General features: G+C 63.5%; 91 protein-coding genes and 1 riboswitch (1 of these 92 only partly in view). Of the genes, 39 read left to right on the forward strand and 52 right to left on the reverse strand.

Annotation, left to right across the window (positions count from 1 at the left end; all coding sequences use genetic code 11):
- Positions 1-1,035: the 3' portion of an aldehyde dehydrogenase family protein gene (locus tag L0D18_RS01415; RefSeq protein ID WP_243026877.1), read on the forward strand. 555 nt of this gene lie to the left of the window's left edge; the window shows 1,035 of its 1,590 coding nt (coding positions 556-1,590); its start codon lies beyond the left edge, outside the window; its stop codon occupies positions 1,033-1,035.
- A 42-nt stretch (positions 1,036-1,077) separates the two neighbouring features.
- On the opposite strand, the gene aroH is transcribed toward L0D18_RS01415, so the two are convergent.
- Entirely contained in the window at positions 1,078-1,446 is a 369-nt protein-coding gene (gene aroH, locus L0D18_RS01420; RefSeq protein ID WP_243026878.1) for a chorismate mutase, read from the reverse strand.
- Between the two features lie 68 nt (positions 1,447-1,514).
- Here aroH and L0D18_RS01425 point away from each other — a divergent pair, with 68 nt between their 5' ends.
- A complete protein-coding gene (locus tag L0D18_RS01425; RefSeq protein ID WP_243027038.1) occupies positions 1,515-2,168 on the forward strand; it encodes a PIG-L deacetylase family protein in 654 nt (217 codons plus the stop codon).
- On the opposite strand, the gene L0D18_RS01430 is transcribed toward L0D18_RS01425, so the two are convergent.
- The 7 genes from L0D18_RS01430 to L0D18_RS01460 are packed head-to-tail and all read right to left on the reverse strand — an operon-like array spanning position 2,056 to position 8,687.
- Positions 2,056-3,432: a chloride channel protein gene (locus tag L0D18_RS01430; RefSeq protein ID WP_243026879.1), complete on the reverse strand. Its 1,377-nt coding sequence runs from the start codon at positions 3,430-3,432 to the stop codon at positions 2,056-2,058. The genes L0D18_RS01425 and L0D18_RS01430 overlap by 113 nt on opposite strands.
- Complete coding sequence (locus L0D18_RS01435) at positions 3,432-4,541, reverse strand: amidohydrolase family protein (protein ID WP_243026880.1); 1,110 nt, start codon at positions 4,539-4,541, stop codon at positions 3,432-3,434. Before L0D18_RS01435 ends, L0D18_RS01430 begins: the two co-directional genes overlap by 1 nt.
- On the reverse strand, positions 4,522-5,304 hold the full coding sequence (locus L0D18_RS01440) for a GNAT family N-acetyltransferase (RefSeq protein WP_243026881.1): 783 nt from the start codon (positions 5,302-5,304) through the stop codon (positions 4,522-4,524). The genes L0D18_RS01435 and L0D18_RS01440 overlap by 20 nt, the downstream gene beginning before the upstream one ends.
- Positions 5,277-6,386 (reverse strand): o-succinylbenzoate synthase, encoded by a 1,110-nt coding sequence (gene menC, locus L0D18_RS01445; protein WP_243026882.1) that lies wholly within the window; start codon positions 6,384-6,386, stop codon positions 5,277-5,279. Before menC ends, L0D18_RS01440 begins: the two co-directional genes overlap by 28 nt.
- Positions 6,377-7,645 (reverse strand): serine--tRNA ligase, encoded by a 1,269-nt coding sequence (serS, locus tag L0D18_RS01450; RefSeq protein WP_243026883.1) that lies wholly within the window; start codon positions 7,643-7,645, stop codon positions 6,377-6,379. Before serS ends, menC begins: the two co-directional genes overlap by 10 nt.
- Before the next feature lie 2 nt (positions 7,646-7,647).
- Positions 7,648-7,917, reverse strand: a complete 270-nt coding sequence (gene gatC, locus L0D18_RS01455; RefSeq protein ID WP_243026884.1) for an Asp-tRNA(Asn)/Glu-tRNA(Gln) amidotransferase subunit GatC — start codon at positions 7,915-7,917, stop codon at positions 7,648-7,650.
- A gap of 26 nt (positions 7,918-7,943) precedes the next feature.
- The gene (locus L0D18_RS01460; RefSeq protein WP_243026886.1) at positions 7,944-8,687 is read right to left on the reverse strand and encodes a DUF554 domain-containing protein; all 744 of its coding nucleotides are present in this window, start codon (positions 8,685-8,687) and stop codon (positions 7,944-7,946) included.
- Positions 8,688-8,705: 18 nt separating this feature from the next.
- Between L0D18_RS01460 and mnmC2 the strand changes: the two genes are divergently transcribed.
- Entirely contained in the window at positions 8,706-9,359 is a 654-nt protein-coding gene (mnmC2, locus tag L0D18_RS01465; RefSeq protein WP_243026887.1) for a tRNA (5-methylaminomethyl-2-thiouridine)(34)-methyltransferase MnmC2, read from the forward strand.
- Here the strand turns inward: mnmC2 and L0D18_RS01470 are convergent.
- Together L0D18_RS01470 and L0D18_RS01475 are read right to left on the reverse strand one after the other, a co-directional pair.
- Positions 9,268-10,449 (reverse strand): polysaccharide deacetylase family protein, encoded by a 1,182-nt coding sequence (locus L0D18_RS01470; RefSeq protein ID WP_243026889.1) that lies wholly within the window; start codon positions 10,447-10,449, stop codon positions 9,268-9,270. The genes mnmC2 and L0D18_RS01470 overlap by 92 nt on opposite strands.
- A complete protein-coding gene (locus L0D18_RS01475) occupies positions 10,440-11,606 on the reverse strand; it encodes an MFS transporter (protein ID WP_243026891.1) in 1,167 nt (388 codons plus the stop codon). Before L0D18_RS01475 ends, L0D18_RS01470 begins: the two co-directional genes overlap by 10 nt.
- Before the next feature lie 14 nt (positions 11,607-11,620).
- Between L0D18_RS01475 and L0D18_RS01480 the strand changes: the two genes are divergently transcribed.
- Positions 11,621-12,304 (forward strand): glycosyltransferase family 2 protein, encoded by a 684-nt coding sequence (locus L0D18_RS01480; RefSeq protein ID WP_243026893.1) that lies wholly within the window; start codon positions 11,621-11,623, stop codon positions 12,302-12,304.
- Here L0D18_RS01480 and L0D18_RS01485 read toward each other — a convergent pair.
- Both L0D18_RS01485 and L0D18_RS01490 read right to left on the reverse strand, forming a co-directional pair.
- Positions 12,243-13,454, reverse strand: coding sequence for a glycosyltransferase family 4 protein (locus L0D18_RS01485; protein ID WP_243026895.1), 1,212 nt, complete (start codon positions 13,452-13,454; stop codon positions 12,243-12,245). The genes L0D18_RS01480 and L0D18_RS01485 overlap by 62 nt on opposite strands.
- Before the next feature lie 6 nt (positions 13,455-13,460).
- Entirely contained in the window at positions 13,461-14,612 is a 1,152-nt protein-coding gene (locus L0D18_RS01490; protein WP_243026896.1) for a lipid-A-disaccharide synthase-related protein, read from the reverse strand.
- 126 nt (positions 14,613-14,738) lie between these two features.
- Here L0D18_RS01490 and L0D18_RS01495 point away from each other — a divergent pair, with 126 nt between their 5' ends.
- Together L0D18_RS01495 and mfd are read left to right on the forward strand one after the other, a co-directional pair.
- Entirely contained in the window at positions 14,739-15,575 is an 837-nt protein-coding gene (locus L0D18_RS01495) for a DegV family protein (protein WP_243026897.1), read from the forward strand.
- Between the two features lie 52 nt (positions 15,576-15,627).
- On the forward strand, positions 15,628-18,570 hold the full coding sequence (mfd, locus tag L0D18_RS01500) for a transcription-repair coupling factor (RefSeq protein ID WP_243027039.1): 2,943 nt from the start codon (positions 15,628-15,630) through the stop codon (positions 18,568-18,570).
- On the opposite strand, the gene L0D18_RS01505 is transcribed toward mfd, so the two are convergent.
- Both L0D18_RS01505 and L0D18_RS01510 read right to left on the reverse strand, forming a co-directional pair.
- A complete protein-coding gene (locus tag L0D18_RS01505; protein WP_243026898.1) occupies positions 18,567-19,118 on the reverse strand; it encodes a COG1470 family protein in 552 nt (183 codons plus the stop codon). The genes mfd and L0D18_RS01505 overlap by 4 nt on opposite strands.
- Before the next feature lie 12 nt (positions 19,119-19,130).
- Positions 19,131-20,483, reverse strand: a complete 1,353-nt coding sequence (locus L0D18_RS01510) for a hypothetical protein (RefSeq protein ID WP_243026899.1) — start codon at positions 20,481-20,483, stop codon at positions 19,131-19,133.
- Positions 20,484-20,581: 98 nt separating this feature from the next.
- On the opposite strand from L0D18_RS01510, the gene L0D18_RS01515 reads away from it, so the two are divergent.
- Genes L0D18_RS01515 through L0D18_RS01525 form a run of 3 tightly spaced genes read left to right on the forward strand, consistent with a single transcriptional unit; the run spans position 20,582 to position 25,822 of the window.
- On the forward strand, positions 20,582-22,873 hold the full coding sequence (locus L0D18_RS01515; protein ID WP_243026900.1) for a 3-hydroxyacyl-CoA dehydrogenase/enoyl-CoA hydratase family protein: 2,292 nt from the start codon (positions 20,582-20,584) through the stop codon (positions 22,871-22,873).
- Positions 22,874-22,885: 12 nt separating this feature from the next.
- Positions 22,886-24,079, forward strand: a complete 1,194-nt coding sequence (locus L0D18_RS01520) for a thiolase family protein (RefSeq protein ID WP_243026901.1) — start codon at positions 22,886-22,888, stop codon at positions 24,077-24,079.
- Positions 24,080-24,088: 9 nt separating this feature from the next.
- Positions 24,089-25,822: an acyl-CoA dehydrogenase family protein gene (locus L0D18_RS01525; protein ID WP_243026902.1), complete on the forward strand. Its 1,734-nt coding sequence runs from the start codon at positions 24,089-24,091 to the stop codon at positions 25,820-25,822.
- A gap of 240 nt (positions 25,823-26,062) precedes the next feature.
- On the opposite strand, the gene cysS is transcribed toward L0D18_RS01525, so the two are convergent.
- A complete protein-coding gene (gene cysS / locus L0D18_RS01530; RefSeq protein WP_243026903.1) occupies positions 26,063-27,508 on the reverse strand; it encodes a cysteine--tRNA ligase in 1,446 nt (481 codons plus the stop codon).
- Positions 27,509-27,544: 36 nt separating this feature from the next.
- On the opposite strand from cysS, the gene hslO reads away from it, so the two are divergent.
- Positions 27,545-28,564 carry an Hsp33 family molecular chaperone HslO gene (gene hslO / locus L0D18_RS01535; RefSeq protein WP_243026904.1) on the forward strand — a complete coding sequence of 340 codons (1,020 nt, stop codon included), beginning with the start codon at positions 27,545-27,547 and terminating at the stop codon, positions 28,562-28,564.
- Positions 28,565-28,576: 12 nt separating this feature from the next.
- The gene (locus L0D18_RS01540) at positions 28,577-28,990 is read left to right on the forward strand and encodes a universal stress protein (RefSeq protein ID WP_243026905.1); all 414 of its coding nucleotides are present in this window, start codon (positions 28,577-28,579) and stop codon (positions 28,988-28,990) included.
- On the opposite strand, the gene L0D18_RS01545 is transcribed toward L0D18_RS01540, so the two are convergent.
- Entirely contained in the window at positions 28,987-29,502 is a 516-nt protein-coding gene (locus tag L0D18_RS01545; protein WP_243026907.1) for an ABC transporter permease, read from the reverse strand. The genes L0D18_RS01540 and L0D18_RS01545 overlap by 4 nt on opposite strands.
- A 195-nt stretch (positions 29,503-29,697) precedes the next feature.
- Here L0D18_RS01545 and L0D18_RS01550 point away from each other — a divergent pair, with 195 nt between their 5' ends.
- Together L0D18_RS01550 and L0D18_RS01555 are read left to right on the forward strand one after the other, a co-directional pair.
- Positions 29,698-31,227, forward strand: a complete 1,530-nt coding sequence (locus L0D18_RS01550) for a cation:proton antiporter domain-containing protein (protein WP_243026909.1) — start codon at positions 29,698-29,700, stop codon at positions 31,225-31,227.
- Between the two features lie 44 nt (positions 31,228-31,271).
- A complete protein-coding gene (locus L0D18_RS01555; RefSeq protein WP_243026911.1) occupies positions 31,272-32,510 on the forward strand; it encodes an aminotransferase class I/II-fold pyridoxal phosphate-dependent enzyme in 1,239 nt (412 codons plus the stop codon).
- Positions 32,511-32,609: 99 nt separating this feature from the next.
- Here the strand turns inward: L0D18_RS01555 and L0D18_RS01560 are convergent, their stop codons facing one another.
- Complete coding sequence (locus L0D18_RS01560; RefSeq protein ID WP_243026913.1) at positions 32,610-33,836, reverse strand: aminopeptidase; 1,227 nt, start codon at positions 33,834-33,836, stop codon at positions 32,610-32,612.
- 32 nt (positions 33,837-33,868) lie between these two features.
- Entirely contained in the window at positions 33,869-34,003 is a 135-nt protein-coding gene (locus tag L0D18_RS11850; protein ID WP_279232073.1) for a hypothetical protein, read from the reverse strand.
- Between the two features lie 75 nt (positions 34,004-34,078).
- On the opposite strand from L0D18_RS11850, the gene nifJ reads away from it, so the two are divergent.
- Both nifJ and L0D18_RS01570 read left to right on the forward strand, forming a co-directional pair.
- Positions 34,079-37,582, forward strand: a complete 3,504-nt coding sequence (gene nifJ, locus L0D18_RS01565; RefSeq protein WP_243026916.1) for a pyruvate:ferredoxin (flavodoxin) oxidoreductase — start codon at positions 34,079-34,081, stop codon at positions 37,580-37,582.
- Positions 37,583-37,597: 15 nt separating this feature from the next.
- Positions 37,598-38,596: a dihydroorotate dehydrogenase-like protein gene (locus tag L0D18_RS01570; RefSeq protein ID WP_243026918.1), complete on the forward strand. Its 999-nt coding sequence runs from the start codon at positions 37,598-37,600 to the stop codon at positions 38,594-38,596.
- Here the strand turns inward: L0D18_RS01570 and L0D18_RS01575 are convergent.
- Positions 38,562-38,810 (reverse strand): HTH domain-containing protein, encoded by a 249-nt coding sequence (locus L0D18_RS01575; protein WP_243026920.1) that lies wholly within the window; start codon positions 38,808-38,810, stop codon positions 38,562-38,564. The genes L0D18_RS01570 and L0D18_RS01575 overlap by 35 nt on opposite strands.
- A 32-nt stretch (positions 38,811-38,842) precedes the next feature.
- Between L0D18_RS01575 and polX the strand changes: the two genes are divergently transcribed.
- Positions 38,843-40,570 (forward strand): DNA polymerase/3'-5' exonuclease PolX, encoded by a 1,728-nt coding sequence (polX, locus tag L0D18_RS01580; RefSeq protein WP_243026922.1) that lies wholly within the window; start codon positions 38,843-38,845, stop codon positions 40,568-40,570.
- Here polX and L0D18_RS01585 read toward each other — a convergent pair.
- The 4 genes from L0D18_RS01585 to L0D18_RS01600 all read right to left on the reverse strand — a co-directional run bounded on the left by L0D18_RS01585 (position 40,548) and on the right by L0D18_RS01600 (position 45,050).
- Positions 40,548-41,216, reverse strand: a complete 669-nt coding sequence (locus L0D18_RS01585) for a uracil-DNA glycosylase (RefSeq protein ID WP_243026924.1) — start codon at positions 41,214-41,216, stop codon at positions 40,548-40,550. The genes polX and L0D18_RS01585 overlap by 23 nt on opposite strands.
- 56 nt (positions 41,217-41,272) lie before the next feature.
- Complete coding sequence (locus L0D18_RS01590; RefSeq protein WP_243026925.1) at positions 41,273-42,772, reverse strand: hypothetical protein; 1,500 nt, start codon at positions 42,770-42,772, stop codon at positions 41,273-41,275.
- Positions 42,773-42,927: 155 nt separating this feature from the next.
- Entirely contained in the window at positions 42,928-43,446 is a 519-nt protein-coding gene (locus L0D18_RS01595) for a helix-turn-helix transcriptional regulator (RefSeq protein WP_243026927.1), read from the reverse strand.
- A gap of 38 nt (positions 43,447-43,484) precedes the next feature.
- Positions 43,485-45,050 carry an acyl-CoA carboxylase subunit beta gene (locus L0D18_RS01600; protein ID WP_243026928.1) on the reverse strand — a complete coding sequence of 522 codons (1,566 nt, stop codon included), beginning with the start codon at positions 45,048-45,050 and terminating at the stop codon, positions 43,485-43,487.
- Between the two features lie 73 nt (positions 45,051-45,123).
- Here L0D18_RS01600 and L0D18_RS01605 point away from each other — a divergent pair, with 73 nt between their 5' ends.
- Positions 45,124-45,552, forward strand: coding sequence for a hypothetical protein (locus L0D18_RS01605; RefSeq protein ID WP_243026930.1), 429 nt, complete (start codon positions 45,124-45,126; stop codon positions 45,550-45,552).
- 68 nt (positions 45,553-45,620) lie between these two features.
- On the opposite strand, the gene L0D18_RS01610 is transcribed toward L0D18_RS01605, so the two are convergent.
- The 3 genes from L0D18_RS01610 to L0D18_RS01620 are packed head-to-tail and all read right to left on the reverse strand — an operon-like array spanning position 45,621 to position 48,472.
- Positions 45,621-46,562, reverse strand: a complete 942-nt coding sequence (locus L0D18_RS01610) for an electron transfer flavoprotein subunit alpha/FixB family protein (protein ID WP_243026931.1) — start codon at positions 46,560-46,562, stop codon at positions 45,621-45,623.
- A gap of 11 nt (positions 46,563-46,573) precedes the next feature.
- A complete protein-coding gene (locus tag L0D18_RS01615; RefSeq protein WP_243026932.1) occupies positions 46,574-47,317 on the reverse strand; it encodes an electron transfer flavoprotein subunit beta/FixA family protein in 744 nt (247 codons plus the stop codon).
- Between the two features lie 9 nt (positions 47,318-47,326).
- Entirely contained in the window at positions 47,327-48,472 is a 1,146-nt protein-coding gene (locus L0D18_RS01620) for an acyl-CoA dehydrogenase family protein (RefSeq protein ID WP_243026933.1), read from the reverse strand.
- A 97-nt stretch (positions 48,473-48,569) separates the two neighbouring features.
- On the opposite strand from L0D18_RS01620, the gene L0D18_RS01625 reads away from it, so the two are divergent.
- From L0D18_RS01625 to L0D18_RS01635, 3 genes are read left to right on the forward strand one after another with little or no spacing between them, the layout of a single operon-like run.
- Positions 48,570-51,500 carry an ATP-binding protein gene (locus L0D18_RS01625; RefSeq protein WP_243026934.1) on the forward strand — a complete coding sequence of 977 codons (2,931 nt, stop codon included), beginning with the start codon at positions 48,570-48,572 and terminating at the stop codon, positions 51,498-51,500.
- Positions 51,478-51,840 (forward strand): response regulator transcription factor, encoded by a 363-nt coding sequence (locus L0D18_RS01630; protein WP_243026935.1) that lies wholly within the window; start codon positions 51,478-51,480, stop codon positions 51,838-51,840. The genes L0D18_RS01625 and L0D18_RS01630 overlap by 23 nt, the downstream gene beginning before the upstream one ends.
- A 54-nt stretch (positions 51,841-51,894) precedes the next feature.
- Positions 51,895-52,971 carry a TRAP transporter substrate-binding protein gene (locus tag L0D18_RS01635; protein ID WP_243026936.1) on the forward strand — a complete coding sequence of 359 codons (1,077 nt, stop codon included), beginning with the start codon at positions 51,895-51,897 and terminating at the stop codon, positions 52,969-52,971.
- 54 nt (positions 52,972-53,025) lie between these two features.
- On the opposite strand, the gene fdhF is transcribed toward L0D18_RS01635, so the two are convergent.
- Genes fdhF through L0D18_RS01660 form a run of 5 tightly spaced genes read right to left on the reverse strand, consistent with a single transcriptional unit; the run spans position 53,026 to position 59,086 of the window.
- Positions 53,026-55,065, reverse strand: a complete 2,040-nt coding sequence (gene fdhF / locus L0D18_RS01640) for a formate dehydrogenase subunit alpha (protein ID WP_243026937.1) — start codon at positions 55,063-55,065, stop codon at positions 53,026-53,028.
- A gap of 1 nt (position 55,066) precedes the next feature.
- A complete protein-coding gene (locus L0D18_RS01645; protein ID WP_243026938.1) occupies positions 55,067-55,669 on the reverse strand; it encodes a 2Fe-2S iron-sulfur cluster-binding protein in 603 nt (200 codons plus the stop codon).
- Entirely contained in the window at positions 55,659-57,131 is a 1,473-nt protein-coding gene (locus tag L0D18_RS11855) for an NADH-ubiquinone oxidoreductase-F iron-sulfur binding region domain-containing protein (RefSeq protein ID WP_279232077.1), read from the reverse strand. The genes L0D18_RS01645 and L0D18_RS11855 overlap by 11 nt, the downstream gene beginning before the upstream one ends.
- 37 nt (positions 57,132-57,168) lie before the next feature.
- The gene (gene galK / locus L0D18_RS01655) at positions 57,169-58,212 is read right to left on the reverse strand and encodes a galactokinase (RefSeq protein WP_243026940.1); all 1,044 of its coding nucleotides are present in this window, start codon (positions 58,210-58,212) and stop codon (positions 57,169-57,171) included.
- 7 nt (positions 58,213-58,219) lie between these two features.
- Positions 58,220-59,086, reverse strand: a complete 867-nt coding sequence (locus L0D18_RS01660; protein ID WP_243026942.1) for a metal ABC transporter substrate-binding protein — start codon at positions 59,084-59,086, stop codon at positions 58,220-58,222.
- An 89-nt stretch (positions 59,087-59,175) separates the two neighbouring features.
- On the opposite strand from L0D18_RS01660, the gene L0D18_RS01665 reads away from it, so the two are divergent.
- From L0D18_RS01665 to L0D18_RS01720, 12 genes are all read left to right on the forward strand, one after another.
- Positions 59,176-60,498 carry an aminotransferase class III-fold pyridoxal phosphate-dependent enzyme gene (locus L0D18_RS01665; protein WP_243026944.1) on the forward strand — a complete coding sequence of 441 codons (1,323 nt, stop codon included), beginning with the start codon at positions 59,176-59,178 and terminating at the stop codon, positions 60,496-60,498.
- Between the two features lie 9 nt (positions 60,499-60,507).
- Positions 60,508-62,178 carry an ABC-ATPase domain-containing protein gene (locus L0D18_RS01670; RefSeq protein WP_243026945.1) on the forward strand — a complete coding sequence of 557 codons (1,671 nt, stop codon included), beginning with the start codon at positions 60,508-60,510 and terminating at the stop codon, positions 62,176-62,178.
- A 24-nt stretch (positions 62,179-62,202) separates the two neighbouring features.
- Entirely contained in the window at positions 62,203-63,585 is a 1,383-nt protein-coding gene (locus L0D18_RS01675) for a PucR family transcriptional regulator (RefSeq protein ID WP_243026947.1), read from the forward strand.
- Between the two features lie 71 nt (positions 63,586-63,656).
- A complete protein-coding gene (gene gabT / locus L0D18_RS01680; protein ID WP_243026949.1) occupies positions 63,657-64,955 on the forward strand; it encodes a 4-aminobutyrate--2-oxoglutarate transaminase in 1,299 nt (432 codons plus the stop codon).
- A 46-nt stretch (positions 64,956-65,001) separates the two neighbouring features.
- Positions 65,002-66,048 carry an ABC transporter ATP-binding protein gene (locus L0D18_RS01685; RefSeq protein ID WP_243026950.1) on the forward strand — a complete coding sequence of 349 codons (1,047 nt, stop codon included), beginning with the start codon at positions 65,002-65,004 and terminating at the stop codon, positions 66,046-66,048.
- Positions 66,041-66,946 carry an ABC transporter permease gene (locus L0D18_RS01690; protein WP_243026952.1) on the forward strand — a complete coding sequence of 302 codons (906 nt, stop codon included), beginning with the start codon at positions 66,041-66,043 and terminating at the stop codon, positions 66,944-66,946. The genes L0D18_RS01685 and L0D18_RS01690 overlap by 8 nt, the downstream gene beginning before the upstream one ends.
- Positions 66,943-67,734 carry an ABC transporter permease gene (locus L0D18_RS01695; protein ID WP_243026954.1) on the forward strand — a complete coding sequence of 264 codons (792 nt, stop codon included), beginning with the start codon at positions 66,943-66,945 and terminating at the stop codon, positions 67,732-67,734. Before L0D18_RS01690 ends, L0D18_RS01695 begins: the two co-directional genes overlap by 4 nt.
- A complete protein-coding gene (locus L0D18_RS01700) occupies positions 67,731-68,756 on the forward strand; it encodes a polyamine ABC transporter substrate-binding protein (RefSeq protein WP_243026956.1) in 1,026 nt (341 codons plus the stop codon). The genes L0D18_RS01695 and L0D18_RS01700 overlap by 4 nt, the downstream gene beginning before the upstream one ends.
- A 7-nt stretch (positions 68,757-68,763) precedes the next feature.
- Positions 68,764-70,107, forward strand: a complete 1,344-nt coding sequence (locus L0D18_RS01705; RefSeq protein WP_243026958.1) for an aspartate aminotransferase family protein — start codon at positions 68,764-68,766, stop codon at positions 70,105-70,107.
- Positions 70,091-70,759: a GNAT family N-acetyltransferase gene (locus L0D18_RS01710; protein WP_243026960.1), complete on the forward strand. Its 669-nt coding sequence runs from the start codon at positions 70,091-70,093 to the stop codon at positions 70,757-70,759. The genes L0D18_RS01705 and L0D18_RS01710 overlap by 17 nt, the downstream gene beginning before the upstream one ends.
- Positions 70,756-72,225: an amidohydrolase gene (locus L0D18_RS01715; RefSeq protein ID WP_243026962.1), complete on the forward strand. Its 1,470-nt coding sequence runs from the start codon at positions 70,756-70,758 to the stop codon at positions 72,223-72,225. The genes L0D18_RS01710 and L0D18_RS01715 overlap by 4 nt, the downstream gene beginning before the upstream one ends.
- Positions 72,203-73,915, forward strand: coding sequence for an aldehyde ferredoxin oxidoreductase C-terminal domain-containing protein (locus tag L0D18_RS01720; protein ID WP_243026963.1), 1,713 nt, complete (start codon positions 72,203-72,205; stop codon positions 73,913-73,915). The genes L0D18_RS01715 and L0D18_RS01720 overlap by 23 nt, the downstream gene beginning before the upstream one ends.
- Here L0D18_RS01720 and L0D18_RS01725 read toward each other — a convergent pair.
- Positions 73,900-75,435, reverse strand: coding sequence for an acyl-CoA dehydrogenase family protein (locus L0D18_RS01725; protein WP_243026965.1), 1,536 nt, complete (start codon positions 75,433-75,435; stop codon positions 73,900-73,902). The two genes, L0D18_RS01720 and L0D18_RS01725, sit on opposite strands and share 16 nt — an antisense overlap.
- A gap of 158 nt (positions 75,436-75,593) precedes the next feature.
- Between L0D18_RS01725 and L0D18_RS01730 the strand changes: the two genes are divergently transcribed.
- The 4 genes from L0D18_RS01730 to L0D18_RS01745 all read left to right on the forward strand — a co-directional run bounded on the left by L0D18_RS01730 (position 75,594) and on the right by L0D18_RS01745 (position 80,158).
- Entirely contained in the window at positions 75,594-76,034 is a 441-nt protein-coding gene (locus L0D18_RS01730) for a MarR family winged helix-turn-helix transcriptional regulator (protein ID WP_243026967.1), read from the forward strand.
- Positions 76,031-78,088, forward strand: a complete 2,058-nt coding sequence (locus L0D18_RS01735) for an MDR family MFS transporter (protein WP_243026969.1) — start codon at positions 76,031-76,033, stop codon at positions 78,086-78,088. Before L0D18_RS01730 ends, L0D18_RS01735 begins: the two co-directional genes overlap by 4 nt.
- A 4-nt stretch (positions 78,089-78,092) precedes the next feature.
- Positions 78,093-79,640 carry a 5-oxoprolinase subunit PxpB gene (gene pxpB, locus L0D18_RS01740; protein ID WP_243026970.1) on the forward strand — a complete coding sequence of 516 codons (1,548 nt, stop codon included), beginning with the start codon at positions 78,093-78,095 and terminating at the stop codon, positions 79,638-79,640.
- Positions 79,641-79,930: 290 nt separating this feature from the next.
- Complete coding sequence (locus L0D18_RS01745; RefSeq protein WP_243026971.1) at positions 79,931-80,158, forward strand: Sec-independent protein translocase subunit TatA/TatB; 228 nt, start codon at positions 79,931-79,933, stop codon at positions 80,156-80,158.
- A 3-nt stretch (positions 80,159-80,161) separates the two neighbouring features.
- Here L0D18_RS01745 and L0D18_RS01750 read toward each other — a convergent pair whose 3' ends face one another.
- The 7 genes from L0D18_RS01750 to L0D18_RS01780 form a co-directional block, all read right to left on the reverse strand.
- Positions 80,162-81,163: a DUF5009 domain-containing protein gene (locus tag L0D18_RS01750; protein WP_243026972.1), complete on the reverse strand. Its 1,002-nt coding sequence runs from the start codon at positions 81,161-81,163 to the stop codon at positions 80,162-80,164.
- Entirely contained in the window at positions 81,160-82,284 is a 1,125-nt protein-coding gene (locus tag L0D18_RS01755; protein WP_243026973.1) for a polysaccharide deacetylase family protein, read from the reverse strand. Before L0D18_RS01755 ends, L0D18_RS01750 begins: the two co-directional genes overlap by 4 nt.
- A 442-nt stretch (positions 82,285-82,726) precedes the next feature.
- Entirely contained in the window at positions 82,727-83,368 is a 642-nt protein-coding gene (locus L0D18_RS01760) for a hypothetical protein (RefSeq protein WP_243026974.1), read from the reverse strand.
- A 3-nt stretch (positions 83,369-83,371) separates the two neighbouring features.
- Positions 83,372-84,490, reverse strand: a complete 1,119-nt coding sequence (locus L0D18_RS01765) for an MFS transporter (RefSeq protein WP_243026975.1) — start codon at positions 84,488-84,490, stop codon at positions 83,372-83,374.
- Positions 84,491-84,640: 150 nt separating this feature from the next.
- Positions 84,641-85,102, reverse strand: a complete 462-nt coding sequence (locus L0D18_RS01770) for a hypothetical protein (protein ID WP_243026976.1) — start codon at positions 85,100-85,102, stop codon at positions 84,641-84,643.
- A gap of 382 nt (positions 85,103-85,484) precedes the next feature.
- Positions 85,485-85,904, reverse strand: a complete 420-nt coding sequence (locus L0D18_RS01775) for a universal stress protein (protein WP_243026977.1) — start codon at positions 85,902-85,904, stop codon at positions 85,485-85,487.
- Between the two features lie 73 nt (positions 85,905-85,977).
- Positions 85,978-87,138 carry a cation:proton antiporter gene (locus L0D18_RS01780; RefSeq protein ID WP_243026978.1) on the reverse strand — a complete coding sequence of 387 codons (1,161 nt, stop codon included), beginning with the start codon at positions 87,136-87,138 and terminating at the stop codon, positions 85,978-85,980.
- A gap of 42 nt (positions 87,139-87,180) precedes the next feature.
- A riboswitch (Fluoride riboswitch) is annotated at positions 87,181-87,242 on the reverse strand.
- A 156-nt stretch (positions 87,243-87,398) separates the two neighbouring features.
- On the opposite strand from L0D18_RS01780, the gene L0D18_RS01785 reads away from it, so the two are divergent.
- The gene (locus tag L0D18_RS01785; RefSeq protein ID WP_341474580.1) at positions 87,399-87,815 is read left to right on the forward strand and encodes a DUF4143 domain-containing protein; all 417 of its coding nucleotides are present in this window, start codon (positions 87,399-87,401) and stop codon (positions 87,813-87,815) included.
- 235 nt (positions 87,816-88,050) lie between these two features.
- Here L0D18_RS01785 and L0D18_RS01790 read toward each other — a convergent pair whose 3' ends face one another.
- From L0D18_RS01790 to L0D18_RS01800, 3 genes are all read right to left on the reverse strand, one after another.
- Positions 88,051-89,124, reverse strand: a complete 1,074-nt coding sequence (locus L0D18_RS01790; protein ID WP_243026980.1) for a sensor histidine kinase — start codon at positions 89,122-89,124, stop codon at positions 88,051-88,053.
- Positions 89,121-89,792: a response regulator transcription factor gene (locus L0D18_RS01795; RefSeq protein WP_243026981.1), complete on the reverse strand. Its 672-nt coding sequence runs from the start codon at positions 89,790-89,792 to the stop codon at positions 89,121-89,123. Before L0D18_RS01795 ends, L0D18_RS01790 begins: the two co-directional genes overlap by 4 nt.
- A gap of 67 nt (positions 89,793-89,859) precedes the next feature.
- Positions 89,860-90,408, reverse strand: a complete 549-nt coding sequence (locus L0D18_RS01800; protein ID WP_243026982.1) for a hypothetical protein — start codon at positions 90,406-90,408, stop codon at positions 89,860-89,862.
- A gap of 221 nt (positions 90,409-90,629) precedes the next feature.
- On the opposite strand from L0D18_RS01800, the gene L0D18_RS01805 reads away from it, so the two are divergent.
- Positions 90,630-91,544: a tyrosine-type recombinase/integrase gene (locus L0D18_RS01805; protein ID WP_243026983.1), complete on the forward strand. Its 915-nt coding sequence runs from the start codon at positions 90,630-90,632 to the stop codon at positions 91,542-91,544.
- 55 nt (positions 91,545-91,599) lie between these two features.
- On the opposite strand, the gene bfr is transcribed toward L0D18_RS01805, so the two are convergent.
- From bfr to L0D18_RS01855, 10 genes are all read right to left on the reverse strand, one after another.
- On the reverse strand, positions 91,600-92,076 hold the full coding sequence (gene bfr / locus L0D18_RS01810; RefSeq protein ID WP_243026984.1) for a bacterioferritin: 477 nt from the start codon (positions 92,074-92,076) through the stop codon (positions 91,600-91,602).
- Between the two features lie 18 nt (positions 92,077-92,094).
- Positions 92,095-93,600, reverse strand: coding sequence for an L-aspartate oxidase (nadB, locus tag L0D18_RS01815; RefSeq protein WP_243026985.1), 1,506 nt, complete (start codon positions 93,598-93,600; stop codon positions 92,095-92,097).
- Between the two features lie 20 nt (positions 93,601-93,620).
- The gene (nadA, locus tag L0D18_RS01820) at positions 93,621-94,544 is read right to left on the reverse strand and encodes a quinolinate synthase NadA (protein ID WP_243026986.1); all 924 of its coding nucleotides are present in this window, start codon (positions 94,542-94,544) and stop codon (positions 93,621-93,623) included.
- Positions 94,545-94,546: 2 nt separating this feature from the next.
- Positions 94,547-94,948 (reverse strand): type II toxin-antitoxin system VapC family toxin, encoded by a 402-nt coding sequence (locus tag L0D18_RS01825; RefSeq protein ID WP_243026987.1) that lies wholly within the window; start codon positions 94,946-94,948, stop codon positions 94,547-94,549.
- The gene (locus L0D18_RS01830) at positions 94,932-95,198 is read right to left on the reverse strand and encodes a ribbon-helix-helix domain-containing protein (protein WP_243026988.1); all 267 of its coding nucleotides are present in this window, start codon (positions 95,196-95,198) and stop codon (positions 94,932-94,934) included. Before L0D18_RS01830 ends, L0D18_RS01825 begins: the two co-directional genes overlap by 17 nt.
- Positions 95,199-95,223: 25 nt before the next feature.
- On the reverse strand, positions 95,224-96,051 hold the full coding sequence (gene nadC / locus L0D18_RS01835; protein WP_243026989.1) for a carboxylating nicotinate-nucleotide diphosphorylase: 828 nt from the start codon (positions 96,049-96,051) through the stop codon (positions 95,224-95,226).
- A gap of 61 nt (positions 96,052-96,112) precedes the next feature.
- Positions 96,113-96,550: a hypothetical protein gene (locus L0D18_RS01840; protein ID WP_243026990.1), complete on the reverse strand. Its 438-nt coding sequence runs from the start codon at positions 96,548-96,550 to the stop codon at positions 96,113-96,115.
- A 2,304-nt stretch (positions 96,551-98,854) separates the two neighbouring features.
- A complete protein-coding gene (locus tag L0D18_RS01845; RefSeq protein ID WP_243026991.1) occupies positions 98,855-99,508 on the reverse strand; it encodes a LamG-like jellyroll fold domain-containing protein in 654 nt (217 codons plus the stop codon).
- A 117-nt stretch (positions 99,509-99,625) separates the two neighbouring features.
- Complete coding sequence (locus L0D18_RS01850) at positions 99,626-99,826, reverse strand: hypothetical protein (protein WP_243026992.1); 201 nt, start codon at positions 99,824-99,826, stop codon at positions 99,626-99,628.
- Between the two features lie 1,046 nt (positions 99,827-100,872).
- Complete coding sequence (locus L0D18_RS01855) at positions 100,873-102,189, reverse strand: S8 family peptidase (RefSeq protein WP_243026993.1); 1,317 nt, start codon at positions 102,187-102,189, stop codon at positions 100,873-100,875.
- Between the two features lie 346 nt (positions 102,190-102,535).
- Between L0D18_RS01855 and L0D18_RS01860 the strand changes: the two genes are divergently transcribed.
- Positions 102,536-102,696 (forward strand): helix-turn-helix domain-containing protein (locus tag L0D18_RS01860; RefSeq protein WP_243027042.1); only part of this gene is annotated, 161 nt, incomplete at its 3' end.

The following is a 102,696-nucleotide window of genomic DNA, read 5'->3' on the forward strand; positions in this document are numbered from 1 at the left end:
GATTCTCCCACCCTGTCCTACATCTTTGTGAAGCTCTTTGAGGAGGCGGGCCTGCCCCCAGGGGTCATCAACGTGGTGTTTGGGGGCGGGAAGGACTCCACGGGCCAATGGTTGGTGGAGCTCATGGACGAGGGTCTCCTTAACAAGTTCGCCTTTACCGGGAGCACCAAGGTGGGCCGCTGGATTGGGGAGGTGGCGGGGCGGAACCTAGTCCGTCCCACCCTGGAGCTAGGAGGGAAAAACCCCTTGGTGGTGATGCGGGATGCCGATTTGGATTTGGCGGTGGAAGGGGCTTGGTGGAGCGCCTTCGCCACCGGGGGGCAGCGGTGCACCTCCGCGGGGAACATCCTGGTGGACGCCCCCATCTATGAGGAGTTCAAAAGGCGCTTCCTAGAAAGGACAGAGGCCACGGTGGTAGGGAACCCCCTTCTCCACGAGGTCACCTACGGTCCTTTTATCAACGAGCGCCTGTACCAACGCTGGGTGGAGCACTACGCCTGGGGGCAGGAGGACGGGGCTACTTTGCTCTTAGGTAAGGGGCGGATCACCAGGGAAAACCCCTACCCCCGCTTCCTGGGGGACCCCGAGGCGGGCCTCTACGGCTGGCCCACGGTGTGGGAGGCTAGGCCCGGCATGCGCCAGTTTTCCGAGGAGATCTTCGGCCCCACCATCAACCTGGTCAAGGTGGACGGCATCGAGGAGGCCATAGAGGTGGCTAACGCCACCCCCTATGGGCTTTCCAGCGCCATCTACACCAACCACCGCCACTGGGCCTACCGCTTCAAGGTGGGGATACGGGCTGGTATGACCAGCATCAACAACACCACCGTGGGCGCAGAGGCCCACCTGCCCTTCGGCGGGGTGAAGCAGAGCGGTAACGGGGCCCGGGAGTCGGGGATCTGGGTCATTGAGGAGTACACCTACTGGCATGCGGTGAACGAGGAGTACTCGGGCAAGCTCCAGCTAGCCCAGATGGATACCGGCTACGTGAGCCCCAAGCCTCCCACGCCCTGGGGAGAAATCTTGGGCTTTTGAAGGCCGTGAGTGCCTTCCCCGGGGCCTTGGGATCCCCTATGGCTACTGGGCGCTCTCCAGGTCGGGCCTGAGGCGCACGGCCTCCCGCAGATAGACGTGGCGCACCTGGTCCTGGGGTGTATCGGTGTTCCATAGGGCTAGGACCCGGATCACCCGGGGCAGGCTTCCCGGCACCGGCACCTCCCGGGCGGAGAGAAGGGGGACCCGGTGCATGCCGATCTGGCGGGCGGCCTCGGCGGGAAAGGCGGAGTGCAGGTCCTCCGTCACCGTGAAGATGATGGCCGCCAGCTCCTCGTGGCTTTGGATGCCGTTTGCCTCCAGCATTTTGAGGAGAAGCTCCCGCGTGGCCTGATGGATGGCCTCCGGCGTGTCTTTCTCCACGGTGATGGCGCCCCTGATGCCCCGGACCATTGTTGGGCTCCATGCTAAGGGGTTTTGGCCAGCGGTACAAGGCGGGTAAACTTAGGCCCGTGAACCTGATGGCGGTGTTTGCCCATCCCGACGATGAGATCGGGGCTGCGGGCACCTTAGCCCTTCACGCCCGGCGTGGGGACCGGGTGTTGTTGGTTTGGATGACGAGGGGGGAGTTGGCCAGCCAGTTCGGGGCCATGGAGGAGGCAAGGGTGGCGGAGATACGGGAAGGGCACGGGGCCCATGTGGCCCAGCTGATCGGGGCCGAGTACCGTTTTCTCCCCTTTCGCGACACCTTTCTCACGGGGAGCCGGGAAGAGGCCTTGGCCCTAGCCCGGGTCATGGCCGAGTTTGGGCCGGATGCCGTCATCACCTGGGACCCTTGGGACGTGCACCCCGACCACCGGGCCACCCACCAGGCGGTGCTTTCTGCCCTGAAGCTTTGCCGCATCCCCAAACTGGTGGGGGAAGCGCACCGGAAGCCGGTTCGCCTGTACCACTACCCTAGGCGGGAGGTTTCCCGGCCTTATGTGTACGTGGATGTCTCCGCCACCCAGGAAGTGGCGGAGGCGGTGTTTGGCTTCTACCAGGCGTTCTACGGCTGGCCCTTTAGCCTCGAGGACTTTCGGGCCCAGCGGCGGCTTCGGGGCCGGGAGGCGGGGGTTCCCTTTGCGGAGGCGTTTCAGACGGACTCTCCTCCGGCGTGGCCGGCCCTTCCCTAAGTCCCTCCTCGGGGTCGTAGGGAGGGGTGAGGACGTAGGCCAACACCACCGCGGGTAGGACCAGGGGCAAGGTGGCGTACCCGCCCCACTCCGCCGCCAACACGGTGGCGGCAAAGGGAGCCCGGGCCACCCCCGCCAGCACGGCCACGCCTCCCGCCAGGGCCAGGGCTTCGGGGGGTAGGCCCAGGGGGCCTGGGAGGTGGGCCAGGAAGCTCCCCATAAGCCCGCCTAAGACCAAGGCGGGGGTATAGGGGGCGCCGTAGGCCCGGACCCCGCTGGCCAAAAGGAGCAGGGCCAGCTTGGCCAGGATAAGGTAAAAAAGGGCCTTGGGTGGGATGAGGGGGGTGGTGGCCACGGCCACAAAGCCTAGGCCCGTACCCAGGGCCTCGGGGAGGAAAAGGAGGGCCAAGGCCAAGGCCAGGCCCAAGAGGCCGTGCCGCCAGGGAAAGGCCAAAGGGGAGAGGTGCCTTTGCAGGAGGCGGGCGCCTTCCATCCAGAGGGTGGCCAGCATGGCGGCTGCCAGGCCCACCAGCGCCCCAGCGGGCAAGGCCCCTAGATCCATGGGGGCGCTAAGGGGCAAAAGGGGAGTGTAGCCAAAGAAGGCCCCGTACACGGCGAAGGCCGAAAGGGCCCCGATGAGGGCTGGGGTTAGGGCCCGGGCCTCGAGGAGGAGGCTCCGGTAGAGGATCTCCGTGGCCAAAAGGGCCCCAGCTACGGGAGCGTGAAGACTGGCCCCAAGCCCAGCGGCAAGGCCGGCAAAGGCGAGACCCCCACCCAGACGGGGAAAGCGCCGGTCCAGGCCCCGGCCCAGCCAAAGCCCCAGCACTCCAAAGGGCCCTTCCCGCCCCATGGGGGAATAGAGGGAAAGCTGGAGCACCCCACCCAACACCGCCCGCAGGTGGGCCCCCGGGGGGCTTGGCCGGTCTTCCCGGGCCTGGCGCAGGAAGGCGGCAAGGCCTTGCCCGGTGCCCAAGAGGCTGGTGACAGCAAAGAGGAGGGGTAGGAGGAAGGCCAGAGGCCAAAGGGAGGGTCCGGTGAAGGCCTGGGCTAGGCCACCTTCCCCTGGGGGCTCCGGGGCGAGGTATCCGAAGAAAAGCCCAAGCGCTTCGGTTAGAGCGCGAAGTAGGGCGTTAAGAAGGGCTAGCAGGAGCCCGGCCAAGGCCCCGGCGAAGGCGCTATACAGGATTAAGGGGCCGGTGTGCCGGACCTCTTCGTCCCGAAGGGAGGGGAGGTTGAGCTGGGGGCCGCGGCCCAAGGGGCGCATCAGAGGGAGTGTACCAGACTCAGAGGGGTTCCTCGGGCCAGGCGGGGGGTGGGAAGGCCTAGGGCCCGGTAGCCTCCCCGGGTTAGGGCTCGGATTATGAGCCGGGGTTCCGCCTTCCCCCAGAGGAATAGCGCCTCTTTTTTCACGTCCAGGTCAGGGCTGCTGGCCCGGGAGTCCGTGCCCAGGGCCAGCTCCACCCCGTGGCGGGCGTAAAGCCCCAAGGGGGCTTCTCCCACCTCGAGGTTCCGGTTGGACCGGGGGCATAGGACCACCTTGCTGCCCGAATCCGCCACCATCCGCACCTCTTCCTCATCCACGTGTACCCCGTGCACCAAAACGGTATGGGGCCCCAGGACACCAAGGGTCTGGAGATAGCGCACGGGGGTGAGGCCCGGGGCCTTCCAGGGGGTTCGGCTAAAGCGTCGGTACACCCCGGCCAGGGGGCCTTCCCCCGTCCTCAGGAAGGCTACCTCTTCCTGGCTTTCCCCCGCATGGATCATGAGGGGAAGGTCGTGGGCGCGGGCGTACCGGTAAAGCTTCTGCAACAGGGGGGCGCTCACCGAGTAAGGGGCATGGGGGGAAAGGCCTATCCTGACCCGCCCTTCCCTTTTGCGCCAGGCTTCCACCTTGGCCCTCACCCTCTGGAATACCTCCTCCGCATCCTGGGGATCCGGGGCGAAGACCTCATAGAAGGCCACCCCGGGCAGGGGGCTTTCTTGCAGGAGGAAGTCCATCACCTCATCCCGGAAGACGATGTCGGCAAAAGCCCCCACCCCAAGGCGTAAAAGTTCCTCCAAGCCCCTTTGCGCCGCTTCTAGTCCCCGCTTTTCCCGGTGGGCCACCACATGGGGAATGAAGCCGGAGAAGGGCCCTTGATAAAGGGGATGCAAGGAGAGATCCAGGTGGGTGTGGGCGTTCACGGGGGGTGGGAAGAGGGCCTTTCCCTTGTGGACCACCTCCGCTTGGGGAAAGCGGGCCTTTAGCTCCTCCAGGCTTCCCTGGCCCACCACCATGCCCCCTTGTACCGCGATGGCCCCCTTGAGCATGGGGGTGCCAAAGCCGGTGTAGACCACGTCCGCGGTCCAAAGCTCAGTCTTTAGCCAGAACATAGCGGTTGGGATGCCGTAGGAAGTCCACGGCCTGGTAACCCTTGGCAAAGTAGTGGCCGAGGACCAAGCGGCTATGCTCCCGCCAGGCGAGGGCCAAGTCAGGGTCTTCCCTAAGAATCCTCCCCCAGTCCTCGGGGATCTGGAAAAGGAGGCGGGGGGCCTCGAGGTCCAGAAACCCTTCCAGGGGCCTTTCCTCCACCACCCGGTTGGCCAAGGGTAGGCCCTCCGCTTGGGGTTCGGGAGGAGGGTAGTAGATGCGGGTATAGACCCTTTCTGAAAGGAGTTCCCACTCCGCCAGGAGCCGATCCGAAGGGGCTCCGGCGTTGATGCCCGTCATGGGGCCGTAGTGGTCGGGGAGGTAGGTCCTGGCGGTGGCCCCGAGCTTCCTCAGGTTGAAGTTGGCGTTCACCCCCCTCAAGGGGTCAAAGGTCCAGACCACCTTCCTAATCCCCCGGGCCAGGCACCAGTCCCGCTGGAAGCGCTTTAGCAGGAGGGCTGCCCCCGTGCCCCGGTAGGCCTCCAGGACACCCAGCATGTGGGAGTGCTGGAGGGTGGGGTCTTGGGTGGGAAAGCCGAAGACGAAGCCCACCATCTTGCCTTCCCAGAAAGCCCCCGCCACCAAGCCCCCTTCGTCCTGGACGGCGATGAGGAGGCCCCTGGGCACCAGGTCGCTCTCCGCCCGGCCCCAGACCTCCCGCTGGAGCTCCACCACGGCCTCCATCTCCTCGGATCCTCTCAGCTCGCGGACATGTACCTCTGCCATAGGGTGATCCGCTCCACCAGGGGAAGCTTCAAGTGCACGCCGATACCTGGACCCTCGGGCACGGGCATGAGGCCCTCCTCCGCCTCGAGGGCCTCCTCCACGATGTCCTCCTCAAAGTAGCGGCTAGCCGAGCTCACGTCCCCGGGCTTGGTGAAGCCGGGAAGGGTGGAAAGGTGCAGGTTGTGGGCCCGGCCTACCCCCGCCTCCAGCATCCCCCCCATCCAGAGGGGGATCCCGGCGCTTACCGCCAGGGCGTGGACCTTCAGGCTATTCCCATGGCCCCCAAGCCGGGCGGGCTTGATGTTGAAAACCCGCCCGGCGCCGAGCTCCAAGGCCTTCCTGGCCTTCTCCGGGGAGGTGAGGCTTTCGTCCAGGCAGATGGGGGTGGTAAGCTCCCGCTGGAGCCGGGCGTGGTCCAGGAGGTCGTCGTAGCCCAGGGGTTGCTCCAGGTAGTCCAGCCCAAGCTCGTCCAATCGCCGAAGCCGGTGGAGGTCCGCGAGGGTATAGGCGCTATTGGCGTCGGCGGTAAGGGTGGCCTCGGGAAAGGCCTGGCGCACCGCCTTCAGCACCTCGTAGTCCCAGCCCGGTTTCACCTTGAGCTTGATGCGCCGATACCCTTGGGAAAGGTGCTTTTCCACCAGTTTGAGGGTATCGGCCACCGTGGGCTGGATGCCCAGGGAAACCCCCACCTCCACCACCTGGCGCACCCCGCCCAAAACCTGCCAAAGGGGTTTGCCCAGACCCTTAGCAAAGAGGTCAAAGAAGGCCATCTCCAGGACCGCCTTGGCCATGGGGTTCCCCCGAAAAGGAGCGAGAGCCCCGTTTAAGGCCTCAGGATTAGGGAACTCCTTTCCTAGAACCTGGGGGAGGAAGACCTCCTCCAGGAGGTAGCGGGCGCTGGCCACGGTCTCCTCCCGGTAGAGGGGAAGCCTCTCCATCACCCCCTCTCCCAGGCCCTCGAGGCCCTCCCCGAAAAGCCGCAAGAGGAGGATGGTCCTTTGGGTCTGGACCCCGAAGCTGGTTTCAAACCGGAACTTCAGGGGTAGCTCCAAAACCCGCAGCTCCGCCGCCTCTATTCGCATGGCTCCAGCACCTCCTTGCCCAGGTAGGGGACCAGGGCCTTGGGCACCCGCACCCGGCCGTCTTCAAGCTGGTGGTTTTCCAAAAGCATCACCAGAATCCGCGGGGTGGCCAGGGCGGTGTTGTTGAGGGTGTAGGCGTAACGCACCTTGCCCTCCCCATCCCGGTAGCGGAGGTCCGCCCGCCGGGCCTGCCAGTCCAAGAGGGCTGAGCAGGAGTGGGTTTCCCGGTAGCGGCCCTCGGAAGGCACCCAGACCTCCAAATCCACCTGCCGCCACTTCCCTGGGCCCATGTCCCCAGTGGAAACCTCCAGGAGGCGGTAGGGAAGTTCTAGAAGCCCCAGGATCTCCTCGGCGTTTTGTAAGAGTTCCTGGAAGGCTTGATCTGAGGCCTCGAGGGTCGCCTCGGTCAGCACGTACTGTTCCACCTTGTGGAACTGGTGCACCCGCATGAGGCCCCGCACGTCTTTGCCAAAGCTTCCCGCCTCCGAGCGGAAGGCGGGGGCGTAGCCGGCGTAGCGCTTGGGAAGCTCCTCGAGCCTCAGGATCTCCCCGCTGTGGAGGGCGTTTAGAACCACCTCCGCGGTACCCGTAAGGTAAAGGTCCGTGCCGGCAATGGGCCAGACCTGGTCCCGGGCGGCCGGGAAGTGGCCGGTGCCGATAAAGGCCTTTTCCCTGGCGTAGGAGGGTAGGGTCAAGGGGGTATAGCCCTTTCGCACCATAAAGTCCATGGCAAAGCGGATCAGGGCCAGCTCATACAGGGCTAGGTCCCCCCTCAAGGCGTAGGTCCGGCTTCCCGAAACCTGGCTGATCCGAGGTTCCCACCAACCGTTTTTCTCCAGCAGGCTCACGTGGTCCAGGGGAGGGAAGGAGAAGTCCGGAGGGTTCCCCACCCGCAGGATCTCCACGTTGGCGGAGTCGTCAGGCCCCACGGGGGCCCCCGGCCAAGGGGGTAGGGGTACTTGCAGGAGAAGCTCCCAAAGCCTTGCCTCCTTTTCCCGCAAGGCCTCCTCCACCCCCTTGGCCTCTTCCGCCAGGGCCTTGCCCTGGGCGATGAGGGCGGGTCTGGCCTCAGGGGCGGCTTTGGGCACCTCCTTGGCGATGCGGTTGCGCTCGGTCTGGAGGTCCTGGAGCCGGGCCTTTAGGCCCTGGACCTCAGCGTCTAAGGCCAAAAGCGCATCCAGGTCCAGGGCTACCCCTTTGAGGCGGATGGCTTCCCGATAGACCTCAGGGTTGCGGCGCAGATGCCTTAGGTCCACCATGGCTACTCCAACACTTTGGGGACGCGGAAAAACCCTTCCTCCGCCTCCGGGGCCACCTGCAAGGCCTCTTCCTGGCCGAGGGAAGGAAGGGGCTCATCCTCCCTCAGGCGGCCTTGGGCCTCCTCCTCCCCGGCTTCCCCCACTCGGGGAAGCGCGTCCACGAACTCCAGGATGCCCTTGAGGTCCGTCAACAGCAAGGCCTCCTCCTCAGGGGAAAGCCGGATTTTGGCCAAGGCTTCCAGTTTGCGAAGAAGCTCAGGGGATAGCTCCATGTCCCGCATTTTACCTTGGGGAAGCCCTACGAAAGCCACTCGGCTAAGGCCCAGACCAAAGGGGCCAGGAGAAGGGCCGGGAGGAAGGAGCCCACCCGCACCTTGGTGAGGCCCAGGAGGTTGATCCCCACCCCTAGGACCATAAGCCCCCCCACCCCCGTCACCAGGAGGACCCGGGGGTCTTGGGCAGGCTCGGGGAGGACCTGGCTTAGGGTACCCGCCAGCAGGGCGATCCCTCCCTGGTAGCCCAGGATCACCAGGACACTAAACCCCACGCCGATGCCGAAGGAGCTGGTGAGGGCGATGGCGGAAAGCCCGTCCAAGGTGGCCTTTAGGAGAAGAAGGCTGGGGTCACCGGTAAGGCCATTTTGGAGGGAGCCGAGGAGGGTCATGGGTCCCACGCAGAAGAGAAGGCTTGCGGCCACGAAACCCTCGGTGAAGCTTCCGCCTCCCCGTACCGCCTGCTTGATCTTCTCCCCGATGCCCTCCAAAGCTTCTTCCAACCGCCACCACTCCCCCAAAAGCCCCCCCAGGACCAGGGCGATGAGCCCCAGGACAACCCCGTCCATGGCCCCACCCCTGGCTTTTCCCAGGGCGCCCGCCATGGAGAACCCGATGAAAAGGGTGGTGAGCCCCACCCCCTGGACCATGATGCGGGCCATGCGCTCGGGTAGCCGGCCCCGTAACAAAAGACCCAACCCCGTGCCCAGGGTCACCGTGGCGGCGTTGGCCAGGGTCCCCGACAGCTTGTCCAGAAGGGTGAGCTCCATGGGGGCTATTCTACGGGTGTGGAGCCCATCCTCACCCAGGACGGCACCCCTACCCTCTTCCATCCGGGGTACAGGGAGGCCTACCATCCCCGTCAGGGGGCCCTGCTCCAGGCCAGGCGGCTTTACCTGGAGAAGACCCTCACCCACCTGCACCCGGCGCCTAGGGTCCTCGAGGTGGGCCTGGGGCTTTTGGTAAACTTTCGCACCACCCTGGAAAGTGCCCTGGAAAGAGGGGTTTACCTCCGCTATCTGGCCGTGGAACGGGAGCCCGTACCCCGGGACCTTTTAGCCCAGGTGCGCCTTCCCCTCCCCCGGGCGGAGGAGGTGTTTGCCGAGATCCTTAAGGGTTGGCCGGAGGCCTGTTTCCGGGGGCCTTGGGGCGAGCTTCGCATTCTCTTTGGGGAGGTGGAGGCACTGGAACTTCCCCGGGATTGGGCCACGGCGGTCTACCTGGATCCTTTCAGCCCTGGGGCAAATCCAGGGCCCTGGTCTTTTCCTGTTCTGAGGAAACTTCACCGGGCTTTGCGGCGTGGTGGGAGGCTGGCCACCTACTCCGCCCAAGGGGCCTTCCGCCGGAACCTTAAGGCGGCGGGGTTTGCCCTTCACCGGGTGCCGGCCTTGGGGAAGCGGGAGTGGACGTTGGGAATCGCCTTAAAAGCTCCTCCCGGGTGAGGTAGGTGAGCTCTACCCGGGCCTGTTTAGGGTTGGGGAGCTCCCCACGGTAGAGCCAGTGGAACCAGGTGCTGCTCAAGGTGGCCACAAAATGGGGCCAGGAGGGTAGGGGATGGGTGTTAAAACCAAAGAGCCTACTCCCCTGGGCCAGGTGGCTGTAGCCATAGACCAGGCGCACCTCTGGGTCCTCAGCTACGAGGAAGGCCGCTTTTCTTAAGCTCTCCCGCATATAGCGGATGGCTTCTAAAGGAGTGAGCTCCATGGCCCGCTGGCTTTCCAGATGGAGTTCAAAGGCGGGTGTTCCCCGGGAAAGGCCAGGGAGGTCGGGGCCGGGAAAGGGCTTTGGCTCCAGCCGAAGGAGGTCAAAGGGGCCGTATCCTGCCCTTACCACCTGATGCTTGGTGTTGTACCGTTCCTCAAACCCCTGCAGGCCACGGATGAGGGCCAGCCTGGGGGTGAGGGGCCTGGGGGTAAGCCCGTCCAGGGTGACCGGCTCGTATCCAAGGTGGAGCATCTGGGGCAGCACCTGTTCCAGGAGCTTAAGCGTGCGCTCCGGGCCATCGTGGAGAAGCACGATGGATCCGGGGCGCAGGTAGTAAAGCAGGCGTTCTGCCAGGGCCTCAGGGAAGTGGTTTAACCAGTCCTTGCTTTCCAGGTCCCACAGGGCTACGCGCTTGCCCAGTAACCGGGCAAAAATGCGGGTAAAAGGGGTGTGAAGCCCATGGGGTGGCCGGTAGTAACGTCCTGGATTTCGCCGCATGTGTTCCCATTCCAGCCAGGGTAGGAAAAGTTTCCAGGCCTGGTGCCATTCCCCGTGGTCCTCTATCTGGTGCCCTTCCCGCCTTATGGCCTCCACCAGGTCTGGCCGGGCCCGGGCCTTTTCCCCGGTGAGGAAAAAGGTGGCCTTAACCCCATGCCTGCGGAGTACCTCAAGAAGGGCCTCGGTCCTTTCGGAGGGGCCATCGTCAAAGGTGAGGGCGATCTTGGGGGTGCGCCTCGAGGCGTGGGCATAGGCCCCGAGGCCCAGGAAGCGAAAGAGCAAATCGGAAAGGCCGTATAGGAGAAGGACTAGGCCAAGGGCTAGTTCCATCGCATCCTCCAAAAGAGAAAGGTGTAAAGGAGGCTAAGCAGGAAGAAGACGGCGCTTCCGGCCAGCAAGGGAGCCTTGATCCCAAAGGCTTCCCAGAGCAGGCCCCCCACTGCCGGCCCCAGGGCTATCCCTAGGCCCTCCGCGGTCATAAGCCCGCCCCAGATGGCTGCCCGGTTTTCCTGGGGGAGGTTCTTGGCCAGGAATCCGTTCCAGCCGGGAAGGAACAGGCTATAGCCCACCCCTGCCAGGCTTACCAAGAGTACAAGCTCTAGGAAGCTGGGAGCAAAGGCAAGCCGGAGCATGACGAGGCCTAGGAGGAGGAGTCCCCCCGCCAGGGCCAAACGGTAGCCCTTGCGGTCCACCTGCCTTCCCGTTACAGGGAGGAGGCCAAAGGCCAGGGCTCCTCCAAAGAGGAGAAGTCCTCCTAAAGCGATGGGCTCTAGGGCAAGTTCCTCCTTGGCAAGGCGAAGGATGAATAGGGAAACCAAGGCGGGGGCGAAGGTTTGGCCAAAGGCTGCGGGCAGGAAGAGCAAGAGGCGCCGGAAGGGGTATGGCTCCCGCACGGCTTGGGGAAGCGGGATGCGAAAGGGGAAAAGGCTTAAGGCAAGGAGGAGGACCACGCCTTGGGTGGCCAGGAGCAGGGTGAGCGCAGCCTCGGGTTCCTTCTGGGCCACCTGCCCCACCCCCACCAAGCCGATGCCCACCCAAGGCATCACCAAGGTTAGGGTAAAGGAAAGAGCCCTGGCTTCCCGGCCAGGCACGGCGATGCGGCTGGCTAGGGTCATAAGTCCGGGGTATAGGGTGGACATGCTAAGCCCCCAGAGGATGACCAGCCCCCATAGGAGCCAACCCGTTTGGGCCAGGGGGGTAAGGAGGAGGGTCAGGAAGCCGGTAAGGGCGGCCAGGCTTACGGTGCGCCCAAAGCCCACCCTTTCCGCCAGGAGTCCGCCAAAGGTTTTGGACAGGTTTTCCGAGAGTTGGTGGAAGGTGAAGGCAAGGGTAAAGGTGGCAGGGCCAAGCCCCAGGTGTTCGGGGGCGTAAAAGGGTAAAAGGCCGGCAAAGAAACCGCTACGCACCCCCTCCATGAGGCCTACGGCTAAGACCAGGCGCAGGAATACGGGAAGCCCCTCCCTGGCCCACGGCAGATAGCGAAACACGCTAAAGTATACCCGTGCGTATCAGCGTGGTGATCCCGGCCCACAACGAGGAGGCTTTTCTCCCTGGGGCTTTGCGGGCGGTTTTGCACCAGACCTTACCCGCCTTTGAGGTGATCGTGGTGGACAACGCCTCCTCGGACCGCACCCGGGAGGTGGCGGAGGGGTTTGGGGTACGGGTGGTCTCCTGCTCCAAGAAGGGGGTGGCCTATGCCCGCCAGGCGGGGCTTTTGGCCGCCCGGGGGGAATGGGTGGCCATGACCGATGCCGATTCCCTACCCCTTCCCACCTGGCTTCAGAGCTTGGCCCAACGTGCGGAAGGGGCTTTGGCCTTGTATGGCCCTTTGCGCTTTTACGGGGTTTCCTCCTTGGAGGCGGCCTTTTCCGAGTGGGGCTACCGCGTCTTCCTGAATCTTATGGCCCTAATGGGAAGGCCCAATTTGGCGGGAGCCAACATGATGGTTTTGAAGGAAGCAGCCCTAAAAGCGGGCGGTTTTCCCCCGGTGGAGGCTAGGGAGGATGTGCTTTTGGGTTGGAGGCTGAAGGAGCTAGGTGTGGTAAGGTACGTCCCCGAGGCCTTGGTCCTCACATCCCCTAGGAGGTTAAAGGGGGGCTGGGGGAGGTTCCTGGCGCGGCAGGTTAGAAACCTCTTGGGTGATCCTCGAGGGTACTTCGGGGAAGACGGGGAAAGGGGAAAATAAGCCTTCGGGGTTCCACACGCAGGATCTCGCTGGCTTCGTCATAGACGGCTACGATTTTTTCCGCGATGCGCTCCGCGGAACGTTCCATGGCCCAGGTGCGGGCCCCCAAGCTTAGGCGCTGGCGTTTTTCTTCATCCCGAAGGAGGTCTAAGGCCCTTTCCGCTAGGGCTTGGTGGTCTCCTGGGGGTACCAGATATCCGGTTTTACCGTCCACCACGCCTTCCAGTACCCCCTCGGCTCCCACGGCCACCACGGGTACCCCCATGGCCTGGGCCTCCCAGATGACCAACCCCTGGGTTTCAGTTTCGCTGGCAAAAAGAAAAACCTCCGCCATTCGGTAGTACCCCCCGATATTCCGGTAGGGGACCGTTCCCAAAAACCGCACCCGGTCCCCTATGTGTAAGTGTGCCGCTAAACGCCTCAAGCTTTCCAGTTCCGGCCCGTCGCCCACGTGAACCAAGAAGACATCCTCTTCCCGGGCCATCTCAGCCACAGCTTTGAGCACCACATCAAAGGACTTTTCCTTACCCAGCCTGCCTACAGTGATGAGGCGCCTTTTCCCCTCTGGCCATGGGGAAGGGGAGGGAAGGGGTGCCTCCTCCAGGAGGCGGTTGTCAATTCCCGTGGGGATGACCCGTATGGGCCTTTGGATGCCGTAACCCTCCGCTAACCGTTTGACCGGTTCCGTTGGGGCAATCACCACTTCCACACGATTGTAGAAGGCCTTAGCCAGCCTGGGGATAATCCCCGTGTACTTGTCCAAGAACGCCAAACCTGGTACATAGTGGGCGTATTTTTCATAGTGGGTGTGGAAGGTGGACACATGGGGAAGCTCCTTATTCCGAGCGATCCTGAGCCCCCATACGCCTAAGGTTAAGGGGGTGTGGGTGTGGATCACCTCAAACTCCGTGGGGAGGTACCGGGAGGAAGGTAGGGCGATCTGCTGCCCTTCGTAGAAGGGATAGGATACCGAGGGAACCCGCACCACCCCCTCCTCCTTCTCGGGAGCCTCGGGGTGATGGGGGGCAACCACCCAGGCCTCATGGCCCATCCGCCTAAGCTCCCGCAGGAGAAGGTATACGCTGGTGGTAACCCCGTTGGGGTTGGGGAAGTAGACGTCGGTGAAGAGGCCCACGCGATAGAGGCGCATGCCGCTTTAGTTTATCAAGTCCATTCGGATGTGCCTGGCTGCGCCAAGGATTCCCCCTGGTGGACCGATACGGGTCCTTCCCGCCTGGCTGCTGTGGGTATAGATCTCCTTTGCTTGGAGAAGTAGAAGGACCTGGGCGGCCACTTGTTCGGGGATGGGGTCCACAAGGTGGAGGGCTGGTCCCAAAAGCCTCTTTTGACGGCGGGCGAACGCTTGCGTGTATTGTGGGCCGGGTGTGGGAAAGCCCACCACGGGTATGCCTAAACCTGCCGCCTGTTCGCAGGCGGTTCCAGCTGTGGCCAGGGCCAGGGTGCTGCGGTGGAGGATGGCCGAAAAGGCTTCGCGAAGGATCCAGGCCTCCTTTTCCCCTTTGCTGAGTCGGAGGGCATGGGTCTCAACCTCTTCTGCCTGCCATCCGGGCAAGGGGGGTAGGGCCTCCCAAGGCTTGGCCCAGGCCACCGCGGGTGTGAGGGGGACGAAACGGCTGGCTTCTAACATGATGGGGAGGCTGAACTGCTCGTCGCCTCGAGTCCCTGGGAGCAGGGCTAAAAGGGATCCTTCTCCCACCAAAGGGGCTAGGTCGCGCTCCGGGATTGGCAGGAGGTCCAGGGCGAAGCTGCCGTAATAGTGGGCGTGGCTAACCCCTAGACGCCGAATGCGATCCAAGCTTTTTTGGTCACGGACGAACACCGCCCTAACGGATTTGTGAAGGAGCCGCTCGTAGGGGGTAAAGTCACTTCCTCCCCAGTCTCGTATGCGTTCCCAAAGGGACGCTGCTTCAAGATAATGTGCGGACACCAGGGGATTGATGTGATAAGTGGGCTTGCCCTTGGCGGCTACCAGGCCCACGGTAAGGGCGTAGGCGTCCCCCACGACCACAACCGCATCCGCCTCAATAGACCTAGCGGTGCGCCACTGATTCCAGGTCATGGCTAGAAAGCCAGCCTTAAGGTCCGCCACCAAGTTTTTCCAACTGCCAAAGAGGAATCCCCCGGATGGCATTTCTCGGCGGGGCCCCAGGATGAGGCGGGTTACTTTTTCGTAGGCCTTTCCCGAACCCACCAAGGGTAGGGCCAGGATTTCCTGGCCCAGCTCTTGAGCTATGCGGGTTCCGATAGCATCCTCAGTTGGGCCGTTAGAAACGAAAAGGATCTTCATTGTTTTACCCGCCTTTGGCAAAGTTTGACCCCATGCGGGTGGTTAGGATCTACATCCATCGTGAGCGCCTCCAGACAAACCCAAGACGCCATTTTAGAAGGTTTGACTTAGTATAGGATTAAAGGCATGGAGTTGGGCCTGATAACCGACACCGCAGCGGACTTGTCCCCTCGGGTGCTGGAAGAGGAAGCAGTGGGCCTGGTGCCCATCTACGTCCACCTGGCGGGCAGGAGGTATAAGGACTGGCAAGAGCTAACCCCGGATGCCCTCTATCAGGCCATGCGAGCGGGGGCTGAACCCGTTACCGAGCCCCCGGGAGTGGAGGACTTCGCCGAGGTCTATGAGCGTTATCTCCAGATCTATGACCGGATTCTTTCCCTCCACGTTTCCGGAGAGCTTTCCAAGACGGTGGAGAGGGCACGGGAAGCAGCCCTCAAGGTGGCCCCCACCCGCATCCGGGTAGTGGACTCGGGGATGGTGTCCGGAGGGCTTGGGGCCATGGTCCTGAGGGCGGTGGAGATGCTCAGGAAGGGAGCGGAGGAGGAGGCCGTGGTGCGGGAATGGGAAAGGCTTAAGCACTCAAGCTTGTACTTTAGTGTGGCTGACCTCGCCCATCTGGCCCGAAACGGCCGTCTACCGCGCTTTGGTGAGGTGGTCGGTAATCTTTTAGGCCTTCGTCCCATCTTGCGCATTGAGAAGGGGCATATTCGCTTCTTAAAGGTGGCCCGGGAGGGGGCGGTGCCCGAGGTTTTGGCACGCTTGGTCCTCGAGGAGCTCAAAGGACGGCCCGCACGCATCACCATCGCCCATACCGACGCCAGAACCGAGTGGATCGAGGGCTTAAAGAAAAGCCTGGAGGGGGCTTTGCGCCTGGAAAAGGGGCGTATCGCGCGAAGCGGGGCCACCATCGCCGCCAACGTGGGCCTCGGGGCTATAGCCATCCACGCCTACTCGCTAGAATAGGCAAAGGGTGCCCCTCTGGCCCCGGGGCCAGGGGGGCAGGGGTTTCTTGCCCATGGAGATCGCCCTGGAACGGGAACGCTACTATGGCCACCGCCTGGCTCTGCCTCAGGTGGTGGCGGCCTTGCTCTTTTCCCGTGAGAGGCCTCCGGCCGTTCTCTTGGCCCCGGAGGAGCGGTTGGGGCGCTACCGGGACCTTGGGGCCTTTGGGGGGCGCGTTTATGTGAACCCTGGCCTCGAGGCCTGGGAGGAGCGGGCTCTCTTCGTGTTTAGCTACGAGGAGGCCTTGGCTCCCTTTCCCCAGGACCCTTCTGCCTGGCGCCTGGTGCTGGAGGTGGGCCGGAGTTATCCCCGAGGGGAACTTTTGGACCGTTTCCTGCAGATGGGGTACGCCCGGGATGAGGATTACCGGGTGTTGGGTGAGGTTTTGGAGCTGGGCGAGGTTCGCTTGGAGTTCTTCGGGGATGAGCTGGAGCGCATCCGGGTAGCCGGGGAGGAAAGGAGGCGGCACATCCTTCTGCCCAAACCGGGAAAGGCGGAAGGGTTCCCCTCCAGGAAGCTCCTTCACTTTCCTGGTCCCGTCTACCTGGACACCCCGGCTCTGGCCCCAAAGGAGCTTTGGCCCCTTTTAGAGGGGCGTCAGGTGGTGGCCCTAGGGGGTGGGGTGGAGCTTCCCCTCTGGGACCTGGGGGTGAAGCCCCTGGTTCCCTACCGAGGGAGCCTTAAGGCCTTGGAAAGGGACTTGGCTCGCTGGCTCGAGGAGGGAAGGCGGGTTAGCCTCTTCGTGGCCCACGAGCGTACCCTGGACTACCTGAAAAGGCGCCTTGCCCTCTTCCAACCCCAGGTGCTCCAGCGCTTTCCCGGACCCAAGGGCCAGCTTTCCCTGTTCTGGGGAGCCTTTGAGGGGGGAGCGGAGTGGGGGGAGGAGGTTCTGCTTACCGAGGCCTTGGTCTTTGCCACCGGAGCGGTGCGGGCTAGGGTGCGGGTGGGGGAGGGTCTTGCCGACCCCGGGGCCCTTTCGCCTGGGGATTTCCTCATCCACCCTGAGCACGGCGTGGGCCAGTACCTGGGGCTGGAAACCCGGGAGGTTTTGGGGGTTAGGCGGGACTACCTGGTCCTCCGCTACAAGGGGGAGGGAAAGCTCTACCTGCCGGTGGAGCACCTACCCCTTCTCAAGCGCCATCCCGGCACCACGGATGACCCTCCGGAGCTCTCCTCCCTGGGTAAAGGGGAGTGGCAACGGCTCAAGGAAAAGGCCAGGAAGGATGTGGAGGAGCTGGCAGCCAGGCTTCTCGTCCTCCAGGCCAAGCGCAAAGCCACCCCGGGCCGCTCCTTCGCTCCCTTGCCCGACTGGGACCCCCTTATTGAGAAGGGCTTCCCCTACGAGCTCACCCCGGACCAAAGGCGGGCCCTGGAGGAGGTGATGCGGGACCTCGAGGCCCCCTACCCCATGGACCGCCTGGTCTCGGGAGACGTGGGTTTCGGCAAGACGGAGATCGCCCTCAGGGCCGCTCATCGGGTGGTGGGACATGGGGCCCAAGTGGCCTTTCTAGTCCCCACCACCCTTTTGGCCGAGCAACATGGAAAGACCTTCCGGGAGCGTTTTTCCGGGCTTCCGGTTCGCATTGGGATCCTTTCCCGCTTTACCCCGGAGAAGGAGGAGGAGGCCATCTTGAAGGGCCTCGAGGCGGGCACCGTGGATATCGTGATCGGCACCCACCGCCTCTTGCAAGGCGACGTGCGGTTTAAGGACCTGGGGCTTTTGGTGGTGGATGAGGAGCACCGCTTTGGCGTAGCCCAGAAGGAGTGGATACGGGAAAGGAAGGCGGAGGTGGACACCCTTTACCTTTCTGCCACCCCTATCCCCCGGACCCTTTACTCCGCCTTGGTGGGCCTGAAGGACCTCTCCAGCATCCAAACCCCGCCCCCGGGGCGGAAGCCCATCCGCACCTTCCTGGCCCCTTTTGACCCGGTGTTGGTACGGGAGGCCATCCTCCTGGAACTGGAAAGGGGGGGCAAGGTCTTTTACGTGCACGACCGGGTGGCCTCCATTGAGGCCAGGAGGCGCTACCTGGAAAATCTGGTGCCCGAGGCCCGCATCGGGGTGGTGCACGGCAAGATGCCGGAGGGACTAGTGGAGGAGACCATGCTCCTCTTTGCCGAGGGGGCCTACGATGTCCTATTGGCCACCACCATTATTGAGTCGGGCCTGGATGTGGCCGAGGCCAATACCATCCTCATTGAGCGGGCCGATCGCTTGGGCCTGGCCACCTTGTACCAGCTTCGGGGCCGGGTGGGGCGGCGGGAGCAGGAGGCCTACGCTTACCTCTTCCATCCCCCAAGGCTCACGGAGGCGGCGGAGAAGCGCCTTAACGCCATCGCAGACCTCTCCGATCTGGGAAGCGGCCATCTTTTGGCGGAAAAGGACATGGAGATAAGGGGGGTGGGGAATCTACTTGGCCCCGAGCAGCACGGGCACATCCGCGCCCTGTCCTTGGAGGTCTACACCGAGCTATTGGAGGAAGCCATCCGCAAACTGAAGGGGGAGGTCAAGGAGGAGAAGCGGCACGTGACCCTGGACCTGGGCCTTTCCGCACGGCTTCCCGCGGAGTATGTGCCGAGCCTCGAGGCCCGTAGCCGCTACTATAGCCGCTTGGCGGAGGCCAGGACCTTAGCGGAGGTTTCCCGCATCGCCAAAGAACTCAAGGAACGCTACGGCCCCCTTCCCGAGGAGGCGGAGAGCTTTTTGGCCTTAGCAAGGCTTCGCCTGGTGGCGGAGCGAAAAGGGGTGGTCTCCATCACCGAGGACCTCACCCACCTCCAGGTAACCTTCCCCCGTTGGCCCCTGGATTTTGACGCCCGGGCCTTACGCCAGCTTCCCTTCCGGGTGGAGCTTACCCAGTACCCCCCAGGCTTCCGCCTGGAGAAAAAGGGCCTGAAGCCCCGGGACTACCCCGAGGCTTTGCTAGAGGCCCTCTACTTGTTTGCCGACGCCTAGGGGTTCGGGATCAGGTTGAAAAGCTTAAGCCTTAGCATTAGCTCCGCCCGGGTCAGGGTGTACTGGACTCGTTCCCCACTTAGGCTTAGCCTGGCACCCACACGGAACTGGCCGCTTTGGATCAGGTTGAAGGCTGGGGTGTTGGGGTTGACATCTAGCGTTAGGGTTACTGTTTTCTCTTCCCCAGGGGCTAGGGAAACGGTTTGTTGGACTGCGGAGAAGTCGCCTCCTTGTCCGTCGTAAAGGTCGGTATCGTCCTTAGGGCCAAGGCGCACCTCGAGGCTCAGATTGCTATCTAGAGTCCCGGTGTTTTTCACGATGAGGGATATTTCCAGCCGACCGTCCACTAGGGCTTCAGCCGCAGGTACTTCCAAAAGCTGGCCTGCAGGGTCATCGGGAAAGCGGATTTGGGCTGTGGCTAGGTCTAGCTCTCCCTGGCGTTGGCTCTGGGGGATGAAGCTTAGGATGTCCACTTCAAAGCGATGGATGGTGTGTCCGCTACAGGCGGCCAGGGCCAAGGACACCAACAAAAGGGATACACGTTTCACGGCTTGACCTCCTTAGAAACGCACCGCCATGGCGATGCCGTACACGGTTCCACCCACCAAGGGGGCCTCGTGGGTGGTAAGGGCCAGGTCCAGGCTAAGGGCTTCCAGGTTGAAGCCGGCGCCTAGGCCAAAGCGTAGGCCGCCCTCTAGCCCTACCCCAGCGCGGATTGCCACCGTGTCCAGGCTGTATTCCGCGCCCAGGTGGAAGGCAGGGGTGGTGGCCCCGAAGCGGGCGTCCGCAGCCAGGAGCAGTTGGCCTACTTCCAAGGGCAGGCGGTAAGCCCCGTTGAGGGTGAAAATGGGGGCGGAGAAGTCACTCCTCTTAGTGGCGTTAGGCGTGCGGCTCTTTTCCACTCCATCCTCTAGGGTTACCTCCACACCTTCCCATTGGCTGAAGCCCACCAGGTTCTGGACCCCTAGGCCTAAGGCCCAGTCGCCTCCATCCACCGCTACCCCCACGTCCCCGCGGAGGCCAAAGCCCAAGCCTCCACCTCCTTGGCCTAAACTACCCTCTAGGTAAGGGGGATAGCTGAGGAAATAGCGGGCTTCGTAGCTGACGCCGCTTACGTTGCCATCCTGATCAAAAGTGGGTCGGGCTTTCGCGGAGGCTTCCGCGTACCCTAGGCCGTAGAAGCCCTCCCCCCGCACGCCCGCATAGACCCGCCCCAGGCCAGGGATATCCGGAAGCGGGGTGGAGAACCCCAGGGCCAAACTTATTCCGGAGATGAAGGAGCCTTGGGCCTCGAGGGCACAGGGGGAAGGGGTACTGGCCTTGCAGCGGTCTAAGGAGCCTTCTTTAAAAGCCGCTTCTAAATCCGCGTTGGGAGCAATCCGTAGGCCTTGGGAGCCAAAAAAGGGGCCTATAGATAAGTGCATGCCGGGTCCAAGATCAAGGGTCAGGGGCAGGAAGGGTTGGGGAATGGAGGCGCTGGGTTTGTCGGGGGCCGCACCCATCTGGAAGCGGGGTACCAGGCTCTTGCCTTGGCCGTCGGTGATGGATATCCCATTGGCGCTCACCCGGAAGACCACCTCGTCGGGGCTCCGGGCGGGGTTTATGAGGAAGCTCCCCAAGTGGCTGGCCTGATCGTAGGCGCTGAGAAGGTCAAACTGGTTGCGGAAGGCGTTGGGGTCCGTGAAGTAGGAGAAGGGGCTCGTGTCCGGAAACAGGGGTAGAAGGCGGAGAAGGCCTATGGGAAGCTGGAAGCCCTCCTGGTCCCACTTGCCGGGAAAGGCGGCATAGGCGGGGTTGGCCCCTTGTCCACTGGGTCCTGGAAGGAGGACCCCACCCATACCCAAGCTCCGCACCCCCTGGGCCAGGCTTAGGCCCAGGAGGCTGGCCATAAGGAAGGCGGTGGTTCTTTTCATAGCTTGTGCATGTTATCCCATATTTGGCCTGGGTCAAGGGAGCTTTGACAAAAGGGAGGCCTTGGGCTTAAACTTTGACTGAGTATAAGGAGGTGGCCATGATCAAGAAGGTAGGCGTGGTGGGCGCGGGGACCATGGGGAGCGGGATCGCTGCCTTAGTGGTGAGCGCCGGCATCCCGGTGGTCCTTTTGGATATTCCGGGCCAAGAGGACCGGAACGAGGTGGCAAAAAGGGGGCTGGAACGAGCCTTAAAGGCCAAGCCGGCCGCCTTTATGGACGCGGACTTGGCCCGCTATGTGGAGATCGGCAACACCGAGGACGACTTGGGGAAGCTTTCCGACTGCGACTGGGTGGTGGAGGCCATCATTGAGAAGCCCGAGCCTAAGCGGGCCCTGTATGAGCGCTTGGAGAGCATCCTTAAACCCACCGCCATCATCAGCTCCAACACCAGCGGCATCCCCATGCGGGTACTTCTTGAAGGCCGGTCCGAGGGTTTTCGCCGTCGCTTCTTGGGCACCCACTTCTTTAACCCGCCCCGCTATCTACACCTCTTGGAGCTGATCCCCACCCCTGAGACCGATCCCAGGGTGCTTGGGGAAATCCGCCGCTTTGGCGAGCGCATCCTGGGGAAGGGGACGGTGCTGGCCAAGGATTCGCCGGGCTTTATCGCCAACCGATTAGGGGTTTACGGCATGGTGCAGGCGGTGCGCCTCATGGAGAAGCACGGCCTTACCATTGACGAGGTGGATGCCCTGACAGGGCCACTTCTGGGCCGCCCCAACTCCGCCACCTTCCGCACGGCTGACCTTACGGGTTTGGATGTACTGAAGCTGGTCACCGAGGAACTCGCCCAGGCCACAGGGGAGGACTTTGCTCTGCCGGAGTGGGTCTTGCGCCTGGTGGAGGAAGGGCGGCTTGGGGAAAAGACGGGGGCCGGGTTCTACAAGAGGGTGAACGGGGAGATCCACACCCTGGACTACCGCACCCTGGAGTACGCACCCCGGGCCCAGGTGGAACTGTCCGAGCTTAGGGCCTTGCGGGACCTGCCCTTGGCGGAGAGGCTTCCCAAGGTTCTGGAGCTTCCCGGCAAATACGGGGCTTTCATGAGGGAGCTTTTCGCGCGTACGGCCCACTATACCCTGGAGAAGGCTCCCGAGATCGCCTACGACCTGGTCTCCGTGGACCAGGCCCTGGAGTGGGGGTTTGGCTGGGAGGAGGGGCCCTTTAAGAACATGGATGCCCTGGGCCTCGAGGGGCTAAGGCACCTTTTTGCTGAACACGGCCTTCCCGAGCCGGAGCTTCTTGGGAAGGCCCAGGGGAGCTTTTACCGGGACGGCACCTACCTGGGCTTTGACGGGGTCTACCACCCGCTGCCCAAGCGGGAGGGGGTTATTTCCCTAAAAGCCCTCAGGTCCGAGGGCAAGACCCTGCTGGAAAGCAAGGAAGCCGCCCTTTTGGACCTGGGGGACGGGGTCGCCCTTCTGGAGTTCCGCACCAAGATGAACGCCATCGGGGAGGGCGTGATCCGCATGCTCCAGAAGAGCCTGGAGTACGTGGAGGAGAAGGGCTACGTGGGTCTGGTGATAGGCAACGAAGACCCTAGGGCCTTCTCCGCCGGGGCCAACCTGGCCCTAATCCTCTCCTTGGCCCAGGAAGGGGACTGGGACCAGCTCTCCCTGGCGGTGCGGCAGTTCCAGAAGGCCTCCATGTCCTTGCGCTATAGCCCCTTCCCCGTGGTGGTGGCGCCCTTTGGCCTCACCTTGGGCGGCGGGGCGGAGTTCACCTTGCATGCCGATAGCGTGCAGGCCCATGCCGAGCTGTACATGGGCTTGGTGGAGGCTGGGGTGGGGCTCCTGCCGGCGGGGGGCGGCACCAAGGAGATGCTCCTCCGCTTCACCCAGGAGCTTGCGCCCTACGAGGAGGCCGATCCCTTTGAGGGGGTGAAGCGGGCCTTCAACCTCATCGCCTTGGCCAAGACCTCCACCAGTGCCCTCGAGGCCCGCAAAATGGGCTTCCTGAGGGACGGGGACCGGATCAGCATGAACCGGGACTTCCTCATCGCCGATGCCAAGAGGCGGGTTTTGGAGCTGGCTGCTGACTACCGCCCGCCCCTTCCTCCCAGGATCCGGGTTTTGGGGAGCGAGGCCTTGGGCAACCTGCGCTATGCGGTCTGGGCCTTCCGGGAGGCAGGTGAGATCTCCGACCATGACCTGAAGATCGGCTTGGAGATCGCTAAGGTGCTTTCGGGTGGGGAGGGTCCGGCGCGGGAGGTTTCCGAATGGGACCTTCTGGACCTGGAGCGGGAGGCCTTCTTGAACCTCCTCGGGACCCGCAAGACCCAGGAGCGGATCGCCTACACCCTTAAGACGGGTAAACCCCTGAGGAACTGAAGAGGTGAAACCATGCGGGAAGCGGTGATTGTAAGCGCAGTGCGGAGCCCCGTGGCCCGGGGCAAGAAGGACGGGGCCTTGGCCACCTTACACCCCGTGGACCTTTCCGCCCAGGTGATGCGGGCCGCTTTGGAGCGGGTGGGCCTGGATCCCAAGGAGCTGGAGGACGTCCTCTGGGGCTGCGCCATGCCGGAAGCGGCCCAGGGGCTGAATATCGCCCGGCTAGCCCTCTTAAGGGCGGGGTTCCCCGTGGAGGTGGCGGGGGCCACCATCAACCGCTTTTGTTCCAGTGGCCTCCAGACCATCGCCATGGCTGCCCAGGCGGTGATGACCGGGATGGCCGAGGTGGTCTTGGCTGGCGGCGTGGAGATGATGAGCCAGGTGCCCATGTCGGGCTACCACACCCGCCTGCACCCCGACCTTACCCCCACGGAGTGGACCCCGGAGGGCTACTCCACCTATATCGGCATGGGCTTTACCGCTGAGAGGGTGGCGGAGCGCTTTGGCATCAGCCGGGAGGACCAGGACCGCTGGGCCCTGAGGAGCCACCAAAGGGCGGCCCAGGCCTGGGCGGAGGGGCGGTTTACCGAGGTGGTGCCCATCCGCGTACCCCGGGTGCGCTACCAAGGAACCAAGAAGGTGGTGGAGGAAACCCTCTTTGAGCGGGACGAGACCGTGCGGCCCGAGACCTCCCTGGAGGCCTTGGCCAAGTTGCGGCCTGCCTTCAAAAAGGGTGGCACCGTGACCGCGGGCAATGCCAGCCCTTATTCCGACGGGGCCGCGGCGGTGGTGGTCATGAGCCGGGAGAAGGCGGAGGCCTTGGGCCTCAAGCCCCTGGCCCGTTTCTTGAGCTTTGCCGTGGCCGGGGTGGAGCCCGACATCATGGGGATAGGCCCCATCAAGGCGGTGCCCAAGGCCCTGAAGCGGGCGGGCCTTTCCCTGGACCAGATTCACCTCATTGAGTTCAACGAGGCCTTCGCCGCCCAGGTGCTGGCGGTGATGCGCACCCTGGAAATGCCAGAGGAGAGGACCAACGTCAACGGGGGAGCCATCGCCCTCGGCCACCCCTTGGGGGCCACCGGGGCCAAGCTCACCGCCCAGCTGGTCGCGGAACTGGGCAGGCGGGGTGGAGGGTACGGACTGGTGACCATGTGCATAGGAGGCGGCATGGGTGCCGCGGGGGTTTTTGAGGTCTATCCAGCTTAGGAGGGAACCATGACGGAGGAGAAAAAGCTTTGGCAAAAGGGTGGGGGCTGGCTTTTGGAAGCCCCAGAGCAGGTCTACACCCCGGAGGATTTTGATGCGAGCGTTAAGGAGATCGCCCGTACCACGCGCACCTTTGTGGAAAAGGAGGTGCTCCCCCTTCTGGAGCGCATGGAGCATGGGGAGCTTGAGCTAAACGTGCCCCTGATGTGGAAGGCGGGGGAGCTCGGGCTTCTAGGGATTGATGTTCCTGAAGAGTATGGGGGGCTGGACCTGCCCAAGGTGGTGTCCACGGTGGTGGCGGAGGAGCTTTCCGGAAGCGGCGGTTTTTCCGTCACCTACGGTGCCCACACCTCCATCGGCACCCTGCCCTTGGTCTATTTCGGCACCGAGGAGCAGAAGCGTAGGTACCTCCCCAAGCTGGCCAGCGGGGAGTGGATCGCCGCTTACTGCCTTACGGAGCCGGGCTCGGGCTCCGATGCCCTGGCGGCCAAGACCCGGGCTACCCTTTCCGAAGACGGCAGGTACTACATCCTGAATGGGGTTAAGCAGTGGATCTCTAACGCCGGCTTTGCCCAGCTCTTTACCGTCTTTGCGAAGGTGGACGGGGAGCATTTTACCGCCTTCCTGGTGGAGAGGGACACCCCGGGGCTTTCCTTTGGCCCCGAGGAGAAGAAGATGGGCATCAAGGCCTCCAGCACCCGCCAGGTGATCCTCGAGGACGCCAAGGTTCCGGTGGAAAACGTTTTGGGGGAGGTGGGCAAAGGGCATAAGATTGCCTTTAACGTCCTGAACGTGGGCCGCTACAAGCTGGGGGCAGGGGCGGTGGGCGGGGCCAAGAGGGCCCTGGAGCTTTCCGCCAAATACGCTAAGGAACGGCACCAGTTTGGCCGGCCCATCGGGAGCTTTGGCCTGATCCAGGCGAAGCTCGGGGAGATGGCCAGCCGCATCTACGCCGCGGAAAGCGCTGTCTACCGCACCGTGGGGCTCATCGATGAGGCCCTCCGGGATAAGAAGGGGCCGGAGGCGGTGATGGCGGGTATTGAAGAGTATGCGGTGGAGGCCAGCATCATCAAGGTGTTGGGGTCCGAGGTGCTGGACTACGTGGTGGACGAGGGGGTGCAGATCCACGGCGGCTACGGGTACTCCCAGGAGTACCCCATTGAGCGGGCCTACCGTGACGCCCGCATCAACCGCATCTTTGAGGGTACCAACGAGATCAACCGCCTCCTCATTCCCGGGATGCTCCTGAGAAGGGCCCTAAAGGGGCAGCTTCCCCTCTTTCAGGCGGCCATGAGGCTGCAGAAGGAGCTTCTGGAGCCCAGCTTTGAGGAGCCTGAGGACGTGGAGCTCCACCAAATAATGAGCCTCAAGAAGCTGGCCCTCATGGTGGCGGGTTTGGCGGCCCAGAAGTACGGAGAGAAGCTGGAGGAGGAGCAAGAGGTCTTGGGGACGGTAGCCGACGTCCTCATTGATGCCTATGCGGCAGAAAGCGCCCTCCTAAGGGCCCGTCGGCTTGGGGGCATCGCTGTGACCATGGCCCAGCTCTACCTCCTCCAGGCCCTGGACCGGGCCCAAGCGGGGGCGCTTTCCGTCCTGCCCCGGCTGGTGGAGGGGGACGAGGCCCGCGTGGTCTACTCCGCGGCCCGTAGGCTTACCAAGCACGAGCCCGTGGACCTGGTGGCCCTGAGGCGGGAGGTGGCGGGGAGGGTCCTCGAGGCGGAAGGTTACCCCATCCCCCGTTAGGCGCAAAGGGCCTTTCCCTGCCGGGGCTAGACCCCGGCAGGGGGCCTTATTGGGCTTGGGTGGACCAACCAAGTTAGCGGAGGACTTTGATGCCCCTTTGCCGGAGGCGCTCCTGCTAGCCCTTGAAAGGCGAGGCTTCTACTGGATACCCATGCGTTTCTCCACTGGGTCCTTGGAGACCCTAGGCTTTCACCGCTGGCCGAAGCCTTCGTCAAAGACAGGTGGAACTCCTTTGGTGAGCTATTCCAGGGCCAGCCGCCACTTGGGGCCCTCCTTGGTGTCCTCCACCACCACCCCGAGGGCTTTGAGCCTTTCCCGGATCAGGTCGCTTTTGGCGTAATCCTTGGCCCGCCGGGCCTCCTCCCTCAGCTCTAGAAGCAGGGCGATGAGGCCTTCCAATAGGGGACCTGATACCTTCTCCTCCAGAACCCTTTCGGGGAAGAGGCCCAAGATGCCTTCTCCCAGGGTATGGAAGACCTGGGCGGTGCGCCTTAAGGTGTCCCCTTTGGCCTCCGGGAGGAGCCTATGCAGCTCAGGGAGGAAGGTGAAAAAGGCGGCCAGGGCCTCCGGGGTGCTGAGGTCGTCCTCTATGGCGGCTAGGAAGTCTTTCTCCAGGGCATCCAAGGCCCTTTCCAGCTCCGGGGTGGAGCCGGGGGCCGCCGTGGGGACCCTGGACCGCACCTCGCGGTAGGCGTTGAGGAGGCGGGCATAGCCCCGTTTGGCCGCCTCGAGGCCCTCAAAGGTGAAGTCCATGGGGCTTCGGTAGTGGGTCTGCAAGAGATAGAAGCGTAGGGCCATGGGCTCGTGGGCCTTTAGGAGGTCATGGAGGAGGACCAGGTTCCCCGTGCTCTTGGCCATCTTTTCCCCTTCCAGGAGCACGTGGTTGTGGTGCATCCAGTGGCGGGCAAAGCGGTACCCCGCCGCCTCCGCCTGGGCGATCTCGCACTCGTGGTGGGGAAACTGGAGGTCTATGCCGCCCGCGTGGATGTCAAACCCCTCCCCCAGGTACTTGAGGCTCATGGCGGTGCACTCAATGTGCCAGCCGGGATATCCCTCCCCCCAGGGGCTTCTCCAGCGCATGAGATGGCCCGGTTCCGCAGCTTTCCAAAGGGCAAAGTCTAAGGGATCCTCCTTCTCCTCCCGAACCTCCACCCGGGCCCCGGCCCTAAGCTCCTCTAGGCGCTTCCCAGAGAGTTTCCCGTATTCGGGAAAGGCCCGGACCCGGAAGTAGACGCTACCTTGGCGCTCGTAGGCGAAGCCCAAGTGTAAGAGCCTTTCCGTGAGCTCAATCTGCTCGGGTATGTGGCCACTGGCCCGGGGGGCGATGGAGGGCCTGAGCACATTGAGGGCGGCCATGGCGTCAAAGTAGCTCCAGGTGTACTTCTCCGCCACCTCCATGGGCTCAAGCCGCTCCAGCTTGGCCCGGCGCACAATCTTGTCCTCTCCTTGGTCGGCGTCGTCGGTGAGGTGGCCCACGTCGGTGATGTTGGAGACGAAGCGCACCTTATACCCCTGGTGAAGGAGGTAGCGGCGGAGCACATCGTAGACGATGGGCCCCCGGGCGTGGCCCAGGTGGGGGTCGGAGTACACGGTGGGGCCGCACACGTAGATGCCCACGTGGCCTGGGGTGGCGGGGGTAAAGTCCACCTTGGCCCGTTGCAGGGTGTCGTAGATGCGAAGGCCCATGTGGGCCATTATAGGCCCGTGGCATAATGGCGGGGTATGGGAAGGATTCTGAGGGGGCTGGCGGGGGAGGGGCAGCTTAGGGTGGTGGCCGCGGACACCGGGGACGTGGTGGAGGAAGCCCGGCGCCGCCATGGCCTTTCCCCTACCGCCACCGCCGCCTTAGGGCGGGCCCTCACGGGGGCCTTGCTCTTGGCCCAGCTTCTCCTCAAAACCCCTAAGGAAAGGCTTACCTTACGCATAGAGGGCACGGGGCCCCTGGGGGGCCTTTTGGCGGAGGCGGACGCCTTTGGGCATGTGCGGGGCTACGTCAAGAACCCCCAGGCGGAGGTGCCCTTGCGGGAAGACGGCAAGCTGAACGTGGGGGAGGTGGTGGGGGCCGGGGTCTTGCGGGTGGACCGAAGCCTGCCGAGTGGGGAGGTCTACACCAGCACGGTGCCCTTGGTTTCTGGGGAGATCGCCGAGGACCTGGCCCACTACCTCTGGCAGTCGGAGCAGATTCCCTCGGCCATCCTCCTGGGGGTGCGGGTTAAGGGGGAAGGGGAAGTGGAGGTGGCGGGAGGGGTGGCCATCCAGGTGATGCCCGATACGCCGGAAGAGGTGCTTTCCCGCCTCGAGGCCAACCTCTCTGCCCTTTCCGGCATCACGCCCCTTCTGCGGCTGGGCTTGGAAAAGGCCTTGGACGAAATCCTTGCCGGTTTGGGTTTCTCCCGGACGGATCTTAGGGCCCTGGGCTATCCGCTAAACGAGATTCCCGCCCGCTTCCGGTGCCGGTGCAACCGGGAGAAGGCCTTAGAGGCCTTGGTGTTTTTCACCCCTGAGGAAAGGGAGGAGATGATCGTCAAGGATGGCGGAGCAGAGGTGGTCTGCCATTGGTGCGGGGAGGTTTATCGTTTTTCCCCGGAGGAGATCCGCTCCCTGGTGGCCGAGGTGCGCTGCCCCGACTGCGGCACCCTTTGGCTTTACCCCAAGGCGGACGGTACCTTTTTCCGGATTGAGGGGGATACCTGCCGGTGTGGCCGCCGGGTGGAGATCCCCTCGGGAAGGGCCCAGGCTTGATAAGCTTAAGGCATGTTCAAGACCATTCTCTTAGCCTATGACGGCTCGGACCATGCCCGGCGGGCGGCGGAGGTGGCTAAGGCGGAGGCCCAGGCCCACGGGGCCAGGCTGGTGGTGGTGCACGTGTATGAACCCGTGCCCGACTACCTGGGCGAGCCTTTTTTCCAGGAGGCTTTGAAAAAGCGGCTGGAACGGGCGGAAAAGGTGTTGGCCGAAGCCTTGGAGCTAACCGGAGTCCCCAGGGAGGATGCCCTTCTCCTCGAGGGTCGGCCCGCGGAGGCCATCCTCGAGGCAGCCATGGGGGAGAAGGCGGATCTCATCGTCATGGGTACCCGGGGTCTGGGTGCCATAGGGAGCCTTTTTTTGGGTAGCCAAAGCCAGAAGGTGGTGGCGGAGGCCCCTTGCCCCGTGCTCCTGGTGCGTTAGCCCGGGGTGTCCAAGGAGGTCTCAGGACGCCAGCGGAGAAGCCTGGTCTCCAGCCGGTTAAAAAGGGAGAAGAGCAGGAGAACGAAGGCCACGATGAGCGCGATCAGGGCTAGGCTCAGCTTGGCGTTATAGGTGCTTTGGGCAAAGGAGAGCAGGTAGCCCAAGCCCCGGCTTGCCGCCACGAACTCCCCCACCACCGCTCCGGTAAAGGCGAAACCCACGGCCACTTTTAGGGAGGAGAGGACCCAGGCGGCGACGGAGGGGAGGTAGACCTCCCTTAAGAGCCAGTAGCGGCCTCCTGGCTCTCCGCAGGCGTAGACCAGCTCCACCTCGAGGCCCTCCTCTTGGAAGTACCCCCTTCTGGCAGCCACCTCATAAGGGATGATGCAGAGGAGCTGGGAGCAAAAGGCCAGCTTAATCCGCTTCCTGCCCCTCTGTCCCATACCGGAGCCCAGGAGGGCCAAGCTGGAAAGGCCCTTGACCACCTTTCGGCGATCCACGCAGCAGCTCATGCCCTTCATGCTGAAGCCTGAGTTTCATCATGTCAAGGGTATAAGGCACGCGATGAGCGCTGGGATGTCCACGAAGGGCAGAGGCCAGCTTTTAGGCCGTTTGCGTGCTGGCCTAGTTGGTTGGGCTTTGAGCTTCCTTATACTGGGGGGACGAAGGGGGCTTACGGCCCTTCTTTTCCGCATAGGGGGTCTTGGGTGCCCGGTGTTTTGCTCCTGGCCTTTCTTTCCGGGGTGGTGTTGGTGCGCCTGGGGTTGCCGGCGTTTCTGGGTTACCTCGGCATCGGGTTGGGTTTGAGGCTCCTGGGCTTTCCTGGGGATCCCCTTTTGGAGTTCTTCAAGGACCTAGGCGTTTACCTCTTGCTTTTCACCGTGGGTCTAGGTCTGCGCCTAGAACGCCTAGCGCGCAGGGAGGTTTGGGCTACGGGGATGTTTCAACTCCTTTTGCTTCCGGTCTTCGTGGGAGCCCTTTACCTTTTAGGGCTGGTACGAAATCCTCTGGCCCTTTTGGTATTGGCTGTGGCCTTCATCAATCCCAGCACCGTGCTCCTGGCCCGGGTGCTTCAGGGCAAGGGGGAGCTTTCTGCGTTGCACGGGCAGCTGGCCCTCGGGATTTCGGTTTTCTTGGACGTGGTATCCCTAGCCTTGCTGATACTGGTGGGATTCCAGGGGGTTGGGCCCTTAGGCTTTTTGGTCCTGGCCTTCCCCTTGTTGCGTCCCCTGTTGGCCCGCCTCTTTCATCTGGCCTCCAATGCCGAGCTGAAACTTCTTTTAGGGGTGGGGTTGGCCCTTTTGGGGGTGGAGTTGGCCCGCTTCCTCCAGGCCCCGGAGGCTTTGGGGGCGCTTTTTATGGGCCTGGGGTTATCCCGTTATCCAGGGGTAGGGGAGGTGGCGGAAAGGCTTTGGGCCTTGAGGGAAACCTTTTTGGTGGCCTTTTTTATTTGGGCGGGGATGGCCGTGGGACCTGATGGGGTCCTTGCAGGGTTGGTCCTTCTCCTTCTCCTAGGTTTGAAGCCGGTTTTTCTTTTCCTTCCCCTGGTCCGCCAGGGCTTTAGGGCCCGCACGGCTTTTCTGGTGGGGGCGGGCTTGGGCACCTATTCGGAGTTTGGCCTGGTGGTGGCGGGGGTTCTTTATGGTTTGGGACAGCTCACGCCCCAAGGGGTGGGGGCGGTAGCCTTGGCGGTGGGGGGCTCTTTCCTTCTAGGAGCTCTAGTGATCCAGAAGGCCCATGTCCTTCATGAAAGGTGGAAACTTTCGCTTGAAAGGTGGGAACGGCCCGGGTTGCACCCCGACGAGGAACCGCAAGGGGCCTTGGGGGTGAGGTGGTTGGTGGTGGGCATGGGGCGGACGGGGGCAGCGGCGTATCGCTTTCTCGCGGGGAGGGGCGAAAGGGTTTTGGGTTTGGATAGCGACCCGGCCAAGGTGGAGTACCACAGTTCCAAGGGCCGGCGGGTCCTCTATGGGGATGCCGAGGATCCGGCCTTGTGGGAGGGGTTGGACCTGAACGGGGTTAAGGGGGTGGTCCTGGCCCTTCCCGACCTCGAGGCCCGCTTAAGGGCTGCTCGGGCTTTGCGGGCCAAAGGTTTTAGGGGCGTGGTGGGGGCGGTGAGCTATAGCCCGGGAGAGGACGCTCCTCTAAAAGAGGCTGGAGTGGACGTGGTGTTCCACCCCCTCTTGGAAGCGGGAGAGCGCCTCGCCGAGCGGGTTTGGGAAAAAAGCGAAGCCTAGTTGGGGGCATGCCTTCTCCCTGAAGGCGGGGTACACTAAAGGGCATGGAGTACGAAACCTTGGCGGTGCTCCATGGCCTTCCGGAAGATCCGTATGGGGCGGTAGGGCTACCCATCTATGCCGTGGCCGCCTACGGGTTTAAGACCCTGGAGGAAGGGGCCAGGCGCTTTGCCACAGGGGAGGGCTACGTCTACGCCCGGCAGAAGGACCCCACGGCCAAGGCCTTGGAGGATAGGCTTAAAGCCCTTGAGGGAGCCATGGAGGCGGTGGTTTTTGCCTCGGGGCAGGCGGCCACGTTCGCTGCCCTAATGGCGCTTCTCCGTCCAGGGGATGAGGTAGTGGCGGCCAAGGGGCTTTTCGGCCAGACCATTGGCCTTTTCCAGCAGGTTTTGGCCCCTTGGGGGATACGGGTGCGCTATGTGGAGCCCGAGCCCCACCGGGTTCGCGAGGCCCTTACCGAGGGTACCCGGGCCATCTTCGTGGAAACCATGGCCAATCCTGCCCTGATCGTGCCGGACCTCGAGGGCCTGGCCTCCGTGGCCGAGGAGAAGGGGATCGCCTTGGTGGTGGACAACACCTTCGGTGCCGCAGGGGCGCTGGCCAAGCCCCTAAGGTGGGGAGCCCACGTGGTGGTACAAAGCCTCACCAAGTGGGCGAGCGGCCACGGCTCGGTGCTGGGGGGGGCGGTTTTGGTGCGGGAGACGGGGATCTGGCAGCACTACCCCCAGTTTCTAGAGCCCGATGCCCGGGGCCAGGTGCCCTGGGAGGCCTTGGGGCCTAGGTGCTACCCGGAAAGGGTGCGCACCCTGGGGCTTTCCCTTATGGGTATGGCCCTATCCCCCTTCAACGCCTACCTTCTCTTCCAGGGCCTGGAGACCGTGTCCCTCAGGGTAAAGCGGATGAGCGAAACGGCCCTGCATCTGGCGGAGGCTCTTAGGGGCCATCCCAAGATCCAAGCCCTTCGTTACCCTGGCTTGCCCCAGGACCCAGCCTACCCCATGGCCCGGAAGTACCTGGCCTCGGGGGGGCCCATACTCACCCTGGACCTGGGAAGTGAGGAGGCGGCAGGCCGCTTTTTAGGGGCCATTCCCTTGCCCAAGGCCGCCAACCTGGGGGATGCTCGCACCCTTCTCGTTCACCCGTGGACCACCACCCATAGCCGCCTGTCCGAGGAGGGCCGGCTACAGGCGGGGGTTACGCCTGGCCTGGTAAGGGTTTCCGTGGGGTTGGAGGACGCGGAGGACCTGGTGGGCTGGTTTAGGGGGGCCTTGTCCTTTGTTTAGGGGAGAGGGAAAGCACAAGCAACTTTTATCGTGAAGAAACGCACATAAAGTGAGCTGGAGAAGAGGGGCCAGAGCCCCTCCCATCCAGGTCAACCCGCCCTAGACCACCCAAAGTCCTTTGCGCATCAGGGGTATCCGGGTTCCCTCTTCCAAAATCCCATCCACGTCCATCTCTTCCGAGCCAATCATCCAGTCAATGTGCACCAGGCTCTGGTTTCCCCCACGCCTTAGGAACTCTTCTCCCAAGGGGTGGCCCTCGAGGTTCTCGGCATAGGCTTGGCCAAAGGCAATGTGGCTGGCGGCGTTTTCGTCAAAGAGGGTGTCAAAGAAAACCAGGCCCGTTCTGGCAATGGGGTTGTCGGCGGCCACCAGGGCCACCTCTCCCAGGCGCCGGGCGCCTTCGTCGGTGGAGAGGGCCTTAAGGAGAACCTCCTGCCCCTTTTCCGCCCCCACTTCCACGGCATACCCCCCCTCAAAGCGGGCCCAGATGCCCTCCACCAGCTGGCCCCCCAAGGCCAAGGGGCGGCTGGCCCGCACAATCCCTTCCACCCGTTCCCGATGGGGAGCGGTGAAGACCTCCTCCGTGGGTAGGTTGGGATTGCAAAGAAGCCCCTTCTGGGTGGGGGTGGCCCCTCCTTGCCAGAGGTGCCCTTCCGCCAGGCCCACCACCAAGTCGGTTCCTGGGCCTCGGAAGTGGATAGCGGAGAAACGCCTTTCGTTCAGGTAAGCCACCTTCTGGTGCAAGGAGCGGTTATGGGCTTCCCAGGCGGCCACGGGGTCTAGGGTATCCGCGCGGGTGGCCTGGAAGATGGCCTGCCAGAGTTGGGCCACCGCCTCCTCCTCGGGTAGCTGGGGAAAGACCGCCTTGGCCCAGCCAGGGTGAGCGAAGGGGACGATGGTCCAGTTGGTGACGAACTCGCTTATGGCCTCGAGGGCCGGCTTGTAGGCCCGGCTTTGCGCCTGCTGGGCCCGGCCTATGCGGTCTGGGGGAAGGCCCTCGAGGGCCTTGGGGTCGTTGCCGGAAACCGCCAGCCGGGCAGCCCCCTCGCGGAAGGCCTTGGCCATGCCCTCATAGAGCCAGGCCGGGGCCTTGTCCAAGCCTTCCTCTGGCGCCAGAGAAAGGCGCTTGCGGGAAAGCACGTTGTCCCCGTAGATGACCGTGAAGAGGCTTGCTCCGTGCTGGTAAGCTTTTTCTGCCAAGAGGCGGACAAAATCCACGGCCTCAATGGGGGCGGTGGCGATAACTTCCTGCCCCGGCTGAAGGTTCAGCCCTACTCGGACGGCCAGATGGGCCAACTTTTCTAGGTTTTCCTGAAAAGCACTCACGCCCTCAAGTCTTTCCTCCCGAAGGGGTTCCGTCAAGGCCGGGGGCAGCTTTTGAGCCTGCCAAGAAGGAGGGCAAGCCCGGAAAGCAGCAAAAATAGGGGCCGGTAAGCTTCCAAAAGAAGGGCGGCCAGGAGGAAGAGAGCCACCAAGGCATACCGGATGGACATGCTCCTAGGGTACACCGGGAGGGGTGGGACATTCCTCACCCCAAGGGGCGTTATGGTGGGGGAGAGGTGGAGCCTATGCGTCCCATTACCGTGGACGGGAACGAGGCGGTGGCCCGGGTAGCCTACCGTTTGAGCGAGGTGATCGCCATTTACCCCATCACCCCGGCAAGCCCCATGGCGGAGCTTTGCGACGAGTGGGCAGCCAAGGGGGAACCCAACCTGTTCGGGCTGGTACCCCGGGTGGTGGAGATGCAGTCCGAGGGCGGGGCGGCAGGGGCCCTTCACGGGGCCCTGCAGGAAGGGGTTTTGGCCACCACCTTCACCGCCAGCCAGGGCTTGCTCCTCATGATTCCCGACATGTACAAGATCGCCGGCCAGGCCCTTCCAGGCGTCATTCACGTGGCCGCCCGGGCCCTGGCCACCCATGCCCTTTCCATCTTTGGGGACCACCAGGACGTGTATGCGGTGAGGGCCACGGGGTGGCCCATTTTGATTTCGGAATCCGTCCAGGCGGCCCAGGACCTGGCGGCCATGGCCCACTTGATCGCCCTTAGGGCGAGCCTTCCCATGCTTCACGCCATGGACGGTTTCCGCACCTCCCACGAAGTGCAGAAGATCCTGCCCCTTTCCGACCGGGAGCTGAAGGCCCTTTTCCCCTTTGGGGCCCTCGAGGCCTACCGCCAACGGGCCCTCACCCCGGAAAATCCCGTGATCCGGGGCACGGCGCAAAACCCCGACCACTACTTCCAAAACCGGGAAGCCATCAACCGCTACTACCTGCGCCTGCCCCAGGTGGTGGCCGAAACCATGGAGCATTTTGCCCAGGTTACCGGGCGCCGCTATGCCCCTTATGAGTACGTGGGCCACCCGGAGGCCGAGCGGGTGGTGGTGGTCATGGGCTCGGCCTCCCTGGCGGTGGAGGAGGCGGTGGAGCACCTGCTGAAGCAAGGGGAAAGGGTGGGGATGGTGCGGGTGCGCCTTTACCGGCCCTTCCATGCGGAGGCCTTCTTGGCCGCCCTCCCCAAGACGGTGCGCAAGGTGGCGGTTTTGGACCGGGGAAAGGAGCCCGGGGCCGTGGGGGAGCCCCTCTTCCAGGAGGTGGCGGCAGCCCTGGCCCTAAGGGGTGGGGAGGTACCCCTTGTGGTGGGGGGCAGGTACGGGCTTTCCTCCAAGGAGTTCACCCCGGCCATGGCTTTGGGGGTGTACGAGGAACTCAAGGGGGAGCGGCCCCGCCACGGCTTCACCGTGGGCATCGTCGACGATCTCACAGGCACGAGTCTTTCCTACCCCGAGCTGGACTTTGAGGACCCTGCCTCCGTGCGGGCCGTCTTCTACGCCTTGGGGGCGGACGGTACGGTGAGCGCCAACAAGAATACCATCAAGATCATCGGGGAAGAAACCCCCCTTTACGCCCAGGGCTACTTCGTCTACGACTCCAAGAAGTCGGGTTCCCGCACGGTAAGCCACCTGCGCTTTGGCCCCAATCCCTTGAACAAGCCTTACCTTATTCAGAAGGCCAACTTTGTGGGCATACACCAGTGGGGTTTCCTGGAGCGCCTGCCCATGCTGGAGTTGGCTGAGGAGGGGGCCACGGTGCTCATCAACAGCCCCTATCCCAAGGAGGAGGTCTGGGACCGCTTGCCAAGGCCTGTTCAGGAGGAGATCCTCAGGAAAAAGCTCCGGGTCTATGTGGTCAACGCTTACGAGTTGGCCCGAAAAGTGGGCCTTCCCGGAAGGATTAACGTGATCATGCAGGCGGCCTTCTTTAAGCTTTCCGGCATCCTGCCTTTGGAGGAGGCCGAGGCCCGCATCAAAAAGGGCATTGAGAAAAGTTACGGTAAGCGGGGCAAGTCAGTTTTGGAAAAAAACTTCCAGGCGGTGGAGCTGGGCCTTCGGGCGGTGGAGCCCCTTCCCATTCCGGAGACGGTTTCCTCGGAAAAGGGGCTGCTTCCCGCCATGGTGGGGAACCCCCCCGCCTTTGTTCGGGATGTCCTGGGGCCTATCGCCTTGGGCCTAGGTGACGCCTTGCCCGTTTCCGCCTTTCCCCCCGATGGCACCTACCCCACGGGCACTGCCCGGTATGAGAAGCGGGGTATCGCGGAGTTCATCCCCACGTGGGACCCAGGGGTTTGCATCCAATGCGGCAAGTGCGTCATGGTCTGTCCCCACGCGGTGATCCGGGCCAAGGTGGTGCCCGAAGAGGCCTTGGCCCAGGCACCCGAGGGGTTCCCCCACAGGAAGGCCATGTGGAAGGAGCTTTCTGGGGAGTTCACCCTAGCCATCAGCCCTGACGACTGCACGGGGTGCTCCCTTTGCGTGGAGGTCTGCCCCGCCAAGGATAAGCAAAACCCAAGCCGCAAGGCCTTGAACCTGGCTCCCCGCTTGGAGGTGCGGGAGGCCATGAACCGGCACTGGGACTTCTTCCTTTCCTTGCCGGAAACACCCAGGGCCGGCCTGAAACTCCACACCGTGAAGGATGTGCAGCTTCTGGAGCCCTTGTTTGAGTTCCCTGGGGCTTGCGCGGGGTGCGGGGAAACCCCCTACCTTAGGCTTCTTTCCCAGCTTTTTGGCGACCGCCTCCTTATCGCCAACGCCACCGGATGCAGTTCCATTTACGGGGGGAACCTTCCCACCACCCCCTGGAGCAAAAACCGGGAAGGCCGGGGCCCGGCCTGGGCCAACTCCCTCTTTGAGGACAATGCGGAGTTTGGGCTTGGCATGCGCCTGGCCTTGGATAAGAAGGCGGAGTACGCCAGAGGGCTTCTGAGGAGCTTCCAGCACCTGCTGGGCCAGGGGTTGACGGATAGGCTCCTTCAGGAAGTGGGGCCGGAGGGGGTGGAGGAGAGGCGGCGGGATGTGGCCCTGCTGAGGGAAAGGCTTACGGGCCTGGACGATCCTAAGGCTAAGGACCTTCTGGCGGTTGCCGACGCCCTTATCCCCCATTCCGTCTGGATCGTGGGGGGGGATGGCTGGGCTTACGACATCGGCTACGGGGGCTTGGACCATGTCCTCTCCAGCGGGGCCAACGTGAAGGTTCTGGTCTTGGATACCGAGGTGTACTCCAACACGGGCGGGCAGGCCTCCAAGGCCACGGGCCTAGGGGCTGTGGCCAAGTTCGCCGCTGCCGGCAAGCCCACCCCCAAGAAGGACCTGGCCTTCATGGCCATGAGCTACGGTCACGTGTACGTGGCCCAGATCGCCATGGGGGCTAACGATGCCCACACGGTGAAGGCCTTCCTCGAGGCCGAGGCCCATAAGGGACCGGCCCTTCTCATCGCCTACAGCCACTGCATCGCCCACGGCATTGACATGGCCAAGGGTATGGAACACCAAAGGCTGGCCGAGCGCACCGGGTACTGGCCGCTTTTCCGATACATTCCCGGACAGGGATTGGTCCTGGATTCCAAGCCTCCCACCCTACCCTTGCGGGAATACCTCTATGCGGAAAACCGTTACCGGCTCCTCCTGCAAACCCACCCCGAGGGAGCGGAAGCCTTTTTAAGGCTAGCGGAAGAAGCGGTGCGGGAAAGGTGGGAGAGGCTTACCCGCATGGCGGGTAAGGAGATTGTGCCAAGCTAGAGGGAGGAGGAGGGTATGGACCTCAGCACCACCTATATGGGGCTAAAGCTGGAGCACCCCTTGGTGGCTTCCGCCTCGCCCCTCACGGAAAAGCTGGATGGGTTTTTGCGCCTGGAGGATGGGGGGGCGGCGGCCATCGTGATGCACTCCCTCTTTGAGGAGCAGGTGACCCTCGAGGAGGAGCTGCTGGACCACTACCTGCACTATGGCCACGAGAGCTACGCCGAGGCCCTTTCCTACTTTCCTCGAGCCCACGAGTACCGCCTGACCCCAGAGCGCTATCTGGATCTCCTCTCCCGGGCCAAGGAACGGGTTTCCGTCCCCATCATCGCCAGCCTGAACGGGATAAGCCGTGGGGGTTGGGTGGAATACGCCAGCCTCTTAGAGGAAGCCGGGGCCAACGCCCTAGAGCTCAACCTTTACTACATCCCCACCGACCCCGCCTTATCCGGGGCCGAGGTGGAGGCCATGTACCTGGATACCATCCGGGCGGTGGTGGAAAGCGTGGGGCTACCGGTGGCGGTCAAGGTGGGGCACGCCTTCAGCGCCTTCGCCCACTTTGCCAAGCGGGTGGAGGGCACGGGGGCTAAGGCCTTGGTCCTCTTTAACCGTTTTTACCAACCCGATTTTGACTTGGAAACCCTCTCCGTGGTGCCCACCTTGAGCCTTTCCCGCCCTTACGAAGCCCTCTTGCGTATCCATTGGATCGCCCTCCTCTATGGCCGGGTTGGGTTGGACCTGGCCTTGTCAGGGGGGGTTCACTCTGGCCGGGAAGCCATCAAGGGCCTTTTGGCCGGCGCCCAGGTGGTGATGATCACCTCGGCCATCCTGGAAAAGGGCCCCCATCACTTCCGCACCGTGCTGGAGGAGCTGAAGGCCTTCATGGAGGAGAAGGAGTACGCGAGCGTGGCGGAGATGCGGGGGGTGATGAGCTACCAGAAGGTGGCGGAGCCAGCAGCCTTTGAGCGGGCCAACTACCTTAAGGTTCTGGGCTCGTATCGCCTTCTTCCCTAAGGGCGTACAGGCCCTTGCCCAGGGCCACCACCGGGCTCCTATGCCAGCGGGCCAGGGCGGAGAGCTGGATCTTGGCGATCTTTTCCGGTTCCCGAACGTGGGCCCAAAGCCCCGAATCCTTAAGGCGGCGGCCTATCTCCGTGTAGTGGAGGGGCTTCCCTTCCTCCTTCAGCATCTTTAGCACCGCCTTGCGAAACCGGGCGGGTGGTGCCATGGGCAGTCCCAGTATACCCGTATAGTGGGGGCATGAAGAACCAGGAGCTCGCCCGCCTGTTTGAGGAAATCGGGCTCATGAGCGAGTTTTTGGGGGATAACCCATTCCGGGTCCGGGCCTACTACCAAGCTGCCCGCACCCTTTACGACCTGGATACCCCCATTGAAGAGGTGGCCAAGGGGGGCAAGGAGGCCCTTCTGGCGCTGCCGGGAATCGGCCCCGACCTGGCGGAGAAGATCCTGGAGTTTCTAGCCACGGGAAGGATTAAAAAGCACCAGGAGCTTTCCGCCAAGGTACCAAGGGGGGTCTTGGCGGTGATGGAAGTCCCCGGGGTGGGGCCCAAGACCGCCCGGCAGCTCTATGACCAGCTGGGCATTGATTCCCTGGAAAAACTAAGGGAAGCCCTGGATCGGGGAGATCTGCTTCGCCTTAAGGGCTTCGGCCCCAAAAAGGCGGAAAGGATCCGGGAGGGGCTGGCCTTGGTGCAGGTGGCGGGTAAACGCAGGCCCTTGGGGGCGGTGCTTTCCTTGGCGCGGAACCTTCTTGCCGCCATCCGAGCCCTGCCCGGTGTGGAGAGGGCGGAACTTTGCGGGTCCGCTCGGCGGTACAAGGACACCGTGGGGGACCTGGACTACCTGGTGGCCACCGAGAGGAGCGAGGAGGTGGTAAAGGCCTTTGTGAAGCTTCCGCAGGTGAAGGAGGTCTACGCTCAGGGCAAGGAGCGGGCCACCGTGTTCCTTAAAAATGGCCTCCAGGTGGACCTCCGGGTGGTGCCGCCCGAGAGTTGGGGCTCCGGGCTGCAGTATCTCACCGGAAGCAAGGAGCACTCCATCAAGCTCCGTTCCTTGGCCCAGGAGAGGGGTCTGAAGCTTTCCGAGTACGGGGTCTTCCGCGGGGAGAAGCGCCTGGCAGGGGAGACGGAGGAGGGGGTCTATGAGGCTTTGGGGCTTCCCTTTGTTCCCCCTCCCCTGAGGGAGGACCGGGGGGAGATAGAGGCGGCGCTTGGGGGGAAGCTTCCGAGGCTATTGGAGCTTTCCCAGATCCAGGGGGATCTGCAGGTGCACTCCACCTACTCCGATGGGCAAAACAGCCTGGAGGAGCTTTGGCAGGCGGCCAGGGGCTTGGGCTACCAGTACCTGGGGGTGACGGACCACTCCCCGGCGGTGCGGGTGGCGGGGGGGCCCTCCCCGGAGGAGGCCTTAAGGCGGATAGAAACCATCCGCCGCTTCAACGAGACCCATGGGCCCCCCTACCTCCTGGCGGGGGCCGAGGTGGACATAAGGCCCGATGGCACCTTGGACTACCCCGATTGGGTGTTAAGGGAACTGGACCTGGTGCTCATCTCCATCCACTCGGGTTTTAAGCTCTCCAAGGCAGAGCAGACCAAGCGCATCCTAAAGGCCCTGGAGAACTCTTTTGTCCATGTCCTGGCCCACCCCACCGCCAGGCTCATCGGCCGGCGGGCCCCTATAGAGGCTGATTGGGAGGCCATTTTGCGCAAGGCCAAGGAGAAGGGGGTGGCGGTGGAGATCGACGGTTACTATGACCGCATGGACCTCCCCGACGACCTGGCGCGCTTGGCCTATGGCATGGGCCTTTGGATTAGCCTCTCCACGGATGCCCACCAGGTGGAGCACCTGCGCTTCATGGAGCTTGCGGTGGGCACGGCCCAAAGGGCTTGGATTGGACCCGAGCGGGTTTTGAATGTCCTCCCTTACGCGGAGTTAACCGCCTGGCTCAAAGCCCGGCGAGGTCTTTAGCCTGTAGGAGTATGTCCAGAAACATCTCCCGGGTGAGCCGGCCCGTTTGCGTGTTCTGCCGAGAGACGTGGTAGCTGGCGAGGAGGTGCCGGCCATCGGGCAAGGGGTAGTGGGCCCCGTGGAAAAAGGGATGGGCGCTCCTTTTCCGCCCGAAGTGGTCCAGGAGGGCCTCGAGGGCGATCCGGCCCAGGGCCAGGTAGACCCGGGCCTCCCGGAGGAGACCGAGCTCCATCCGGGTCCAGGCGCTACAGGTCTGGAGCTCCTCCCGGGTGGGCTTGTTGTCCGGCGGGGCGCAGCGCACGGCGGCGGTAAGGTAGACGCCAAAAAGCCTTAGCTCGTCCCCGGGTTCGCTTTGGGGTTGGTTGGAGAGGCCCGCCTGGTAAAGAAGGGGATAGAGGAAGGCGCCCGAGGCATCCCCGGTGAAGGGGCGGCCCGTGCGGTTGGAACCATGGGCTCCCGGGGCCAGGCCGAAAAGAACCAGGCGCGCCTTTGGGTCCCCGAAGCCGGGGACGGGCTTGGCCCAGTAGGTCCAATCCCGATAGGCCCGGCGTTTCTCCCGCCCCACCGCCTCCCGATGGGCCACCAACCTAGGGCAACGGCTGCAGGAGGCAAGTTCCTTTTGGAAGGTGTCCCACGTGGCTTCCATCGGCCTATAAGCCTAACCCCCGCCGGGGGGCGGGGGCTAGGTCCAAAGCCCAAAGCCTACTCGCTGCAGTGCCCGGGGCCGATATAGCCCTCGTTGTACTGGCCCAGGAGGCTGGCGTAGGAACGGGCCTGGTTGCTGAGGGTCTTGGTGAAGTTAGATGAGGGTGTGTAGGTGTTGAAGAAGTTCTCCGCCCAGGCGATGGCTGCCAGCACCTCAGGTGGAGCGTAGGCCCCCTTCAGCACGTTCAGCTTGGCGGCGATGTACTGGTGGGCCAGCTGGTAGTACGGGTTGCCGCCCGAGGGTGAGGTCCAGAGGACCTGGTAGTAGGTCTTGCCGGAGGAGAAGAACAGGGTGTCCTCGCCGCTAGGCTGGATCTGGTCCCAGGTGTCGTCCCGGGGCTTGGCCGGCCCGTACCGGGTGTGGGTCTTCCAGTAGCCCTGGGTGAGGGTGCAGCCCATCTGGCAAGCCGGTACCCGAACCCTTACGGTCCAGCTGGAGGAGCCCGTGGTGCCGGTGGTGTTGGTGGTAAAGGTGGCGGTGTTGGTGAAGGTGTGGTACGTGTCCTGGCTCTCACACGGGTAGGGCCCCACGTTCAGGCTGTAGGTGAGGGTCTTGGGGGCTTCGTCCGCGCTCACAGTGCCCAGGGGGCCGTACTTGTCGTCGCTGACCGACACCTGGTTATCCACCAAGGTGGTGGGGCCATTGAAGGTAACGGGGGCTGTGGCGGTGGCGGTGCGCACCTGCTCCTGGCCTTGGCGCACGTAGGCGACGGTGGCGGTGTTGGTGCGGCTATCCTTGTTGGGCAGGCTGGCGCTGTAGGTGCAGCTCATGCTCGCTCCAGGGGCCAGGGTGCGGGGAAGCTCCCCGCAGGCTACGTTGGCGACGATGTCGGGCGAAACCACGTCGGAGACGCTTTGCACCACGAAGGTGATGGGGGTATTGTTCTGGATGACGATGGTGCCCTGTACGGCGAAGTCCCGGTCCTCATAGCGGACAACCCCTACCTGTACCTGGTAGTTCACTGGGAAGACCTGGCCGGGACTCAAGGTGAGCTCCGTTTGATCCCCGGTCTTGCGAATCTCCCAGAAGTACTGGCGGGTATAGGTGGTGGTGGCGGTTTTGCTCACGTTCAGACGATACTGGAAGCAGAAGGTCACATGGCTGATTGTCGGAATGTTTCCGCCTTGGTTGGGAGGAGCGTGCAGGCCACTATCGGAGGTAGCCGGGGGATCATAGACGTACACATTGGCCCCTGGACCTCCCTTGACGATCACCGCGGTCATGCCCAAGGTGGAGCTCCAATCCACGTACTTGCCATCGCCGGAGAAGGTGGGGGTGATGGTGTTGCCGTAAGCGTCCACGGTGTAGGTACCGCTAACCGGTGGGTCTACCTTATAGGCTCCGTCAAAGACCACCCCTGCCTGCGTGCATTCCGCCTCGGCGCTTCCCGCTTTCCAATCGGGATAGGTAACCACCTGCCGGTTCACCGCCGTGGCGGGGCTTAGGGGGGCCTTATTGGTCTGCCCGCCGCATGCGGAAAGGATCAGGAGCAGCACCGCCCCCAAAGGAACTCCCCACCTAAACCATAACCTAGTATGCCGCATAAAGACCTCCTTTCACCCTTAGCTTAGTAACCTTCCAAGAGGAGGCCAACGCTCCTTTGGCCTAATTCATGTGAAAAAAAAGTACTACTACCAGGGAGCCGGAAAGTCTAGGTGAGAAACCGGATGTGGGCCAGTTGGCTTCGCCGCTTGATCCCTGCCTTTTGGAACACGGCGGAGAGATGGGCCTTGACTGTGCGCTCGGAGATCCCCAGCTCCTTGGCGATCTCCTTATTGCTGAGGCCTAAGGCGGCTAGGGCCGCCACCTCCCTTTCCCGAGGGGAAAGTTGCGGGGTAGGCTCTCCCACCAAGGTGGCCACTACCCGCCTTTCCGCCCAGGCCTCGCCCTCGGCCACCTTCCGCAAGGCCTGGGCCAGGACCTCGAGGCCCTGTTCCGGGTAAAGGTAACCCTTATAGCCCAGTTTGAGGGCCTCCGCCGCCTGTTCCCGGCTCCTGAGTAGAACCAGGGAAGGGAGAGGCGGGGGCAGGGGAACCTCCCAGCCGGCTTCCACCAGGCCCACCTGGGCCGCCAAGGGGTGGTCCACCACCTGGAATTCCCGGGCCTGAAGGGCTTCGGCCAGAGCCTCCCGTTGGCTAGCTAGGGTAAGGTCAATCCAGACCCGGACCATACTTGGGTCTCATTTTACCCCTGGTGCCCTAAAGGACTCTAAAGCGGGATGTTGTCGTGCTTCTTAAAGGGCCGCTCTTCCTTCTTCTCCCAAAGCATCCTCAGGTGCTGGTAGAGAAGGCGCCGGGTGTGGGCGGGGTCTATGACATCATCTATGTAGCCCCTTCCCGCGGCCACCCAGGGGTTGTCAAAGGCCTGGCGGTACTCTTCAATCTTCCGCCGGCGGGTTTCCTCGGGGTTGGGGGAGGATTGAATCTCCTTGCGGTAGATGATGTTGGCGGCTCCCTCGGCCCCCATCACCGCCACCGCCGCCGTGGGCCAGGCCAGGACCACATCCGCCCCCATGTCCTTGGAGTTCATGGCCAGGTAGGCCCCGCCGTAGGCCTTGCGGGCGATGAGGGTGATCTTGGGTACCGTGGCCTCGGCGTAGGCGAAGAGCATCTTGGCCCCGTGGCGGATGATGCCCCCGTGCTCCTGGGCCACCCCAGGCAGGAAGCCGGTCACGTCCACCAGGGTCAGGATGGGGATGTTGAAGGCATCCATGGTGCGGATGAAGCGGGCCGCCTTGTCGGAGGCATTGATATCTAGGGCTCCCGCCATAAAGCGGGGGTTGTTGGCCACGATCCCCACGGGATACCCTCCCAGGCGGCCCAGGCCCACGATGATGTTCCGGGCAAAGCCGGGCTGGATCTCCAGAAACTCCTCGCCATCCAAGAGGGTTCTGATGACCTGGTGCATGTTGTAGGGCCTTTTCGCATCGGGGTGGACGATGTCTAGCAGCTCGGGGGTGGGGCGGAAGGGGTCGTCTTGGGGTTCTACCACGGGGGGTTTCTCCCGGCTGTTTTGCGGCAGGTAAGAAAGAAGCTTTTTGATAAGGTCCAGGACCTCCTGGTCGTTTTGCCCCTCGAGGTGGGCCACCCCGCTCTTTTCCATGTGCACATCCGCCCCCCCCAGCGCCTCAAAGCTCACCTCCTCCCGGGTCACGCTCTTGATGACCTCGGGGCCGGTGATGAACATGTAGCTGGTCCCCCGGCTCATGAGGATGAAATCGGTCATGGCCGGGCTATACACCGCCCCCCCCGCGCAAGGGCCCAGGATGGCCGAGATCTGGGGCACCACGCCGGAATAAACAGCGTTGCGGTAGAAGACCTCCCCGTAGCCGGAAAGGCTATCCACCCCCTCCTGGATGCGGGCCCCAGCGGAGTCGTTGAGTCCGATGATGGGCGCTCCCACCTTGGCCGCTAGGTCCATTAGGCTGGCAATCTTACGCCCGTGCATCTTGCCCAAGGAGCCCCCTAAGACGGTGAAGTCCTGGCTGAAGACGAAGACCAAGCGGCCGCCGATGGTGCCATACCCGGTTACCACCCCATCGGCAGGGGCCTCAATACCTTCCATGAGCCCGGTTTCCAGGTGCTCGGCGAAGGGCATGAGTTCCACGAAACTCCCCGGGTCCAGGAGGTAGTCTATGCGTTCTCGGGCCGTGAGCTTCCCCTGCTGGTGCTGCTTTTTAATGCGTTCCTCTCCGCCACCCAGAAGGATTTTTTTCCGCCTCTCCTCCAGCTCAGCTAAGAGCTCGTCCAGGATAAGTTTGGCGTTATCGGCCATACTGGCCGCATGATATACTAAGAAGCCGGGTTTGCTCCTGTAATAACGGGCCCGGCGGAGGAGGTGACGAGGAATGAGGCGTTGGTTGAGCCTGGTCTTCCTGTTGGTGGTCGTCCTATTGGTAGCCTGGGCTGGTTACCAGGGCTACGCCCGCCTCCGGGCCCTCGAGGGCCAGGTGACCGCCCTGGCCAACCGGGTCCAGGTCCAGGAACAAGCCCTGAAAGCCTTGGGGGAGCGGGTGGGTAAGCTGGAGGAGGAGGTTTTCAAGGCCCCGGCCCCGCCTCTTTCCCTGCCCGAGGTGCCGGGTGCGCCCAGCGCCCCCGCTTGGCCCTATGCCCTTGGGGTGGTGGTGGTAGCGGTGCTCCTTTTCTTCTTGTTGCAGCTCCTCAGGGGTAACCGGGGGAAGAAGGAGGGTGAGGCCCAGGAGACCCCACCTCCCCAGGAGAACCTCGAGGCCTCCCGCATGGAGGATGAGGGGGCACCTCCTCCCAAGAAGGAGTAGCTAGAGGCCAAGCGGGCAGGGAACTCCCTGCCCGCCTTTTCCTACAGAATCGGAGAATCGGGGGAAGCTCAGTCCTTAAGTTTCTTAACGGCGCCGATCAGGGCCGGAAGCACCTGGTGCACATCCCCCACAATCCCGTAGTCCGCGTGCTTGAAGATGGGGGCCTCGGGGTCCTTGTTCACCGCCACAATGTACTTGCTCTTATTCATTCCCGCCAGGTGCTGCACCGCTCCGGAAACCCCGAGGGCAATGTAGAGGGTAGGTTGGACGGTTTTCCCCGTCTGGCCCACCTGCTCCCCATAAGGCCGCCAGCCGGCATCCACCACCGCCCGGGTGGCCCCCACGGCTCCACCTAAAAGGGCGGCGAGTTCCTCCACCAGCTTAAAGGCCTCGGCGCTGCCCATGCCCCGGCCGCCCGTGACCACCACGTCCGCTTCGGTAAGGGATACCCCCTTCTTCTCCTCCTGGACCCTCTCCAATACCTCCACCGTGGCCACCGGGGGTACCTGGAGGGCCACCACCTCTCCCCCTTGGCCCAAGGGTTCGGCCAGGGGGGTGGTGTTGGGCTTGACGGTGAGGGCCACTGGGGGCGCGCTTTTGACCTTCTGGGTCACCCGGTTCAGGTAGGCGTAGCGGATGGCGTAGACCTCGCCTCCTTCCGCCCAGGACTCCAGGGTGTCCTCCAGAAGCCCGGCCTTCAAGGCGTAGGCCACCCGGCCCATGTAGGCGCGGCTTTGCCTGGATGAAGGGGCCACGATGGCCTTCACCCCCCCCTTGGCCGCTTCCAGAATCCCTGCCGCCCATTTCTCAGCGGTGTAGGGGCCGAGCTCCGCCACGTATAGGGTTTCCACGTACCCTCTGGCTTCTTCTAAAGGGGCTCCTGCTTCGGCAAGGAGCACCCCTGCCACCTTCTCCCCCAAGGCTTGGGCCAGGGTGCGGGCCCGGGTCAGGGCCTCGAGGCTCCCCTTGCGCAACTTGGTGCCGTCGTGGTCCAGGACAACCAGAATCATGCCTGCCTCCTTTAGATAACCTTGGCCTCCTCATGCAGAAGCCGTACCAGTTCTTCCGCTGCCGCCACGGGGTCCTTGCCGTCAAGAATCCTCTGCAGCCGGGCCTTTTCCTGGATGGTTTCCTCCAGGATCTCCACCCGGCTATTCCCCTGGAAGGCCACCTTTTTGACCTCCTTCTTCTTGGCCTTCATGATGCCGGGCAGGGTGGGGTAGCGGGGTTCGTTCAGTCCCTGCTGGGTGGTGAAAACGGCCGGCAGCTTGACCCGAACCCACTCGGCTCCTTCGTCCAGGTCGTGCTTGGCCCGGACGGTTTCCCCTTCCAGCTCAATGGCGGTGGTCCAGGGGATCACCGGCACCCCCAGGGCCTCGGCCAAAGCAGCACCCAGGGCTTGGCTGTCCCAGTCCGCCTGTTGCCCCCCGGTCAGGACCAGGGTAGGGGATTCCTCCCGGATCACCGGGGCTAGGGCCTCGGCCACGGTGACGGGATCCGCATAGCCCTCATGGACCACGTGAATCCCCCGGTCCATGCCCATGGCCAAGGCGGTGCGGATGGCCTCCTCGGTGCGCTCGGGGCCAAACCCTACCACGATGGCCTCGCCCCCGTGCTTCTCCTTTAGGCGGAGGGCTTCCTCCACCCCGTACTCGTCCATCTGGTCCAGGATGAGGGTGGCGGAGGAGAGATCCACCCGGTTTCCCTGGATCCTGAGCCGGCTTTCCCCGTCCGGTACCTGTCTGATGACCGCTATGAACTTCATCCTCGCCTCCTATTCCGCCAGGATGTGCCTGGCGATGATGAGCCTTTGGATCTCGTTGGTGCCCTCGTAGATCTGGTTGAGCTTCACGTCCCTCAGGAGTTTTTCCACGGGGAACTCCCGCACGTAGCCGTAACCCCCGTGGATCTGGATGGCCTGGTTGGCGGCCTCAAAAGCGATCTCCGAGGCGTAGGCCTTGGCGATGGCGCTGGCGTGAGCATGGGGAAGACCCCGGTCCACCAGCCAGGCGGCGTAGTAGGTGTACATGCGAGCGGTTTCAATACCGATCAGCATATCCGCCAGCTTGAACTGGATGGCCTGGAAGCCCGCGATGGGCTGGCCGAAGGCTTCCCGCTCTTTTGCGTACTTTTTGGCTTCGTCCAGCGCTCGCCTGGCCACGCCCACGCTGCCCGCGGCCACGGGGATGCGGGTCTTGTTGAGGGTGTTCATGGCGATTTTGAACCCTTCGCCTTCCTCTCCTAGGCGATTCTGAACGGGCACTTTGACATCTTCAAACACCAACTCATAGGTTCCCGAGGCCCTTTGCCCCATCTTCCCGTGGATCTTCACGGCGCTAAACCCCGGGGTGCCCCTCTCCACCACCAGGGCCACCACCCCCTTGTGGCGAAGCTCCGGATTAAGGGTAGCGAAGACCACCACCCATTCGGCCTCCCCACCGTTGCTGATCCACATCTTGGTGCCGTTTAACACGTAGTGATCCCCTTGGCGCACCGCCCGGGTCTTCAAGGCGGCGGCATCCGAGCCGTTGCCGGGTTCGCTGAGGGCAAAGGCGGCCAAGGCAGGTTTCTCAGTTAACGGCTTTAGGAAACGGCGCTTTTGCTCCTCGGTTCCCGCGAGGAGCACCGGGGTGATACCCAGGTCGCTGGCCATGGGAATGGTGTAGATGCCCATGCAGGCGTAGGCCAGCTCCTCCCCCACGATGACCTCGTCCAGCATCTTGAGGCCCATCCCTCCGTATTCCTCGGGGATGATGGCGTTCAGGAGGCCCACCTGGTGGAGTTTCTCTATGACCGGCCAGGGCACCTCCTCCTTCTCGTCGTACTCCTGGGCCACGGGCAGGATCACCTCTTTGGCGAAGCGCCGGGCCAGGGCCTGGAGCTGCCGCTGTTCCTCGGTAAGGCTGAAGTCTATGGCCATGGTCTACCCCCTCTGGGCCAGGGGCCTACCCTTTGACCAAGTCTAAGATTTTGGCCAACCCCTGGCAACCCCGCCCCCATGCTACCATTGGAGGCGGATGAGAACCTCGGGGCAGTGGGAGATCCTTGGGCGATTCCAGAGGGCCTTGTTAAAAGATCTGGAGCCGGTTCAGATACTACGCAACCTCCTCGAGGTGGCCACCGACGAAGGGGTAGAGCGGGCGGCCCTTTTCCTCTACCACCGGGAAACCCGGGAGCTTATGGGGGAGGTGGCCTCGGGCCGGGGACGGCATTACACGGTTTCCTCCATCGCCCTTCCCCTACATGCCAAGGGGCCTGTACAGGAGGCTTTTTTCGCCGAAGGGCCGGTGAAGCGGGGCGAAGAGTGGCTTTTGCCCGTGGTAGGGGAGGAAACCTCCTACTGCTGGTCGGATCCCGAGGCTCGGTGTACGGAACGGCCCAGGGCGAGCCGGGAAACCCGGGTCCTGGTGTGCCCCAGTTGTGCCCGGTTTACCCCTAAGGGGGTACTCAGTCTGGAAGGGGTTCCCCAAGGCTTAAGACCCCTCCTTCCCCTCCTGGCCCAGCTCACCGCCTTGGCCCTCAAAAACGGCGAGCTCTTGGCGGAGCGAAACCGGGCCTTGGCCCAACTTTCCCGCCATGCGGAGGCCCTTTCCCACGTGAGCGCCTTGGCTAGGGAGGTGGGCCGGGTTCTCGAGCCCGATGCGGTCTTAGAAACCCTGGCCCGCTCCCTTTCCCAGCGCTTTGGCTTTTTCCGGGTTACGGTGGCCTTGGTTAAAGAAGGGGCGCCCAAGTCCCCTGGTGCCCATCTGGAAGGATTCCTTACCCTGAAGGGAGAGGCCCTCTACTGGACGGAAGGCAGGAGCCGGATTCGTCTTCCCCTAGGGGCTTCATCCGATCCCCTGGCCCGGGCTGTGCGGGAGCGGAGGACCCTCTTGGTGGACCGGGACCAGCTCCCTTCCCACGTGGCCCAGGAGGTGGGAGCCCGGGTGGCCTTCGTACCCATCCTGGCAGAGGAGGAACCCTTGGGGGCTCTGGCGGTGGACCACGGCCCAGGAGGGCCTGGGGTGAGCGAGGATGAGGTACGGTATGTGGAGCTCATAGCGGAAATAGCGGGAGTAGCCCTTAAAAATGCCCAGCTCTATCGGGAAAGGACCCAGCTCTCCTTAGCCCTGGCTGCCGAAAGGAGGCGCCTTTTTGAGGTGTTGGAAGAGTTGCCGGATGGGGTGGTGGTCCTCTCCGGCGACCGGGGCTACGCCAACAGCCGGGCCCGAGGGGCTTTGGGGGTGGGCCAGGAGGTGGCCCTCGAGGACCTTCCCGCAAGCCTGGAGCCGGCCTTGGAAGGGGGACGGGTGGAGGTGGGCCTCGGGGGGGCCACGTTCAGCGTGCGGGGGAAAAGGTTGGAGGGGATGCGCATCTTGGTCCTCCACGACATCACCGAGCGCACCCGCATGGAAAGGGCCCTGAGGGACCAGGTGGCCTTCACCCAAGCGCTGGTGGACGTGGCCCAGGGGGCTTTGCGGGAGCGGGACCTGGGTGCCTTGGGCAGGACAGTGGTGGAGCGGCTTAAGGGGCTTTTTGCCGCGGAGGAGGGGCTTTTGCTCCTGGAGGTGGAGGGGTTCCGGCGGATCCTCTACGCCACCTGCCCTTTGGAAGACCCTCCTCGGCCTAACCTTTTGCAGAGGGCCCTGGATGGGGTTAAGGGTGAAGGGGCCTCCCAGCCCCTGGCTGCGGAGGCCTTGGAAGAAGAGGACTGCGCCTTGGCCCGGGACCTGGGGTTAAAAAGCGCCGTGGTGGTTCCCTTTGGTGCGGGAGGCGTCAGGGGAGGGTTGCTCTTGGGCTACCGGAGGGAGCGGCGGTTTTCCGAGAGGCTCCTCTCCCGCTTGGCCCAGGTGGGTACCCTCTTGGCCCTGGCGCTGGAAAGGGCCCGCTTTCTAGAGCTTTTGGAGCTGGAAGAGGAACGCTTGAAGGCGCTTTTGGGGCACTCTCAAGACGTTATATACGTGTTGGACCAGGATGGGATCATACGCTTTGTGAGCGCCAGCGTACGCCATGTTTTGGGGTATGACCCGGAAGGGTACAAGAGGGCTCCCGTCTATGGCCTGGACTTTGTCCACCCGGAGGACCGCCCCTTGGCGGAGGCCCTGTTCTGCGAGCTTTTGGCCTCTCCTTCAGAGGTGCGCACGGGGGAGTTCCGGGTTCTCCATGCCGACGGTACGCCCATTCCCATGGAGGCCTGGGGACGGAACCTCCTGGAGGATCCCCGGGTACGGGGCATTGTGGTGGACCTACACGACCTCAGGCCTAGGTTGGAAGCGGATCGCCTTAAGGGGGAGTTCATCGCCGCGGTGAGCCACGAGCTCAGGACCCCCTTGGCGGTGATCATGGGCTTGGCGGAGCTCTTAAGGGAGGAGGAGCTTTCCCCGGCGGCCAGGGAGTCCGTGGACTTAATCCTGGAAAGTTCCTTTCGCCTTAAGACCATGGTGGATAACCTTCTGGACACCAGTCGCCTCGAGGCGGGCCGCTTTGAGGTTTCCAAAAGGCCGGTCAATCTCAAGCCCTTGTTGCTGGATTTGGCGCGGAGTTTTCAGGGGGTGGCCCGGCTTTCTGGGGTGGCCTTTACGGTGGAACTTCAGGACCTGCCCCTTTTGGAGGCGGATCCCGACCGGATGGTCCAGGTGGTGGGGAACCTTCTCTCCAACGCCTTCAAGTTCACCCCCCCAGGAGGCCGGGTGCGTTTGGCGGCCAAGGAGATGGGGGGAGACCTGGTGGTGGAGGTGGAAGACACCGGCCCGGGTATTCCCAAGGAGGAGATTCCCAAGCTTTTCCAACGCTATGTCCGGGCCAAAAACGCCCAGACCCGGGGGGTGGCGGGGACCGGGCTTGGCCTTTTCATCTCCAAGCACATCGTGGAGGCCCACGGAGGGCGGATAGAGGTGGAGAGCGAGGAGGGCAAGGGAAGCCTCTTTAGGGTTATCCTACCCCTATATGGCCCGCATCCTGCTGGTTGAGGACGAGCCCTTGGTGGCCCACCTGGTGCGCCGCATCTTGGAGCGGGCGGGGTACCAGGTGGATTGGGCCTCCTCGGGCCAGGCGGCTTTGGAGAGAATAGGTCCGTCCTATGACCTTTTGGTCTGCGACTTGGTGATGCCGGGGGTTTCGGGCCTGGAGGTGATCCAAAAGGTACGGGAGCGGGGGCTTGCCACGCCTATTCTGGCCCTTTCCGCAAGTGTTTCTGAGACCAGCCGGCAAAGGGCCTTAGAAGCGGGGGCCCAAGCCTTCATGGGAAAACCCTTTGAAGCCCAGGCCCTTCTGGCGCAGGTGGAGGGGCTTTTGCGAGGTGGGGGATAGGGCGAGGGCTAGGCGGTAGCTTGCCGTATACTTATACAGCGAAAGGAGGGAGGCATGAAACGGAGGCAGTTCCTCAAGAAGGTGGGGGTGGGCCTGGCGGCTAGCCTCTCCTATAGGGCTTTTGCCCAGGCGGCGCCTCAGGTGCGCTGGCGGCTGGTTTCCAGCTACCCAAGGAGCCTGGACACCCTCTATGGGGGTGCCGAGGACCTGGCCAAGCGGGTGGCGGAGCTCACCGAGGGCCGCTTCCAGATCCGCGTCTACCAGGCCGGTGAGATTGTCCCTGGGGGACAGGTATTGGATGCCGTGCAGCAAGGGACGGTGGAGGCGGGGCACACCTACGGCCCTTTCTATGTGGGCAAAAACCCCACCCTGGCCTTTGACGGCGGCGTGCCCTTTGGCATGACCTACCGGCAGCACAACGCCTGGATGCGCTATGGCGGTGGCCTGGAGCTTCTCCGCGCCGTTTATGCCGATTTCGGGGTGGTCCAGTTTCCCGGGGGGAACACCGGGGTTCAGATGGGGGGCTGGTTCCGCAAGGAGATCCGGACCTTGGCGGACCTCAAGGGCCTGCGCATGCGCATCCCGGGGCTTGGCGGTCTGGTGATAGGCCGGCTCGGGGTGGTACCCCAGACCTTGGCCGCTGGGGATATCTACCCGGCCCTGGAGCGGGGTACCATAGACGCCACCGAGTTTTCTGGCCCCTACGACGACGAGAAGCTGGGCTTTTACAAGGTGGCCCGCTACTACTACTACCCCTCCTTCTGGGAGCCCAGCGCCCAGCTTTCCTTCCTGGTTTCGCAAAAGGAGTGGCAGAAGCTTCCCAAGGAGTTCCAGGAGGCCTTCCAGGTGGCGGCAGCGGAGGTCAACCTCACCATGATGGCCAAGTACGATGCCCAAAACCCTCCGGCCCTATCCCGCCTCCTTAAGGCGGGGGTGCGTTTGCGCCGCTGGCCCTTGGAGATTATGAAGAAGGCCCTCCAAGAAACCCAAGCCCTCTACGAGGAGCAGGCGGCCAAGGACGCCACCTACCGCAAGGTGTACGCCGCCTACTGGGCCTTCAGGAATGAGCAGTACCGGTGGTTTGCCGTGGCGGAGCTGGGTTACGAGAGCTTCGCCTTCCCCACGGTGTAGGACCGCTCTAACCTGAGGGGCTGGGCTCTCCTGCGGCGGAGGAAGGAAGAGAAGCTAGTCCAGTTTCTCCAGCCGCACCGCGCTCACCTTGTACTCGGGGATACGGCTTATGGGGTCCAGGGCGTTCAGGGTGAGGCGGTTGGCGGGGGCCTCGGCGAAGTGGAAGGGCGCATAGACCACCCCCTCGGGGGTGCGGTCCGTGACCCAGGCCTTAGCTCGGATCCGGCCCCGGCGGCTTACCACCTGGACGACCTCCCCATCCTGGATGCCGAGCCTCTGGGCGTCCTTAGGGTTCACCTCCACTTTGAGTTCAGGATACGCCTCCTGGAGGCGGCTATTCCGGCTTAAGGTACCCCCGTGCCAGTGGTAGAGGACCCGGCCCGTGGAGAGGGTGAGGGGGTATTCCTCGGAGGGCGTTTCCGCGGGCGGGGTAAAGTGCACGGGAATGAAACGGGCCCTACCGGAAGGCGTATTAAAGCCTTCGCGGAAGAGCACCGCCTCCCCGGGGTGGTCTTCCTTTGGGCAAGGCCAGCGGACGCCCTCCTCTTCCAGGCGCCGGTAGGTTATTCCCCCCATCATCTCGGGAACGGCCCGGCGAACCTCCTCCCAAATGCCCTCGGGGCGGGAATAAAGGGTCCAGGGCCGGCCCAAGCCCTGGGCTAGGCGTTTCCCCAGCTCCTGGATGATCCACCAGTCGGGCCTGGCTTCCCCAGGGGGATTCAGGATTTTCCGCACCCGTTGCACCCGGCGATCGGTGTTGGTAAACGTGCCCTCCTTTTCCAGGAAGCTTGCCGCGGGCAGAACCACGTGGGCAAAGGGCGTGGTCTCGTTCTCCAGAATGTCCTGGACGATGAGGAAGGGGAGAGCCTCGAGCTTGGCCTTGAGGTGGTCCTGGTAGGGCTCGCTGGTCACGGGGTCCTCCCCGATCAGGTAGATGGCCTCCACCTCGGGGATGCCCTCGAAGATCTCGGTCATGCGCAGGCCGGGCTTGGGGTTCAACGTAACCCCCCACAGGTTTTCAAAGCGCTTCCTGGCCTCTTGGTCCGCAACCTTGCGGTATCCCGGGAGGACGTCGGGCAGGCCCCCCATATCCCCAGCCCCTTGCACGTTGTTCTGCCCCCTTAAGGGATTGAGGCCTGCCCCCTCCTCGCCCACCTTTCCCGTGAGGAGGGCCAGGTTCACCAGGGCCTGGACGGTGGCCGTGCCCTTGGTGTGCTGGGTGAGGCCCATGGCCCAATAGACCCCGGCCCTTTCCGTGGTGGCGTAGAGCCTGGCGGCGAGGGCGATGTTCTCCCTTTTCACCCCCGTGATGCGCTCGGCCTCCTCGAGGGTATAGCCCTCCACGGAGGCCCGCCACTCGGCAAACCCCTCCGTGCGCTCCTCCACGTAGCCTTGGTCCCAGAGCCCTTCCTCCAGGATGTACCGGGCCATGGCGTTGAAAAGGAAGAGGTCCGTGCCCGGATGGGGCCTTAGCCAGAGGGTGGCGGCCTCGGCCATGCCCGTGTACCGGGGGTCCACCACGATGAGCTTGGCCCCTTGCCGGACCCTTTTTTTGATCATGGCCCCGATCACCGGGTGGGTTTCCGTGGTGTTGGACCCCACCACCAAGAAAAGATCGGTTTTCCAGATATCCTCTATGGGATTGGTCATGCTGGCCCCCCCCAAGGAGCGGGAGAGGGCCGCGGTGGAGGAGGAGTGGCAAAGCCTCGAGCAGTGGTCCACGTTGTTGGTCTCCAGAAGAGCCCGGGCCAGCTTCTGAGCCAAGTAAACCTCCTCATTGGTGGTCTTGGCGGAAGGGAAGACGGCCAGGCCCTCCGGGCCCCGCTTCCTAAACACTTCCAGGAGGCGCTGGGCGGCAAAGTCCAGGGCCTCGTCCCAGCTCACCCGACGGAAGGGTTCCTTGCGGCTTTCCCGCACCATGGGGTAGAGGAGGCGCTTTCCGGAGAAGGGAAAGTCCAGGCCGAAGCGGCCTTTCACGCACAGGGCCCCGTGGTTGGGAGGGATGTCGGGGGCTAGGACTTGGACGATGCGGCCTCCTTGCACCATCGGTTCCACCTGGCAGCCCACGCCGCAGTAGGGGCATGTGGTGCGCATCTCACACCTCCAAGCTCAAGGGGCGCAGGGCCCCTGTGGGGCAGACCTGGACGCAGTTGCCGCAGAAGACGCAGGGGGTTTCGGGAAGGGGCCGGTCCAAGGGGGTGGTGGGGTGGGCCAGGAGGCCCCTACCCTCCAGGGTGAGGGCGTAGACCCCCATGATCCCATCCCCGCAGGCGTCCACACAGCGGCGGCAGTTCACGCACTTGGCATAGTCCCTGAGGAAAAAGGGGTTATCCCGGATGGGCGCCCTCCCCTTGCGGGTTAGGGGCATCTCGCCCCAGCGCCCGGGGTCCGCCCCGTAGGCCAACAGGAGTTCTTCAAGCCCGGGGGCCAGGCTCAAGTCCGTGGAGAGGGCGAGCCACTCCAAGAGGGTTTTGCGGAAGGAACGGAGGGTTTCCGTGTCCGTTCGGACCACCATGCCCTCGGTCGCTTGGGTGGCGCAGGCGGGCACCAGGCGGCCTTCCACCTCCACCAGGCAAAGCCGGCAAAGCCCATGGGTTTCCGTGTGGGGGTGGTGGCAAAGGGTGGGGACGTCCACCAACTCCAAAAGGAGAGCCCCCTCCTTGGCCTCTACCTCCTGCCCGTTCACATTAAGCCGCATCCTCCACCTCCAGAAGGCTTTGGTAGGCCCAATAGGCGGACTGGCCAAGCCCGCAGAGGCTTCCCTTAAGGGCCTGGGCCAGGTCGTGGACGAGGGCCCTACTCCTCTCCCGCCTTTTGACCATCTCCACCTGGATGGCGGTGCCCAAGGGGCAGGGGAAGCACTTGCCGCAGGACTCCTCTTGGAAGAAATGGGCGAGGCCTAAGAGGACCTCCCATAGGTCCACTTCCTTACCGAAGGCCACGATGGCTCCAGCTCCTATGGGAAGCCTTTCTCGGTAGCGCAAGGGAACGGCGAAATCCCGGGTGAAGACCCCCGCAGCTCCGCCCAGGAGGACGGCCTTTAGCTCCTTGGGGCTCCCTCCCGCACGCTCTAGGGCTTCCCCCAAGGGGGTGCCCAGGGGGAGCTCATAAAGCCCAGGCCTCGCCACATCCCCGCTTATGGAGAAGAGCTTGGGCTCCTTTAGGCGCCAGGCAGCAGGGCCCTCCTTGAGGATCAGGGGGAGGTTGGCCAGGGTTTCCACGTTCTGCACCAAGGTGGGCCTTCCCCAAAGGCCCTTCTCCACCGGGAAGGGGGGTTTTAACCGGGGTTCGGCCCTTTTGCCCTCCATGGACTCCAAGAGGGCGGTTTCCTCGCCGCAGATGTAAAGACCTCCGCTATGGAAGACCTCGGTGGGCTTGGTGAGAAGGCCCGCTTCCTTAAGTTCCCCTATGGCTTGCTCCAGCCCTTGGATGGCCGCCGCAAACTCGTCCCGCACGTAGAGGAAAACCTTCTCTGCCCCCACGGCGTGGGCTGCTAGGAGGGCTCCTTCCAGGACCAAGAAGGGATGGTGCTCAAGGAGGAAGCGGTCTTTGAAGTTGCCGGGCTCGGACTCGTCGGCGTTCACCACCAGGTATTTGGGGGAAGGGGCCTGGGCCACGGCCCGCATCTTCACGTGGGTGGGGAAGGCGGCCCCGCCCCGGCCCAATAGCCCCGCCTCCTCCACCGCCTGGATGAGGTCATGGGGGGAAAACGCGTCCCCAAGCAAGCCCCGCAAGGCTTGTAACCCCCCGACCCTCTCGTAGGCCCGCAGGTTCAGGATGGGTTCAGGGGGAAGGAGCCTTTCCCCTTGGCCTAGGGCGAAGGGGAGGCGAAAATCCCGGAAGGGCACGAGCCGGCCCCCCTCTTCCACGTACCGCTCCTTGCCCTCTATGCGCACGAACAGGGGGGAGAGGGCCTCGAGGCCCATAGGGGGATAGGTGCCATCGGCCTCCCGCAGGAGGCGGGCAAACCCCCGGGCCCGGGCCACGGGGTCGTCCACCAGGAGCCTCCCCTGGGGGAGGCCCCGGTACCGGGGATAGTGGCGGACCACCCCCCAGGCTTGGGCCAGGGGCACGCCCGCCAGCCGGGCCGCCTCGGCCACGCCCTCTTCGGTGAGGGGAAGCCGGGCGTCCAGGAGGGGGAGGAGGCTTTGCCTGTCCATGGCTTTAGCTTATCCCTTGGGGGCGGGGGAGGCTGCTTTACAGGATCCTAAGCCCAGGGAACCGGGCGGTAAGGGCCTCCTGAAAGGGGGCGAAGCGGGCTTCGGGCACCAGGGCCACCACCGCCCCACCAAACCCTGCCCCCGTGAGCTTGGCCCCGTGGGCGCCAGCTTCCAGGGCGGCCTCCACCAGGGCGTCCAGCTCCGGAAGGCTCACCTGGTAATTTTCCGCCAGTGAGCGATGGCTTTGCACCATGAGTTCGCCAAAGGCCCTGGCATCCCCTTTCCGCAACGCCTCCACCCCCTTTAACACCCTCAGGTTTTCCCCCACGATGTGCCGCGCCCTTTTGTCCAGGGGTGGGGGCAGGCTTTCCACCAGGCAGAGGTCGCCCACGTCCCTAAGGCTCCGTACCCCAAGCCGCCTTGCCGCCTCCTCTGCCTCCTCCCGCCTTTGGTTGTAGCCCGCCTCCCTCAGGTGCCGGCCTAGGCCCAGGTCTAAGACCGCCACCCTCACTCCCGCGGGCAAGGGAAGGTTTTCATAAGCAAGGGTTCGGGTGTCCAGGAAGAGGGCCTTGCCGGGCTCGCCCAGGCTGGCCGCCATCTGGTCCATGATGCCGGAGCGCACCCCCACGTACGCCGCTTCCGCCTTCTGTCCCAAAAGGGCGAGATCCCGGTCGGAAAGGGGCAGGCGGTAAAGGGTGCGGAGGGCCCTTAGCGCGGCCACCTCGAGGGCCGCGGAACTGGAAAGGCCAGCCCCTATGGGCACCTGGCTGCGGATGTAGAACCGGGCCCCGGGCACCTTGTGCCCCGCCTCCCTCAAGGCCCAGACCACCCCGAGGAGGTAGTCCAGGAAGTCCCCCTGGGCCGGGCTTCCCAAGGGGCGGGCCCGCAGCTCCTTTAGGGTTTCGCTGTAGGCTTCCACCCGGCCCTCGGCCTTGGCCGCCTCCACCTGGGTGAAGTAGGGAAGGGGGGCGGGGAGGACATAGCCTTCCTGGTAGTCGGTGTGCTCGCCCAAAAGGTTCACCCGGCCGGGGGCCTGGGCGCTGGCCTCGGGCAGGGTGCCAAAGATTTCCTTAAACCCCATGCCTCCATTATGGGCATAGGGCCTTCAGGTTGTGATCCAGAAGGGCCAGATACGTGGGCACCTTCCGGTCCAGGGTGTCGGTGTAGAGCACGGCGATGCGGGCCCCCAGGGCCTCAGCCAAGGCCTTAAGGGCCGTGCCCTGGAACTGGGGTTCGGCCAGGACCAACTTAACCCCCTCTTGGCGCGCCCGGTCCAGGAGCCTGAGGAAACTTTGGCTTCCCACCTCCTGGGCGCCGGAGGTGGTGAGGCTTCCCACCACCCTAAGGCCATACCTGCGGGCAAAGTAGGCGAAGGCCTCGTGTTGGGTGACCACCTTCAGGCCCTGGAGGCGGCAGGCCTTAAAGGCCTGATCCCGCCTTTCCACCTCCTGGCGGAAACGGGCCAGGTTGGCCTGGTAAAACCCTTTTCCCTTGGGGTCTAGCCGGGCCAGCTCCTGGGCCATACGCTCCGCATACCGCAGCGCATAGGTGGGGTCCAGCCACAGGTGGGGGTTGCAGGGGCCATGGGCGTGCCCGTTCTCCTCGTGTTCCTCGGGTTCCTCTTCCGTGCAGATGAGGCCCGGTTGCCCCTCCGCCAGCTTCACCAGCCGGGCTCCTTTTGGGAGGAGGTTCTGGAGCTTGGGGAGAAAGGCCTCGAGGCCAAGCCCATTGGCGAAGAGAAGCTGGCTTTTGGCCAAGGCCTTGGCGGTGCTGGGGGTGGGCTCAAAGGTGTGGGGGTCCATACCCGGGGGAACCACGCTCACCACGCTCACCCGGTTTCCCCCCACCTGCCGCACCAGGTCCGCCAGGATGGGGGTGGTAGCCGCAATGGAGAGCTGGGCTAGGGCCGGGTTCAGGGGAAGGCCCAGGAGGAGGAGAAGGGTTAGCGCTCGCATGTAAGTAATGATAATGCAATATCGCTATTTTCACAAGCCTCCTTAGGCTGGGGCGGGGCTTATGGAAAGTGGGTTATACTCGGGAAACCATGGACTTCAGGAGCCTGCACAAGAAGCACGTCCTTACCCCTTGGGTGGCCCAGGCCCCCTTGAACCCGCCGGTGGTGGTCCGGGGGGAGGGGGTTTGGCTTTACGACGAGGAGGGGCGGCGTTACCTGGACTTTTCCAGCGGCCTTGTGGCCCTGAACCTGGGCCATGGCCACCCTAGGCTGGTGCGGGCCATCGCTGAGCAGGCGGCCACCTTGGCCTACGCGGCCCCAAGCCTCTTCCACGACAAAAGGGCCCTTCTCGCCAAGGCCCTTTCCGACCTTTCCCCCTGGCCGGAAGGGGCCCGGGTGTTCTTTGCCCCTTCGGGCACCGAGGCCAACGAGGATGCCTTGAAGTTCGTGCGCCACCTCACAGGCCGGTTCAAGGTGTTGGCCGCTTACCGCTCCTTCCACGGGGCCACCCATGCCTCGGCCAGCCTAACCGGGGAGAACCGCCGCTGGCCCGCGGAGCCAGGTACGGTTCCGGGGGTGGTGCATTTCTTCGCTCCTTATCCCTACCGAAGCCCCTTTTACACGGAGGACCCCAAGGAGGAAACCCGGCGGGCTTTGGAGCACCTGGAGAGGGTTCTCCTCCACGAGGACCCCAAGCGGGTGGCGGCCATCTTCCTGGAGCCCGTGGTAGGTTCCAACGGGGTCATCGTCTACCCTGAAGGCTACCTGGAAGGGGTTAGGGCCCTTTGCGACCGCCATGGCATCCTCCTGGTCTTCGACGAGGTGATGACGGGGTTTGGCCGCGTGGGGGCAGCCTTTGCCGCCACGAGGTTTGGGGTGGTGCCGGACCTCATCACCTTCGCCAAGGGGGTGACCTCGGCCTACGTGCCTTTGGGAGGCGTGCTTTTGCGGGAGGGCTTGGCCCGCCACTTTGACGAGAACCCCGTGCCCACGGGGCACACCTACTCGGGCCACCCTCTGACGGTGGCGGTGGGGCTCGCCACCGTGGAGGCCTACCGGGAGGAGGGCATCTTCCAACGGGTGCGGGCCCTGGAGCCCTTTTTCCGGGAGGCCCTGGAGGCCTTGAAGGAGCGCCATCCCGTGGTGGGGGACGTGCGGGGCCTGGGGGCCTTCTACGCTTTGGAGCTGGTTAGGGACAGGGAAAGCAGGGAACCCCTTTCCCCTTGGCATGGCCCTCTTAGCCCCGCCATGCAGGCGCTTTTAAAGGCCCTTTTGGCCGAGGGGGTTTACGTGCTGGCCAAGCACAACATTCTCGTGGTGGCCCCGCCTTTGACCATCCAGGAGGAGGAGTTCCTGGAGGGTGTGGATCGGCTTTCCCGGGCTCTGAGGCGGGTGGAGGTGGAGGTCTTGTAGCCTAGAGGGGTGCGGCGCCTGGAGGAGCTTTTCCCCTTTCTGGCCTCCCTGGAGGGGAGGCCTTACCCTTTTTACAAGGATCTAAAGGGCATTTGGCGAGGGGACGGTTTTGACCTCCGCTTCGTCCACGTGCAGGGCGATCCCTTTGCCTCCCCGAGCGTGGTGGAGGTGCGCTATCCGGCCATGGCCGCGGCGAGGCTTCGGGTCTTCGCCCACCCCGTGGGGCAGGTGGCGGTGGAGGACTTCCTGCTGCGGGCGCTCAAGACCCGTTTCCGGAACCTGCCCCATGTTGGGGGTAGCGGCCACTCGGGTAGGGTTTTTGTGGAGGTGGAAAGCCCCAAGGTCCTAAGGCGGGCCGGGGCCCATCTTTCGCCTCAGGGCCTTTACCTCCGCTTCCGGGTGGGTCTTCCGGCCTCAGGCCGGAGGATTCTGGGCAAGGAGGCGGCCAGGCTTTTCCGGGCCTTGGCAGACCGTCTTCGGGGGTTTCTGGAGGAGCTGGAGGTGGAGAAGCTCCTGGCCCATGTCCACCAGGCTGAGGATTTTGCCCACATCCAGGAGCGCCTGCCCCAAAGGGGGCTGGTGGCCTTTGTGGGGGAGGGGGCCATCCTGCCCCGGGAGAGCGGGGTAAGCCAAAGGCCCTTAAAGGGAGCGGTGCCCTTCCAAAGTCCGCCTTCCTTGCGGGTTTCCTTCCGGGTACCCCACAAGGGGGAGGTCTTGGGGATGGGCCTTCCCGAGGGCCTTACCCTTATCACCGGTGGAGGCTTCCACGGGAAGACCACCCTCCTCGAGGCCCTGGTCCACGGGGTCCATCCCCACATCCCTGGGGACGGGCGGGAGTGGGTGGTGACCCATGCCCGGGCGCAACGGGTCCAGTCCGAGGATGGCCGGAGCGTGGTGGGGGTGGACCTGAGGCCCTTTGTGCACGACCTGCCCCTGGGCCAGGACACCTCCTTCTTCACCACCGAGGATGCCTCGGGTTCCACCAGTCTGGCCGCCGCCATCCTGGAGGCCTTGGAACTGGGGGCCAAGGTGCTCCTTCTGGACGAGGACACCTCCGCCACCAACCTCCTGGTGCGGGATGCCCGCATGCAGGCCCTGGTGCGGCGGGAAACCCTGACCCCGCTTTTGGATCGCATAGGGGATTTCAAGGCCCTGGGGGTGAGCCTGGTCCTGGTGGTGGGCGGGGTGGGGGATTACCTGGACCTGGCGGACACCGTTTTGCTCCTGGAGGAGTACCGCCCAAGGGAGGTTACGGCTTTGGCCAAGGCCGTGGCCCAAGCCCATCCCACGGGCCGGGCCTTTGGTGAGCCCCACCACCCCTTGCGGGTGGTGCCCAGGACCCCCTTTCCAGAAAGCTTTGATCCCCGAAGGGGGAGGAGGGCCAGGGTGAAGGGCCGGGGCCTCAGGGAGCTGGCCTATGGGGAGGAGGTGGTGGACCTCTCCGCTCTGGACCTCTTTGAAAACGCCCAGGTGCGGGCCTTGGGAGCCTGGTTGCAGCGATTATGGCGCCTGGCGGATGGCCGCACCCCCTTGGCCAGGCTCGTGGAGAGGGCCTTAGTGGAGGCGGAGGACCTCTTTGGCCTCGAGGAGACCCCTGAGCTGGCCGAGGTGCGCCCCTTGGAACTGGGGGCGGCGGTAAACCGGCTTAGGAGTCTGGAGGTAAGGCGAGTGGAGGAATAAGCTAGGGAGTTGGAGGGTGGCCAGGTGACCGGCCTTGCGCTAGAAGAACTTCTCCGCCTTCCCGTCCTTTCCCGGGCCCGCGTGCTGGGCGGGGACCTGGCGAGGCGGGTTTCCTGGGTCCATGTGGTGGACCTTCCTGACCCTGCTCCTTGGTTGCGCCCGGGACAGTTGGTTTTGACCACGGGCTACGCCTGGCCCAGGGAGCCGGGGTCCTTGGAGGCCTTCGCCCGTACCCTGGCGGAGCGGGAGCCTGCCGGGGTGGCCCTGGCGGTTCCCCAGTTCTTTGAACGCTTCCCCCAGGTGGCCATCGAGGTCCTGGTGGAAAAGGGCGTGGCCGCCCTTGAGCTTCCCTGGGAAATACCCTTTGCCCAGGTCACCGAGGAGGTGTTGCGTAAGGTCCTTGCCCGGCAGCTGGAGGTTCAGGAACGGGTGCATACCCTGCATCGGGCCCTCATGCAGGCAGTGCTGGGGCGCGAGGACTTGGAAACACTTTTGGAGCGGCTTTCCCAACTTTTGGGACGTCCGGTGCGCTTCTCCGACACCCCGGTGGGCTCTGCGGTGCCCGTTCCCCTGGGCCGGGAGCGGGGTGGATACCTGGTCCTGGAGGGGGCGGCGGACGAGGTGGAGCGCCAGGCCTTAGAAAACGCTGCCTTAGTGGCGGGGCTTATCATGGCCCATCAGCGGGCTTTGGCGGAGCAGGAGGCGAGGCTAGGCTACGCCTTTCTGGATGCCCTCCTGGAGGGCCAGCAGGAGGCTCTGACCCTGGAGCGAGCACGGGCCTTTGGCCTGGACTTGGACGAACGGTACCGGCTTGGGGTGTTGCTTCTCCCTCTTTCCCTTCCTTTGAGCGAGAGGGATTTCCAAGAAAGGGAAAGGATACTGCGAAGGATGCGGGACCTTTTGCGGCGCCAGGGGGCCTGCACCCTCTTATCCCTGAGCCTCAACCAGGTTCGCTTCTTGTTACCAGAGCGCTTGGATCCTCAGGGATTGCTTAGGGAGCTTTCCGGGATCGGGCCCCTCTACTTGTCGCGCCCCCGAAGGCCAGGCGAGCTTAAGGGAGCCCTCGAGGAGGTGGAGCGCCTCTTTGCCTTTCGGGAGCCCGGGGTGTACCTGTACGAAACCCACCTGGTTCCTAGGTTTCTCCTGGGTGACGAGGAGGCCCGGCAGGAACTCCAGGCTTGGCTTGCCTCGCTTCGGCCTGGGGAGTTGGCGGCCCTTCTCTCCTGGGTGCGGGCAGGCTTTTCCCATAAGCGGGCGGCCAGGGCCTTGGGTATCCACCTCAATACCCTTCGCTACCGCCTGCGGCGGGTGGAGGAAAAGCTTTCCGTTTCCCTGCAGAACCCGGAAGACCGGTTCCGCTTAGAGCTTGCGGCCCGAATAGTGTTGCTGCAAAACAAAAACAGATAGCATGGTTTGTTCGCCGAGGCCGTAGTTTCGTCTGCACCCAAGGCCTAGCCTTTTAGCTCAAAGGAGGCAAGGTGGCCTTGGTGGATTCGCGGAACCAAACGCTTTGGCAGTTGCGCGAGCGGTATGTCCCCCGGGGGGTGGCCCAGGCCCATCCCGTCTTCGTGGCTCGGGCCGAAGGGGCTCGCATCTGGGATGTGGACGGCCAGGAATACCTGGACTTTGCTGGGGGCATTGGGGTGATGAACGTGGGACATGGACACCCCCGGGTACTCCAGGCAGTCCGCGCCCAGCTGGAGCGTTTCACCCACGTGTGCTTCCAGGTGACCCCCTATGAGGCCTATGTGCGCTTGGCGGAACGCCTGGTCAAGCTGGCCCCGGGGGATTTCGGTAAAAAGACCCTCTTCCTGACCACGGGGGCTGAGGCGGTGGAAAATGCGGTGAAGATCGCCCGGGCTTATACGGATCGTCCGGCGGTGGTGGCCCTTACCCATTCCTTCCATGGGCGAACCTTGCTGGGGATGTCCCTCACCGGGAAGGCCTCGTACTACAAGCAAAACTTCGGCCCTTTTGCTCCCGAGGTCTACCATGCCCCAGCCCCCTACCCCTACCGCGGTGTATCCGATGAGATGGCCCTGGAAGGCCTGAGGGAACTATTCCGCACGACGGTGGACCCCGAGCGGGTGGCAGCCGTGATCCTGGAGCCTGTGCTGGGGGAGGGGGGATTTATTCCCCTTTCGGAGAAGTACTTGCAGGGTATTCGGGAAATCACCGCCTCCCACGGGATACTCCTCATTGCCGATGAGATCCAGTCCGGTTTCGGCCGCACCGGGAGGATGTGGGCTGTGGAGCATAGCGCCGTGGTTCCCGACCTCCTCACCTTTGCCAAGAGCGTGGCGGCGGGTCTTCCCCTATCCGGGGTGGTGGGCCGGGCCGAGGTCATGGATGCTCCCAAGCCCGGCGGCCTAGGGGGAACGTATGCGGGTAACCCCTTGGCCTGCGCTGCGGGGTTGGCGGTCTTGGACATTTTTGAAGAGGAAGACCTTCTCGAAAGGGGCCGGGCTTTGGGGAAGGTTCTCTGGGAGGGTCTTAAGCTTCTTCAGGGGCGGTTTCCACAGGTGGGTGAGGTCCGGGGGCTGGGTCCCATGGTGGCCTTGGAGTTGGTAGAGGACCCGGTTACAAAAAAGCCTGCCCCAGAACTGGGGCAAAGGGTGTTGGAGGAGGCTCGCCGGAGGGGGCTGATTCTCCTTAAGGCGGGGATGTACGGGAGCGTGATCCGCATCCTGGTCCCTTTGGTGGCCACGGAAGCGGAGGTCAGAGAAGGCCTTTCCCGGCTGGAGATGGCCTTGGAGGTAGCCTTGGGAGAGACGTAGTGGGGGGGCGCAGTCCAGCCCTTGAATGCCAGGTACCGGGGGACGCATGACGGAGGTTAAGGAAAGCGTTGAGGGCTTGGTCCTGGAGGGCCTTCGAAAGAGCTTTGGGGCGGTGGAGGTGCTGAAGGGTATATCCCTAGAGGTGCGTAAAGGGGAGTTTTTTACTCTTCTGGGACCCTCTGGGTGCGGGAAGACAACCCTTCTTCGACTGATCGGTGGCTTCGAGGTTCCTGACAGGGGGCGGATCGTGCTTGGAGGCAAAGACCTAACAGCCCTTCCAGCTCATCGGCGTCCGGTAAATACGGTGTTTCAAAATTACGCCCTTTTCCCTCACCTCACGGTATACGAGAACGTGGCTTTTGGTCTGAGGAGCCGGCGCTTTCCCGAGGCCGAGATCCGCGCCAGAGTGGAGTACGCCATAGGGCTTTTGCGTTTGGAAAGCCTACTCTATCGGTATCCACGTCAGCTTTCAGGAGGCCAAAAGCAGCGGGTGGCCTTGGCGCGGGCCTTAGTCAACGAGCCCCAGGTCTTGTTGTTGGATGAGCCCATGAGCGCCTTGGACGCCAAGCTTCGCGCTGAAGTGCAGGTGGAACTGAGGACCCTGCAAAAGCGCCTTGGGGCCACCTTTATCCTGGTAACCCACGATCAAGAGGAGGCCATGGCGGTTTCCGATCGCATCGGGGTGATGGAGGGAGGCGTTCTCCTCCAGGTGGGTACCCCAGAAGAGGTGTATGAGAAGCCGCAAACCCGCTTTGTGGCGGAGTTCTTGGGGGTGGCCAACCTCATCCCTGCTTTCAGGTCGGGCCCGGGAGTACAAACTCCGTTCGGCTTCTTCCCTTTGAAGGTTCCTTGGGAGCAGGGCTACCTAGCCTTGAGGCCCGAGCGGATAGAGGTCTTCAGTGAGCCGGTGCCAGGGAGTTTTTCGTCATGGGTGCGCCAGGTGGTGTACCGGGGAGCGTATTTCGAGGCCTATGTGGAAACCTCCGTCCAGGAGCATGCCTTGTTACGCGTTCGCACCTCCTTAAGAATCACAGGGGGTCAGCAGGTCTTTATCCGCCTTCCGGTGGACGGGTTGGTGGTGCTGAATGGATAGGGTTGTGGTCTGGTACGGGGAGCTGACCACCGCCAGGAACCTTCTTTGGCGGGGTGTCCTTTTGGTGCTTCCGGGTCTTTTATGGCTGCTGACATTCCTTGTTCTCCCGGGTTTGGTGCTGATCCCCCTGTCCTTCGCTGAGCGGGGTGCTTTTGGCGAGGTGGTTTGGACGTTCACGTGGGACAACTACCGGAGGCTCCTGGGGTTTGGGGTGCTGGGCTTTAGCTTGGATAACCTTATGGCCCTTTTTCGCACCCTCTGGGTGGCCTTGGTAACCACGGTGTTGGCGGGGATAGTGGCCTATCCCGTTGCCTTTTTTATCCGCTCGCAACCAGCCCACCGCCGCTACTTCTTTCTAGCGCTGGTCCTGATTCCTTTCTGGACCAACATTGTGATCCGCACCTATGCGTGGCAGTTGCTTCTGGCTCCAGAGATGCCCTTTGCGCGCATTCTGAGCGCTCTGGGATTGGTGGAGCCCGGTATGGCCCTTTTCCCCAGCAGCTTGGCCGTTTACATGGGTATGCTGAGCGCTTTCTTGCCTTTTATGGTCTTGCCGGTGTACTCCAGCGTTGAACGGCTAGATGAGAGCTTGCTGGAGGCGGTGCGCGACCTTTATGGGGGGCCCGTGCGCGTTTTTCTGCACGGTGTCCTGCCCCAGACCTTGCCTGGGCTAACTGTGGGGGCGATCCTCACCTTCATTCCCGCCATGGGTATGTTTGTGGTTCCTGATCTCTTGGGCGGGGCTAGACACCTTCTGGTGGGTAACCTGATCCAGCAAGCTTTTTACAGCATGAGGGACTGGCCATACGGGGCGGCTTTGAGCCTGGTCCTGATCCTTCTCACGTTGCTGGCCCTAAGGCTTTACCGGCGTCATGGGAAGGAGGTGGAGCTGGCATGAGGGGGGGGTGGCTGGTATCCACGGTAGCCTGGGCGGCGTTGGCCTTCTTGTACCTCCCCATGTTGGCGGTGGCCCTGTTCTCCTTTAACCGCACCCGGCATGGCCTGGGCTGGGGAGGGTTCACCTGGGACTGGTATGTGCGGCTTTTCCATAACCCCGCCCTCTTGGAGGCGGCGAAAAACACCCTAGTCCTGGCCCTTCTTTCCACCCTGGTGGCCACGGTTTTGGGAACCCTCTTGGCTTTGGGGCTGGAACGGCATCCTTTTGGTCCTCGATGGCGTGCTCTTCTGGAAACCGCCTTATACCTTCCCGTGGTCACCCCGGACCTAATCCTGGCTGCGGCCTTGGTGGTGGCCTTTGGCTTCCTGCGGCAGGCCTTCTCCCTCTTTGAGCCCGGCCTTCCCGCCATGGTGGTGGGCCACGCCACCTTTCAGGTGGGGTTTGTGGCCTTAGTGGTGATGAGCCGCCTCAAAAGCCTACCTAGGGAGCTGGACGAGGCTGCCCGGGATCTCTACGCCTCCTACCCCTACTACCTCCGTCGGGTCCTCCTCCCCCTCCTGGCTCCCGGCATTGTGGCTGGGGCCATGCTGGCTTTTACCCTTTCCCTGGATGATTTCGTTATCAGCTTCTTCACCGCAGGTCCTACCAGCCAAACGCTACCCTTGGTCATCTATGCCTCGGCACGTAGGGGGATTACCCCAGAAATCCATGCGGTTTCCACCCTGCTTTTCCTCTTCACGGTGGTGTTGGTGTTGAGCGCAGAGCGCTTCACAAGGAGGTCGGCATGAAAAGGATGGCGGTGTTCTTGGTGGCTTGCTTGGCCTTAGGTCTTGCGCAGAAAGGCGAGCTTCGGCTTTTTATCTGGTCCGAGTACATTGACCCTGCTATTCTCCAAGCCTTTACCCAGCGGTACGGTTACAGGGTCCGGATGGATCTCTACGAATCCAACGAGGACATGATCGCCAAGCTTCAGGCGGGTGGTGTGAGCCAGTACGACATCATCGTCCCCTCGGACTTTTACGTTCCCTCTATCATCCGCCTGGGTCTGGTTCAAACCCTAAACCACGCTAAGATTCCCAACCTAAAGAACCTGGACGATAAATTCAGAAACCCTCCCTTTGATCCGGGGAACCGCTACTCCGCTGCCTACCAGTGGGGTACCACAGGCCTCATCTTCCGCAAGGACAGGGTGGCCAAGCCGAAGAGCTGGGCGGTTCTCTTTAAGGACCCCAAGGCCCCCTTCATCCTCATGGACTCGCCGCGGGAGATGCTGGGCAATGCCCTTCGCTATCTGGGTTATTCCGTTAACACCAGAAATCCCAAGGAGGTGCAGGCGGCGGGCCAGCTCCTTCTTCAGGTCAAAAGGAGCCGGTATTTCCTGGGGTTTGAGGGTGGGGTAGGGGGGAAGAACCGGGTGGTGGCGGGGGCAGCCACCTATGCGGTGGTGTACAACGGGGATGCGGTGAAGGCGGCCGACGAAAACCCCGGCAAAGTAGAGTTCGCCATTCCCCAGGAAGGCGCCACCTTGTGGGTGGATTCCCTGATGATCCCCGCAAAGGCGCCGAACCCCGAAGCGGCCCATCTTTTCATCAACTTCATCTTGGATCCCAAGGTGGGGGCCCAGCTTTCCAACTTTAACCGGTACGCCACTCCCAACCGGGCAGCCCTTCCTTACATCCGGCCTGAAGACCGGAAGAATCCGGCCATTTATCCAGATGCCGAGGTGATGAAGCGCTCGGAGTTCATTTTGGACCTAGGGAAGGATAACCGTCTCTACGATGAAGTCTGGACTGCAGTGAAAAGCCGCTAGGAGATCTATGGGGTACATTCAGCTTAAAACCGCTATTCCTGGTCCCAGGAGCCTGGCCCTCATGGAACGCAGGGCCCAGGCGGTTACGCGGGCTTTGGCCCAGGCCAATCCCATCGCTGTAGCTAAGGCTCATGGAGCCTTAGTGGAGGATGTGGATGGCAACGTTCTCATCGACCTGGCAGGGGGCATTGGAGCTCTGGGCGTGGGCCACACACCAAAGGCAGTGGTGGAGGCCATAAAGGCCCAGGCGGAAAGCCTCATTCACATGTGCGCCATCGTGGCCAACTATGAGCCTTACGTGGCGTTAGCAGAGGCTTTAAATGCCCTTTACCCCGGGCCTGGTCCTGCCAAGACCCTCCTGGCCAACGGCGGGGCGGAGGCAGTAGAGAATGCGGTGAAGTTGGCCCGGGCCTACACTGGCCGGGCTGGGGTCATGGTGTTTGAGGGGGCGTACCATGGCCGAACCAACCTTACCATGGCCATGACCTCCAAGTACGCCCTTTTTAAGAAGGGATTTGGTCCCTTTGCCCCGGAAGTGTACCGCCTGCCCGTGCCCAACCTGTACCGTACCCCGCCGGGGATGACCCAGGAAGAGTACGTGGAGTGGTCCCTTTGGAACCTGGAGAACGCCCTGGTGGCTCACATCGATGGTTCGGCTTTGGCGGCCATTGTAATCGAGCCGGTTCTGGGCGAGGGGGGTTTCATTCCGGTACCCCATAAGTTCTTGAAAAAGCTCCGGGAGATTGCCGACCGCACAGGGGCTGTGTTTATTGCCGATGAGGTGCAGTCTGGTTCGGGTCGCACGGGGCAGATGTGGGCCATCGAGCATAGCGGGGTGGTGCCCGATCTCATTGTTTCCGCCAAGAGCCTAGGAGCCGGGATGCCCATCAGCGCTGTGACCGGCCGGGCGGAGATTCTGGATGCGCCCCACGTGGGCGGGGTGGGAAGCACCTATGGGGGGAATCCCCTGGCGGCGGTTGCGGCCCTCGAGGCCTTAAAAATCCTCCAGTCTCCAGGTTTCCTGGCAAACGCCCCAAGGATAGAGGCCAAAATCCGCCAGGTGTTTGAGCCGCTTAAAGGGGAAGTGCCGGCTTTGGGGGACGTGCGGGGCATGGGTGCCATGATGGCCCTGGAGTTTGTAAGGGATCCGAGGACGAAGGAACCTTGGCCGGAGTTTGTATTGGAGTTGGTGAAGCGGAATACGGAAAGGGGGGTAATCACCCTACGGGCGGGGTTGTACTCCAATGTCCTTCGCTTTTTACCCCCTTTAGATATCCCTTTGGATATGTTGGAGGAAGGCCTTTTTGTGGTGGCGGAAAACATCAAGGAGGTGTATGCCGTCCTTGCCTAAGCCCCTGCTGGTTTCTGAGGATGGTCTATTTGCTGTTGTCCAGTCCCAGCCTTGGATGGCGGAGGCCCTCGAGGCCATCCAGGAGGCTAGCTTCCCCACCCTCTCCCGGGAGGAACGGATGACCAGGGAGCACTATCTCTCCCACATGAAGGTGTTTCCTGAAGGGCAACACGCGGTGGTGGAACTGGCCACGGGCAAGGTGGTGGCGTGTTCTACCGATTTCCGTACCCGGGTGGATTTTCACCACTACCAGCACCGGTATATAGAGGCGGTGGCGGGAAACTGGCTTACTAACCACGACCCTAAAGGGGACTGGCTTTACGGGGCCGATATCGGGGTCTTGCCAGAGTACCGTGGGCGAGGCCTTTCCCGTTTGCTGTACCAGGCCCGTCAGGACCTGGTGCGCCGCTTGGGTCTCCGGGGGCATGTGGCGGGGAGCATGCCCAAGGGGTATCACCGCTACGCCCACGAGATGCCCATAGAGGAGTACGTGCACCGGGTGGTCCGGGGGGAGATTCAGGACCCAGTACTTTCCATTCAACTGAGGCGTGGTTACCGAGCGTATGGAATCATGCCGGATTATCTCCAAGACCCCTCCTGCCTCAACTATGGGGTCTTTGTGGTGTGGCGTAACCCGGAGGTGGGTTGGTGAGGGAGGTGTCTGGGAGCATCTACGTTCCCGATGCCCGGGGCCGCTACCAGCCTTACCGAGGCCTCTGGGTCAAGGCGGGGCGGGTGGTGGGGTTGGTGCCGGGGCAGGGTAGGGGAGAGGTGGTTTTTCCTGGATTTCACGATGCCCACGTGCACATCTGGAAGATCGGCCAGCTCCTTACGGATCTTGTGGACCTGCGCCAGGTGGATTCCTTGGATGCCCTGGTGCGCCTCCTTCAGGAGCGGGACCAGGCCTTGCCTCCCGGGGCTTGGCTCTTGGGGCGAGGATGGAACGAGGCCACCCTGGGAGGTGTTCCCAGCCGGGCATTTCTTGACGCAGCGGTGCCAGGCCGCCCGGTCCTTCTCACCCGCACCTGTGCCCACATTCACGCCCTTAACACGCAAGCCTTGGCGGTCGCGGGGATCGGTCCGCATACGGTAAGTCCTCCTGGAGGTGAGGTTCGCTATGAGGAGGGGCTCCTTCTGGAAAGGGCTTATGGCCTGGTGGAACGGGTGCTTCCCAAGCGCACAGTGGAGGACTACCAACGCTATATTCTGGCTGGGGCACGCCACCTCCTAGCCCATGGCATTACCTCAGCCACGGAGGCGGGGGCGGATCCCCTTCTCCTCGAGGCCTACCGCACCCTAGACCGGGAAGGTCGCCTTCCCTTGAGGGTAAGTGTCCTGGCTATGCTCCGGCCCGACGGGGAGGAGGTCACCTATCCCTTGCCCGAGTTCTACCGGTCGGACCGGCTGGTGGTGGCTGGGGTAAAGCTATTTGCCGATGGGGGGCTTTCAGGAGCCTCGGCCGCGGTGAGCCTGCCCTACCGGGATGTGGGCGGAAGGGGGGTTTTGCGGCTCAAGGCAGAGGAGATCTTGGAGCTGGCCCTTCCCGCTCACAAAAAGGGGTTTTTCGTGGCCACCCATGCCATCGGGGATGTGGCCATACGGGAGGTGCTTGCCGCCTATGCCCGGCTTTATGCGGAGGAGCCACGACCCCTTCGGCACCGCATAGAGCACTTCGGCCTGCCAGGACCGAAGGAGCTTACCCTGGCCAGGAGCCTGGGCGTCTGGGTGGTTCCCCAGCCCATCTTCCTCCAGGAGCTACGGGAGAATTTTATGAGGTACATACCAGAGCGGTTTCTCCCGTGGTGCTATAACCTAAGGCGCATGGAAGGGGCTGGGGTGGCCATAGCGTTTTCCTCCGATGCCCCAGTGGTGCGGGACCTGGCCCCTTGGCGCGGGGCTTGGGTAGCGGCTTTCATGCCCATTGCAGGGAGGGGTATCCCCTTAGAGCGGGCCCTTTTCTACTACACCCTCCCGGAGGCCAGTGGCCTCGAGGCCATGCGCCTTTGGCCAGGGCATCGGGCGGATTTCGTGGTATTTTCCGAAAATCCCTTGATTAATCCGGGGGAAGCTCAGGTAATAAGGGTGGAGGTGGACGGTGTGGCGGTCTTTGAACGTTGATCTCTCGTCACAGCGGGTTCATTGGCAGGAGGTTCCCCCCGAGGAGGTGGCCTTTGGTGGCCGTTTTCGCACGGGGAGGATCCTCATGGAGCGGGAGGCGTACCGCATGGACCCCCTTTCCCCGGAGAACCCCCTGGTCTTCGCCATCGGCCCCTTGGCGGGCACGGGGTTTTCCAACGCCAACCGCACCAGCGTGGGCACCCGTAGCCCCCTGACCCTGGGCATCAAGGAGGCCAACGGGGGCGGCACCTTCGGCTACGCCCTGGGGCAGATGAAGCTTGCCCATCTGGTCCTCGAGGGGACAAGCCCCGACTGGGTGGTCCTCCGCATCACCCGGGAGGGGCAGGTCTTTTTTGACCCAGCGGGGGAGCTCCTCGGCCTCGGGAACTTCCAGGCGGCCACAAGGCTTTTTGCCGCCTACGGCAGGAAGATCGCGTTTGCCCTTCTGGGGCCGGTGGGGGAGTATCTGGGCCTCCTTTCCGGCATCGCCTTTTCCGATATAGATGGGAGGCCCTCCCGCCTGGCGGCCCGGGGTGGCGTGGGGGCGGTCATGGGAGCCAAGCGGGTGAAGGCCCTCGTGGTAGAGGTGCCGGGGAAGGCGGAGGTCTGGGACAAGCCCAAGGTCACCGGGGCCATCCGCCGCTATGCGGAGCTCTTGCGCCAAGATCCCTTGGTGATGAAGTTCTACAACGCCATCGGCACCATGGGGATGGCCGACTTCCAGAATGCCTTCGGGGGACTTCCCGTGCGGAACTTTCGCCAGGGGCAGCTTGCCCCTCCGGAGGAGTTCCGCATGGGGGGCCAGTACATCGCCCCCCTCAACAAGGCCCGGGGTGGGAAGCCCACCCACGCCTGCATGCCCGGGTGCGTGATCCAGTGCTCCAACGTCATCGTGGATGGGGAGGGGAAGGAGGTGGTTTCCCCGTTGGAATACGAGACCATCGGCCTTCTGGGTACCAATTGCGGCCTTGCGGACCCTGACCAGCTCGCCCGCCTAAACCGTTTGGCCAACGACCTGGGGGTGGACACCATAGAAACCGGGGCCACCTTGGCCCTCTTCATGGAAAAGGGGGAGGTGGATTGGGGGGATTATACCTTCATGGAGGCCAAGCTCAAGGCCCTCTATACCCCGAGCGAGGCAGCCCGCTTCCTGGCCCAAGGCACCGCCCGGGTAGGGGAGGCCTTGGGGCTTAAGCGGGTTCCCGTTATCAAGCGCCAGGCCATCAGCGCCTACGACCCCAGGGTGGTGGAGGCCACGGGCATCACCATGATGGTGACCGCCCAGGGGGCGGACCACACCGCGGGCAATGCCCCGCGCCTGGAAACCCGGGCCATGCCGGTGGCGGAGATCCTGGAGGCCAGCTACCAGGCCCAGGTGAATGCTGCCGCCAACGATGCTCTGGGCCTTTGTGTCTTCGGGGGAAGCGTCACCAACAGGCAGGTGGAGTTCGTGGTGGAAAGCCTCAACGCCGCCTTGGGCACAAGCCTCACCCCCGGCTTTTGGCGTGAGCTTGGGGAGGGGGTTTTGCGCCTGGAGCACCGCTTCAACCACCTGGCGGGCTTCACCCACCAGGAGGACCGCCTTCCCGCCTTTTTCTACCAGGAACCCTTGCCCCCCAAGGGCTACACCGCCCGCTTCCGCCCTGAGGACCTGGGGCCCCTATACGAGAAGCTTCACCAGGGGTCGTAGAGCCTGGGCCTTTTGGCGCTAAGGGGTAGGGGTTCTCCTTCCAGGAAGCGCCGGGCGTAAAGGTGGGAAAGCTCAGGGAAGGGTTCGTGGGCTACCTTTGCCAAGGCGTAGACGGCCAGGGCGTCGGCCAGGGTTCTTAGGGCCTCCTTGGCGTGCCAGGGGCCTTCTTCCTTTAGCCTTGCCAGCGCCCTTTCCGCATACCTTTGGGCCTGGGGATGATTCTGGAGCATCTCCAAAAGAGGTTCATGGGCCCGCTTTTTGGCGATGGCCTCCAGCATGTCCAGGGCCTGGATGTTGGCGGGACCCTCCCAGATGGGGGTGATGAGGGCCTCCCGGTGCCAGCGGGCTACCCCGTATTCCTCCAGGAAGCCCAGGCCGCCGAAGAGTTCCATGGCCAGGGCGGTGATGGCGCTGGCGTGTTCGGCGGTGCGCCCCTTGGCCAGGTGGGAGAGGAGGCGGGCCAGGTGGTAGCGGGGGCTGTAGGGGGGTTTTTCCTCCCAGGCCTGGTCAAAGGCCCATACGGCCAAAAAGGCCAAGGCGGTGCCCCCTACCTGCCTAAGGCGCATCTCCAGGAGGTCGTGTTGGACCAGGTCGTGATCCAAAAGCCTCTTGCCAAAGGCCGTGCGCCGCCTCACCCGGAAGAGGGCCTCGAGGTGGGCCTTTTTGCCGATGCCCATGGCGGCCACCGCATTGGCCAGACGGCTTACGGTGAGGGTCTCTAAAGTGTAATAGATACCCTCCTCCAACCGGCCAATGGGATAGGCTAGACTTCCTTCTAGTTCCACCTCCCCCGAGGGCACGGCCCGGGTGGCCAGCTTCTCCTTAAAGCGGCGCACGGTGAAGTTGAGCCGGCCCTCCACCTCCCTGGGCAGGAGGAAGAGGCCAAGCCCTTTGGGCCCTTCGGGGGCCCCTTCTGGCCTGGCAGTCACCAGGGCGTAGTCGGCCAGGCCCGCCCCGGAGGCGAAGTACTTGTCCCCTTGGTAAAGGCGGAAGGCTTCCCCCTCCCGTTTGGCCAGGGTGCGGTTGGCCCCAAGGTCGCTTCCCCCTTGGATCTCCGTCATCCAGGTGGCGCCGAAGGCCGGGCCGTAAAGGAGTTCCCGCTTCACCGCCTCCCATTCTGGGGCGTACTTGTGCAGAGCATAGGCTACCTGATGGGTAATGGTGAGGATGCAGTAGAGCCCCCCATCCGCCAAGAGGTAGCCGAAGGCGTAGTGCAGGGGCCAGCCTTGGCCCTCGTAGGCGGGGCGGATCATGGGGCGGAGCTTGTCCAAAAGGGCCTTCTGCGCCGGGGAGAGGAGGGCCCGGTCCATGCGGTTTCCATCCAGGTCGTGCATCTTTAGGCGGGGTGGGGCGTCTTGATCTATGTGGTGGGCCACCTCCAGCACCTCTTCCCCCACCAGCTTCCCGAAGGTGGACAGGGCTTCTTGGGGTAGGCCGGGGGTGAAGGTGTCCAGTACTACTTTTAGGTCTGGGTCAAGGTTATAGTGATCCTGTCCTTGGCTGTAAAAAAGCAGGCTCATGGTGTCCTCCGAGGCCCAGGGTAATCCCGGGGGTGCGGGGGCGTCAAGTAGTTTGGGGAGGTCCCAGTGGTGGACGGAGCGGTAATCCCGGGGGTGCGGGGGCGTCAAGGTGGGATAGCTGGCAATCAAATAGTTTGAACTGAAATAATATCTTTGCCATGGTGTGGGACCTCATGGGGCGGATATGGCGGTTTCAGCGCGCCGTGCGGGAGGAGATGGAGGAGGGGTTGGTGGCCATAGGGCTTTCGGGCCTCGAGGCCTGGCTTTTACGGGTGGTGGAGGGGCTGCCCTATCCCTCGGATGTGGCCCGGCACATGGGGCTTCCCCCACCCACCGTGAGCCACATGCTCCGGCGGTTAGAGGAGCGGGGTTTTGTGGAGCGCACCCTGGACAGCAAGGACCTGCGCCGCTTCACCTTCCGCCTGACGGAAAAGGGGAAGGTGGCCCTCGAGGAGGCAGAAAGGCTTATGGAAGCGGCCCTGAGGCGCCGCCTGGCCCGGCTTAGCCCAGAGGAGATAGAGCACCTGCTGGGCCTTTTGGGCAAGCTGGTGGCCTTGCCCTATGGGCAAACGAATCTAGAGAAGAAGGAGGATTCATGAACCCTACGCCACAAGAGGTCCGCTTTACCATGATCGGCGTGCTGCTTGGGGTTTTCCTGGCGGCTTTGGACCAGACCATCGTTTCCACCGCTATGCCCCGCATCGTGGGGGAACTCAAGGGAGCGGAGTATTACGCCTGGGTCACCACCAGCTACCTCCTTACCTCCACGGTCTCGGCCCCCATCTTCGGGCGCCTCACCGAGCTCTTCTCCCGCAAGGCCATCTTGTTTTGGGCGGTGGCCATCTTTCTTTTGGGTTCCGCACTCTCCGGCCTTTCCCAGAACATGGGCCAACTGATCCTTTTCCGGGGCATCCAGGGGGTAGGGGGTGGGGCCCTTTTTGCCCTGGCCCTCACCACCATCGCGGTGCTTTTCCCTCCCCGGCAGCGGGGCAGGCTGGCGGGGGCCTTTGGGGCCATCTTTGGGCTTTCCTCCGCGGTGGGGCCCTGGCTGGGCGGCCTGCTCACCGATCATCTGTCCTGGCGCTTCGTCTTTTACATCAACGTGCCTGTGGGAGGGGTAGCCCTCTGGTTCATCCTGCGCTACATGCCCCGGCTAAGGCCTCAAGGGGGGGAGCCCTTTGACTTCCTGGGGGCCTTTCTCCTGATCTCCTGGGCGGTGCCCCTCATGCTGGCCTTATCCTGGGGCGGGAGTACCTACCCTTGGGGCAGCCCTGTCATCTTAGGCCTCTTTATCGGAGCCTTTCTGGGCTTGCTCCTTTGGGCCATATCCCAGCTTCGTCTTCCGTACCCGCTTTTAGACCTATCGGCCTTCCGGATGCGGGTCTTCAGCCTTTCGGCGCTGGCCGCCTTTTTCTACGGGCCGGCCTTCCTCGGCGCTGTGGCCTTTCTTCCCCTTTACCTACAGGTGGTCAAGGGGGTCTCCGCCAGCCAAAGCGGGGTTACGGTGCTGCCCTTGGTCCTTGGGGTCATGGTGGGAAGCCTCGGGGCTGGGCAGCTTTTGGCCCGCTTTGGGCGGTATAAGGTCCTCTTGATCGCTAGCGCCACCTTTATTTTGGCCATGTTCCTCCTTCTGCACTTTGCCCTCACGGTGGAGACTCCCCTTGGGGTGGCCGTGGGCCTCTTCTTCCTGCTGGGCCTCGGCCTAGGACCATCGCAGAGCGTGCTGAACATCGTGGCCCAAAGCGAACTTCCCCAGGAGCGCCTTGGCAGCGGAACCAGCATGGTGCAGTTCATGCGCCAGATCGGTTCCACCATGGGCGTCGCCCTTTTGGGTACCGTCCTGGCACAAAGCCTAACCCAGGTCACGGGCGAAGCCCGTACCTTGGACCTGGCCCAGGCCTTCCCCTCTGGGGGATCCACCTCCCCCATGGTCCGGGCGGGCGAAGGGATCGCCTTGGACTTGGACCGGGAGTTTAACCGTTTGGAGGACCTGGTGGTCAAGGCCCTAAAGGGGGACGAAGGGGCTTACCGGATGCTTTCGGAGGACCCTTTGCTGCCGGAAGGGTTTAGGAAAAGCCTCCTGCCCGGGGGAATTCCTGCCCAGTTCGCTGAACTCCAAAAACTGCTGGAAAAGGCTTTGGAGGGCGATGAGGATGCGCGCAAGGCCCTTCTAGCTAACCCCACCTTACCCCCAGAAGCCCGGGGCCTCCTGCTCCCGGGTGGGATAGCCCAGGGCACCCTTTCCTTGCTGGAGAGGGCTTGGAGGGGGGATCAAGGGGCTAGGGAAGCCCTTTTGCGCTTGCCGTGGGGGCCGAGCCTGGAGGGGTTTTTAGCCCAAGAGCCCCCTCCGGCCGTGAAGCCAAGGCTGCTAGCCCACCTTAGGGCCGTGGAGAAGGAGGCCGTGGCCCAAGCAGCCACACTCCTCAAGCAGACGGAGGAGAAGGCCCTCTCCCAGGTCCCTGCCCAGGTGGTGGCGCGCCTCGAGGGGGTGAGGCTGCGGCTTAAGGAGGCCTTAAAGGAGGGCATCGTGGAGGCGTTGCGCCGGATATTCCTTTTCAGTGCCGCTTTTGTTGGCTTTTCCCTCCTTGCCCTCCTGGCCTTGCCGGATAAGGAGCTATCGGGGAGCCTTGGGCCCCGCCCTTCGCTAGAGTGATGGGGTGGAGGGTTTTTACCTGGTCTTCGGGGAGGGGCTTTCCCGGGAGGCTAACCTCCAGGCCCAGGCCCTGGCCCGGCTTCTCCTCAAGGCCCCTCCGGAAGGCCTATTGGATGCCATCCCCGCCTACGGCACCCTGTACCTGGAGTTTGACGCCCAAAAGCTTACCCGTCCAAGGCTCCTAAGGCTTCTACGCCGCTTGGCTTCCCACATGGAGGTGACGGGGGAGGAGGAGGGCCGGGTGGTGGATATCCCCGTGCGTTACGACGGGGAAGACCTTTTGGAGGTGGCTAGGCGCACGGGGCTTTCCCTGGAGGAGGTTAAACGCCTACACCAGGCGCCACAGTACCGGGTGTATGCCCTGGGTTTCACCCCCGGATTTCCCTTTCTCGCCCCCGTGCCGGAGCCCTTGCGCTTACCTCGGCGCCCCCACCCCAGGCCCCGGGTCCCCGCCCACAGCGTGGCCATGGCTGGGCCACAGACGGGCATTTACCCCCTGCCTTCCCCAGGAGGCTGGCATCTTTTGGGCACCGCCTTGGTGGCGGTCTACGACCCCCACCGGGAAGAGCCCTTTCTCCTAAGGCCTGGGGACCAGGTGCGCTTTAGGGAGGCGGCGGGGCCAACACCGCCGGAACCTGCCCCCTTGGAGCTCCTTCCCGGGGAACCCAGGCTTCCCGCCTTCCGGGTGGAGGAACCGGGCCTCATGGACCTGGTGGTGGACCAGGGAAGGTTTCTGGCGGGGCATCTGGGCCTGGCCCGTTCGGGGCCTTTGGATCCCTATTCCGCCGCTTTGGCCAACCGGCTGGTGGGAAACCCTCCGGGAACACCCCTCCTGGAGATGGCCTACCGGGGCCCGGTGCTCACCGCCTTAGAGGACCTGGTGGTGGGGTTTGCGGGCTACGGGTTCGTGGCCCTTTTGGATGGGGAAGAAATCCCACCGGGGCAGAGCTTTCTTTGGCCAAGGGGGAAAACCCTTTCCTTCCGGCCTTGGGGGCGGGGGGTGAGGGCGTATTTAGCGGTGGCGGGGGGCCTCGAGGCCCGCCCCTTCCTCCGCTCTGTCTCCCCGGACCTCAGGGGCCGGGTGGGCCGGCCCTTAAGGGAAGGGGATGTGCTGGGGCTCCAGGAGGCGAAAGGGGTGCGGCCGGGCAGGTCCTTCAGCCCAAGGCCCTTGCCAGAGGACTTACGCATCCGGCTTCTTCCCGGGCCCCAGTGCAGCAAGGAGGCCCTACAGGCCCTCCTTTCGGCCCCGTTTTGGGTTGTCCGGGCGGACCGCATGGGCCTGGAGCTCCAGGGTCCGGAAGTGCCCGGTGGGGAGGGTCTATCCGAGGCTACCCCCCTTGGGGGCATCCAGGTTCCCCCATCGGGTCGGCCCCTGGTGCTTTTGGCGGACAAGGGTAGCCTGGGAGGTTACGCCAAGCCGGCCCGGGTTAGGGCCGAGGACCTTTGGCTTTTGGGCCAGGCCTGGCCCGGGGCGGTGTTACGCTTCATGGGTGAGCCTGGCTGCCAGGGAGGAGGTACCCTCTCCCCCGTGGAAAGGCTCCCGGGAGGGTAGCCTTTGAGGCTCACCAGAAGGGAGCTCCAGTTGGTCTGCGGGCGGGCTTGGGCACCAGGAGTCTTCCCCTTCGGCGCCGCTTTCCCGGGGCCCCCACCCTGGCGCAAGCCAGGGTGGGGGCCCCGGGGAAGCCCTTGGATGGGCGTCATCTGGGTGGAACTCGGGGGACGAAACCCGAGAAAAGGGTATTAGGTCGCGGCCCTGGCCCTATTCCTGGGCCTGCCTTGGGCCTTTCCCAGGGCATTTCCCCCTTCAGCTGGCGTTCAGGTTCTCTGTGTAGGTTAAAGGCTATGATCGATAGCCCTGCCCAGTTGATCGCCATCCTGGTGGTGGCTTTGCTCCTTTTGGGCCCGAGGAAGCTGCCGGAGCTGGCCCGGGGTTTGGGCCAGTCGGTGCGGGAGTTTAAGAAGAGCGTGGAGGGCATCAGCGAGGAGATAAGGAAGGAGGAAAAGGAGGAAGCGGCTAAGCCTCTGGAGCCGGGGGTGGCCCCCAAGGAGGACAAGCCCGGCCGGACCTAGGGGTTAAAGGCGCAGGTGGATTCCCAACCGGTCCAAGATCCCAAACACCAGCCACCACAGGGCGACATAGGCTAGGCTAACCCCATAGCCGCCTAGGGGACCCCAGTGGAGGGCGGCCGAGCCGTACAGCCAGGCCAAGAACCCTTTGAGGAGGGAGAGCTTAAGGGCCACGGGCAGGATGTAGGCCAGCAAGGGGTTCTTGCCGAGGGGTAGCCAAGGGGAAAGCCAGGTGGGGGGAAGATGCCTAAGGATTTGTATGAGGAAACCGCCTAAGGCCAAGGCCAGGAGGAGGTAGGTGGGGGTCCAGTAGGTCTTATCGGGGGGGAGGAAGGGAAGGGCTAGGGCTGCCCCTGCTAGCGCCCCAAAGGTCCAGGGCCATAGGGGTTTACCTATCTGCAGGGTCTCCCCTAGGCGGGTGGCGAGGAGCACGAAGGCCCCGGTAGGGATGGCGGAAAGGAGTCCCCTTAGGCCTAAGGGGGCTAGGTAGGTACGGTTTAGGTGGAGCAGAAGGTTTTGTTCTTCCGTAAAGGTACCAGGGGATACCCCGGGAATGGGGACCACCAGAATGGCCGCGCCATAACCGCCCAGGAGTAGAAGGCTTAGGAGGGTGCGGCGGAGCGGGGGTAGATCGTAAAACCAGGCCCCCATCCAGTAAGCGAGGGCCAGGAGCTGGAGCACGTCCAATGCGAACACCAAGCGACCCGCCTGAAGGCTTGTGAGGCCAAGGCCCAGGAGGAAGAGCAAGGTTACCCGGCGCAGGATCCTGAGCTCGTAGCGCCACTCCGGCATTCCCTTTCGCCTGGCATGGGCACGGCTGAAGGGTATGGCGGTTCCCATGGCCAGGAGGTACCAGGGAAACACCCAGTCGGCCAGGTAGAGGCTTCGGCCGAAAGGACCATGCCCCAGGTAAGCGGGGGCGGTGGACGGCAGGTTGTTGACCAGGAGCATGAGAAAGACGGTGAGGCCTCGGAAGGCGTCCAAAGCCAGGTGCCTTTGGGGGGTCATCGCAGGGCACGCAGCAACCCGCCCACCGGGCCTAGGGTGAGGCCCCGGGTGTGGGCCTTATGGGCCAGGTGGGGGAGGACCCGCAGGGTGGCGAGTACGTTGTCGTGAAGGAGAATGATCCCTCCGGGCCGAAGGTGACCGAGAAGCCGTGACTCCAGCACGGGCCGGGGCAACCCCGCATAGTCTCCGGGGTCGTCGGTCCAGAAGACCGTGACTAGGCCAAGGTCTTTGGCCACTTGAAGTACCGTGCGGTTGAACCTGCCCCCAGGGGGCCGGAAGAGGTGGGGAGGGGAACCGGAGATCTGCTCCAGGACCCGGTTGCACTGGAGGATCTCCTGGCGGATCTCCTCCTCGGGGAGACCCGGGAGCCTTAGGTGGTGGTAGGTGTGGTTGCCGAGCTCATGCCCGGCCGCCACCAGGTCCCGTACCAGATAGGGGTATGCTTCCGCGTTCCTGCCTATGACAAAAAAGGTGGCCTTGAGCCCCAGTCGCTTGAGGAGGTCCAGGAGGAGGGGGGTGAAAAGGGGGTGGGGGGCGTCGTCAAAGGTGAGGGCCGCATAGGGAAGAAGGGGGTTCCCGTGGTAAAGGACGCTGCCTCGGAACCCTGTCCGGGTGGACAGGAGTTGCTCCGCCTTCTCCTTGGCGCGGTAGGCCTCAGGGCCCTCGAGGCGGGGCCAGTCCTCCAGGATCTCCTCTTGGGGTTTTAGAGGAGCGTGGCCCGATCTGAGCCAGAGGCGTTCGTAGCCAAAGGGCTTCCTCAGGCTGAGGAACTCCTGAACCCGTCCCCGGGGCACGCTGGCCGTGAAGAGGGGGAGCTCGGTGTTGAAGGCGTAGGGGGCGGGGTAAAGGCTAAGGTCCACCTCGGCTAAGGATGGACGGGCCTCGATGGCCTCCTTTAAAGCTTTCTGGGCCAGGTGTAAAAGGTCCTCGGGGGTCACCGGACCGGGAACCTGAAGGAGGAGCTGGGCCACCTCTATGTGGCCATTGTCCAGGTAGTTGGCCTTGACCAGGCCGGGCAGGTGGAGAACCAGCGCCGGGAGGCTTTCCGCCGGAAGTGCCTTGGGTGGGGCGGCTCCTTCCACATAGGGAATGGGGGCTAGGGCAAGGAGAGGAAACCACATGGTTACAGCCTATTAGGCCTCCCCCTTCACCGCTAGCCCGTGGTGACCCATCCGTGGGAGGGGGCCGCGAGTCCCTTGGTTGGCCACTGGGCACCTGGGGGTGGTGGAGCCGGACGTCCCCCCTAGGGGGGTGTAGCGCCCAAGGACCCTTCGGGTCCTGTTCCAAAAGGGCCCCAGGGGGCCATCCATCCACAGCACTTATCGGGACGCTCCCAAGCCGGATTCTACCCCCGGTTTGTGGGGCCTCCTGGGGCGCCAAGCTCGCCACATGACCGCAACGTGGCTCCAGGAGGTGACACCCCCTTCCCGCCCAGAGGGGGTGTCGCCCGTGCCGGTGTTTCCCCGGAGGCCCTTTAGTCCTAAGCCCCCTCGAAGTTTCCGCTACCCCAGGACTGGCGCAGCTTCCATCCTGGGGCAGGCCAAGGTGGGGTGGTAGGGGCGGCTATCCGCCTCCGGCATCCTCGGTTATAGCCTGGGCTAGGCGCCGCCTGAGCTCCTCCAGGGGCTCAGGAAAGGCTTTCAGGGCTTCCCCCGGGCGTTCGGCCTTCCTCAGGGCTTCGCTTAGCCGCCCTTCTAAGGCGGCCAGGATGCCCGCGAGCCGAGCCAGGAGGAAGCGTTCGGGGTCAAAGTGGAAGGGTCTACCCAGGAGGCGAAGGGCTAGCACCTCCGCCTCGTAAAGCCCTTCCACCCTGGCCCCAAGGCGCCGAGCCGCCTCTAGAACCTCCAAAAAGGCAAGGAGCAAGGCCTCTTCCCAGCGTTCGGAAGCCTTAGGGGGTTCCCCCGGGGCGAGCCGGCCCAGCAGGGCCAAGGCCCCGCCCAGTTCGGCCCGGAGGCCGGAAAGGTGGAATTCCAGCACTTGCCGGTCGCTTTGACACTTAAAGAGCTCGTAGCGCAAAACCGCGTTTTCCTTGAGGGCAGGTGCGGCCTCTTCCGCAAGGCGGTGGTTTTGCGAGCGAAGGAGGGCAATCTCCTCCTTCGCCTTGGCCAGTTGGGCCTCGAGCTCCTTAATGGCCTCCGCCAAACGGCTTGGGTCCTCGGCGGGATGCGGGAGGGGCTTGGTGCGTTTTCTTTGGAAAGGCCACATGGTTTACCGTCTTAGGCGCGCCAGAAGCGCCAAGAGGGTCAGGAGGGCCAGGCTTTCGCTCAGGATTGAAAAGGCCACAACCCGGGAAGGGGACCCTTCGTAGAGAAAGCCCATGGCGATGCTCCCAAGCAGCCAGAATAGGCCAAAGGCGGTGTCAAAGAGCCCGTAAGCGGAAGCAGTCCCACCCAGGCGGCCTACCCCCGCCCGCATGATGCTTTCCTGGAGCCCAAGAGCTCCGCCCCAAAGGAGGCTACCCGCCCACCACAAGGCGGGATCCTTCCCCAAAAGGGAAGTGGAGGCGGCCAGGGCCAAAAGAGGGACCGCCGTTAGGCTTTTAAGGCCGATGCGGTCAAAGGCCAGCCCTCCGAGAAGGGCGAAAAGGGCGTCGGCTCCCATGGCAAGGGCGTAGAAGAGGGGTATGTACGCCGCCTCGGCGCCAGATTTACCCAGGTGGAAGGCGATGAGTTGGAAGTGGGCGAACCCCATGGCGAAAAGGGCGCTGTAGACAAGGTAGAGGGCGAAGCCTGGGGGCAGGGAAAGGGCCTGGGGCCTTTTGTGCCCGCTGGGCTCGAGGCCCCTTGCCCTAAAAAGAAGCATCAAGGCCAGAAGGGCTGCGGGAAGGAGGGAAGCGAAGCCCAACCGGTAACCCCCCAGGGCCACGCTGAAAGCCACCACTAGGGGCCCTAGGAAAGCCCCCACCTGGTCTAAGGTTTCATGCACCCCGAAGGCCTTACCGTGGCCTACCTCGTCACCCGCCCGGGCTAGGAGGGCGTCACGGGCTGGGGTGCGCAGCCCTTTGCCAAAGCGTTCCAGAAAGATAAGGAGGCTCGCGCCGGCCGGATTCTGGGCTAGGGCGAGGGCTGGGACGGAAAGGAGGTTAACCGCATAACCCAGGTACAAGAGAGGCCAGTGCAAACGGAAGCGGTCAGCAAGCTGTCCGGATGCGAGGCGTACCAGGTAACCCAGGAACTCGCCAAATCCCGCTACGAAACCCACCAGAACCGCGGAGGCCCCCAGGGTCTCCAAATAGACGCCGGAGATGCTTCGGCCGCCCTCGTAGGTAAGGTCGGAAAGAAGGCTTACGAAGCCTATGGCCATTACAAACCGCCAGGCTAAGCCCATTCTTCCTCCAGCAAGCGGTACCCTTTTCCCGTCTTCCAAGGGGTGGTTCGTCGTTTGCGCCACCGCCTTAGGGTGGGAAAAGGCTTGGTACACGTATTCCCGATGGTACGGATTTTGTTCTGAAGGCCGGTCAGGATCAGGATTGGCATGTTACCACCGCTCTATGCGGTCTTCCACCAGGTCCCAGTAGCCGAGGAGGGCACCCCATTCCGCCAAGGCCCGGGCTGCCTTTTCCCCCCTTGGGCTTTTGGGAAAGAGGGGCAAAAGGGCTACCAGGGGCAGGGTAGGGCCGTGGTCGATGAGCAGATCCAGGGCTTCGGGAAAGGGGAGGTTCTCAAGCAGAAAGAGGTGAAGCTTTGAGGGAACCTCCCAGGGGCTATTGAGCCAGGCCTCCCCCGCCTCGGTTAACCTGAAGCCCAGGCCTTCCTGTTGGCAGAGCCCCACCTCCTCAGCAAGGAGGAGGGATTCCAGGGGATCGTCCACAACGTGGCGCAAGGACTCCAGGGCCTGGGGAAAGGGGAGGGGCCCGTGGGACAAGAGTTGCAAGGTGCGGTAAAGGTCTTCGGGGCCCACCCAGACTAGCCTTTGCACCATGGCCACCTCCTTTTCCATTCCCTTTTGGGGCCTTGGGGCTTAAGGGGTGCCGGGGGGGCAAACCTGGGTTCCTCCCCCTGAAGCACCCTGCGGTAGCGGTCTTGGAGGGCGCGGAGATCGTGGATCCACGCTTCTTCCGGGGCCCGGGGAAACCAGTAGGGGCAAGGGCAAAGGCGCCTCCAATCCCCAACCGCGGGTTCCCGGGCCCAGGTGAAGGTGAAGCGGCAGGCAAAAAGGGCCTTCCCATCCACGCGGAAAGGGACCAGGTACAAGCACGCTTGGGGGTGGCTCAGGGCCTCCGGGATAGGGCAGGATAGGCACGCCTCCCGGGTGATGGGGCGATCTCCCTCGGCGCTGCAGCGGCCGTCTCGGCGATAGGGGCAAGGAGGCAGTGGCTCCATCAGTGCACCACCATCACCGCGGAGGGGGCATAGCGGAGAACCCGCTCGGAAACCGAACCCAACATCCAACGCTGCACCGGTGTAAGACCCCTTCGCCCTAGGACAATGAGGTCGTAGCCCTCCTCCCCAGCCACCCTGATCAAGGTTTCGGCGGGATGGCCCACTTGGCTGCGGGTCCTCAGGACCACGCCGCGGCGCGCCGCTTCCCGCTGGGCAAACCGGAAGGCCTCCGCCAGGGGGCCTTTGGCCTCCTCCAGAACCCCTTCCAACTCCATTCCCAGCTCCGCAAACTCCGGCGGCCGTACCACCGCCAGGGCCAGCACCTCCCCGCGGAAGGCCTGGGCCAGCTCCAAAGCTGCCATCAAGGCCTTCTTGGCGGGCTCCGAACCGTCGTATCCCACAAGGATCTTACGGAACATATCCTCTCACCTACCTTTCCTCGTCTATCCTCCCAGCAGGAAAATCCAACTACCCCCTGCCCCTGGGCTAGCATCAGACCTCATCCGCCACCTCCTGGACCTCGGTCCTTTGCATGTGGTGGTGGGGTAAAAAGAAGTGGTTGGCGATCCAGGTGGGCACCACGGCGCTGGCGATGACCGCCGCCACCAAAAGGGAATACTGTTCCTCGGAGATGATCCCGTGGGTTAGGCCATAGAGGCTACTGATGGTACCAAAGGTGAGGCCCGTGGACATGAGTAAGGTGGTGTAGGCGGCATCCCTTCCCCCGTAACGGAAGAGCTGGGTGGTGGGATACACGCCAAGGACCTTGGTGCCCATCTTGGCCAAAAGGAGGATGAGAAAGCCACCCAAACCAGCCACCAGTGCCGGCAGGCTCACCAGGCTCCCCGCCCTTAGGAAGTAAAAGGGGGTGAGGAGACCAAAGGTAAGGGTCCTTAGACGCCGGATCAAACCGTGGTTCTTGCCCACCGTTCCAGCCAAGACCATGCCTATGAGGTAAGCGGGCAGAACCGCCTCGGAGCCGCTCCAGGCGGCTAGGCTTCCCAAGGCGAACAAGGCGAAGAGTAAGAACTTAGCCTCAAGCTCGTAGGTTCCCCCGCCATAACGGGCGAAGAAGGCCCCGGTAAAGCGGAGGAGGTAGAGTCCGACTCCTAGGCCCAAGGCGAAGACCAGGGTGCCCCATCCGAAAGGGGCAAAAAGCAGGCCCAAAGCCAGAACGGTGCCTAAATCGTTCACAAAGCAGGCGGCCAAGATCACTTTGCCAAAGGGGGTTTTGTTCAGGCCAAACTCCAGCATCACCGCATAGACCACGGCCACGCTGGTGGTGGACAGGGCAATACCCGCAAGCCAGCTGGCCCGTGGGTCCCAACCAAGCAGGGTGTGGGCCAAAAGGGCCACCCCCAGGAAAGGTGCGAAAAAACCCGCTAGGCCTATGCCAAATGCCTCCTTCCATTTTTTCCGCAGGGTCTCCGGTTCCAGCTCAGCCCCGGCGAGGAAAGTGAGGACCACGCTTCCCGCACCTGCCAGAAAGGTCACCCACGGGGCTTCGCTGTGAAGGATTCCTTTACCCAGCAGGGCGCCTGCCGCTATGCCCACCAGGATTTCCGTTAGGGCTACGGAGACCCGAAACCAAATGGAAAAGTGAGCCGCCACCAGAGCTAAACCCATCCAGACCGCCGCTACACCCCAGTCCATCGGGCTTCCTCCTTTCTGGGGTAGGAGAAAAGGCTCCTACCCCTTTGGGTAGGAGCCATCAGCCCTGCGGGCGGTTTTAGGCGGGCCCCATCGCCTTGAGCCTATTTTAAGTGAGGAGATCTGAAAGAAATGTGAAGGCCGTCTGCGGTTGGGGGGTGGAAGGAAGCCATGTGTGAGAGGGCTGGGGGGTGAGCAGGGTGGTAATGGTTTCACGTGCTAGTTTAATCGTGATAAATCTCACATAAAGAAGGGCCCCCAAGGTGTACCTGATGGACTCGGGCCTGGCCGCCCATCTCCTCGGCTTTCCCGCGGTGCCCCTGGAGGGAACCCTCTGGGGCCAGCTGTTGGAGGGATTTGTGGTGGGGGAGGTGCTCCGGCTCCAGGCGGCCCAGGAGGGGTTTCGCCTCTACCACTACCGGGAGGCGGGTGGCCTCGAGGCGGACCTCCGCTTTAGGGCCCCTGCTCCAAATCAACCGCCTGGAGTTTCCCCAAGGGGTAGTGGTCCTGGAGGCGAAGGCCAAGGCCATCCTGGGCCCTCAGGACTTCGCCCCCTTGGCCCGCATCAAAGACCGGCTGGAAGCCCGGTTCCTCCCGGGGGGATCCTCTGCCCAGGGGAGGGAGTGGTGGCCTTTGGCCGGGGGCTCCCGGCCCTCTCCTTGGGCTACTTCTGGCTTTAGGGGCCTCATGGGGAGGTGGCCGAGGCCCAAGGGTGGGGGATAGGGGAGAGGGGCGAAAACCCCTCGAGGGCCACCCCGCCGCCCTGGAGAAAAACTGAGCCCGCTTGGGGCAAAGCGTATAATCCGCTCTGGGGTCCCTACCCCAAAGCGGATTAATGGCTTACCACCAAGCCCCGTGTGCCACCGACACTGGCCTAGGTGCCTTAACCTTTCCCGTAAACAGGCCGGAAGCGGCTTAGGCCCGGGAGAGCCAGATGGTAAAGACGGCTCCACCTTCCGGATGATTGCCCGCCTGGATGCGCCCACCCATGGCCTCCACAAGTGTGCGGGCGATGGCTAGGCCAAGCCCGCTTCCTCCTCGGGTGCGGGCGGGGTCGCCGCGGTAAAAGCGACGGAATACCGCTTCTTCCTCCCCGGGTCTAAGCCCCGGCCCCGTGTCCCGGACCGCTATCCGCACCCAGGTGCTCTCCTCCCCCAGTTCCACGGTGATGGTGCCCCCTTGGGGTGTATGGCGGAGGGCGTTGTCCAGGAGGTTGTTGAGCACCCGCCGAATGGCCTGGGGGTCGGCATGGCACAAGGGAGCCTTGCCCCGGAGATTCAGGCTTATTCCCTTGGCGCTAGCCCGGGAGGCGTAGGCCTCCAAGGCCGCCTCGGCTAAAACGGAAGGGTTTACAGGTTCGGGGGATAAGTGCAGACCACCGGTGTCTGCTAGGGTCAGAAGGCGCAGGTCCTCCACCAGGTGCCCCAAAAGCCGCACCTCTCCCTGAAGACGCCTTAGATGCTCGGGGCTATAGGGAAGAAGCCCATCCTCCAGGGCTTCCAAATCCGCCTGCAAAACGGCAAGTGGGGTTCTTAAATCATGGGCTATATCCGAGAGGAGCTGTTTCTCTTGGGCTTCCTTGCGGGCCAGTTCGTCCAAGAGCTGGTTAAACCCTTCGGCCAGCAGGGCTAGCTCATCCTTGCCCCTTACCTGGGCGCGGCGGGATCGCTCTCCCCGCCGGTAGGCCTCAGCCACCCGGGATAGCTCCCGTACCGGACGGACAAGGCCCAAGGCCAACAGGGTCCCCGCGCTCAAGCCCAACAGCATGGCAGCCCCTGCGGATAGGGCAACGGAGGACCTCAGTTCGGCCAGCATCCGCCTTTGGTGAAGCCCCGGCCGGGGGGCCAGAGGATTCCCTGGTCCCGCACCCAGGGCCAGGGCCCTTTCCAGGTGTCCCGAGGCTGCCCGGTAGGCCAAAAACCCGGATAACCCCGCCACCAAGAGGGCTACCAGGGCCATGGATAAGGCAAGCCGTACGGTAAGGCTCATGGCTCTTCCCGCAATCGGTACCCAAAGCCCCGGATGGTTTCCAGCATAAGGGAGCAGGGTCCTAAGCGGGCCCGCAGGTTCTTTATGTGGGCGTCCACGGTACGTTCCTCGGCCTCGGTGCCCAACCCCGCCAACAGCTCTTCCCGGGTGAGGGCCCTTCCTGCCCGGGTGGCAAGGAGGTAGAGGAGGCGCACCTGCGAGGGGGTCAGGGTGAGGTCCTGCCCCCGGCAACGGACGCGAAGGGCCTCCAGGTCTATCTCCAAGGCCCCCACCTGCACATGGCTGGGCGGGCGCACCAGGCCCTGGGTCCTGCGGAGGATCGCCTTGACCCGGGCCACCACTTCCCGGGGGCTGAAGGGCTTGACCACGTAGTCATCCGCACCTAGCTCGAGGCCCAAAAGGCGGTCCACCTCCTCGGCCTTGGCGGTAAGGATCAGGACGGGGGTGCGGTCCTCAAGGCGGATACGTTTCAGAACCTCTAAACCATCCAGCTTTGGCAGCATGAGGTCCAGGAGGATCAGGTCGGGCCGGGCGCGCCGCCAGAGTTCTAAAGCCCTTTCCCCATCTCCTGCCCGCTCGGTACGGAATCCGTTGGCCCGCAGGTAGCGCTCCAAGGTATCGGCGATTTGGGGCTCATCCTCCACCACCAGGACCAGCTCGCCGGGCATGAGCTTAGCTTATAGCAAGAGGGCAAGGCCCCCCTAGACAGGGAACCTTGCCCTTCGCCTTTAGCCTTTACCTACCCCAGCGGGGGCCGAAGGGGCCAAAGCTACCCCCTTGGGGAAAGTACGGGCAGGTGGGATAGCCGGGACCCTGGGGTGCGCCAGGGGCCACGGGCTGGCTGGTGCGCCGGCCGTAGGCCTGGGCCCCCTGGGCTGGCCCATAGGCGAAGCCCGAAGCTGGCCCTATTTCCCGCTGGAGCATGGCCCGGACCACGGCCTGGGTACGGGCTTTCATCAGGGCGGCCTGGGCATCGCTGAGGGAGCCGGCTTTCACCGCCTCGTCTATGGCCGTGTTACGGATCTCCACCAGCTGAGCTTCCAGCTTGGCTGGGTCTACCCCCAGTTCCTGGGCGATTTGGGCCAAGGTTTTGCCTGCTTGGTGTAAGGCGATCAACTCCTCCGGGGTAATGCCCAGAAGGGCGGCTACCTCATCATGCAAGGTGCCCGCAAGCCCCGCCGTCACCCCTAGCTGAGGTGCCCCCATGCCAGCCCTGGGCCCGTAAGCCAACGCTAACCCTACCACCGCCAGTCCTGCGAGAACTATCCACGCTTTGCCCTTCATGATCCGCCTCCTTGCTGACCCTGGAGGATGGTCTCAACCAGGGTCGGTTTAAGCGTAGGAGTAGACGGGTGAATCTAGAAGTCCAGCCAGGTGAATACAACGTGAACGCAAAGGTGATACACCATGGAGGCGCTTTTATACTAGTCTAGAGTGAGTGTGACTAAGTACATCCACATTTCTTTCGCGAAAGGTACATTTCGCGCATATGTTATAATCGCCCCGTGGCCCTAGCCCTTATCTGGAAAACCCTGGGCATTAAAAGGCCCGATAAGGCCCTTGAAAGCCTGGCCCCCTATGCGGAATACCTCCTTTTGGAGCGGGGCTACTCCCCTCGGGGGGTCCGCCGGTACCTCCAGGACCTAGCCTTCTGGTTTCGGTTCCTCGAGGCGGAAAACCTGCCCCCAGGCCCGGAAGCGGTGCGGGCCCTGCTCCTCAAGGAGCGCTGGGTCCCAAGGAGGGTGCAGGGCTTTTTGGCCGCCTTGCGCAGCTATTACCGCTACCTGTCCCAGGTGCAGGGCGAGGCGGTGTCAGACCCCACGGAGGGCATTGGCCGGCCCAAGGCGGGGCGCCGGCTTCCCTTGCACCCCAGTCCGGAGGAACTCCGGCGATTCCTCGAGGCCTTTGAGGGGGAAAAGGAAGCCCGACTCCTGAGCCTTCTCGCCCGGTTCCTTTACGGCACCGGCCTGCGCATCTCCGAAGCCCTTTCCCTAAAGGGGCGCAACGTCCTTTTGGAAGGGCGTCACCCCGTCGCCATCCGGGTGGTGGGCAAGGGTAATAAGGAGAGGCTCGTGCCCCTTTCCAAAACCGCCTGGGAGGTGCTCCTGGAACTGGGCCCACCCCAAGGAAATGTTCCGCTTTTCACTTTTTCCCATGGTCGGCATAAGGGCCGGGTGCCCTCCGCCCGGTACGTGGAGGCCAAGTTCCGCGAGGCCGCCCTTCAGGCCGGGCTGGACCCCAGGCGCTTTACCCCCCACAAGCTCCGCCACGCCTACGCCACCTTGCTGGTGGAAAACGGCGTGGAGCTGGATGCGGTCAAAGATCTCTTGGGCCATGAATCCATCGCCACCACCCAGATTTACCTGCACGCCTCCAGGGAACGGCTGAGGGAAGCCGCCTCGAGGCTTCCCGAACTCTAGGCCAAAGGACAAGGGTGTGCGGCCATCCATACCCCCCTCATCCCGCTTAGATCATCTACTCTGCCTCCCCTGCCAGGTACTGCAGGTAGTTTTGTAGGCCCATTTGGCTAAGAAGCTCCCGCTGGGCCTCGAGCCAGTCCACATGCCCTTCCTCGTCCTTAAGGATCTCCGCCACCATGTCCCGGGTGCCGTTATCCCCCAGGCTTTGGGCTAGGTTCATGGTCTCGTTGTAGCCCTTCACCGCCTGGAGCTCTCCCTCGTAGTCCCTAAAGAGGATCTCCTCCACGCTTTTGCCTATTCTTATCTCCGCAATCCGGCTTACCTCCGGAAAGCCTTCCAGGAAAAGGATCCGCTCAATGTGCTTCTCCGCATGGCGCATCTCGGTGATGGCGTGGGCCTTGAGGTGCCGGGCCAGGGCCTTAAAACCCCAGTTCTCCGCCATCTCCGCGTGCACCATGTACTGCAAAATGGCCGCTAGTTCCTCGGAAAGCCTTTCCTGAAGGCTTTGGATCACATCCGGATGGCCTTTCATAGGGAACCTCCACGGGCATTATACCCCCACCGGAACCCGGCGAAGGTGAGGGCCTTGGGCCTCCAGGTGGTAGGCCTCTGGCCCCTCCGTGGGGAAGTCCTCGCGGAAGTGGGCTCCGCGGCTTTCCTCACGCGCTAGGGCCATCTTCAGGAGAAGCCGGGCCAGGAGGGCCAGGTTTCCCGCCTCCAAAGCTGGGCGCAGACGGGAGAACCCTCCTTGGGGACCCAGGATCGCCTCTTTGCGGGGAAGATCCGCCACCCAAGCCAAGGCCTGGGCCAGGTCCTTTCCCCGGCGCACCACCCCTGCCACCTGGCCCATCCGTTGGCGTAAGGTTTCCCCCTGGATGGGGTCCAGGAGGTGGGCGGGAAGGGGCTCCGGTGCCTTAGAGGAGGCGAGGTCCTGTAGGGCGGCTTTGGCCGCCCTCTCCCCCATAACCAACCCCTCCAGAAGGCTATTGGAGGCCAGGCGGTTGGCCCCGTGGAAGCCCGTGGAGGCCACCTCCCCGGCGGCATAAAGACCGGGAACCCCCGTGTAGCCTTGAAGGTCGGTTTTCACGCCCCCCATGGCGTAGTGGGCAGCCGGGGCCACGGGCAGGAGCTCCCTAAGGGGATCCAACCCCAGGGCCCGGGCCGCGGCCACCACCGTGGGAAAGCGGGCCTCCAGGTTGGGGATGGGCCTGAGGTCCAAGAAGACCCCGCCCGTCCTCTCCCCCTCCCGGTGCACCGCCCGGGCCACCACATCCCGGGGGGCTAGCTCGGCCAAGGGGTCGTACCAGGGCATGAACCGCTCCCCCTGGGCGTTGATGAGGATGGCCCCTTCCCCCCGGCAGGCCTCGCTCACCAGGCTCCCATCGGGAAGGGCGGTGGGATGGAACTGGACGAACTCCAGATCCCTTAGGGCGGCCCCCGCCTGGTAGGCCAGGGCCATCCCGTCCCCCGTGGCCCCTTCGGGGTTGGTGGTCACCGGGAAAAGCCGCCCCAGGCCTCCCGTGGCCAGAAGCACCGCCCCGGCCCGTACCACTTGTAGCCCCTCGGGTCCCAGGACCAAAGCCCCCGCCACTCTTTTCCCATCCAGGAGAAGGCTTACCGCCATGTACCCCTCGAGGACCGGGCTCCTAAGCCGCTCGAGGAGCCCTTGGAGGAGGAAGAGACCGCTTCGGTCCCCCCCCAGGTGCCGCACCCGGGCCCGGGAGTGCCCCCCTTCCCGGGTGGGCTCGGGGTGGAAGGGAAGCCCCAGGGAAAGAAGCCTTTCCAGGTGGCGCGGGGCTTCCTGCAGGATGGACCGGGCCACGGCCTCCTCCACCAGGCCCCGGCCTGCCCTCAAGGTATCCTCCAGGTGGGCCTCGAGGTCCGCCTCGTCCAGGGGAAAGGCCACCCCCCCTTGGGCCCAGGAGGTGGAGCCTGAAGGCAAGGGGTCTTTGCTGAGGAGGAGGACCTTGGCCCCCTGCGCCTCCGCCGCCAAAGCGGCGTAGACGCCCGCAATGCCCGCACCCAGGATGAGGAGATCGGCGCTAAGGGTTTCCATGGGCTTTTTCGTTCCTGGCCCTAGCCTACGGCCACCATGGCGGAAAGGGCCTTCCGGGCCTTTTCCGCCACTTCCCCGGGTACCCGGACCACGTGGCGCATCTCCTTTAGGGAGCGGTATACCTTCTCCAGGGTGATCTTTTTCATGTACTCGCAGACCGCATCCGGTTTCACGGGAATGAAGGCCTTGCCCGGAGCCTCCTTGGCTAGGCGGTGCAGGATGCCCACCTCGGTGGCCACCACGAACTCCTTGGCCTCGGCCTTCTTGGCGTAGCGTACCATGCCCTCGGTGGAGAGCATCTTGGCATCCGGCTTGAGGAAGAGGCAACTGGAGCCGCACCCGCACTCCGGGTGGATCATGAACTCCGCTCCCGGGTGCGCCTCCAGGAGGGCCTTTAAGTGCTCCTCCCGGATGCCCGCGTGCACATGGCATTCCCCTGGGAAAAGGTCCAGGCTTCTACCCGTGACCCGGGCCACGTGGGCCCCCAGGAACATGTCGGGCACAAAGAAGATGGGCCGGTCCTTGGGGAGGCGGGCCACCACCTCCACGGCGTTGGCGCTGGTGACGCACACGTCCGCCAGGGCCTTCACCTCGGCCTTGGTGTTCACGTAGGCCACCACCAGGCCGTCGGGGTGGGTCTCCTTCCAGGCCCGGATGTCCTCGGGGCGGATGCTGTCCGCCAAGGAGCAACCCGCCTCCAGGTCGGGGAGGAGAACGGTCTTCTCGGGGTTCAGGATGGCGGCGGTTTCCGCCATGAAGTGAACCCCAGCGAAAACGATGACCTTGGCCGGGGTCCTCTGCGCCTCCCGGGCTAGGCCCAGGGAGTCCCCCACAAAATCCGCCACCTCCTGCACCTCCGGAAGCTGGTAGGAGTGGGCCAGAATGACCGCTTGCCGCTCCGCCTTCAGGCGGAGTACCTCTTCCTTGAGCTTCTCTGGTTCCATCTTTACCCGCTCGCTGGGCTAAAGCCCTGTTCCCAAAAACCCTCGTCAAAGGCCAAGGCCTTCCGCAAACCCCTTTCCCGCATGAAGAAGAAGCTGGTCCAGTCCACCAGGCTTAGGTCCTTCCTTCGGGAGGCCAGGAGGGCGGTGAGGGCCATGCGGTGCAGCCCCCCATCCACAGGGACCGTCTGGATTACACCCAAAAGGTCGTGGCCAAGAACCCGTACCGCCTCGAGGCCCAACCTGCCCTGCACCAGGGCCACGCTTTCCACCACCACATAGCTGTGGGTTACCAGGTGTTCCCGGGCCGCTAGAAGGTGGCGGAAGGCTTCGGCCGCCTCGAGGTGGTGGGCGTCATCCCGGTCCAGGAGGGCGTAAAGGGCGGAGGTGTCAACGAAGACGGCCAAGGTTCTCCTCACCCATGGCCAGGTAGCGGTTGTGCTCCAGGCTCACGACACCCTTAAGGCCCGAGGCAAAGCAGCCCACCGCGGCCAGGGCCCGCTCCCGCCCGCTCAGAAAACCCCCGTTCTCCTTTTCCTGGAGGTAGGCTTCCACCGCCCGCCGCACCAGCTCCGCCAGGGATACCCCTTCCTCCTGGGCCAAGGCCTTGAGGCGCTGGGCCTGTTCCTCCGTGAGCTGGACCTGGGTCCGCACCACGCCATCATGGTATCATACCCCAACATCATGGCTGCACCACCAGGAGGGAGAGGTCCAGGGCCTTGGCGGAGTGGGTGAGGGCCCCCACGCTGATGAAATCTACCCCGGCCTCGGCCGCCTTCCGGGCCCTTTCCAGGGTCATGTTGCCGCTGGCCTCGAGGGGGACCCGCCCCGCCACCCGGGCCACCGCCTCCCGGATGGCCTCGGGGGAAAAGTTGTCCAGGAGGATCAGGTCCGCCCCCGCCTCCAGGGCCTCCTCTAGTTCCGCCAGGTTGGTCACCTCCACCTCCACCCTGAGGTAATGGGGAGCCTGGGCCCTGGCCCGCCTTACCGCTTCCCCCACGCCTCCCGCGGCCCGGATGTGGTTTTCCTTGATGAGGATGCCGTCAAAGAGGCCAAAGCGGTGGTTCCGCCCTCCCCCTACCCGCACCGCGTACTTCTCCAGGGCCCTGAGGCCGGGGGTGGTCTTGCGAGTGTCCAGAACCTGGGCCCGGGTCCCCCTTAGGGCCTCCACGTAGGTTCGGGTGAGGGTGGCGATGCCCGAGAGGCGCTGAAGGAGGTTCAGCGCTAGCCTTTCCCCAGCCAGGATGCCCCTTAGGGGCCCCTGAAGGCGGGCTATCTCCTGGCCGGGCCTCACCCTGGCCCCCTCCTCCACCAGGGGCGTGAAGGCGATGCGGGCATCCACCAGGGCAAAGACCTCCTGGGCCACGGGAAGCCCGGCCACCACCCCCTCCTCCTTGGCCAGGATGGTTGCTTGTCCCCGGAGGTCCTCGGGGACCGTGAGGGCCGAGGTGAGGTCCCCGTGGCCGAGGTCCTCCTGAATCCAGGCCCTGAGGGTTTCCAAAGGCACCATGGCTCCTATTGTAGAAAAGCCAGGATACCCACGGGTACCCTGGCTTTCCCGCCAACGGCGCCTAGGGCAGGGTTATGGTGCCCATTCCGCTTTGTGTATACTGGCCGGTGGCGTGGACAAGGGAGATGTCGGTGGTCGCGGTAAAGGAAGCCGGGTCATTGACATCTAGGCTGAGGACGTTTGCTGGCGAAAGGAGGGCGGTTATGGAAACATTTACCGTTGCAAGGGTCGCAAATGGCGTATAGCCGAGTTGGGAGGAAAGGTCGGGAACGGTGTAGCTGGTAGCGTTGCCCAGCCATCCCTTGCCCAGCGTGACCTGGTAAATCAGAGTAGAGTTCTCAAGTTCTATCGTGTAAGCTCTCAGGTTCGGGTCGGCGTAACTGAGCCCGCTTACCGTGGGATGAGCTTCGCAAGTCACAGTCAGGCTATTGGCGGGCCAAGGGTTCGGTAAGGCCAGGGTGATGGCCCCACCGCCAGCACCCTTAAAACGCTCCAGCACGTTGCTAGCGTTACCAGCCAGGCCAAAGGCTACGTAGCGATCCCCGCTGGCAAACCCCGCCACTGGCCGGTAGGGGAAGTTGAGAGCTGTGGTCCCACTCGCGCCACCCACTAATCCCCACCCCTTGTTGTCGGTGCTAAGATAGTAAACTTGGGCTTGGCCAAAGGTGGGGCTAAAGCCAGATGGAAGGCCCACGGAAACGCTCGCTGAGGGTAGGGTATCTGCAGACATGAAAGTTGCTGAACTCGAGCCCCCGCCGCTAATGTTTACGCTCCGCAAGACCTTCGCCGCCCTGGGGGGTGAGCTTGAAGACGAATCCCACACAGCCACCAGCAGATCCTGGCTCCCTGCTTGGGCGGTTAGGTTAACCGTTGCCGTAAAGCTGCTTCCAGACTGGCTGACTGAGCCCGGTGATTGGAAGCCTTGGCCGCTAACCAAAACTAGATCGCCGCTCATCACACCTGGGACGTTGGTAACATCCACGGTGAGGGTATAGTTTACCGTGCTGGGGCTCGGGGAGCTACAGGTAACTTTAGGGTTGGCCAGCTCAGCGTTGGTGGCCTGGATAACATGAACTTCGGGTGGGTTACCTGGGACAACAGAATTGCAACGCACGGCTACGCCATATTTACTGTTGCCGCCAAGACTAAAGGTGTAGGTGTGCGTGCTGTTGGGAGAGAATGCCGTCCAGGGTCCACTTCCTACCTGATATGCTGCCGCATACCCCACGTTCTGGCTATCTGTAACGGTGAGGGTGATGCTGCCGGGAGGTGGGAGGGTGCCACCCCCGCATCCTGCGAGGCCTAGAAGAGCCACCGCGCCTAGAAACCAAAGGCTAAGCTTCCTCATAGCCACTCCTCTCCGGAATCTCCTATCTAGGGGATTCCACTTGTAATATGACGCAAGGGGTCTTAACGCACCCTGAACGCACAGGCAAAACCATTCCCGTGGCTAAGAAGGCCACGGGAACGACGCAGTAAGGGGCTTTACCAGGTGAACGACGTTACCGAGGGGGCCACCTCGAGGTGGACAGGCCAGGCCCTGTCCAAAAACAGGCTATGGCCGGGGATGGTTTCGCTGGGAAGCGGTTTGGCGCTCAACAAGTTGCCCAGTAGGGTACTGGGGGCACCGACAGCAGGAGGCTGGCTGCCAGCAAAAGCTGTGGCCAGCAATTGTACGCTACTTCCTGGGCTGGGTACCACCCCAGCGAATCCGGAAGCAGTTTGCAGGTCTAGGTAGTAGGTGGTGACGTTCCCCAAAGCTCCTGGGCTTATGAAATGGCGCCAGTACCGTACCCCGGGTTCGGCCAGCAGAATGGCGTAGCCCAAGAGGTTCAGACCGGGAGAAAACCCAGAGGAAGCGACGTTGCTAAAGGTGGGTAGGGTGTTGGGGCCATGGGTTTGGTTCCCCGATAGGCTGAGGGGCGGAACGTAGAGGTTCAGCGACGCTCCCGGTGCTACCGCAGGGTCGCTGGGATCGTAACGCCATATGGCCCAGCTGCTCACATGTTCCGTCCAGAACTGGAGGTAATCCGCGCCGGAAAGGGTAGGACGTGGAACGCTTTGCGTTAGGGACCCCGGATTACCAGCAAACCAGCTCACGACCGGTAGCTGCACAAAGCTGCCAAGAACTAAGCTGGCGGCGGAATGGAATCCCATGTTGGCGGTAACGCTTAGAGAACCCGCCACTGGGCTAACACTCACATTGACGGTACTCCCGCCAGGGGCAACGTTGACGGGACCGGACCGACCAAAGTAGGGCACCCCATTGCTGTCGGTGCCGTAGACGCCGACTTCCCTAACTCCTTGCGGCACGTTTAGGGGCCCGTAACTCGTGCCGGTAAGGGGCTGACTAACCCCTTCAGCCGCCACCCAACCGGCGGTAAGGGAGGCTCCCGTTACACTCCCGCTCACAGGCGCAAACGGACTGGCGTAAACCCTAGGGCAGTGCACCCTAAGGTGCGACCCCAGTTCGTTGCGGACCAGGTCCAGGCTCACATAGAACTGGCTACCCCCCGTCCCGGGGCAAAGAAAGGCAACCTGGAACCGGGTGTTGGCCAGCAAAGGCAGGCTCCAGCTGCTTTGGCCTGTAGGCAAGGCCATCCAAGGACTACCTGGGGTGGAAGGAGGAGGCCCCGCGTGCCAGGCTGCGGCCAGGGGCTGGAGGGGCTGGCCTACGCCGTCTATAAGGTCCACTGTTAGGGGAACAAGGGGGTTACCCCCGCATCCCGCAAGAACCAGGAGAAGGATCCCTGCGATGCCCATGCCTAGACGCTTGAACTTCATGGCTTCCTCCGCAGCGCTTCTACTGCTGGCTATAGGTGGGGTTGAGCTCACCAAGGATTACGTCATCCAAGGCGATCTCGCAATGGTAAAGCCCCGTTGGCGCGGTATGCAAGGCGCCTAACCAAAGCTCCAGGTTGTTGGTGGTGGTTCCGGTAGGGGCGGTAAAGGTGCCTGCTGGGCTACCGTTCACTTTGAAGCTGCTATAAGGACCATCCAGGGTGACCGCCACATGGGTCCAGGTACCGCTGCTGGTGCTAGGGTCAAAGTTGGCTGGGAAGAGAGTGGTAGACGTGAAGGTGCTCGTGCCTATCCGCAACACCGCCCTCACCTGCCCAGGACCCATCCCTTCCAGGTACAGGGAATATCCGTTTTGGGAGGCGGTGTCCCACTTGTCCAGAATGGGGTAGTAGGCCCCTGCCCCACACTGCACCGGAGCCACCCAGGCCTCGAGGTGGAGGCCACCATAGCCCGTATTTAGGTCTGGGGTGCTGGGTACCTTAACGTACCTGCCCCCGTCGCCCGGGAAGTAAAGGGCTCCATTGCTATGGCCTGCGACTGCCCAGGGACCCGTGGCAGTGGGAAAACCCCCAATAGCCCCGGGCATGGCAGTTCCCGTGTTCAAGATGGGGTTCAGCACCACATCGGCCACGCTGGTACCCGCGGTTTCGTTCAAGGGCCAATGAGCAATGGGACAAACTGGAGTGTTGCAGACCATCTGCGGGCCCGTGCATGCTGAAAGAATCGGGATCAAGAGCAAAGCATAAGCCATCTTCCGAAACATGGCTTCCTCCTAGCGGCGGATGTCCTTTTTCTCAATCCCCCGCAACATGAGAGGGCCTACCTGAAGGTGCACTAGCGGGGAACCGTTCAAACGGTCTTCAATCCCCAGGTACCGGGGAGGAGGATCCTGACCAAAGCAACCATCACACCAGTCCACCTGACCCACCAGGAAGCGCAGGGTTTGGCCTGGGTTAGCGAGATCGGTAGCCATAAGCATCCAATCAGGCTCCTCACGGACTAACCTCAACATCAGAAGTTTGGAAGCATCGGCCTTGGTAAGCTTGCCCTTACTGGCCTGCCGCAAATAGAGTAGGCCCAAGGGCTCATTTAGCAAGTCGTCCGGAGAAGATGCCGTTGCCAACCGCGGATTCTGGAGAGGAATGAAGGCTAAGGCGATGTCTTCCCTCAGGAGTATCGCGGGTGGCCAGATCTTGGGGTAGTCTGTGGGTAGGCCGCAGCAGGCCTTCCTTAAGGCTTCCAGGAAAGGAAGAGTGGGGTCCCGAGGAGTTATGAATTCCGCAGGCGCTTCGGCGCGCGAGGGTGAGGGAGCTGCGATGTGCACAAAAAAAGGCCACTGGATAAGGGAATCTGCCCAGAAGCCCAGCAATCCAATCCTGTTGTAGCTTAGGCGCGGTTTCGCTGCGGGATCATACCCCTGGGAACCCACCTCCACCTCTGCGGATACCAACTCTTCACGCGGGCTTCCATCCATACTCCTCCATGTCCAGCGAACCTGATAGCGCCCACTCTGGGACTCTATCTTCCCCGCTCCGCTACTGCAGTGAATGGGAGGTGTGGACTTGCATTTGATCACAAGCCCTAGGGGAGTGTGGGCCAGATCCTCCGGGGTCTGGGGGGGTTCATAGGCTCGCGGCAGAGCTAACACGGTTATGCCCTCGCTATCCCGGGCCACGGTAACGGGTCGGGTTGAGGCATCTTGGGGGATTAAGGACTGCGCGGCCAGGAAGGCTTCCGCCTGATCCGCTAAAGCCAAGGCTTGGGTAGCTACCATGTCTTCGCTATCTATTACCTCCTCCCAAGGACTTGCGCTAAAAAAGGCGCTTCCACACCCCGCAAGCCCCAGAAGGACCAGCGCCAAAAGACCTAAAAGGCCGATCCTCTTCACGGCTTCTCCTTTCCGGAATCGCCTTTTCAGGGGATTCCGGGTGCCAGGATAGCCAAGGGGGTCTTAACGCACCCTGAACGCTCCATGAGTAACCCCCCGGGGGCCAGGCCCCCGGGGGTAGAAAGGGGGCTTCAAGGGGCCTGGTTTAGGTCCAGCATCCCGGCCCCTACCGCCTGGGGCGGGTAGGGCAAGGACTCGGCGTGCTGCACGAGATTCTGCTGCACCTGGGATGGGGTCAGGTTAGGGTTGGCCTGGAGCCAAAGGGCCATGGCTCCCGCCACCAGGGGGGTGGCGAAGGAGGTGCCGGTGCAACTCCCCACTCCACCCCCGGGAAGCGTGCAGTTTAGGCCGGTGCCCGGGGCGGCCAGGTCCACGTAGGCCCCTTGGGTGCTATAGGGGGCGGGCTGCCAGCCTGGAGGGCTGGGCGTGGTTTCCAGAGCCCCCACCGCCACCAGGCCCGGTAGGTCAAGGGCCGCGGGGTAATGGGTGGGGCTTCCTTGGTTTCCTTGGTTCCCCGCGGCGGCGGCTACGGGGATACTCTGGTCCAAGGCCGCCTGCAAGGCGAGCTTAAGGGCCTCCACCGGGGTGTCCCCACCCAGGCTGAGGTTCAAGACCGTGGGGCCCTGGTGGTTTTGCACCACCCAGCACACCCCCCGCACCACCCGGCTGGCCCGGCAAACCCCGTTTTCGTCGCAGACCCGGACCGGAAGGATTTCGGCGCCGGGGGCTACCTCCTTCACCAGGCCTGCGACGCCCGTGCCGTGCCCCCCGGGAAAGGCGTCCTGGGGCGTGGGGTCGTCCTCCACGAAGTCGTAGGCGGGGAGCTGGGGAATGGCGGGGTCCACCCCGGTGTCCAGGACCGCCACCTTGACCCCCTGGCCCGTCCACCCCCGGCGGTGGGCCCGGTAAGCGCCCACGGCCTCGCCGCCGCTGATGCCTCCCAGGCTCCAGAGGCTTTCCGGGTCCGCCTTGTAGCTGGGGTCCAGGGCCTCGAGCTCCTCCAGGGCTTTCCCCAGCTCCTTTCCGGTGTACCCTAGCTCCGCCAGGGCAAAGCCGCAGCCGGCCAGATCGTCCCGGCGCCAAAGGGTAAAGCCTGCGGGAAGCCTAGGGGTTTGGCCTAAGGGTAGCCGGAGGAGGACCCGGCTAGGGTCCACCTGCCCCAGCACCCCGAGCTCTCTCCGGGCTTCCCGGCCTCCCGCCACCACCCGCACGGGCTTGGGCCCACCAGGCACCTCAGGAACCCGGAACCGCACCCGCCTGGCCTCAATCGAGGTGACCTGGGCCTCGGCCTCCCCCACCCACACCCGGGCCCCCTGGGCCGTCATCCCGGAAAGGCTTGCCTCCACCTCCTCCCCCACCAAGGCCCGGCTCGGGAAGAGGGTGAGGCTCGGGCCCGCTGGACCGCATGCCAGCAAGAGCAAGGGCAATAAAAACCAGACTCTGCGCATCCTCCACCTCGCTTAGGAAGAGATTGTATCCCTCCAGGTCCCACAGGCTTAAGGGCATGGTCTAGGGGGCGTCCCTGGGAGAACCCAGGGTTGGTTGGCGCCTTCTTTACCCAACCTCGCACCCACCTCCATTGGCGAAGGGTAGCCGGAAGGGGGTTAACGGGGCCTGAACGGCTGGCCCCGTTAACCCTTAGGGGGTTAGAGAAAGGGGGGTGTGGGGGGCTATAATCCCCCGGTTTTGAAACCGGGGATACATGGGTCAGCGAAGCTACATGGGACCGAAGGTCGCTTAGCCCCCCACACGCGGAGTTTTATTTGGTTTATGGTCTCAAAGCAACAGCAACAGATGTGCTACCATGGGTATGGAGGTACGGTGCTCAGAAAGGCTTTCAAGTACCGTCTCTACCCCACCAAACCCCAAAAGCGAGACCTGGAAAAGGTACTTTCCTTGTGCCGTCAGCTTTACAATGCCGCACTTCGGGAACGCAGAGAGGCCTACAAGAAGGC

The organism is Thermus albus (assembly GCF_022760855.1).
Classification (GTDB): Bacteria; Deinococcota; Deinococci; order Deinococcales; family Thermaceae; genus Thermus; species Thermus albus.

Excerpts from the sequence above, each read along its gene's own strand:
- L0D18_RS01745 (WP_243026971.1), top strand. The coding sequence starts at position 79,931 with ATGATCGATAGCCCTGCCCAGTTGATCGCCATCCTGGTGGTGGCTTTG.
- L0D18_RS01665 (WP_243026944.1), top strand. The coding sequence starts at position 59,176 with ATGGACTTCAGGAGCCTGCACAAGAAGCACGTCCTTACCCCTTGGGTG.
- L0D18_RS01770 (WP_243026976.1), bottom strand. The coding sequence starts at position 85,102 with ATGGAAAAGGAGGTGGCCATGGTGCAAAGGCTAGTCTGGGTGGGCCCC.
- nadC (WP_243026989.1), bottom strand. The coding sequence starts at position 96,051 with ATGGTGCCTTTGGAAACCCTCAGGGCCTGGATTCAGGAGGACCTCGGC.
- L0D18_RS01490 (WP_243026896.1), bottom strand. The coding sequence starts at position 14,612 with ATGAAGATCCTTTTCGTTTCTAACGGCCCAACTGAGGATGCTATCGGA.
- L0D18_RS01780 (WP_243026978.1), bottom strand. The coding sequence starts at position 87,138 with ATGGACTGGGGTGTAGCGGCGGTCTGGATGGGTTTAGCTCTGGTGGCG.
- L0D18_RS01495 (WP_243026897.1), top strand. The coding sequence starts at position 14,739 with ATGGAGTTGGGCCTGATAACCGACACCGCAGCGGACTTGTCCCCTCGG.
- L0D18_RS01525 (WP_243026902.1), top strand. The coding sequence starts at position 24,089 with ATGACGGAGGAGAAAAAGCTTTGGCAAAAGGGTGGGGGCTGGCTTTTG.
- L0D18_RS01735 (WP_243026969.1), top strand. The coding sequence starts at position 76,031 with ATGAACCCTACGCCACAAGAGGTCCGCTTTACCATGATCGGCGTGCTG.
- L0D18_RS01710 (WP_243026960.1), top strand. The coding sequence starts at position 70,091 with ATGCCGTCCTTGCCTAAGCCCCTGCTGGTTTCTGAGGATGGTCTATTT.
- L0D18_RS01440 (WP_243026881.1), bottom strand. The coding sequence starts at position 5,304 with ATGGCAGAGGTACATGTCCGCGAGCTGAGAGGATCCGAGGAGATGGAG.
- L0D18_RS01795 (WP_243026981.1), bottom strand. The coding sequence starts at position 89,792 with ATGCCCGGCGAGCTGGTCCTGGTGGTGGAGGATGAGCCCCAAATCGCC.
- L0D18_RS01775 (WP_243026977.1), bottom strand. The coding sequence starts at position 85,904 with ATGTTCCGTAAGATCCTTGTGGGATACGACGGTTCGGAGCCCGCCAAG.
- L0D18_RS01765 (WP_243026975.1), bottom strand. The coding sequence starts at position 84,490 with ATGGGCTTAGCCTGGCGGTTTGTAATGGCCATAGGCTTCGTAAGCCTT.
- L0D18_RS01615 (WP_243026932.1), bottom strand. The coding sequence starts at position 47,317 with ATGAAGTTCATAGCGGTCATCAGACAGGTACCGGACGGGGAAAGCCGG.
- aroH (WP_243026878.1), bottom strand. The coding sequence starts at position 1,446 with ATGGTCCGGGGCATCAGGGGCGCCATCACCGTGGAGAAAGACACGCCG.
- nifJ (WP_243026916.1), top strand. The coding sequence starts at position 34,079 with ATGCGTCCCATTACCGTGGACGGGAACGAGGCGGTGGCCCGGGTAGCC.
- L0D18_RS01635 (WP_243026936.1), top strand. The coding sequence starts at position 51,895 with ATGAAACGGAGGCAGTTCCTCAAGAAGGTGGGGGTGGGCCTGGCGGCT.
- galK (WP_243026940.1), bottom strand. The coding sequence starts at position 58,212 with ATGGGGTTTAAGGAAATCTTTGGCACCCTGCCCGAGGCCAGCGCCCAG.
- L0D18_RS01570 (WP_243026918.1), top strand. The coding sequence starts at position 37,598 with ATGGACCTCAGCACCACCTATATGGGGCTAAAGCTGGAGCACCCCTTG.
- L0D18_RS01435 (WP_243026880.1), bottom strand. The coding sequence starts at position 4,541 with ATGTTCTGGCTAAAGACTGAGCTTTGGACCGCGGACGTGGTCTACACC.
- L0D18_RS01690 (WP_243026952.1), top strand. The coding sequence starts at position 66,041 with ATGGATAGGGTTGTGGTCTGGTACGGGGAGCTGACCACCGCCAGGAAC.
- L0D18_RS01600 (WP_243026928.1), bottom strand. The coding sequence starts at position 45,050 with ATGGCCGATAACGCCAAACTTATCCTGGACGAGCTCTTAGCTGAGCTG.
- L0D18_RS01750 (WP_243026972.1), bottom strand. The coding sequence starts at position 81,163 with ATGACCCCCCAAAGGCACCTGGCTTTGGACGCCTTCCGAGGCCTCACC.
- L0D18_RS01595 (WP_243026927.1), bottom strand. The coding sequence starts at position 43,446 with ATGGTCCGGGTCTGGATTGACCTTACCCTAGCTAGCCAACGGGAGGCT.
- L0D18_RS01700 (WP_243026956.1), top strand. The coding sequence starts at position 67,731 with ATGAAAAGGATGGCGGTGTTCTTGGTGGCTTGCTTGGCCTTAGGTCTT.
- L0D18_RS01705 (WP_243026958.1), top strand. The coding sequence starts at position 68,764 with ATGGGGTACATTCAGCTTAAAACCGCTATTCCTGGTCCCAGGAGCCTG.
- L0D18_RS01725 (WP_243026965.1), bottom strand. The coding sequence starts at position 75,435 with ATGAGCCTGCTTTTTTACAGCCAAGGACAGGATCACTATAACCTTGAC.
- L0D18_RS01855 (WP_243026993.1), bottom strand. The coding sequence starts at position 102,189 with ATGCGCAGAGTCTGGTTTTTATTGCCCTTGCTCTTGCTGGCATGCGGT.
- L0D18_RS11850 (WP_279232073.1), bottom strand. The coding sequence starts at position 34,003 with ATGTCCATCCGGTATGCCTTGGTGGCTCTCTTCCTCCTGGCCGCCCTT.
- L0D18_RS01645 (WP_243026938.1), bottom strand. The coding sequence starts at position 55,669 with ATGCGGCTTAATGTGAACGGGCAGGAGGTAGAGGCCAAGGAGGGGGCT.
- L0D18_RS01685 (WP_243026950.1), top strand. The coding sequence starts at position 65,002 with ATGACGGAGGTTAAGGAAAGCGTTGAGGGCTTGGTCCTGGAGGGCCTT.
- L0D18_RS01630 (WP_243026935.1), top strand. The coding sequence starts at position 51,478 with ATGGCCCGCATCCTGCTGGTTGAGGACGAGCCCTTGGTGGCCCACCTG.
- cysS (WP_243026903.1), bottom strand. The coding sequence starts at position 27,508 with ATGGGCCTTCGCATCTACGACACCCTGCAACGGGCCAAGGTGGACTTT.
- L0D18_RS01790 (WP_243026980.1), bottom strand. The coding sequence starts at position 89,124 with ATGAGCCTTACCGTACGGCTTGCCTTATCCATGGCCCTGGTAGCCCTC.
- serS (WP_243026883.1), bottom strand. The coding sequence starts at position 7,645 with ATGGTGGACCTAAGGCATCTGCGCCGCAACCCTGAGGTCTATCGGGAA.
- L0D18_RS01470 (WP_243026889.1), bottom strand. The coding sequence starts at position 10,449 with ATGGAACTAGCCCTTGGCCTAGTCCTTCTCCTATACGGCCTTTCCGAT.
- L0D18_RS01575 (WP_243026920.1), bottom strand. The coding sequence starts at position 38,810 with ATGGCACCACCCGCCCGGTTTCGCAAGGCGGTGCTAAAGATGCTGAAG.
- hslO (WP_243026904.1), top strand. The coding sequence starts at position 27,545 with ATGGGAAGGATTCTGAGGGGGCTGGCGGGGGAGGGGCAGCTTAGGGTG.
- L0D18_RS01610 (WP_243026931.1), bottom strand. The coding sequence starts at position 46,562 with ATGATTCTGGTTGTCCTGGACCACGACGGCACCAAGTTGCGCAAGGGG.
- L0D18_RS01485 (WP_243026895.1), bottom strand. The coding sequence starts at position 13,454 with ATGCGCCTCTATCGCGTGGGCCTCTTCACCGACGTCTACTTCCCCAAC.
- L0D18_RS01800 (WP_243026982.1), bottom strand. The coding sequence starts at position 90,408 with ATGAAGGGCAAAGCGTGGATAGTTCTCGCAGGACTGGCGGTGGTAGGG.
- L0D18_RS01620 (WP_243026933.1), bottom strand. The coding sequence starts at position 48,472 with ATGGCCATAGACTTCAGCCTTACCGAGGAACAGCGGCAGCTCCAGGCC.
- L0D18_RS01625 (WP_243026934.1), top strand. The coding sequence starts at position 48,570 with ATGAGAACCTCGGGGCAGTGGGAGATCCTTGGGCGATTCCAGAGGGCC.
- L0D18_RS01755 (WP_243026973.1), bottom strand. The coding sequence starts at position 82,284 with ATGTGGTTTCCTCTCCTTGCCCTAGCCCCCATTCCCTATGTGGAAGGA.
- L0D18_RS01660 (WP_243026942.1), bottom strand. The coding sequence starts at position 59,086 with ATGCGAGCGCTAACCCTTCTCCTCCTCCTGGGCCTTCCCCTGAACCCG.
- L0D18_RS01695 (WP_243026954.1), top strand. The coding sequence starts at position 66,943 with ATGAGGGGGGGGTGGCTGGTATCCACGGTAGCCTGGGCGGCGTTGGCC.
- polX (WP_243026922.1), top strand. The coding sequence starts at position 38,843 with ATGAAGAACCAGGAGCTCGCCCGCCTGTTTGAGGAAATCGGGCTCATG.
- menC (WP_243026882.1), bottom strand. The coding sequence starts at position 6,386 with ATGCGAATAGAGGCGGCGGAGCTGCGGGTTTTGGAGCTACCCCTGAAG.
- L0D18_RS01760 (WP_243026974.1), bottom strand. The coding sequence starts at position 83,368 with ATGTGGCCTTTCCAAAGAAAACGCACCAAGCCCCTCCCGCATCCCGCC.
- L0D18_RS01425 (WP_243027038.1), top strand. The coding sequence starts at position 1,515 with ATGGCGGTGTTTGCCCATCCCGACGATGAGATCGGGGCTGCGGGCACC.
- nadB (WP_243026985.1), bottom strand. The coding sequence starts at position 93,600 with ATGGAAACCCTTAGCGCCGATCTCCTCATCCTGGGTGCGGGCATTGCG.
- fdhF (WP_243026937.1), bottom strand. The coding sequence starts at position 55,065 with ATGCGCACCACATGCCCCTACTGCGGCGTGGGCTGCCAGGTGGAACCG.
- L0D18_RS01555 (WP_243026911.1), top strand. The coding sequence starts at position 31,272 with ATGGAGTACGAAACCTTGGCGGTGCTCCATGGCCTTCCGGAAGATCCG.
- L0D18_RS01430 (WP_243026879.1), bottom strand. The coding sequence starts at position 3,432 with ATGCGCCCCTTGGGCCGCGGCCCCCAGCTCAACCTCCCCTCCCTTCGG.
- mfd (WP_243027039.1), top strand. The coding sequence starts at position 15,628 with ATGGAGATCGCCCTGGAACGGGAACGCTACTATGGCCACCGCCTGGCT.
- L0D18_RS01605 (WP_243026930.1), top strand. The coding sequence starts at position 45,124 with ATGAGGCGTTGGTTGAGCCTGGTCTTCCTGTTGGTGGTCGTCCTATTG.
- L0D18_RS01510 (WP_243026899.1), bottom strand. The coding sequence starts at position 20,483 with ATGAAAAGAACCACCGCCTTCCTTATGGCCAGCCTCCTGGGCCTAAGC.
- gatC (WP_243026884.1), bottom strand. The coding sequence starts at position 7,917 with ATGGAGCTATCCCCTGAGCTTCTTCGCAAACTGGAAGCCTTGGCCAAA.
- L0D18_RS01585 (WP_243026924.1), bottom strand. The coding sequence starts at position 41,216 with ATGGAAGCCACGTGGGACACCTTCCAAAAGGAACTTGCCTCCTGCAGC.
- nadA (WP_243026986.1), bottom strand. The coding sequence starts at position 94,544 with ATGGAACCAGAGAAGCTCAAGGAAGAGGTACTCCGCCTGAAGGCGGAG.
- L0D18_RS01520 (WP_243026901.1), top strand. The coding sequence starts at position 22,886 with ATGCGGGAAGCGGTGATTGTAAGCGCAGTGCGGAGCCCCGTGGCCCGG.
- L0D18_RS11855 (WP_279232077.1), bottom strand. The coding sequence starts at position 57,131 with ATGGACAGGCAAAGCCTCCTCCCCCTCCTGGACGCCCGGCTTCCCCTC.
- L0D18_RS01515 (WP_243026900.1), top strand. The coding sequence starts at position 20,582 with ATGATCAAGAAGGTAGGCGTGGTGGGCGCGGGGACCATGGGGAGCGGG.
- L0D18_RS01540 (WP_243026905.1), top strand. The coding sequence starts at position 28,577 with ATGTTCAAGACCATTCTCTTAGCCTATGACGGCTCGGACCATGCCCGG.
- L0D18_RS01545 (WP_243026907.1), bottom strand. The coding sequence starts at position 29,502 with ATGAGCTGCTGCGTGGATCGCCGAAAGGTGGTCAAGGGCCTTTCCAGC.
- L0D18_RS01460 (WP_243026886.1), bottom strand. The coding sequence starts at position 8,687 with ATGGAGCTCACCCTTCTGGACAAGCTGTCGGGGACCCTGGCCAACGCC.
- bfr (WP_243026984.1), bottom strand. The coding sequence starts at position 92,076 with ATGAAAGGCCATCCGGATGTGATCCAAAGCCTTCAGGAAAGGCTTTCC.
- L0D18_RS01850 (WP_243026992.1), bottom strand. The coding sequence starts at position 99,826 with ATGGCTACCGATCTCGCTAACCCAGGCCAAACCCTGCGCTTCCTGGTG.
- L0D18_RS01730 (WP_243026967.1), top strand. The coding sequence starts at position 75,594 with ATGGTGTGGGACCTCATGGGGCGGATATGGCGGTTTCAGCGCGCCGTG.